The following is a 90,099-nucleotide window of genomic DNA, read 5'->3' as shown; positions in this document are numbered from 1 at the left end:
GGAGGTTCTTTTCATCGTCAACGTCTATCTGTCACCAACGTCATGGCCGAGTACAGCTAGGGTCTGCTGGCATGGACTGGAACAGCTGGGGACCCGGACCCGCCGACGCGCTGAAGCGACCCGCCGGCACGCGGGCCAAGACCGTCGGCGCCGCGCCGGGCACCGTGGTGGAGGACGTCGCCACCGGATTCGTCGGAGCCGTGCTGCGTGTGGAGCGCGCCGGCGGCGTGCACGTGGTGGTGCTGGAGGACCGCCACGGGAAGACCAGGTCCTTCCCGCTGGGCGGCGGCTTCTGGATCGACGGCGAACCCGTGACGCTCGTGCCGGAAGCCCGTGCCAACGGGCCGGCGAAGAGGACCCCGCAGCGCACCGCATCCGGATCAGTGCGCGTCGGGAACAGCCGGGCGCGCACGGCGCGGGCGTCGCGCATCTGGGTCGAGGGCGCACACGATGCCGAGCTGGTGGAGAAGGTCTGGGGCGAGGACCTCCGCCACGAGGGCATCGTGGTGGAGCCCCTGCACGGCGTGGACGACCTCGCCGGGGCCATCGCCGACTTCGGGCCGTCCGGCCGGCGCCGCCTGGGCATCCTGGTGGACCACCTGGTGCCCGGCTCCAAGGAGGAGCGCATCGCGGCCGATGCGATGCGGACGCCCGGAGCGGCCGGCAACGTGCTGATCCTCGGCCACCCCTACGTGGATGTCTGGCAGGTCATCAAGCCACAGGTCATCGGCATCCAGGCCTGGCCCGTGGTGCCCAAGGGGCAGGACTGGAAGACCGGCATCCTCAAGGCACTGGGCTGGCCGCATCGCACCAAGGAGGACGTGGGCCTGGGCTGGAAGCGGCTGCTGGCCCAGGTCCGCACCTACGCCGACCTCGAGCCCTCTCTGCTGGGACGTGTGGAGGAACTCATCGACTTCCTCACCGAGCCCGGGACCGCCTGAGCGATAGACTGACGCAGAATCGGCCCCTGACCGCGGGGCGCCCGGCCGGCAGACAGGGGGCGCACCGTCGGTCTCCGGCCAGCCCCCGACCCTTCGAGGAGTACCGTGGCGAAGCCCGACCGCAGCGCACCCCGACGCGCCACCGAGCCTGCTGCCGAGCAGGGCCCGGCCAGCGGCGCGGAGCAGGCGGAGACCGCAGCGGCGGGCTCGGCCCCTCAGCCGGACCGCGCCCCCAGCGGCCGCGTCCGCCCCAAGCCCGCCTCCGCCCGCCATGCCTCAGGGCCTGCCGCCTCCGAGGACTCCCGACGGGCCACGCCCGAGGCACATGCGCCCAGGCACGCCGCTGCCGCGGCCGGTGGAGGCACTGCCGTGAAGACCAAGACCGAAGCTTCGGACGAGCCGCGCCCCGCCCGTCCCGTGCGCCCGGCCAAGAAGCAGCGGGCCGCCCGCCGTCCGTCGTGGGTGGAGGCCTCCTCCGGCCCCGGCGCCCCGCTGACCGCCAAGCAGGACCGTGAGCGGGCGACCCTGGCCCACTTCGGCGTGGCCGTCGGTTTCATGGTCCCGCTGGCCGTCTGGCTGCTCTACCGTGACCGCGGCCCCTTCACCGCCCAGGAGGCCAAGGAGGCGCTGAACTTCTCCGTCCCGCCGACCCTGCTCATGGGAGTGTTCTTCTTCCTGGGCCAGCTGCCCGTCCTGGGCCCGGTGTTCGCCGTCATCGGTGCGCTGCTCTGGATGGTCATGGCCTTCTACGGCATCCTCGGCGGCTCCCAGGTGAACAAGGGCCGCCCCTACAGGTACCCGTTCAACCTGCGCATCCTGCGCTGACCGCGCCGGCAAGACCGGCCAGAGTCGAACGGCGCCCACCCGCGGCGTTGTGGGGATGCAACACGGCCACGGCGTTGTGGGGATGCAACACGGCCACGGCGTTGTGGGGATGCAACACGGCCACGTTCTTCGATCTCAACACCGTGTCTTGCCCCCACGACGCCGGGGCGGGGCGGGTGAGACCTTGCCTCACATCGCAAGGCCGGGCGGGGACGGCGACTCGGCCGCTCAGAAGCCGGCGAGCTCGCGCACGATGTGGTCGTTGCGCAGCCGCCCCTGCAGGGTCGGAACGATCCGGCCGGCCTGGGCCAGGCCGCCGTCGATCAGGCCCGCGGCGATCAGCTGCGGGATGCGGGCACGGGCGGCCGCACCCCCGTCCTCGGCCTGCTCCAGCACCCGCACGTCCAGGCCCTCGACCATGCGGACGTGGAGCATGACCTGCTCCAGCAGGCGTGCCTCGGCGTCCGGCACCTCGCGTCCCACGGCCGGGGTCACGCCGGTGGCCAGGCGCTGCGCGTAGGCCGCCGGGTGCTTGGCGTTCCAGAACCTGACGCCGGCCACGTGCGAGTGGGAGCCGGGGCCGATGCCCCACCAGTCCATGTCCCGCCAATAGGCCACGTTGTGCTCCGCGCGGTGTGCCCCGGTCTCCTGAGGGTCGTGCGCCCAGTTGGAGACCTCGTACCAGCGGAAGCCGGTAGCCTCCAGCAGCTCGTCCGCCAGCAGGTACTTGTCCGCCTGGTCGTCCGGGTCCACGTCGGCCACCTGCCCGCGCGCCACCTGGGCGCCGAACTTGGTGCCCTCCTCCACGATCAGCGAGTAGGCGCTGATGTGGTCCGGGCGGCAGTCGATCGCCGTCTCCACGGTGGTCCGCCAGTCCCCGAGCGACTCCCCCGGCGTGCCGTAGATCAGGTCCAGGGACACGTCCAGGCCGGCGGCCCGCGCCGCCTCCACGGCGGCCGGGATGTTCTCCGGTCGGTGGGTCCGCTCGAGCGTGGCGAGCACGTGCGGGACCGCAGACTGCATCCCCACGGACACGCGGGTCACGCCCCCGGCGGCCAGCTCACGCAGATAGGCCTCGTCGACGGTGTCGGGATTGGCCTCCACCGTCACCTCGGCTCCGTCGACCATCCCGAACGCCTCGCGCGCGGCGTCCAGGATCCGCACCAGGTGCGCCGCCGGCAGCAGCGTCGGCGTGCCACCGCCGAAGAACACGGTGTGCAACGGCCTTGCCGGCACCTCGGAGTCCTCCAGCGCTCTGCGTGCGAACCCCACCTCCGCCAGGGCCGTGTCCACGTAGTCGCCGCGCGAGGCGCCGGGGCCGAGGTCCGGGGCGGTGTACGTGTTGAAGTCGCAGTAGCCGCAGCGCACCGTGCAGAAGGGCACGTGCACGTACAGGCTGAAGGTCCTCGGTACGCCCGCGGCGAGGGACCGGCGGACCGCCTCCCCGCACGAGGAGGGGAGGCGTCCGTCGTCGGGGACGGGGTCACCGAGCGGCAGGACGGCGGGCACGCGTTACTTCTTGCCCTTGTCCGCGGACGAGGAGTCCGAGGACAGCGCGGCGATGAACGCCTCTTGCGGGACCTCCACGGTGCCCACCATCTTCATGCGCTTCTTGCCCTCCTTCTGCTTCTCCAGCAGCTTGCGCTTGCGGGAGATGTCGCCGCCGTAGCACTTGGAGAGCACGTCCTTGCGGATCGCGCGGATGTTCTCGCGGGCGATGATGCGCGAGCCGATGGCCGCCTGGATGGGCACCTCGAACTGCTGCCGCGGGATCAGCTCCTTGAGCTTCGCGGTCATCATGGTGCCGTACGAGTAGGCGAAGTCGCGGTGGGTGATCGCGGAGAACGCGTCCACCTGGTCGCCCTGCAAGAGGATGTCCACCTTGACCAGGTCCGCGGCCTGGTCGCCGTCCGCGCCCCAGTTCAGGGAGGCGTAGCCCTTGGTGCGGGACTTCAGGGAGTCGAAGAAGTCGAACACGATCTCCGCCAGCGGGATGCGGTAGCGGATCTCCACGCGCTCCTCGGACAGGTAGTCCATGCCCTGCAGGTGGCCGCGCTTGGACTGGCACAGCTCCATGACGGCGCCGATGAACTCGGCCGGCACGATGATCGTCGCCGCGGCCATGGGCTCACGGACCTCGTGGATCTTGCCCTCCGGGAACTCGGACGGGTTGGTCACCTCCACCACGGTGCGGTCCTCGGTGGTGACCTGGTAGACCACGTTCGGCATGGTGGAGATCAGGTCCAGGTCGAACTCGCGCTCCAGCCGCTCGCGGACGATCTCCAGGTGCAGCAGGCCCAGGAATCCCACGCGGAAGCCGAAGCCGAGCGCCACAGACGTCTCGGGCTCGTAGTTCAGGGCGGCATCGTTGAGCTTGAGCTTGTCCAGCGCGTCGCGCAGCACCGGGTAGTCCGAGCCGTCGATGGGATAGAGGCCGGAGAACACCATCGGCTGCGGGTCCCGGTAGCCGCCGATCTCCTGCTCGGCCGGGTCCGACTCCAGGGTGACGGTGTCGCCCACCTTGGACTGGCGCACGTCCTTCACACCCGTGATGAGGTAGCCCACCTCGCCGACACCGAGGCCTTCGGTCGGCTGCGGCTCAGGGGAGGACACGCCGATCTCCAGCAGCTCGTGGGCGGCACCGGTGGACATCATGCGGATCTTCTCGCGCGGGGTCAGCCTGCCGTCCACCACGCGCACATAGGTGACCACGCCGCGGTAGGTGTCGTAGACCGAGTCGAAGATCATGGCGCGGGCCGGTGCATCCGCCTGACCCACGGGGGCCGGCAGGGACGTCACCACCCGGTCCAGCAGCTCGGGCACGCCCACGCCGGTCTTGCCGGAGACCCGCAGCACGTCCTCCGGCTCGCAGCCGATCAGCTGGGCGAGCTCCGCGGCATAGCGGTCCGGGTCTGCGGCAGGCAGGTCGATCTTGTTCAGCACCGGGATGATCTCGAGCTCGTGCTCCATGGCCAGGTACAGGTTGGCCAGGGTCTGCGCCTCGATGCCCTGGGCGGCGTCCACCAGCAGGATCGCCCCCTCGCAGGAGGCCAGGGAGCGGGACACCTCGTAGCTGAAGTCCACGTGGCCGGGCGTGTCGATCATGTTCAGGGCGTAGTCGACGCCGTCGACCTCCCACGGCATGCGCACGGCCTGTGACTTGATGGTGATGCCGCGCTCCCGCTCGATGTCCATGCGGTCCAGGTACTGCGCCTTCATGTCGCGCGGCTGGACCACACCGGTGCACTGCAGCATGCGGTCGGCCAGGGTGGACTTGCCGTGGTCGATGTGCGCGATGATGCAGAAGTTGCGGATCACCGAGGGATCGGTACGCGAGGGCACGGGCGGGTTAGACGCCAGAGGCGACACAGGGCACTTCCTTCACGAGCGGAACCAGGATCAACCGCCCATTCTTCCATGTGCGGAGTCGGTAGGCTCGCTTCCATGGGAATCGACCTCATGCGAGCCGTCACCCTCGCCCGCCGGATCTACCGCACCGTCCAGCAGCGCCGGCGAGCCGACGGCGGACGCCGGCAGGGCCCGGACCCACGCGGGACGGCCCCCGCTCCCCGTCGGCGCGGCGCCGGCACGCAGAGTCAACGCGGCACCGGCGCGCAGACCGATCAGCAGCGCGTGTCCCGCTACCCGGGCGACTTCACCGGGCGCACCCGCGTGGAGTACGCGCCGGTCCCCGGCCCGCAGGCAGGCCCCGGGGAAGTCGTGTGGACCTGGGTCCCGTTCGAGGAGCTGGACGGCCGCGGCAAGGACCGCCCCGTCCTGATCGTGGGCCACGACGACGGCCACCTCCTCGGCCTGATGCTCACCTCCAAGGACCGCAACAACGATCACGTCTCCGACCCGGACTACGTGGACATCGGCTCGGGCGCGTGGGACTCGAAGGGCCGCCCGTCCGAGGCCAAGCTGGACCGCATCGTCCGCGTGGATCCGCAGGACGTCCGCCGCGAGGGCGGCGTGCTGGACCGCTCACGGTTCGACGCCGTCGCACAGGCGCTGGCCGACCGCCGGGGCTGGAGCCGCTGATCTGTCTGACCGGACGAGGCCCGGTGAGCATGCCGGCGGCGAGTGCCGTCGTCGGCGGGTGCCGTCGTCGGAAGGCGTGAGGGGACACGCAGGAATCTGTGACACGCAGCCGGCCCGGTTCCGCCCGATGTCCATTGGCTGGTAAGGTGGTGGTCATTGTGTCCGGTCGGTCGACGGACACCCTCGGGGCGGAGAACCAAGGCACTCCCCACGCCGCTCAGTCGCCGCACCCGAGATGCCCTCTACGACCCCTGTACAGACGGTGCGGCCACGAGCCGGCACCGACAACATGAAGGACCTGATTTGGCTAACATCAAGTCTCAGAAGAAGCGCATTCTCACCAACGAGAAGGCCCGCCAGCGCAACGTTGCGGTGAAGTCTGCACTGAAGTCGGCGGTCCGCTCTGTGGACCAGGCCGTCGCCGCCGGTGACAAGGCCGCCGCCGGGGAGGCGCTCAAGGTCGCCTCCCGCAAGCTGGACAAGGCCGCGTCCAAGGGCATCATCCACAAGAACCAGGCCGCGAACCGCAAGTCCGGCATCGCCGCACGCGTGAACGGCATGGACGCCTGAGCTGCTGAAGCTTCACACGAAGGCCCCGTCACCGGTCGGTGACGGGGCCTTCGTGTCTGTGGCCCAGTCATCCGGCTCCGTCATCTCGACGACGCCGCCACCTGCCTCCGGCAGGGTGGGGGTTCCGGAGAGACCAGCTCTGGAGGGTGAGGTACCGGGGAGCCCAGCCTGCACTGCAGCAAACTCTCTGCCCCCCTCAAGTGAGGGCGCCCCTCTCAAGTGAGGGCTCAACACGGCCTCCTGACGCGATCTCACCACCGTGTTGTATCCCCACGATGCAGAACTGGGGGGGCTGCGCCGGCCGGCTCAGCGGCGGGTGCCGGTGGAGACGCGGATCACCGCGCGCTCGACGGCGAAGTCCGGGTTGCGGGAGCCGCCCTTGACCTCGGCATCGGCCTGGGCGATCCACTCCATCGCGTGCGCGATCCCGGCGGGGCTCCAGTGGCGGGCGGCCTGCTGGATGAACTTCATCTGGAACGGGGCCACACCAAGAGCGGCGGCGAGCTCGTTGGGGGCGTCCCGGGAGTCGATGACGCGGGCGACCTGACGGGCCTTCATGGCCAGCGCCGTGGTCAGCATCACCGGGTGGACGCCCGTGGCCAGGGCGTGCCTGGTCAGCGCGACGGCGCGGGCGGCCTGCCCCTCCAGCGCGGCATCGGCCACGGCGAAGCTGGTGGCCTCCACGCGGCCGCCGTAGTACTGGTCCACCACCTGCCTGGTCACCGCGCCCTCGGTGTCCGCGAGCAGCTGGTGGCAGGCGGAGGCCAGGTCGGTGAGCGAGGCACCGGTGGCCTGCACGAGCGCGCGAGCGGCCTCCTCGTCGATGCGGCGCCGGTGGTCCTTGAACTCGGCGTAGACGAAGGCGATCTTGTCCTCGTCCTTCTTCAGCGCCGCACACTCCACCACGGTGCCCACCGTCGCGACGGCGTCCAGCAGCTTCTTGCCGCGGTTGCCGCCGGTGTGGCGGAGGACCACGGTGACGTCGTCGGCCGGCGGGCCGGAGGTCACCAGGTCCAGGGCGTCCGTGAGGAACGCGTCGTTCATGGACTCCAGGCCTTCGGCGATGATCAGCGTGGGCTCGGCGAACAGGGAGGGGCTCGCGGCCATGGCCAGCTGGCCCGGCTGGTACTCGGCGGCGCGGAAGCGGTGGGTCTCGATGGCCTCGTGGCGCTGCTTGAGCCCCTTCACCACCTGGTCGGTGACCCAGCGGGCGGCGTAGTCCTCGGGGCCCTTGAGCAGCATCAGCGGCCCGGGCCGGGCCTGTCGCCAGGCCAGCGGGTTCGCGGCGGCGCGAGACCGGGCGGTGCGGGAGGAGCGGGCTGCGGCCATGCGGTCCATCCTACGGGTCATCGGCCCCCGCCCTCCGGCCCTGTGCTCAGCGCGTGGAAGCGCAGCCGCGCCGTGGTCTGCGCCCCCGCCGGGCTCGTCCCGTCGTCGGCGGGGTGCTCCAGGTCCTGCGCGGTGCCCGCCTCGAGGCTCACGACGACGGTCCCCGCCTCGTCCGTGCGCAGCACCGCTCCCAGCGGGGCCAGGACCTGCAGGGTCTGCGGGTGCGGGTGGCCGTAGGGGTTGTCCCGTCCGGCGGAGACCACGTAGGCGTCGGCATCGACGGCCCGGGGCAGGGCGGCCCCGCCGTTGCGGGCGCCGTGGTGGGCGACGGAGTACAGGTGCGCGTGCGCCGGCGGCGCCGCGGCATCCTCATGGCGTCCGGCGATCCAGGCATCGGCGGCATCCTGCTCGATGTCCCCGGTGAAGAAGACGCGCAGCGGACCGCGGCCGGTCTGCACGGTGGCGAGGATCTGGGCGGAGGCGTCGTTCTCCGTGGCGGCGTCCTCATCTGCGAGCAGCACCTGCCAGGTCACGTCTCCGGAGCTCTCCCGGTCTCCGGTGCGCAGGCGGCGGGAGCCCGGCGGCGGATCGGTGCCTGCCTCCTCACCGGCCGCGGCGGGCAGCCCGAGGCCCCGCACGCCCTCGCCGCGGGTGGCATGGCGCAGGGCGGGTGCTCCCAGGGCGATGGCGGCGTCCAGTCCCCCGGTGTGGTCGGCGTGCAGGTGGGTGAGGAGCACGGCGTCCACCCGCGCGATGCCGAGCGCCTCCAGGCAGGCTGCCGCCGGCTCCGGCTCGGGACCGACGTCCACCACCACGGCACGTTCGGGGCCGCTGCGCAGCACGGCCATGTCGCCCTGGCCCACATCGCAGAACGCCACCGCCCAGTCTGCGGGAGCCTGACCGGCGGGGGCGGGCAGGACCACGGCGGAGTAGCCGCCGGCCCCCGAGGCGATGAGCACGGCGACGAGCACACCGGACACGGTCAGCCTCCCACCCCGCCGGGGAGCGGAGAGGCCTTGCCGGCGCACGGGGGCGTGCCGCCGTCGTTCGGTCAGGAGCAGGACGGCGTACAGGGCGGCGGTCGCGGCCACGGTGAGGACTGCGAGGACGAGGCCGAGACCGCCCTCGGGCCAGGGCCTGAGCGCGCCGGGCAGCCCGGCACAGACGTGGGCGACCAGACCGATGTAGGCGGCCGGGAGCTGGATCACCCAGACGATGGCCGCCGAGACGGGCGGCAGCGCCAGGACGAGCCCTGCGGCCGCGGTGCCGAGCACGGTGATCGGAGCCACGGCCGGTGCGGCAAGCATGTTCGCCGGGATCGCGTAGGCGGAGACGGTGCCGGTCATGGCGAGCAGGATCGGCTGACACGCCAGGTGGGCACAGGTGGTGACGGCGAGGGTGACCGAGAGCCAGCGGGCGGCCCAGCCCGGCAGGACATGGCCGAAGAAGCGGTAGAGGTGTGCCTCCGCCGGCCGCGCGCCGAGGATGATGCCGGCCGTGGCCGCGACGGACAGCTGGAGCGCCGGCTCGGTCGCCAGCCCCGGCACGGCGACGACCACCGCCGTCCCAGCCAGGCAGAGCAGCGTGAACGCATGACGTGAGCGCCCGCCGAACAGCGCCAGGGCCCCGAGCCCGCCCATGACCGCCGCGCGCAGCACCGACGGCTCGGGCCCGACGATCACCACGAACACGACCAGCGTTGCGATGACCGCGGCGAACACGGCCGTCCGGTTCACGCGCAGCAGGCGGAGCAGGCCGGTGACGGCGCCCGCCAGAAGAGCACAGTTCGCACCGGAGACGGCGCTCAGGTGACTCAGCCCGGCGTCCTTCATCGCCTGGTCGGTCTCCGGGCTCTGGGCGCTGCGGTCACCCAGGACGAGGCCGGGGATCAGCTCGCCGGCGGTGCCGAGGGTGCCGTCGGCCTGGTCCCGGAAGGCGGCACGCAGGCGCTCTCGGCCGCCGCCGGCGTCAGGCGACACGACGCCGTCCCCGCCGTGGGCGGCCGGGCGGGAGCCGGGGCGCTCGCCGTCGGGGTTCTCACGGACACAGGGAGCCGGGCGGGGGTCGGCGGTGGCGCGCAGGAACACGGTGCCGTCCTCACGCCGCGGCTCGACCACCGCGCAGACGGACTCCCCCGGTGCGGCCTCCAGCCAGCCCTCTGGCCCGGTGAGCACGGCGGAGGCGGTCTCCGCCATGCCCTGCTGGTCCGGTCCGAAGGCGGTGACGTCCACGGTGACCGCAGCACGCCGGGCACCGTAGGCGGAGGCGAGCTCCCGCGGGTCTGTGCTGATCTGCAGGGCCACGCGCACGGGCTGCTCGGCCTGCAGGGTCTGCGCCCAGCCGATGCGCTCCTCCTCTCCCACGCGCAGCGCCACCGACTGCGAGACCAGCGCTCCGACGGCCGCCGCCACCGCGAGGGCCCCGGCCGCCGTCCGCGCCGCCGCAGCCGCCCCACGCTCCTGCGGCGTCGCAGCCGCCCCACGCTCCTGCGGCGTCGCCGGCGGCACGGCAGTCCTCGCACGACCCCTCAGCCCGACCGCCGTCACCGCTGCGGCGATCGCGACCGCGACCAGCCCGACCGAGACCAGCGTGGTCCCCGTCGACGTCCACTGCGGCGCCAGATTCCCGACCGCCAACGCCGTCACCAGGGCCGGCGCCCAGCGGGCGTCGATCGCGGCGGGCAGTCGCCGATTCACGCGCTGCTCACCAGGTCACCAGCGGCGCGAGCCGCTCGAGCGTCGCCGGGCCGATGCCGGAGACCGCGTCCAGGTCCGTCAGGGACTGGAAATCCCCCACCTGCTCCCGGTGCGCGATGATCTTCTCCGCCGTGGCCGGCCCGACCCCGGGCAGTGTCTGCAGCGCACTGCTGTCCGCGGTGTTCAGGTCAACCGCCCCCTCACCCGCACCGCCGTGCTGCGCCTCTGGTCCCGGGCCCGTGGCCCCGTCCGCGGCAGCACCGGCTCCCGCCTCACCGTCGGCACCGCCCACCACCGCGGCGTCGCGGGCGTTCGAGTCCACCTCACCGGCCACCGCATGCGCCTGGGCCTGCACGGATTCGAGCTGTTCCTCGGACGTCTGCTCTGACGGCACGAGCACCTGCTGCCCGTCGAGAAGCGGAGCCGCCAGGTTGATCCGCTCGGCCTGTGCGGCAGGCGTGGTCCCGCCCGCGGCGGCGATGGCATCGGCGGTCCGTGCATCGGCAGGCACGGTCACCATCCCCGGCGACCGCACCTCGCCGATCACGTGCACCCGCACCCGGCTCTGGCGCCCACCGTCCTTGTCGGTCGTCTCCCCCTCGCCGTCTGCGGCCTTTCTCGGCTGCTCCCCCGTGGCTCGGTCGCCGCCTGCTGCGGCGCCCTCGGCCTCACCGCCTGCGCCTGCCGACGACGGATCCTCACCTCCACCGGGCCCGTCGCGGTCACCGGTCCTTCCGTCCCCGGCATGGCCCTCGGCCCCGACGCCATGCCGCGCCTGCGTGTCCACCGGAACCGGCTCCGGCGCAGACGGACGCATCAGCCAGGTCACCGCCCACCACGCGGCCACCGCCACCACCAGCACCATCACCGCGCTGCCGACCAGACGCCAGCGGAACACGGGGACCCGCGGCGGTTCCTCCTCCCAGGCCGAGGCCGCCACGGGGTCGTCGACGAACCCGGTGCGCACAGCGCCGGGTGAGGGATCCGGGGAAGGCGAGGGCCCGTCGTCGGGAATCAGGCCCTGCTCGGATGCGGGTGCGGACTGCTGCGGCTGTGGACTCATGCGTCCACGGTGCCCTCCCGGACTGCCCCTCTGCCGGGCTCAGGCCTCGTCTGTGGATGGTTCGGCCGGGTCGGTCGCCTGTGCAGGAACGGACGGCTCCTTGGGCGTGTCCTCCCTCGTCGCGACCGACGCGCCCTCGGCACTGGCGTCGACAGCGCCCGCACCGCCGGCCCCGGAGCCGCCGACGTCCGCCGCGTCGTCCCCCTCAAGCAACGGGGTGGCGATCACGCCGAGGCCGCCGAGGCCGAGGTGGGCGGCGAGCACAGCCGGGAAGTCCACCACGGGGATCGGGGTCTGCGAGAACGGCTGCAGGCGTGCGGCCAGTGCCTCCGCGGCAGGCCGATTGCCGTAGCCGTGGACGGCGATCCCGCAGGGCTCCGCCTCGGCCTTGGCCTGTGCGGCGGCGGCGATGCGGTCCACGGCGGCGTCCAAGGATCGGGTCCGCTCCACCAGGCAGATCGTCCCGTCGCGCAGCGCCAGAACGGGCTTGACCTGGAACATCGAACCGATCAGGCCCTTCAGCGCGCTGATCCGGCCGCCGCGGCGCAGCTGCTCGAGGTTCGGCACGGTGAACATCACCAGGGACTGCTCGCCGGCGCCCTGCAGGTACTCGACGATCCCCTCGACCGGCAGCCCGAAGCCGGCCCGGACGGCAGCCTCCATGACCATGAAGCCCAGGGCCATGCCTGCGGACCGGGAGTCCACCACCTCGACGGGTATCGACACACGCGTCGCGGCCATCTTCGCGGCCTCGACCGTCCCGGACAGGCCGCCGGAGATGTGCACCGAGACGATCCGCGCGTACCCGGCGGCCTCGAGCTCGCGGTAGGTCTCCTCGAACCTGCCCGGGGACGGGCGGGAGGTCCGCACCGGCAGGTTGGCGGCCAGGGCGAACGGCAGCTCCTGGTGCAGCTCCTCCGAGCCCTCCGTATAGATCTGCTCCCCCACCATGACGGGCATGGGGATCTGACGCAGCCCCGCGGCCAGCGGGTGCTCCAGCACCGACGACGGGATGGCGGCCGAGGAGTCGGTGACGATCGCCGTGCGGTCGCGGCGCGGCGGCTTCAGGCCGTAGCGCACCCGCCCGGCCAGCCGGGACCGGCGGGCACGCACACGCGCCTGGTAGTCCTGTTGCCACTGCAGCACGGACGTCACCGCGGCTCCTCTCCTCGGCCGGCCTCCATCAGCGGATGACGAGGTTGACCAGCTTCGGGGCGCGGACGATCACCTTGACGATCTCGGCGTCACCGATGAACCGCTGGACCTTCTCGGAGGCGCGGGCAGCGGCCTCGAGGTCGGCCTCGGAGATGTCGGCCGGCACCTCGAGGGTGTCGCGGACCTTGCCCTTGACCTGGACCACGGCGGTGACGGTGTCCTCCACCAGGAGGGACTCGTCCACCTCGGGCCACCCGGAGCGCACCACGGACGGGGTGTGGCCGAGCATGACCCACATGTCCTCCGCGGTGTACGGGGAGAACAGGCTGAGCAGCTTGGCGACGGCCTCGGCGGCCTCGCGGACGGCCGGATCGCCGGCGCCGGCGCCGTTGTCGATCTCCTTGCGGGTGGCGTTGACCAGCTCCATGGTCTTGGCGATGACCACGTTGAACTTGCCCTCGTCCAGCAGCTTGGAGGACTCGGCGATGGTCTTGTGGGTGGCCGAGCGCAGCGCGGTGGCCTCCGCGGCGGAGAGGTCCGCGCCCACCGGGGCGCCGCCGGCGCGCACGTCGCGCGCCAGTCGCCAGGCGCGGGCGAGGAACCTGCCCGCGGCGGCGGGGGCCACGTCGGCCCAGTCCACGTCGTCCTCCGGCGGCGAGGCGAACACCATGGTCAGGCGGACGGCGTCCACGCCGAAGGTGTCCAGCTGCTCGCCGAGGTCCACGCCGTTGCCCAGGGACTTGGACATGGCCTTGCCGCCGTTGAGCACCTGGCCCTGGTTCAGCAGCGCCGTGAACGGCTCGGTGAACGGCACCAGGCCCATGTCATGCAGCGCCTTGGTGAAGAAGCGCGCGTACAGCAGGTGCAGGATCGCGTGCTCCACGCCACCGACGTACTGGTCCACCGGCATCCAGTCGGCCACGGCCTGCGCGTCGAACACGGCGGTGTCGTCCCGCGGGGAGGCGTAGCGGAGCACGTACCAGGAGGAGTCCACGAACGTGTCCATAGTGTCCGAGTCGCGGCGGGCCGGCTTCCCGCAGTCCGGGCAGTCCACGGTGACCCAGGCGTCGGCGGCGGCCAGCGGGGACTGGCCCTTCGGGGCGAGCTGCTCGCCCTTGAGGTCGGTCGGCAGGGTCACCGGCAGCTGCTCCTCCGGCACGAGCACCTCACCACAGTCCTCACAGTGCACCACGGGGATGGGGGTGCCCCAGAAGCGCTGGCGGGACAGCAGCCAGTCGCGCAGGCGGTAGTTGGTGGTGCCGCGGCCGGAGCCCTTGGCCTCGAGGATCTCGATGGCCCTGGCGATCGCGTCGGTGCTCGTCAGGCCGTCCAGCTCGCCGGAGTTGACCAGGATGCCCTCGCCGGCGGTGGCGACGCCAGAGACAGCGGGGTCCTCCTCGCCGGTGTCCACGACCATGCGGACCGGCAGGTCCATGGCGCGGGCGAAGTCGAGGTCGCGCTGGTCGTGCGCGGGCACGGCCATGATGGCGCCGGTGCCGTAGTCCGCCAGCACGTAGTCCGAGGCCCAGATCGGCAGCGACTGCCCGGTCAGCGGGTTCACGGCGGTGCGGCCGAGGTCCACACCGGTCTTGGTGCGGTCCGTGGCCTGGCGCTCGATCTCGGAGACCTTCTTCAGGTCCTCGCGGTAGGCCTCCAACTCGGCGCGCCTGTCCTCGGTGACGAGGTCCAGGGCCAGCTGCGAATCCGCGGCCACCACCATGAAGGTCGCTCCGAACAGGGTGTCCGGGCGGGTGGTGAACACGGTGACGACCGGGCCGTCCGCGTCCACCTGGAAGTCCACGTGGGCGCCGGTGGAGCGGCCGATCCAGTTGCGCTGCATGGCGAGCACGCGCTCGGGCCAGCGGCCCTCCAGCTGGGCCATGTCGTCCAGCAGGGCGTCCGCGTACTCGGTGATCTTGAAGTACCACTGGTTCAGCGTGCGCTTGGTGACCTCGGCGCCGCAGCGCTCACAGGCGCCGTCCACGACCTGCTCGTTGGCGAGCACGGTCTGGTCCTGCGGGCACCAGTTGACCGGCGAGTCCTTCCGATACGCCAGGCCGCGCTTGTAGAACTGCTGGAACAGCCACTGGGTCCAGCGGTAGTACTCCGGGTCCGAGGTGTGCAGCTCGCGATCCCAGTCCACGGCGATGCCGTAGCGCTGGAAGGAGTTCTTCTGCGTCTGGATGTTCGCGTAGGTCCACTCCGCCGGGTGTGCGTTGCGCTTGATGGCGGCGTTCTCGGCGGGCAGGCCGAAGGAGTCCCAGCCGATCGGGTGGAGCACGTCATAGCCCTGCTGCATCCAGTGGCGGGCCTTCACGTCTCCCATGGCGAACGCCTCGGCGTGGCCCATGTGCAGGTCGCCGGAGGGGTACGGGAACATGTCCACCACGGTGCGGCGCTCACGTCCGTCCTCGAGGGGCGCGTAGGTGCGCGCGGCCTCCCAGTAGCCGGCCCAGCGGGCCTCGACCTCGCGGAACGAGTACTCGGCGTCCTCCGGGATCTGCGGGGTGTCCGGAGTGGGGTTGGATGCGGTCACGCTCGTGGGGTCCTTCGTCGATGGGGTCAGGGGTCAAGCCTGCCCATCCTACGCGTCCGGGCCAGCGGTTTCGCCTCTCCACTCAGGTCCGCATGCACTCTGCCCGCCTGAGCCCGCCGGCGACGACGGACGCGAGACCGGGGTGCCCGGCCGTCGTCGGGCCTGACTCGACGGGTCTCGGCCCTGCCTCCGACGGCAACTGGTGAGGACACGCACTCATCCGCCCCCGTATCGGCGCATCAGACGGTGAGTCCTCACCAGTCGACGAGGCGGTGAGGCGAGGCGGTCCCGGCAGGTGCCCGGCCGTCGTCGGGCCTGACTCGACGGGACTCGACCCCGCCGGCGGCGGCAGACACCCGAGGGGCTCAGTGGGCGAGTTTCAGTCCGATCACGCCGCCGACGATCATCAGCAGGAAGAGGATCTTGAGCGTGGAGACGGGCTCGGCTCCGGTGGACATGGCGTAGACGACCGTGAGCGCGGCGCCGATGCCCACCCAGATCGCGTAGGCGGTGCCGACCGGCAGCTCGCGCAGCGCGAAGGCGAGGCCGCCCATGGACGCGATCAGCGCGACGAGGAAGACGAGCGACGGGCCCAGTCTGGTGAAGCCCTCCGACCTGCTCAGCGCGGTGGCCCAGACGGCTTCGAGCGCACCGGAGAGGATGAGGACGATCCAGGACATGTCTGCTCCTCTGGGCCGTCTTGTCGCTGTCCGGGTACGGCACCCCTCGTCCGGGGCCCGCACGGATCGGCGGGCCGAGATCGAGGGTCGCACGCAGGGCCGATGCGGGCAACCCGGCCCGAGGCGACCGCCGGTGGAACGGGGACGTCCCCACCCCCCGACGACAACTGGTGAGGACACGCACTCATCCGCCCACCTGGCGGCGCTCCAGACGGTGAGTCCTCACCAGTCGGCGAGTCGGTGAGACGAGGCGGTGAGACGAGGCGGTGAGACGAGGCGGCGAGGCGAGGCGGGCCGGCGTAGCGGGGACGGCCCCCGTCGGACCGGCGGCCTCAGCCGGCCAGGAACCCCTCGAGCAGCGCGGCGCACTCCGGCGCCTTCTCGTAGTGCAGCAGGTGCCCGACGCCCGGCAGCATCGCCAGGGACACCCGCGGGGACACGGCACCGATCCGCTCGGCCAGGGCCTGCTGGGAGGTGGGCGAGCCCATCGGGTCCTCCGTGCCCGCCACGAGCAGCACCGGCAGGGCGAGCCGGTCCGCGCTGTCCACGACGGAGCCGGTGGTGCTGGCCCGGTACGCCTGCGCCAGCGAGGCGCGGGTGGCGAACCGGCTGAAGTGGCGCAGGTGCTGGTCGTGGGTGTGGGCGAGGATGCGCACGTCCGCGGTCTCGGACATCAGCAGCGTGGTGAGCCAGGTGATCGGCCGGGCCCGCAGGATCGCGTCGCCGAGCCGCTCCGGCAGTCTCGCGGCCACCTCGTAGTAGCCCTGCGCCACCCCGGCTGTCAGCCGGTCCACCACAGGGCCGTTCGCGGACAGCGCGGGCTCGGAGATCGGGTTGAGCAGCACCAGGGCGGACCACCGGCACGGGTCCTGGCCCGCCAGGTGCGCCGCGACGATCGACCCATAGGAGTGACCGAGCAGCACCGCGTCCCCCGGCACCTGAAGCTGATCGACGGCCTCCGCCACCGCACCGGCGTGGTGGGCCACACTGTGCTCGGCCGCCGGGAACGCCGCGGACGCCCCGAACCCCGGCAGGTCGACGGCGAGGATCCGATCGCCCGGCAGGCAGTCGGCGAGCAGCGCGAGCCCGTGGTGGTCCCCGCGGAAGCCGTGCACGAACACGACGGTGCGTGCCGTCGTCCTGCCCTCGGGAAGGTACTCGAACACGGCCACCGGCAGGCCGGCACCGCTGGTCGGGTCGGTGACCTGCACGGTGTGGTGCACCGGCTCGCGCACCGCGGCCCCGGTGAACAGGGACGGGTCGCCGGCGCTCGGCGGTCGCAGGCGGTCGCGCAGGCGCACCGGGGGCGCCTCGCTCGGGCGGGCTCCGTGGGTCTGCATGCCCGTCAGCCTAACGACGACGGCACCCTCCTCCGGCTCCCGCCTCGCCGGACGCTGGGGCCGCTCCCGCGTCGCCCGCTTCCGTGCAGAGCGTGGGCCTCAGCGGGCTCAGAGGATGCCGGCCGGGTCGAGCCGGAGCCGGATCGGCTTCTGCTCGGCACGCGTGGACGCCGCCGACTTCGCCTTGCGGAGCACGCGCACGGTGGCCTCGGCGGCGGACCACGGGAAGATTAGCAGGGCGCGATGCCGGGCCTCGTCGGCGACCTCGGGCACCGGCCCGATCCACGGCAGCGGTTCCGGCGCGTGCGCACCGGTCGGCAGCTCCTCGCGGCGGGCCTCCTCGACCAGCTCCAGGTACTCCGCCACCGCCGCGGCCTCGCCGGTCACCTCCGCCAGTCGCCCGGCCGGCGGCAGGTGGAGTTCGCGCCGCTCCTGCAGCTGATGGGAGGCGAAGCCGTCCGGGTCCCAGCGGATCAGCGCGCCCACGGTCTCCGGGTGGTCGGCGGTCACCACCGCCACTCCCCCGTCCTGTGCCGGACGCACCAGTGCGGCGGCCGCCAGCCACCGGGACAGCACGCGGCCGGGCACGTCGAGGCCCTCACGCGCGAGCTGGGAGTCGCCGTCCAGCAGCAGCGCCGCGGCATAGCCGCCGCGGGCCACCGGCTCGGCCCCGACGGTCGCCACCACCAGGGCGGGATCGTCCCCGACCTCGGTGAGGATGTGCTCCGAGGAGCTCGAGAGCACCGGCACCTGGGGGAAGGCCCGGCCCAGCTCGTCCGCGGTGCGGTCCACGCCGCGGGAGCCTGCGCGCACCTGCTGGGTTCCGCACTCCGGGCAGCGGAAGCCGCGCTCGCGCACGCCGCACCAGCGGCAGGACAGCTCACCGGTCTGGGCGGCGGCGCGGTCGCGGAAGGACAGCGGCCCGGAGCAGTGGCGGCAGCGGGCGGGCATGCGGCACCGCTGGCAGACCAGCGCCGGGATGAAGCCGGCCCGGGCGACCTGCACCAGCACCGGGCCCGGGGTCCGCCCGTCCAGGGCCTCACGCGCGGCCCGCCAGGCGGCCTGCGGCAGCCGTGCCCTCCGGGCGAACGGGTCGCGGGCGGACTCCCACGAGTCCGCGGTGGAGAGCACGCGCGGGGCCAGCCGACGCTGCTCGGCGCGGTCCACCGCGAGGTGCTGCACCCAGCCGGCGTCCACGAGCCGCTGCAGGGCGGCGGTCCGGCCGAGGCCGGCGAACAGCACACCGGCCCCCTCCTGACGCGCCCGCTGAAGGGCGACCTCCCGCACATGCTGATAGGGAGCACGCGGCTCGGCCAGGGCGTCGTCGCCCTCGTCCCACACCGCGATCAGCCCCAGGCCCTCCACGGGCGCCCAGATCGCCGACCGCGTGCCCACCGCGATCCGGGCCCGACCGGTCAGCAGACGCAGGTGCGCCCGATACCGCGGCGTGTTGCCGTCTTCGGCGGTGAGCCGGGCGTAGGCGTGCTCGCCGACCGTCGCGTCCAACGCCGCGCACAGCCGGGTGAGGTCGCGCTGGTCCGGCACCACCAGCACCACGGAGCGTCCGGCGGCCGCCACGGTCTTCGCCAGGTCCGCGAACACCGCCGCCTCGTCCCAGTCCCCCACGCGGGAGGGCAGCACAGCCGCCGCCCGTGGGGCGTCTCCGGCACAGACGGCGGAGACGAAGGCATGCCCGCCCGCCAGGCGCGAGAGCACCGGCGTCCCGACGTCGGCACCGGCCTCCGCCGGACACCTCACCGCCGCCTTCGCCTCCTCCGCAGCCGGTCCCTCGGCCCTCGCCACGCACGGGTCCGCGACCTGGTCCTCGCGCTCGCCCTCCGGTCCGGGTGGGAGCGCCACCGGCGCATCCAGCTCCGGCTCGGCGAGGAACTCCTTCTCCACCTGGGCCACACGCGGCGGCACGGCCACGCGGAGAACGTCCGAGAGAACCCCGGCCTGGCGCACCGCCACGGCCCTCGCCAGCGCGAGCACCGGTGGGGTCAGCGACGGGACCTTCGTCACCACGGTGCGCAGCGGCACGAGCTGGGCTCCGGTGGCAGGCTCCTCGACCCGCTCGATGAGCCAGCCGGTGAGGTCACGGCCGCCGAAGCGGACGGTGACCCTGGATCCGGGCACGGCCGCCTCGTCCAGCGACGGCGGCACGAGGTAGTCGAACTCCCTGTCCAGGTGCGGGACGGCGGAGTCCAGCACCACCTTCGCCACCGGCAGCTGCGGCCAGCCCTCGGCGGACTCCGGCAGCGCGCTGCGCTCCGGAGGGTCGGGCAGGGCGAACAGGGCCTCGCTGATGGCGGGCTCCCGTCAGAGGCCGGCGGCGGCGCGCAGCCGGTCCACGCGGTCCAGGCGCTCCCAGGTGAAGTCCGCGTCCTCACGGCCGAAGTGGCCGTTGGTGGCGGTCTTGCGGTAGATCGGCCGCAGCAGGTTCAGCTCGTTCACGATCGCCAGCGGGCGCAGGTCGAAGACCTCGTTCACGGCGTCGATGATCGTCGCCTCCGGGACCGTGTTGGTGCCGAAGGTGTCCACGTACAGGCCCACCGGGCGGGCGGATCCGATGGCGTAGGCGACCTGGAACTCGGCGCGGTCCGCCAGGCCTGCGGCCACCACGTTCTTGGCCACCCAGCGCATGGCGTAGGCGGCGGAGCGGTCCACCTTGGACGGGTCCTTGCCGGAGAAGGCGCCGCCGCCGTGGCGTGCCATGCCGCCGTAGGTGTCCACGATGATCTTGCGGCCGGTGAGGCCGGCGTCGCCGACGGGACCGCCGATGACGAACTTGCCGCCGGGGTTGATGATGATGCGGGTCGCAGAGACGTCCAGTCCCGCGGCCTCGATGACCGGACGCACCACGTGCTGCTCCACGTCCCGGCGCAGGGTCGGCTGGTCCACCACGTCATGGTGCTGGGTGGAGACCACGACGGCCTCGATGGTCTTCGGGCGGTGGTGCGCGTCGTAGCCGATGGTCACCTGCGTCTTGCCGTCCGGCAGCAGGTAGGGCATGGGCGAGTCCACCATCGTGCGCACCTCGGTCAGCCGTGCGGAGAGCCGGTGGGCCAGATAGATGGGCATCGGCATGAGCGTCGGCGTCTCGTTGGTGGCGTAGCCGAACATGATGCCCTGGTCCCCGGCGCCCTGCACGTCCACGGCGTCCGCGGAGCCGTACTCTCGGGTCTCAAGCGAGGTCATGACGCCGGTGTGGATATCCGAGGACTGCTGGCCGATGGAGATGTTGACTCCGCACTGGGCGCCGTCGAAGCCGTTGGCCGAGGAGTCGTAGCCGATGTCCAGGATCGTCTTGCGGACGATCTGCGGGATCTCGACGTAGGCGCTGGTGTTGACCTCTCCGGCCACCTGCACCAGTCCCGTGGTGGTCAGCGTCTCCACGGCGACCTTGGCGGACGGGTCCGCCGCGAGCAGGGCGTCCAGGATGGCGTCTGAGATCTGGTCGCAGATCTTGTCCGGATGACCGGCGGTCACAGACTCGGACGTGAACAGGCGCAGGTCGCCGCCGCCGACTCCGCGGTAGGGGGCGTGAGCAGACGTGGTGGAGGTCGAATCGGTCATGCGGACGATTCTAGTGTCCGCTGAGGACGCGCTAGAGCGCGAGCGTCATCTGCTCCACGACGAGCCGTGCGGCATCCGTCTTGTCCCCCGCGCGGGAGACCGGCTCGCGACCGTCGGCGAAGAGCACGGTCACCTCGGTCTCGTCCCTGCCGAAGACCCTGCCGGCGCCGACGTCGTTCACCACGAGCATCTCGCAGCCCTTGCGGGCGAGCTTGGCCTGCGCGTACTCGAGCACGGAGGACTCGCCGTCCCCGGTCTCCGCGGCGAAGCCGACGATCAGCCCCGGCATGTCCGCGCCCGCGGCGCGCTCGGCCACCGCGGTGGCCAGCACGTCCGGGGTGCGCTCCAGCACGAGGGTCGGCGAGGAGTCGTCTTCGCCCTTCTTGATCTTGGTCTCGGCCACGTCCACCGGCCGGAAGTCCGCCACGGCGGCGGCCATGACCAGCACGTCCGCGCCCGGGGCATGCTCCAGCACGGCCTCGAGCAGCTCCTGCGTGGACTCCACGTCCACGAGCTCGGCGCCGGCCGGTGGCTGTGCGGTCATGGCGGCGGCGATCAGGGTGACGTCGGCACCGGCGGCGAGGGCCTGCTCGGCGATGGCCACGGCCTGCTTGCCGGAGGACCGGTTGCCCAGGTAGCGCACCGGGTCCAGCGGTTCCCGGGTGCCGCCGCCGGTGATCACCACACGACGCCCGCTCAGGGGTCCCGACGACGGTCGGTCGCCTGGGATGCCCAGGGACCCTGGGGCGTCGGGAACGGTGGGGTCCGACGTGGCGACGGAGATGGCGGACGCCGGTGCCGTCGTCGCGCCCTCCTGGGTGACGGCACGGCCGCGGGAGAAGGCGGGGGCGTCCGCGGCGAGGGCCTGGGCTGCGGCCCAGATGTCCTCCGGCTCGGGCAGGCGACCGGGGCCGGAGTCCTTGCCGGTCAGCCGGCCGACGGCCGGTTCCAGCACGGTGACGCCGCGGCGGCGCAGGACGGCGACGTTCTCCTGGGTGGCCGGGTGCAGCCACATCTCCGTGTGCATCGCCGGGGCCACCAGGACCGGGCAGGTGGCGGTCAGCAGCACGTTGCCCAGCAGGTCCGGTGCCATGCCGACGGCGGTGCGTGCCAGCAGGTCCGCGGTGGCCGGTGCGACGACGACCAGCTCGGCCTCGCGTCCGAGGCGGACGTGACGGACCTGGTCGACGTCGTCGAAGGTGTCGGTGCTCACCGGGTGGCCGGAGAGCGCTTCCCAGGTGGCGCGGCCGACGAACTCCTCGGCATGGACGGTGGGCACCACGGTGACCTCATGTCCCGCCTCCGTCATGAGGCGCAGCAGTGAGGCCGACTTGTACGCGGCGATCCCACCGCCGACGCCGAGGACGATCCGCATGGGATCAGGCGTTCTCGGAGTCCTCGGAGGACTCCTCGGCGGTCTCGAGGTCCTCGGCGGCGCCGAACGGGTCCTCCTCACCGGGGAGGGTGAAGTCACCGAACTCCTCGGCGGCGAAGTCCACGGCGGCGGCCTCCTCGGTGGCCTCGCGGGAGACCAGCAGGTCCGACTCGATCTCGCGCAGGGCGATGGAGAGCGGCTTCTCGTTCAGCTCGGTGTCCACCAGCGGGCCGACGTACTCGAACAGGCCCTCGTGCAGCTGGGAGTAGTAGGCGTTGATCTGACGGGCGCGCTTCGCAGCGAAGAGCACCAGGGCGTACTTGGAGTCGACCCGCTCCAGCAGGGAGTCGAGGGGCGGGTTGACGATGCCGGCGTACTGATCGGTCACGGATTCTCCAGTCGTTGCGTGGCGTGGATGCGCGCGGGGCGCATGGGGTCTTCGGGGCGAGCCGGGGCGGTCCTGTCAGGGCGGGGCCCTCAGGCGCGCGGGTCCAGTCCCATCAGGCGGACCAGCTCCTTGGCGGCGCTCTCGACGCGGTCGTTGACCACGACGGCGTCGAACTCCGGCTCGGCGGCGAGCTCCAGTCTAGCGGTTTCGAGGCGGCGGCGCTGTTCCTCCGCCGACTCCGTGCCGCGGCCCGTCAGGCGGCTGACCAGCTCGTCCCAGCTCGGCGGGGACAGGAACACGAAGGTCGCCTCCGGCATCGCCTCCCGCACCTGGCGTGCGCCCTGGAGGTCGATCTCCAGCAGCACGTGCCGGCCGGCGTCCACCGCCTCCTGCACTCTGTCCCGGCGGGTGCCGTAGCGGTGCACCCCGTGGACCACCGCCCACTCGAGCATCTGGTCCCGCGCGACGAGGTCGTCGAACTCGTCCGCCGTGACGAAGAAGTAGTGGACGCCCTCCTCCTCGCCCGGCCGGGCGTCACGGGTGGTGGCGGACACCGAGAGCCACACCTGAGGGTAGTTGTCCCGGATGTAGGCGGAGACGGTGCCCTTGCCCACGGCGGTGGGGCCGGCCAGCACGGTCACTCCGGGGCCGGTCAGCGGATCCTTGCGGCTCGGCCGTGCGCCCGGGACGGCGGGCGGCGGGCCCATGGACGGGTTCTCGGTCACGGTGTGCTCCTTCGTGGCGTTGCGGCCGGTCGCCGCGGTTGCCGCTCCCCTGCCCCGACGGTGAGGGAGCGTCCGGCTCAGCGGCCGATGTAGGCGATGAGGGCCTCCCGCTGGCGACGGCCGACGCCCCTGAGGCGGCGCACCGGGGAGATGCCGCAGACCTCCATCACTCGCCGGGCCCGGATCTCACCGACGCCCGGCAGGGCCTGGATCAGGTCGACCGTGCGCAGGCGTCCGACGGCCGGATCCTCGTCCGCCCGGACGAAGACCTCCTGCAGACAGACCCTGCCCGCAGCGAAATCGCTCTTCAGCTCCGCGCGCTGCTGGCGGGCACGCAGCGCCTTCTGCCTGGCCTCGGCCCGCTCTTCCACGCTGAGTTCGCGCAGTGCCATGGAAAACCTCTCTCGATGCTGTGGCTGTGGCAGGTTCTTGCGGAACCTGAGAGCCACTGTAGTTCAGGTCAGACATCAGACCGATGTCGATGCGAAAAAGTATCACCGGGGACACGGACCGTCACGCACCGCCGCCTGTGCATGTCATCCCTGAAGGTCAGACAGGTTCGTGCGGAGTGCCTCCGCCAGCCCGGCGACGGTCGGCCCGGCCCTCAGGATGCCCCGGGAGCTCGTCGCCAGCACGGCAGGCCACGCGTCGGCGAAGCCGCTGCGCATGCCCTCGGCCGTCGCGCCCTGCGCCCCGTAGCCCGGTGCCAGCAGGGCACCGCGCACGGCGGACAGGTCGATGCCGAGCTCACGGGCCCGGTCCGCGACCGTCGCGCCGACCACCAGGCCGACCGGGCCCAGACGGTCCCCGCCTGCCCTGAGCGCGTTCTCCGCGGCCGCGGCGGCAACGATCCGGGCCGCCACGCTGCCGCCTGCGGCCCCCCGCGCGGCCTCTGCGGGCCGGGAGCCCGCCGAGGCGGGGGATGCAGACGGGGCGGCCGAGCCGTCATCGTGCCCCACGTGCTGGACGGAGGCGCCCTCCGGGTTCGAGGTGAGCGCCAGGACGAAGACGCCGCGGCCGGTTTCCGCCGCCAGGTCCAGGGCCGGACGCAGCGACTCGAAGCCCAGGAACGGGCTCAGGGTCACAGCGTCGGCGGCCAGCGCAGAGCCGTCGGCGAGCCAGGCGGCGGCATAGCCGGCCATGGTCGAGCCGATGTCCCCGCGCTTGGCGTCCGCAATGGTGAGGATCCCGGCCTCCCGGGCCTCGGCGAGCAGCCGTTCCAGCGCGGCCATGCCGGCAGAACCGTGGCGCTCGTAGAGCGCCACCTGCGGCTTCAGTGCGGCCACCAGCGGGGAACCGCCTCCGGCCGCAGCCTCCAACGCGGTCAGGGAGAACGCCTCGAGGCCGGCCGCCGTGTCGTCGAGCCCCCAGTCCTTCAGCAGGCCCGGGTGCGGGTCGATGCCCAGGCAGAGCGGACCGACGGACTCCATGGCCGCCGCCAGGCGGGCCCCGAACGGGACCCGCCCGGCGGTGCCGACGCGCCCGGTCGCCTCCGCGGTCATGACCGAGCCTCTGTGGCGGTGCGCTCCCCGGCCTGATCGTCCAGCGCGGCCTGCAGACGCGCCTCGTGCTCCTGCAGGGAGGTCACGGACCACTCGAACTGGCGCTGGGCCTCGATCGCCTGCAGGCAGGCCCCGAACTCGGCCGTGGTCGTGATCACCGGCACGCCGAGCGAGGTGGCCGCGGCACGGATCTCGTAGCCGTCGGTGCGGGCGTCGCCGCCGGAGGGCGTGTTCAGCACGAGATCGACGGTGCCGGCGTGCAGCTGCTCCAGCACGGTGCCCGCGCCGTCCTCGTGCCCGGCGTCGGCGATCTTCGCCACGACCTCCGCGGGGATGCCGTTGCGCCGCAGCACCTCGGCGGTGCCGCCGGTGGAGACCACCTGGAAGCCGAGGTCGACGAGGCGCTTGGCCTGGCCCACGAGGGTGCGCTTGTCCCGATTCGCGACCGACACGAACACGCGCCCCGAGGTGGGCAGCGGGCCGCCGGCGGCGGACTGGGACTTGGCGAACGCGGTGTCGAAGTGCTTGTCGATGCCCATGACCTCGCCCGTCGAGCGCATCTCCGGGCCCAGCAGCGAGTCGACCACGCGGCCCTCCGCGGTGCGGAAGCGGGTGAACGGCAGCACGGCCTCCTTGACCGCCACCGGCGCGCCGATCGGCAGGGTGCCGCCGTCGTAGCGGGACGGCAGCACGCCGGCAGCGCGCAGATCGGCGATGGTGCGGCCCACGCCGATCAGCGCGGCCGCCTTGGCCAGCTGCACGCCGGTCGCCTTGGAGACGAACGGCACGGTGCGGGAGGCGCGCGGGTTCGCCTCGATCACGTACAGCACATCCGAGGCGAGGGCGAACTGGATGTTGATCAGGCCGCGCACGCCCACACCGGCGGCGATCTGCTCCGTGGCGGTGCGCACGCGATCCAGCACGTCCGGGCCGAGGGTCACCGGCGGGAGCACGCAGGCGGAGTCGCCGGAGTGGATGCCGGCCTCCTCGATGTGCTCCATGATGCCGCCGAGGTACAGCTCGCTGCCGTCGTAGAGGGCGTCCACGTCGATCTCGATCGCGTCCTCGAGGAAGCGGTCCACCAGCATCGGCTGGTCCGGGGTGATCTCGGTGGCGTGCTCCACGTAGGAGGCCAGCGCCTCCTCGGTGTACACGATCTCCATGCCACGGCCGCCCAGCACGTAGGACGGGCGCACCAGGACCGGGTAGCCGATCGCGTCGGCCACGCGCTTGGCGTCCTCGAAGGACACGGCGGTGCCGTTCTTCGGGGCGATCAGACCCGCGTTGTCCAGCACGCGGGCGAACTCGCCGCGGTGCTCGGCCAGGTCGATCGCCTCCGGCGAGGTGCCGAGGATCGGCACGCCGGCGTCCGCGAGCTCCTGGGCCAGCTTCAGCGGGGTCTGGCCGCCGAGCTGCACGAAGACGCCCAGCACGCCGCCGGAGGCCTCCTCGGCCGCGATGACCTCGAGGACGTCCTCGAGGGTGAGCGGCTCGAAGTACAGGCGGTCCGAGATGTCGTAGTCCGTGGACACCGTCTCCGGGTTGCAGTTGACCATGACGGTCTCGTAGCCGGCTTCCCGCAGGGCCATGGTGGCGTGCACGCAGGAGTAGTCGAACTCGATGCCCTGGCCGATCCGGTTCGGACCGGAGCCGAGGATGATCACGGACTTGGACTCGTGGGGCTCCACCTCGGTCTCCAGGTCATAGCTGGAGTAGCGGTACGGGGTGAAGGCCTCGAACTCGGCGGCGCAGGTGTCCACGGTCTTGTAGACCGGGCGGACGCCGAGGGCGTGGCGGACGCCGCGGACCACGGCCGGGTCCATGTGCCGCAGCTGACCGATCTGGGCGTCGGAGAAGCCGTGGCGCTTGGCGCGGTGCAGCAGCTGCGCGGTGAGCTGGTCGGCCGTGCGGACCTCGTCCGCGATCTCGTTGATCAGCATGAACTGGTCCAGGAACCACGGATCGATCGCGGTGGCCTCGAACGCCTGCTCCAGGGTGGCCCCGGCGTAGAGGGCCTGCTGGGTCTGGGCCAGGCGCTCGGTGGTCGCGGTGCGGGCGGCGGCCAGCAGGGCGTGCGGGTCCGCCTCCTGATCGAACGACAGCTCGGTGCCCTTCTGCTCCAGGGAGCGCAGCGCCTTCTGCAGGGCCTCGGTGAAGTTGCGGCCGATCGCCATGGCCTCGCCCACCGACTTCATGGTGGTGGTCAGGGTCGGATCCGCGGCCGGGAACTTCTCGAACGCGAAGCGCGGAACCTTCACCACCACGTAGTCGAGCACGGGTTCGAAGGAGGCCGGGGTCTTGCGGGTGATGTCGTTCGGGATCTCGTCCATGGTGTAGCCCAGGGCGAGCTTCGTGGCGATCTTGGCGATCGCGAAGCCGGTCGCCTTCGAGGCCAGGGCGGACGAGCGGGAGACGCGCGGGTTCATCTCGATGACCACCACGCGGCCGTCCTCCGGGTTCACCGCGAACTGGATGTTGCAGCCGCCGGTGTCCACCCCGACCTCGCGGATCACGTTGATCGCGATGTCGCGGAGCCTCTGGTATTCGCGGTCGGTCAGGGTCATCGCCGGGGCGACGGTGATGGAGTCGCCGGTGTGCACGCCCACCGGGTCCACGTTCTCGATGGAGCAGACCACCACGACGTTGTCGTTGCGGTCGCGCATCATCTCGAGCTCGTACTCCTTCCAGCCGAGGATGGACTCCTCCAGGAGCACCTCGGAGGTCGGCGAGTACTGCAGGCCTGCGCCGCAGATCCGGTGCAGGTCGGCCTCGTCGTAGGCCATGCCGGAGCCGAGGCCGCCCATGGTGAAGGACGGGCGGACCACCACCGGGTAGCCGAGCTCCTTCACGGCCTGAAGGGCCTCGCCCATGGTGTGGACGATCGCGGAGCGGGCGGACTCGCCCCCGGAGCGCTCCACCACGCCCTTGAACTTCTCGCGGTTCTCTCCCAGTTCGATGGCGTCGATGTTCGCGCCGATGAGCTCGACGCCGAACTTCTCCAGCACGCCGTCCTTGTCCAGGGCGATGGCCGTGTTGAGGGCGGTCTGCCCGCCGAGGGTCGGCAGCACCGCGTCCGGGCGCTCCTTCTCGATGATCTTCGCGACCACCTCAGGGGTGATCGGCTCGACGTAGGTGGCGTCGGCCAGCTCCGGGTCGGTCATGATCGTCGCCGGGTTCGAGTTCACGAGGACGACGCGGACGCCCTCCTCCTTGAGCACGCGGATGGCCTGGGTGCCGGAGTAGTCGAACTCGGCCGCCTGGCCGATGACGATCGGTCCGGAGCCGATGACCAGGACGGAGTTCAGGTCGGTGCGCTTGGGCATGGGTCAGGCTCCTTCGGCGGTGCGGGCGGAACGGGAGTCGCGGTGCTCGGTGAGCAGGGCGACGAAGCGGTCGAACAGGCCGAGCGAGTCGCGCGGACCGGCGGTGGCCTCGGGGTGGAACTGGACGGAGAAGGCCGGGCGGTCCAGCAGGCGCAGCCCCTCCACGACGTCGTCGTTGAGCGACCAGTGGGAGACCTCCACGCGGCCGTAGCGGGACTCGGGGGCCTCGACGGCCTCGCCGCGCGGGGCGTCCACGGCGAAGCCGTGGTTCTGGGAGGTGATCTCGACGCGGCCGGTCTCCTTGACCATGACCGGCTGGTTCGGGCCGCGGTGGCCGAACGGCAGCTTGTAGGTGCCGAAGCCCAGGGCGCGGCCGAAGATCTGGTTGCCGAAGCAGATGCCGAAGAACGGCAGGCCGGCATCCAGGACCTCGCGGAGTGTCTGAACCTGGCGGTCCGCGGTGGCCGGGTCACCCGGACCGTTCGAGAGGAACACCCCGTCCGGGTCCACGGCCTGGATGGCCGCGAAGTCGGCGGTGGCCGGCAGCACGTGCACCTCGACGCCCCGGGCGGCGAGGTGGCGCGGCGTGGCCGCCTTCATGCCCAGGTCGAGGGCCGCGATGCGGGCGACCGGCTCGCCGGCCCAGCCGTGCTCGGCCGGGGGCACGACGTAGGCCTCGGCGGCGGAGACGGTCTCGGCGAGGGACTGGCCCTTCATGGACGGCTGGGAGCGGACCTGTTCCAGCAGCTCGGCGACCGGGCGCTCGGCCTGCTCGCCGGAGAACACGCCGGCCTTCATGGAGCCCTCGGTCCGGAGGGTGCGCGTGATCGCGCGGGTGTCCACGTCCTGGATGCCGACGATGCCCTGTGCCTTCAGCTCCTCGTCGAGGGAGCGCTCGGAGCGCCAGTTCGAGGGGCGGCGGGCGGCGTCGCGGACGACGTAGCCGGCGACCCAGATCGCGCGGGATTCCCTGTCCTGCGCATTGACGCCGGTGTTGCCGATGTGCGGTGCGGTCTGCACCACGATCTGGCCGGCGTAGGACGGGTCGGTCAGGGTCTCCTGGTAACCGGTCATGCCGGTGGTGAACACGGCCTCTCCCAGGGTGGCGCCGCGGGCGCCGTAGGCGCGGCCGCGATGGACTGTGCCGTCCTCGAGCACGAGCAGCGCGGGGTCGGTGGTGGGGCTCATCGGGCGTCCTCCTGTGCGGCACCGGTGGTGGCGGTGCGGTCGATGATGGTCTGCAGGGCGTCCAGCAGGGCGTGGCGGTCCTGCGGGTCGCGGGGTCGGAAGGCGGTGGTGACCTCGGTGCCCCCGAGGTCCCAGGTGAAGGCGACCAGTCCGTCCGGTTCGACGAACTTGCCGACCATGCCGCCGGTGGTGCCGCACTCGCGGAGCGCGGCGGCGGGCACGAACACGTTCTCCACCCGCGGGCGGAGCACCACAGCGCCGGCGTGCTCTCCGAGGGTGTGCACCTCCAGGCGCGCGTCGGAGCGGATGCCGAGGTCATGGGCGGCGACGCGGTCGAGGCGGTCCTGACCCAGCACCGTGCCCACGTACATGCCCTGGGCTCCGGCGGCGGGCTCGACCTCGTAGAGTGCGGCGGGCACGGCTTCCGGAGCGGCGATGCCCGACTGGCGGCGCTTGCGTGCGGTCCACCCCCACAGGAGCAGTCCGACCAGGACGACGATGACCCCGAGGGTCCAGGCGATGATCGAGACGTAGTGCTCGGAGTAGTCCTTGAGCGGGGAGGCCGGCGGCACGGGGCGCACGCCCGAGGCCAGCAGCACGGCCTGGCCGGCCGCGAGGGTCGTCGGGCTCACCGGGCCTCCTCCACCGGGGCGTGGCGGAACGGCTCCGCGAGGACGCCGTCGGCCACCACGCGGCGGCCGCGGTAGAAGGTGTGCACCGTGCGGCCGGGCAGTTCGCGGCCCTCATAGGGGCTGTTGCGGGACTTGGTGGTGTGCGTGGCGGGGTCCACGACGCAGCGCACGGCCGGGTCCCAGAGGAGCAGGTTGGCCACGGAGCCGACGACCGGGGTGCCGTCCTCCTCCACGTTGCCCTGGTCCTCCAGGCCGGCGATGCGCGCCGGGGTCGCGGACATGACGCGGGCGACGCCGGCCCAGTCCATCAGGCCGGTCTCCACCATGGCCTCCTGCACCACGGGCAGGGCGGTCTCGAGCCCGGTCATGCCCATGGCCGCCACGGTCCACTCGCACTGCTTCGTCTCGGCGGTGTGCGGGGCGTGGTCGGTGCCCACGGTGTCGATGGTGCCGTCCGCCAGCGCGGCCCGCAGGGCGTGCACGTCCTCGTCACGGCGCAGCGGCGGGTTGACCTTGAACACCGGGTTGTAGGAACGGACGAGCTCCTCGGTGAGCAGCAGGTGGTGCGGGGTGACCTCGGCGGTGACGTCGATGCCGCGCTCCTTGGCCCAGCGGATGATCTCCACGGAGCCGGCCGTGGACACATGGCAGATGTGCAGACGGGACTCCACATGCTGGGCGAGCAGCACGTCGCGGGCGATGATCGCCTCCTCGGCGACGGCGGGCCAGCCGGCCAGGCCGAGGACGCCGGAGAGCTCGGACTCGTTCATCTGGGCACCGGCGGTGAGCGTCGGCTCCTGGGCGTGCTGTGCCACGAAGCCGCCGAAGGCCTTCACGTACTCGAGCGCGCGGCGCATCAGCACGGCGTCGTGCACGCACATGCCGTCGTCGGAGAACATGCGCACCTTCGCCTGGGAGTCCGCCATGGCACCGAGGTCGGCCAGGGACTGGCCGGCGAGCCCGACCGTGACGGCGCCGACCGGGTGCACGTCGCACCAGCCGGAGGCGCGGCCGAGGCGCCAGACCTGTTCCACCACGCCGGCGGTGTCCGCGGTCGGGGTGGAGTTCGCCATGGCGTGGACGGAGGTGAAGCCGCCCATGGCGGCGGCGCGGGTGCCGGTCTCCACGGTCTCCGCGTCCTCCTTGCCGGGCTGGCGCAGGTGGGTGTGCAGGTCGACGAGGCCCGGCAGCAGGACCAGGCCGGCGCAGTCGATCGTCTCGACGTCCCGGGACTGGTCGGCGGCGCAGGAGTCCACGGCGGCCACGCGGCCGTCGGCGACGAGCACATCGGCGCTCCCGCCGTTCGGGAGGGTGGCGCCGCGCAGCAGGACGGGGGCGTCGGTGGTGGTGGCGGTCATGCTCAGGCCTCCGGGTCGTTGTTCAGGACGAGGTGCAGGACGGCCATGCGGATGGAGACGCCGTTGGCCACCTGCTCGAGGACGGTGTTGTGCGGCGAGTCCGCGGCGGCGTCGCAGATCTCCAGGCCCCGGTTCATCGGGCCGGGGTGCATCACCACGGGCTGCTGCAGCACCTGTCCGCCACGGGAGTCCAGCAGGGCGAACCGCTCTGCCGTCAGACCCCAGGAGCGGGTGTACTCCCCTGCGGACGGGAAGAAGGCACCGCCCATGCGCTCCGCCTGGACGCGCAGCATCATGACGGCGTCCGGCCGCTCGGCGAGGGCCTCGTCGAGGGAGTAGGTGACACGGCAGGGCCAGCTGCCCACACCCACCGGAAGCAGGGTCGGCGGGGCGGCGACCACCACGTCCGCGCCGAGGGTGTGCAGCAGCCAGACGTTGGAGCGGGCGACGCGGGAGTGGAGGATGTCCCCCACGATCACCACGCGCATGCCGGTCAGATCCGTGCCGGTGGAGTCCACCCCGCGCGAGCCGGCGAGGCGGCGGCGCAGGGTGAAGGCGTCCAGGAGGGCCTGGGTCGGATGGGCGTGGGTGCCGTCGCCGGCGTTGACCACGGCGGCGTCCACCCAGCCGGACTCGGCGAGCTGCTGGGCGGCGCCGGAGGACCAGTGGCGCATGACGATCGCGTCCGCGCCGATCGCGGCCAGGGTCTGCACGGTGTCCTTCAGGGACTCGCCCTTGGACACCGAGGAGCCCTTCGCGGAGAAGTTGATGACGTCCGCGGAGAGGCGTTTGGCGGCGGCCTCGAAGGAGATGCGGGTGCGGGTGGAGTCCTCGAGGAAGAGGTTCACCACGGTGCGGCCGCGCAGGGACGGAAGCTTCTTGACCTCGCGCTCGTTGACGGCCGCCATCTCCTCGGCGGTGTCCAGGATGGCCAGGGCGTCCTCGTGGCTGAGGTCCACGGTGGAGAGCAGGTGGCGCACGGCTCAGGCCTCCTTCTCGGCGTCGGTGATGACCACGGCGTCCTCGACGTCCGTTCCGTCCGTCTCGGACAGGACCACGTGCACGCGCTCGGCGGTGGAGGTCGGGAGGTTCTTGCCCACGAAGTCGGCGCGGATGGGCAGCTCGCGGTGGCCGCGGTCCACGAGGGTGGCCAGGCGCACGGCCGCGGGACGGCCCAGGTCGGCGACGGCGTCCAGGGCGGCACGGACGGTGCGGCCGGAGAACAGCACGTCGTCGACGAGCACGACGACGGCGCCGTCCAGGCCACGGTCGGGGACCCGGGTCGGTGCAGGGGTGCGGGACGTGGAGCGGCGCAGGTCGTCGCGGTAGAGGGTCACGTCGAGCTGGCCGACGGAGGCGGCGGCGTCGAAGGACGGGTCGATGCGGGCGACGATCTCGCCGAGGCGCTGCGCCAGCGGCACGCCACGGCTGGGGATGCCCAACAGGATCAGGTCCTGGGCGCCGCGGTTGGACTCCAGGATCTCGTGGGCGATGCGCGTGAGCACGCGCTGGATGTCCGCTCCGGACAGCACGGTCCGGGCGGCTCGGGCTCGGTCAGAGCGAGGTGCGGTGGGATCTGCTCCCATGCCGGCGCCTCCTTCCCCGCCTCACGGGACGGACGTTAAAGGATGCGATCGTGCCCGGTCTGCCGGGCGTGCGGGCCGCTCGGCCCACAGGCCGTAGCGCGCGGTTCCCACCCTACCAACACCGAGGGCCCGCAGACCTGCTCTGTGACAGGCTCCGGACCCTCGGGCGTGTGGGGTGCGTCTCAGGCGAGCAGGGTCGGCTTGACCTGCTGGAGCCGGCCGAGGAGGCCGTTCACGAACTCCGGGGACTCGTCGGTGGACAGCTGCTGGGCGAGGGTGACGGCCTCGGCGACGGCGACGCCGTCCGGGACCTCGTCGTTGAACAGCAGTTCCCATGCCCCGACGCGCAGGATCACGCGGTCGACGGCGGGCATGCGGTCCAGGGACCAGCCGCGCGAGTAGGAGGTCAGGGCCTCGTCGAGGCGCTCCTGCTCGGTGATCACGCCGTCGATCACCTGCTGGGCGTACGCGTTGACGCGCAGGTCGGTGTGGTCGACGCGGGCACGGATGCCCTCGTCCGGGGTCGTGCCGCGCTGCTCCGCCTCGAAGAGGATCTCGACGGCGCGCAGGCGGGACCGGCTGCGCGCCGTCCCGCCGCGCCTGGCGGAGGAGGCGGACTCAGTCATTGACGCGGCCCAGGTAGTCGCCGGTGCGGGTGTCGACCTTGATCTTGGTGCCCTGCTCCACGAACAGCGGGACCTGGACCTCGGCGCCGGTCTCCACAGTGGCGGGCTTGGTGCCGGCGTTGGAGCGGTCGCCCTGCAGGCCCGGCTCGGTGTAGGTGATCTCCAGGACCACGGAGGCCGGCATCTCGAGGTACAGCGGGCTGCCCTCGTTCATGGCGATGGTGACCTTGGCGTTCTCGAGGAGGTACTTGGCGGCGTCGCCCACGACGGCCTCGGAGACCGGGATCTGGTCGTAGGTCTTCACGTCCATGAAGACGTAGTCCTCGCCGTCCTGGTACAGGTACTCGTAGTCCGAGCGGTCCACGGTGGCGAGCTCGACCTTGGCGCCGGCGTTGAACGTCTTGTCCACGGTCTTGCCGGTGGTGATGTTCTTCAGCTTGGTGCGCACGAACGCGCCGCCCTTGCCCGGCTTGACGTGCTGGAACTCGATGACGTTCCAGAGCTGGCCCTCGAGCTTGAGGACGGCGCCGTTCTTGATGTCGCTGGTGCTTGCCACGTTCTCTCTCCCACGGTCGTGACGCGCGGCGGTGAGCGCACGCGCGAGTGGATACGGTTTCTTGTCGGATGTGCGCCCGCCAGTCTACGGCAGGCCCGGGATCACTCGGCGATCTCCTGGTAGGCCGCGAACAGCAGCGAGGCGTCCGGGACATCCACGGTGGACGGCTGGCCGATGCCGTCCAGCAGGACGAAGCGCAGCCGGTCTCCGCGGTTCTTCTTGTCGCGCTGGATGCCCTCGAGGAGGGTCTGCCAGCGGTCGCCGCGGTAGGACACCGGCAGGCCGAGGGACTGGAGCACGGACCAGTGGCGGTCCGCGGTCGCGTCGTCGATGCGGCCCAGGGAGCGGGCGAGCTCGGCGGCGAAGACCATGCCCACGGACACGGCGGCCCCGTGGCGCCACTGGTAGCGCTCGGCCAGCTCGATGGCGTGTGCCAGGGTGTGGCCGTAGTTGAGGGCCTCGCGGCGGCCGGTCTCCTTGAGGTCGTCGGTGACGATCTGGGCCTTGACGGCGATCGCACGCTCGATGAGCTCCCGCAGGACGGCGGAGTGGGGGTTCTGCGCCTTCTCCGGGTCGGCCTCGATGAGCTCGAGGATGGTCGGGTCTGCGATGAAGCCGCACTTGACCACCTCGGCGAGGCCGGAGATCAGCTCGTTGGCCGGCAGGGTCAGCAGGGTGTCCAGGTCCGCGAGCACGCCGGCCGGCGGGTGGAAGGAGCCCACGAGGTTCTTGCCCTCGGCCGTGTTGATGCCGGTCTTGCCTCCCACGGCGGCGTCGACCATGCCGAGCAGGGTGGTCGGCATGTGCACCACGCGCACACCGCGCAGCCAGGTGGCGGCCACGAAGCCGGCCAGGTCGGAGACGGCTCCGCCGCCCACGGAGACGATCGCGTCCGAGCGGGTGAAGTTGTTCTGGCCCAGGACCGTCCAGCAGAAGCCTGCGACCTGGAGGTGCTTGCCCTCCTCGGCGTCCGGGATCTCTGCGGTGAGGGCGGTGAGGCCCGCGGCCTCGAGGTCGTTCTTGACCACGTCGCCGGTGGCGCGCAGGGCGCGGGGGTGGATGATCAGCACCCGCTGGACGTGGGGGCCCAGCATGGCGGGCAGGCGGCCGAGCAGGCCGCGGCCGACGACCACGTCGTAGCCTCCGCGGGCAGCGGCTGCGGCGCCTCCGGAGACGGGGATGACCGTGGCCTCGCCGGTCCCCGGGTCGGGGGCGCCCACCGGGTCGGTCGGGTCGGCGGAGACCGCGTCGGCGCGGGTCTGCTCGTGCTCCTGGGGGCGTTCGGTCATCGGCGTCGGTCACTCCTTGTTTCGGCGGCGGACCGACTCCACGATACGCCAGGCGACGTCCTGGGAGCTCAGGCCCGTGGTGTCGATGGTCACGTCCGCGACCTCGCGGTAGAGGTGGTCGCGCTCGTTGCGCAGCCGCTCCCAGTTCCCCTTCGGGTCGCCCTTGAGCGCCGGACGGCCATGGCCGCCGCGCACCCTGCGCAGGGCGTCGGACGGGGCCACGTCCAGGTGGACCACGTGGTCGTCCGACTCCTTCAGGCGCCGCCGGGTGGCGGCGCTGAGCACCGCGCCCCCGCCGCAGGAGAGCACGAACGGACGGTGGCGGCTGAGCAGGTGTTCCATGACCTGCTCCTCGGCACGGCGGAAGGCGGGTTCGCCGTGCTCGACGAAGAACTCCGGGATGGGCCCGTGCGCCTGGGTGAAGACGGCGTCCGCGTCCAGGTGCGCACACCCCACGAGCCGCGCCAGCTCCCGGCCGACGGTGGACTTGCCGCATCCCATGGGGCCGACCAGCACGATCCGCCGCCGCAGCCGCCAGCGCCAGAGCCAGGCCGAGGGCACGCGGAGCCGCTCGAGCTCGCGTTCGACGGCCTGCACCGTCCGGCGCCAGGCCTGGCCGCCGGGGGTGGTGGGGCTCACGGCAGCGGGTCCCCCATGGGGGTGTGGGACGCCTCGCCGGTCGGCTCCGGCAGCGGGGTGAGCGAGGCGGTGAAGGCCTCGAGGTTCCGCCTGGTCTCCGGCAGCGAGTCACCGCCGAACTTCTCCATCACGGCGTCGGCCAGGACAAGGGCCACCATGGCCTCGGCGACGATGCCCGCGGCGGGCACGGCGGCCACGTCGGAGCGCTGATGGTGGGCGGTGGTGTCCTCCCCGGTGGCCACGTCCACGGTGCCCAGGGCGCGCGGGACGGTGGCGATCGGCTTCATGGCGGCGCGCACGCGCAGCACCTCGCCGGTGGACATGCCGGCCTCGATGCCCCCGGCACGGTCGGTGGCGCGGCGGGGCCGGCCGTCCGCGCCACGGACGATGGCGTCGTGGGCGTCGCTGCCGCGCCGGGCAGCCGTGTCGAAGCCGTCACCGACCTCCACGCCCTTGATGGCCTGGATCCCCATGAGGGCACCGGCCAGACGCGCGTCGAGGCGGCGGTCCCAGTGCACGTGGGAGCCGAGGCCGATGGGGGCACCGTAGGCGAGCACCTCGACCACGCCGCCGAGGGTCTCGCCCTCCTTGCGGGCCGCGTCGACCTCGGCGACCATCGCTGCGGAGGTCTCCGGGTCGGTGCAGCGCACCGGATCCTCGTCCAGACGGGCTTCGTCCTCGGGGAGCGGGACGTCGGCGTCGGCCGGCAGGCTCACCCCACCGAAGGCGGCAGTGTGGGACACGATCCGCACCCCGAGCTCGGCGAGCAGGCTCCGGGCGGCGGTGCCGAGGGCGACGCGGGCGGCGGTCTCGCGGGCCGACGCTCGCTCGAGCAGCGGACGGGCCTCGTCGAAGCCGTACTTCTGCATGCCGGTGAGGTCGGCATGGCCGGGGCGCGGGCGGGTGAGCTTCGCAGCGCGGGCGAGGCCCTCCAGGTCGGACTCGTCCACCGGGTCGGCGGACATGACCTTCTCCCACTTGGGCCACTCGGTGTTGCCCACCTGGATCGCGACCGGGGAGCCGAGGGTGAGGCCGTGGCGGACGCCGCCGAGCAGCGTCACCACGTCCTGCTCGAACGTCATGCGTGCGCCGCGCCCATAGCCGAGGCGTCGCCGCGCGAGGGCGTCCTGGACGTCCTTCGTGGTCAGGGGGACGCCTGCGGGCAGCCCTTCGATGATTCCGGTCAGGGCGGGTCCATGCGATTCACCCGCGGTCAGCCAACGCACCATGCCCGGCAGTCTCTCACGCCTGCTCCACGACGACGGCCCCTCGCCCCGCGCATGTCCACTCTCCGAACTTGCCGGTCCAGGATGTGGTCCCCTCTGGGCCGGGGGCCGTCACCAGGGCCGGGGCCGTCGCCAGGGCCGACTCCGGCTCCCGGTTCGGCACGCCCGGATCAGTGGCGCGGCGGCAGGCCGACGGCCCGTGCCATCACGTCCGTCACCTCGGCCCAGTCTGCCCGCTCCACGCGTTCGCGCAGGGCAGGCTCGGCTCCCTGGGCCACCGCTGCCGCGGCGAACAGGCGCACCTGCTCGACTGCCTGGTAGAGCAGCATCTCCACGCCGGACACCACCGCGCCTCCGGCGTCCTGCCAGGCGCCGGCGATCGCCGAGGGCCACGGGTCGTAGGCCGCGTCCAGCAGGGGCGGCAGCCCGGCGGCGTCGCCGCGGACCGTCCCGTCCGCCGCTGCCGGGACATGACCGTCACGATGGGCCGAGGCCAGCTGCTCGGCCAGGGGGTCGGCGGCCCTCGGCGGCAGCGTGCACACCACGGCGGCCAGGCCCGGCGCGGCCGCGGCCAGCTCGTCCAGGCCGCGCACCTGTGCCTGCATCCCGCACTCCCGCGCCAGCGCCACCAGCGGCGCGGCACGCTCGGCGCTGCGGACGAACAGGTCGATCCGGCCGGCCTTCAGCACGGAGGCGGCCAGCACGGCGGCCGAGGCCGTGCCGCCGTTGCCGACGACGCCGACCGTCTCTGCGCCGGTCAGCGGGCGCAGGCCGGCGAAGCGCAGGGCGCCCACGATCCCCTCGACGTCGGTGTTGTGGGCCCACGGCCCCACCTCGTCGGCCTGGTGCGCGGCTCCGTTCCCGTTCCCCCTCACGGTATCGCCGAGGCCCTGGTGCCCGTGGTCCGGATGCCCCCACACCAGCGTGTTCGCAGCGCCGAGCAGCCGCACCCGCGCCGACCGGCTCGTCGCGGCGGCGGCCGCGGCCTGCTTGTGCGGCATGGTCACGGACAGGCCGACGTACCCGTCACGGCAGGCGGCCAGGAAGCCGTCGAGCTCCTCCGGCGCCAGGTCCTGCCGCCCGTAGTCGATCGGCAGGCCCAGGTGGGCGTAGGCGGCACGGTGCAGCTGTGGGGACAGCGAGTGGTCGATCGGTCTGCCGATCACGGCGGCGTGGCGATGCATGGCGTCCTCTCCCCCAAGCGCCTGCGGTCCTGTCCCCGTCGGTCGGAGGCGGGCCGGGGCGCGTCGGGCGGGTCAGCAGATGTCCGGGTTCTCGCGGCAGTAGGCCCGGTACTCGTCCTGGTACTTCTGGTGTTCGGCGTAGGTCTTGGCGAACTTGGTCTCGCCCGTGGAGATGTCCACGGTGACCCAGTAGTAGTAGTCGTTCTCCTTCGGCTTCGCCGCCGCGTCGATGGCCTTCAGGGACGGGGCACCGATCGGTCCCGGGGGCAGGCCCTTGTGTACGTAGGTGTTGTACTCGTTGGACTTGTCGCGGCGCTCGGCGGAGGAGAACTGCAGGCGCCGCTCGCCCAGGCCGTAGATGACGGTCGCGTCGATCTGCAGCAGACCGTCGGTCTCGCGGTTGTCAGGCTTCAGACGGTTCTCGATGATGCCGGCCACCATGGGGTAGTCGTCCGGGAGCGCCTCGGCCTCCACGATCGAGGCGATCGTGACGGTGCGGAACTGCTCGTCCGGGTCCGTGACCCCCATCTTCTCCAGCTCCGCGAAGGTCGGGTCGATCAGCGCGCGGACCATGTCCTCGGCGGAATCCTTCAGCGGCAGGCGGTACTCGCCCGAGGCCAGGTAGCCCTCGACCGTCGTCGCTTGCTCGGGCAGCCCGTACTTCTGGGGGTCGGAGACGGCCTCGGCGAACTCGGCGCGGTCGTGGGGCGTCGCGGCGGCCAGGGAGTCGAGGACCTCCTGCAGGCGCTCGCCCCGGTTGACCGCCACGTAGGCGACGGCCCCGCGGCCGGCGCCCTGGAGCGACTCCACCGCGTCCTCGGCGGTCATCTGCTCCTGCATGTCGTACTCGCCCGGCTGGATGTGCTTGCCCGGGGACATCTCGGCGGCTTGTCTGAACGCCTCAGCCGAGGCCACGATCCCGGCCTCCTCGAGGCGCCGGCCGATGAGGATCGCGCCTTCGCCGTCGTTCACGGTGAAGGTGACCGTGTCCCCGCTGGTGCGCGGGTAGTCCGCGGCGTCGCCGGGCAGCAGGCCGCCGATGACACGGGAGAGGATCGAGCCGATCACCAGGACCAGCACGCCGATGACGATGATGCCTCGGATCCGGCGCCGCCGGCGGAGGCGTCGTCGTTCGGCGGCCACGGGGTCCTCTTCCGTTTCACCCTGCGCGTCCTCGCGGTCGTCCTGGGCGCCGAGCAGGGACCAGCCGGCGTCGTCCGGGTCCACCTCGCGCGGCTCCTCGCCGGGGGCATACAGCTCCTCGTCACGACGACGGCCCGCACCTGAGGTGCGCCGGTCGCCGGAGCCGGCGGCAGGGGCGCCGTCGGAGTCGTCCGTCGGCCCGGGCGAGACGCCCTGCCCGGCAGGGCGGCCGTCGTGGGGAGGGCCGGAGGCGCCGGCGGACGCGGCAGGGTCCTGACCGGCCTGACCGGCGGCATGGTCTTCCGGAGACGGCGCCGCGGGACCGTCCGGGTGCACGGGGGCGGCCTCCGTGCTGCGAGCCGGCTCGCCCGGCAGGCGAAAGGTGTCGACCAGGTCGTCGTCCGGGACGCTCGACGGCAGGCTCTCGAACGGGCCCTGATGCGGGTCGGCCTCCGGGGGCGTCTCGTCTCCGGGGCGGGTCACTGGGTCTCCTTCCGGATGACGTCGTCGACGGGGTCGCCGGCCCACGCGCCGGTCCGACGCTGCGTGTCCACGGCAGCCTGCAGGATGGCCACGGCCGCGGCCTGGTCGATCACCTCACGGCTGTCCTTGACGGAGCGCCCCGAGGCCTGCAGCCCGCGCTGCGCCGTCACTGTGGACATGCGCTCGTCCACGAGGCGGACGACGGCGCCCGAGCCGGCCTCGGCCAAGGCCTCGGCGAGCCGGGACGCGTAGGCCACGGCGTCCTCGGTGGACGGGGTCCACTGCCCCTGCAGGTTCAGCGGCAGACCGACGTAGACGGCCACCGCCTCCGCCTCGAGGGCCTCCTGCACGGCCAGCCGCACGTCCGAGCCCTTCTTCGCGTCGCGCCGCAGGGTGCGCAGCGGGGTGGCGATCAGCCCGTCTGGGTCCGCGGACGCCAGGCCGACGCGGGCGCGCCCGACGTCGACGCCGAGGGTGCGCCCGCGGCGCACGGCGTCGGTGCCGATGTCCGGCTGCTGCTCGGTCATCACGCGGAGCGGACCGCCTCGGCCACGGCCCGCAGGGCCTCGTCGACCTTGGCGGCGTCCTGACCGCCGCCCTGGGCGACGTCGTCCTTGCCGCCGCCTCCGCCGCCGAGCACGCCGGTGGCGACCTTGACCATGGCACCGGCCTTCAGGCCCGCCGCGCGGGCGGCCTCGTTGGTGGCGGCCACGATGAGCGGACGTCCCTTGGCCTCGGCGGTCATGGCGACGAGCACCGGGGTGCCCGCGGCGTTGCCGGCGGCGGACTCCAGTCGCGTGCGCAGGTCCAGCACGAGCGAGCGCAGCTGGCCGCCGTCCACGGCACCGGCGTGGTGGGCGAGCACCGTGACGGCAGTGCCGCCGGCGGTGGTCACCTCCTGCGCCTCGGCCACGAGCCGGCCGGCCTCGGCCTGCAGCTGCGCGGCCTTGAGCTCGGCGATCTGCCGCTCGGCGGCCTTGAGCTTCTCCATGGTCGCGCCGATGCGGTCCTTGAGCTGGTCGGCCGGAGCCTTGAACATCTCGGACAGGTCCGAGACGAGGGTGCGCTCGGCGGCCAGGTGTCGGAACGCGTCCAGGCCCACGAGGGCCTCCACGCGGCGGTTGCCCGAGCCCACGGACTGCTCGCCGAGCAGGGTCAGGGCGCCGATCTCCGCGGTGCGGTTCACATGGGTGCCGCCGCAGAGCTCACGGGAGAAGTCGCCGTTGATCTCGACCACGCGGACGCGGTCGCCGTACTTCTCGCCGAACAGGGACAGGGCGCCCATGGCCTTGGCCTCGTCCAGGGACATCTCCTTGGTCAGGACGGTGTGGTTGTCCCGGATGGCGACGTTGGCGAGGTCCTCGATCTCCGAGCGGGCCATCGGGGAGACGGCCTCGGACCAGCGGAAGTCGAAGCGCAGGTACCCCTCCTTGTTGAAGGAGCCGGACTGCGTGGCCTCCCTGCCGAGGATCTCGTGCAGGGCGGCGTGCACGATGTGCGTGCCGGTGTGCGCCTTCTCGGCGTCCAGGCGGCGCTGCACGTCGATGGATCCGAGGGCGGCGGCCCCGGCGGAGACCTCGCCCTGCCTGACGCGGACGCGATGCACGGACAGGCCCTTCACCGGGGCCTGGACGTCCAGGACGTCCAGCTCGAAGCCGTCGCCGGTGATGACGCCGCGGTCCGCGGCCTGGCCGCCGGCCTCCGCGTAGAACGGGGTGGCGTCGAGCACCAGGTCCAGCTCCTGGCCGGCGGAGGCGGACTGCACGGAGGCGCCGTCCGCGATCAGGCCGCGGATGACAGACTCGGTGGCGAACTCGGTGTACCCGGTGAAGTGCGTCTGCCCCTGGCCGCGCAGCTGCTGGTACACCTCGGTGTTCGCATGGCCGGACTTCTTGGACTTGGCGTCCGCACGGGCGCGGTCGCGCTGCTGTTGCATGAGCGCGCGGAATCCGGCCTCGTCCACCTCGACGCCGGCCTCAGCGGCCATCTCGAGGGTCAGCTCGATCGGGAAGCCGTAGGTGTCGTGCAGTTCGAAGGCGTCCCTGCCGGCCAGACCGTGCCCCTCGGACTTCGCGGTGGAGACCGCGGCGTCCAGGCGCGCAGTGCCGGCGGCGATGGTGCGGGAGAAGGTTTTCTCCTCGTTGAACGCCACGCGGCGGATGCGGTCCCACTGCTCGGCGACCACCGGGTAGGTGCCGGCCATCGCGTCACGGGAGACGGGCAGCAGCTCCGGCAGCACCGGGTCCGTCACCCCCATCAGGCGCATGGCGCGGATGACGCGGCGGATCAGCCGGCGCAGCACGTAGCCGCGGCCCTCGTTGCCCGGGGTGACACCGTCCGAGATGAGCATCAGCGAGGAGCGCACGTGGTCGGCGATCATGCGCAGGCGCACGTCGTCGTCGTAGTGCGGGTCCTTCGGGTCCTCGGTGGAGGTGTACTCCACGCCGGCCAGCTCGGCGGCGCGGTCCAGGACCGGGCGCACCTGGTCCGTCTCGTACATGTTCTCCACGCCCTGCAGGAGCATGGCGAGGCGCTCGAGGCCGAGGCCGGTGTCGATGTTCTTGTGCTGCAGCTCGCCGGCGATGTCGAAGTCGTCCTTGGAGCGGACCGCGGAGAGGCGGTACTGCATGAACACGAGGTTCCAGATCTCCAGGTAGCGGGTGTCGTCCGCCGCCGGGCCTCCCTCGACGCCGTACTCGGGGCCGCGGTCGAAGTAGATCTCGGAGCACGGGCCGCCCGGGCCGGGCTGGCCGGTGTTCCAGTAGTTGTCCTCCTCGCCCATGCGCTGGATGCGCTCGGGCGGCAGCCCCACCACGTCCTGCCAGATCTGCGCGGTCTCGTCGTCGTCGTTGTAGACGGTCACCCACAGACGGTCCGGGTCCAGGCCGTAGCCGCCCTCCTCCTGCGGGGTGGTGAGCAGCTCCCAGGCCATCGGGATGGCCTTCTCCTTGAAGTAGTCGCCGAAGGAGAAGTTGCCGCACATCTGGAAGAAGGTCCCGTGGCGGACGGTCTTGCCGACCTCCTCGATGTCCGCGGTGCGGATGCACTTCTGGACGGACACGGCGCGCTCGTACGGCGGCGTCTGCTCGCCCAGGAAATAGGGGATGAAGGGCACCATGCCGGCCACCGTGAACAGCAGGGACGGGTCCGGGGACACCAGGGAGGAGGACGGGACCACGGTGTGGCCCTTCTTCTCGAAGAAGTCCAGCCAGCGCTGGGCGATGTCCTGGGTCTTCATGCGGTGTGCTCCTCGGAGGTGGTCTGCGGGGTCGTGGTGGTCTCGTGCCCGGTCGCGGCGCCCTGCGCGGCGGCGGATCCGGCGGCGCCCTGCCCGGGGGCGCCGGTGCCCGCGGCGGACGGGGCGTCCACGGTCTCGCCGCTGATGGTCTGGCGGCCCTGGGTGCCGAGGCGGTCGGAGACGGTCCTCCAGGCGGGGACCTCCTCGCGCAGCTGGGCGGCGAAGCCACGGACGCCCTCGGCGAGCAGGGTGGCGGTGGCGGCCCCGGCGTTGCGGCCGAGAGTGGACGGATGGAGGGTGGTGCGCAGCGTCTCCTCGGCCTTGACGGCCGCGGCGTCGCGGCCCCTGCCCAGGGCCATGTGGCCGATCCAGCCTGCGGCGGCACCGGCGCCGAGCATCAGCACCTGCTTGATCATCGCTGCCCACCTTCTGCCCCGCTGCACGGGCGCTCGTCGATCTGGGACACGGTCCTGGACGACTTTACCGCCGGTCAGCGGCAGAACGCCGCAGAATCCCCGGGCCTGGCCCCGAGATTCCGCACACAGCGGACGGGCCCGGACACGCCGGAGGCCCGGCCCCTCGACGAGGGGCCGGGCCTGCCGGAGACGCGTGACGTCGTCGTGAAGCCGCCGAGGCGGCCTGACGGGGACGGGATCAGCGCGCGTAGTACTCGACCACAAGCTGCTCCTCGCAGGTCACCGGGACCTCGGAGCGCTTGGGGCGGCGGGACAGGGTGGCGCGCAGCTTGTCGATCTCCACCGTCAGGTAGCCCGGGGTGGCCGGCAGGACCTGCTGGTGGGCGCCGGCGGCGGCGACCTGGAAGGGCTCGAACTTGGCGGAGCGCTCGTGCACCTCGATGACCTGGCCCTCCTTCACACGGAAGGACGGGATGTCGACGCGCTTGCCGTTCACGGTGATGTGGCGGTGCACGACGAACTGGCGGGCCTGCTGGATGGTGCGGGCGAAGCCGGCGCGCAGCACCAGGGCGTCCAGGCGCATCTCGAGCAGCTCGACCAGGTTCTCACCGGTCAGGCCCTCGGTGCGCTTGGCCTCCTCGAAGTAGCGACGCATCTGGGCCTCGCGGATGTTGTACTGGGCGCGCAGGCGCTGCTTCTCCTTCAGGCGCACCGCGTAGTCGGAGTCCGCCCGGCGACGGGCGCGGCCGTGCTGACCGGGGCCGTACGGACGGCGCTCCATGTACTTCTCGGCCTTCGGGGTCAGGGCGATGCCCAGGGCGCGGGAGTGCCGCACGGTGCGGCGGGTGCGCAGGTTGCCACTCATGGGTGGTCCTCACTTTCCTTGACGTGCGATGCCGTTCGGGTTTGTCTCCGCGCCGCCGTCAAGCGCCCGGGCACGGCGTGGCCGTGCGGGGTCGAGAACGGTGCGGAACCTGGCCTCCGGTCGATCCGTCGGAGGGCTGAGGGGCGCATCGCGGGCCCGTCGTCACCACGGCGCCGCGCTCCCCCACGCAGCCGTGCCGGGCACACTTGTGCCCGTTCTCAGCGGGATGAGGGGGACCGTCTGGGACGCGACGCCTGCCAGACGGTGGACCACTCTACCAGGTGTCTCAGCCGGCGCCGCGGAGGATGCGGCGCAGCGCGGCGACCTGCTCGGCCAGGCGCTTCTCGTGGCCGATCCGCTTGGGGACGTAGTAGTCCTTCCCCACGAGCGGGTCCGGGGCGTACTGCTGGCGGGCGACGGCGTGCGGCTCGTCGTGCGAGTACACGTAGCCCTTGCCGTGGCCGAGGGCTGCGGCGCCCGGATAGTGGGCGTCGCGCAGGTGCAGCGGGACCTGGCCGGTGCCGCCGGCGCGCACGTCCGCGATGGCGGCGTTCACCGCGTTGTAGCTGGCGTTGGACTTCGGCGCGGTCGCCAGGTGGGTGACCGCCTGGCCGAGGACGATCCGCCCCTCCGGCATGCCGATCAGCTGAACGGCCTGCGCGGCGGCCACCGCGGTCTGCAGCGCGGTGGGGTCGGCCATGCCCACGTCCTCGGAGGCGGAGATGATCAGGCGCCGGGCGATGAACCGCGGGTCCTCTCCCGCCTCCAGCATCCGGGCGAGGTAGTGCATGGCGGCGTCCACGTCCGAGCCGCGGATGGACTTGATGAACGCGGAGATGACGTCGTAGTGCTGGTCGCCGTCCTTGTCGTAGCGCTGGACGGCGCGGTCCATGGCCTGTGCGGCGTCGGCCTCGGTGACGGTGATGCCCTCCTCGTCCTCGTCGAGGCCCTCCTGCTCCACGCGGTCCAGGGCGACGCCGGCGGCGGCCTCCAGGACGGTCAGGGACCGGCGGGCGTCGCCGCCGGCCATGCGCACGAGGTAGTCCCGGGCCGCCTCGGAGAGGACCACGGCGCCGTTCAGGCCGCGTTCGTCCTCCACCGCCCGGACGAGCAGCCCCTCGATGTGCGCGTCCTCCAGTGGACGCAGGGTGAGCAGCAGGGAGCGGGACAGCAGCGGGGCGATCACCGAGAAGCTCGGGTTCTCCGTGGTGGCCGCCACGAGCACCACCCAGCGGTTCTCCACGCCCGGCAGCAGCGCGTCCTGCTGAGCCTTGGTGAAGCGGTGGATCTCGTCCAGGAACAGCACGGTGGTGCGCCCGTAGAGGTCGCGCTCCTCACGGGCGCGGTCCATCACCTGGCGGACGTCCTTCACACCGGCGGAGATGGCGGACAGCTCCACGAACCTCCGGCCCTCGCCGCGGGCGATCACGTGCGCGATGGTCGTCTTGCCGATGCCCGGCGGCCCGTACAGGATGATCGAGCTGGGCCCCGCAGCACCCGTGTAGCCCTCGCCCGAGGCGGCGGCGAGCTTGCGCAGCGGGGAACCGGGGCGGAGCAGGTGGTCCTGGCCGAGGATCTCCTCCACCGACCTCGGACGCATGCGCACCGCCAGCGGCGCGGCCGAGGAGCGCACGGACGCCTCGGCCTGGCGGGACACGCCCGAGGCCCGGCGGTCGCCGGAGGGCGAGGCGCCGTCGTCGGGGTCCTGGGCGGAGGTGAAGAGGTCGTTCATGGCCCCACCAGCCTAGGGCTTCGGCCGGACACGGTGGACGGGCGGGGCGCGGTGCGCACCGGCAGTCCGTGCAGGCGCCCGCATCCGCCGCCGCACGGCACCCGCGCAGGGGCGGGGACGATCCTGCGCGACGGGGCCCCTGGCAACGGCGGCGGTGCCCGTTCCGGCCGGCCGTCGTCCTGACGGCCGGCCGTCGTCCTGACGGCCGCCGTCCCGACGACGGCCGTTCCGCTTCCCGTGCCGACCGCGTCACACAGCGCTCACCTTGGGTTCACCCGGGACGTGTCAGGTGGACGGGCCCCGCCGATGCCCGGGCGCTGCGCTGCGCCCGACGGCCGAACCGACGAAGGAAGTCTCCCCGCCCATGCGCACCCTGCACCGCACCGTCGCCGCCGCGGCCGCGACCGCCCTGACCGCCACGGCCCTGTCCGCCGCGGTCCTCGCCCCCGCCACCACCGCCGCCCCGGCCCCGCACTCGGCCGCCGCGCAGAAGGGCCACCACGCGGGCAACCACGGCAAGGGCCACGGCCAGAAGGCCAACCCCTCCGGCAAGACCGTGGAGCTGTCCCCGGCCGGCACCCACGAGACCGGCGTGTTCGACGCCTCGGCCGCCGAGATCCCGGCCTTCGACGCCTCGACCGACCGCCTCTTCGTGGTCAACGCGGAGAACGGCGCCGTGGACGTGCTGGACGTGGACGGCGCCGCCGCCCCGACCTACTCCTCCACCCTCGAGATGGCCGGCGTGGCCGCCGCGGACGGCTCGGTGATCCCGGCCGGCTCCACCGTGAACTCGGTGGCCGTGCACGGCGGCATCATGGCCGTCTCGGTCGAGGCCCCGGAGAAGACCGACCTCGGCTGGGTCGCCTTCTTCCAGACCTCCACTCTGGCCCCGCTCGGCGCCGTCCGCGTGGGCGCCCTCCCGGACTCCGTGGCCTTCTCCGGCGGCTACGCCGTGGTGGCCAACGAGGGCGAGCCGGCCGACGACTTCTCCGTGGACCCGGAGGGCTCGATCTCCGTGATCACCGTCCCGAGGAACGCGCAGCAGTTCTCCCGCCTGTCCCAGGACTCGGTGCGCACCGTGGACTTCCGCGCCTTCGACGAGGGCACCAAGCTGCCGGAGGGCGTCCGCGTGTTCGGCCCGGACGTGCAGACCCCGGCCGGCCAGCCGGACGCCGGGTACATCGCCCGCAACCTCGAGCCGGAGTACGTCACCATCGACCCGACCGGCCGCACCGCCTACGTCTCCGTGCAGGAGGCCAACGCGGTGGCTGCCGTGGACCTGAAGTCGGCCTCCCTGAAGGACTTCTGGGCCCTGCAGCTCACCGACTGGTCCACCGAGGGGAAGTTCGACGCCTCCAACCGGGACTCCGGCATCGAGCTGCGTCACTGGCCGGTGCTCGGGGTCCCCATGCCGGACGGCATCGACGTCTACCACCACCGCGGCCAGGACCTGATCCTCACCGCCAACGAGGGAGACTCCCGCGAGTGGGGCGACTACGTGGACACCGAGCGCGTGAAGGACCTGACCCTCTGCGAGGCCGAGTACCCGAATGCTGCCGAACTGCAGAAGAACGAGAACCTCGGCCGCCTCAACGTGCTCACCGACCTCGGCTGGGACGCCGAGCGCGAGTGCATCGCCCAGCTGCACACCCTGGGCGGCCGCGGCTTCTCCGTCTACACCGCGGACGGGGAGCGCCTCTTCGACTCCGCCGGCCTGGTGGAGCAGACCATCGCGGACCTGATCGCCGCCGGCGAGCTGCCGGTCGAGGCGTTCAACGCCAACAACGACGAGACCCCGTCCTTCGACAGCCGCTCCGACGACAAGGGTCCGGAGCCGGAGTCCGTGGTGGTCGGCAAGGTCCAGGGCCGCACCTACGCCTTCCTGGGACTGGAGCGCATCGGCGGCGTGATGGTCTTCGACATCACCGACCCGACCGCCGCGACCTTCGTGGACTACGTCAACGAGCGCAACTGGGACGCAGAGGAGGGCGACGAGGCGAACTACGGCGACATGGGCGCCGAGGGCCTCGAGTTCGTCCCCGCCTCCGAGTCCCCGTCCGGTGTGGCCCTGCTGATCGTGGCCAACGAGGTCTCCGGCTCCACCACCGTCTACGAGGTGAATCCCACCCGGAAGTGAGCCGGCCGCGGACGTCGGCTGTGTGCCACGGGTCGGAATCGAGGTCCTGACGGGCCGGATTCCGACGCACCGCACACAGACGGTCGGTCATAGCACGGCCGCGCCGCACCCATCCCGACGACGGAGCGCACCTGACGCTGTCAGGTGCGCTCCGTCGTCGTGCATTCTTCTGGGGGGACGTGCCGGAGACGGGGCGTGCGTCCTCTGGGGGACGCGCCGGAGACGGGGCGTGCGTCCTCTGGGGGACGCGCCGGAGACGGGGCGTGCGTCCTCTGGGGGACGTGCCGGAGACGGGGCGTGCGTCTTCTGGGGGACGCGCCGGAGACGGGGCGTGCGTCCTCTGGGGGACGCGCCGGAGTCGGGGCGTGCGTCCTCTGGGGGACGTGCCGGAGACGGGGCGTGCGTCTTCTGCGGGGGCATGCCGAGGGCGGGGCGGGCGTCTAATGCGAGGCTCGCCGGGTGACGGGGCTCGCCGAGGGCGGGGCGGGCGTCCTCTGCGGGGTCCGCCCGGTGACGGGGCGTGCGAGCATGGTGCCCATGCGAGCCGTATGCCAGAGAGCCGATTCCGCGTCCGTGACCGTCGCCGGAGAGGTGGTGGGTCGGTTCGAGGGCGAGGGCCTGGTGGTCCTGCTGGGCGTGAGCGTGGAGGACACCGAGGCTGAGGCCGTGCAGGTGGCGCAGAAGGTGGCCGGGCTGCGGATGCTCGAGGACGAGCGGTCCCTGCTCACCGCCGAGGCCCCGGCGCTGGTGATCAGCCAGTTCACCCTCTACGGGAACGTGCGCAGGGGCCGCCGACCGTCCTGGACCCGCTCGGCCAAGGGCGACCGGGCGCAGCCGCTCTACGAGCGCTTCATGGCCGACCTCGAGTCCGCCGGCGTGCGCGTGGAGCGCGGCGTGTTCGGCGCCCAGATGGAGGTCACGCTGACCAACTCCGGCCCGTTCACGCTGATCGTGGACTCGGACGAGCTCAAGGGCCCGCGGCGGGGCTGAAGGAACAGCCGCGGACGTGGACAACCCCGACCGTGAACGGTCGTGGCCGCCCTCAGGACGATTCCTCGTCTGAGAGCGGCCACGTCCACGCAGGGTCCCCCATGGGCCCGCTCAGCCGTCAGATCCGCTCAGCCGCCAGGCCCGCTCAGCCGTCAGGCCCGGTCCGGGATCAGGGCTTCGCCTCGCCCTTCGCCTCGCCCTTCGCGGCCTCCTTCTGCTCGGCGGCGGCGGCCCTCTTCTCCTCCGGCTTGGCGTCCACGCCGGCCTCCTTGCGCTGCTGCGCGGTGATCGGGGCCGGAGCCGCGGTCAGCGGGTCGTATCCGCCGCCGGTCTTCGGGAACGCGATGACCTCGCGGATCGAGTCGGTGCCGGCCAGCAGGGCCACCACCCGGTCCCAGCCGAACGCGATGCCGCCGTGCGGCGGGGCGCCGAACTTGAAGCCCTCGAGCAGGAAGCCGAACTTCTCCTCCGCGTCCTCCTGGGACAGCCCCATGACCTCGAAGACACGCTTCTGCACGTCCTGGTCGTGGATGCGGATGGAGCCGCCGCCGATCTCGTTGCCGTTGCAGACGATGTCGTAGGCGTACGCCAGGGCGGAGCCCGGGTCGGTGTCGAAGGTGTCCACGAACTCGGGCTTCGGCGAGGTGAACGCGTGGTGCACGGCGGTCCACGCGCCGGAGCCGACGGCCACGTCGCCGGAGGCCTCCGCCTCCGCCGCGGGCTCGAACATCGGGGCGTCCACGACCCACACGAAGGACCAGTCGGCCTCGTGCACCGGAACCTCCGGGCCGGCGTCCTTGAACAGGCCGCAGCGACGGCCGATCTCCACGCGGGCGGCGCCGAGCAGGGCGCGGGACTCCTTCGGCTTGCCGGCGGCGAAGAAGATGCAGTCGCCCGGGTTCGCGCCGGTGGCGGCGGCCAGGCCGGCCTTCTCCTCCTCGGTGATGTTCTTGGAGACCGGGCCGGTGAGGGTGCCGTCCTCCTGGATGAGCACGTAGGCCAGGCCCTTGGCGCCGCGCTGCTTGGCCCACTCCTGCCAGGCGTCCAGGGTGCGGCGGGCCTGGGAGGCGCCGCCGGGCATCACGACGGCGCCGACGTACTCGTTCTGGAACACGCGGAAGGGGGTGTCCTTGAAGTACTCGGTCAGGTCGGTCAGCTCGAGGCCGAAGCGCAGATCCGGCTTGTCCGAGCCGTACTTGGTCATGGCCTCGTCGTAGGTCATGCGGCGGATCGGCAGGTCGACGTCCACGCCGACCTTCGCCCACAGCGCCTGCACGATCTTCTCACCCAGGGTGATGATGTCGTCCTGCTCCACGAAGGAGGCCTCGATGTCCAGCTGGGTGAACTCCGGCTGACGGTCCGCGCGGAAGTCCTCGTCGCGGTAGCAGCGGGCCAGCTGGTAGTAGTTCTCGATGCCGCCCACCTGCAGCAGCTGCTTGAACAGCTGCGGGGACTGCGGCAGGGCGTACCAGGAGCCCGGGGCCAGGCGGGCCGGGACCAGGAAGTCACGGGCGCCTTCCGGGGTGGAGCGGGTGAGGGTCGGGGTCTCGACCTCGAGGAACCCCTCGGAGTGCAGCAGCTCGCGGGCGATGCGGTTGGCCTCGGAGCGCAGGGCCATGATCTTGGCCGGCTGCGGACGGCGCAGGTCCAGGTAGCGGTGGCGCAGGCGGGTCTCCTCGCCGACCTCCACGTGCTCGTCCACCTGGAACGGGAGGGCGGCGGCGCGGTTGAGCACCGTCAGCTCGTCCACGATCAGCTCGATCTCGCCGGAGGGCAGGTTCGGGTTCTCGTTGCCCTCGGGGCGACGCTCGACGACGCCGGTGACCTTCAGGACCCACTCGTTGCGCAGCGGGTCGAAGTCCGCCTCATCGCGGACGACGATCTGGGCGAAGCCGGAGCGGTCGCGCAGGTCCACGAAGGCCACGCCGCCGTGGTCCCGGCGGCGGGCCACCCAGCCGGTGACGGTGACGGTCTGGCCGATGAGCGAGGCATTCAGCTCGCCGAGGGTGTGGGTGCGAAGCACGGGTTCCTCCTCGTCCGGGGTCGCCGGACGTCGTCGCGGGTTCATGGGGGTGCCACACCGCTGTGGTAGTCATGCAGGACAGGGGTGTGACCGCCCAGAGTCTACCGGCACCCCCTCCACCGACCGCACCCGAGGAAGAGGACGGCCGTGTCCGGCACCCTGCAGCGCACCCTGACCCTGCCCCAGGCGACCGTGATCGGCGTCGGTTCGATGGTGGGCGCCGGCGCCTTCACGACGCTCGGCCTGGCCGCCGCACTGACCGGCGGCCACGCGGGTGCCCTGTACCTGGCGCTGGGCCTCGCGGCCGTCGTGGCGACGTGCAACGCCCTGTCCACCGCCCAGCTGGCCACCGTGCATCCGGCCTCCGGCGGGACCTACGTGTACGGCCGCGAGCAGCTCGGCCCGTGGCCGGGCTTCCTGGCAGGCTGGGGGTTCGTCACCGGCAAGACCGCCTCCGTGGCCGCCATGGCGGCCACCGTGGGCCTCTACGTCTTCCCCGACGACGGCTCCCTCGACCGGATCGTGGGCGTCGCCGCCGTCGTGCTCCTCACCGTGGTGGCCGTGCTGGGCGTGACCCGCACCGTCCAGGTCACGGTGGCGATCCTCATCCCTGTGCTGGCGGTCCTGGCCCTGACCGTGGTGGCCGGCCTGGCTCTCGGGGACGGGGGCGCGTCCGCCAGCGGCGCGGAGGTGCTCGGCGACCCATCCCCGCTGGGCGTGCTCATGGCCGCGGGCCTGCTGTTCTTCTCCTTCGCCGGCTACGCCCGCGTGGCGACCATGGGCGAGGAGGTATCGGATCCGCGCCGCACCATCCCGCGCGCCGTCCTGGGCGCCCTCTCCTTCACCGTGGTGCTGTACGTGCTGCTCGCCGCCGGGCTGCTCCGCGCCCTGGGCGGCTCCGGCCTGGCCCTCTCCCCCGCCCCCGCGCGCGCGGCTCTCGAGGCCGCGCTGGGCTCCGGCTGGGGCTGGGTCGCCCTCGTCGCGGCCGCCCTGGCCTGCGTCGGCGCCATGCTGAACCTGCTCACCGGCATCTCGCGCACCGCCCTGGCCATGGCCCGGGAGGGCGACCTGCCGCGCCCGCTGGCGACGGTCGGCGGCCCGGCGCAGACCCCTTGGGTGGGCCAGACGGTGGTGGCGGTCTTCGTCATCGTGCTGCTGCTGGCCACGGACATCCTCACCGTGGTGGGCTTCAGCTCCTTCGGCGTGCTCGTCTACTACGCCGTGACGAACCTCTCCGCCCTGACCCTGAGCGGCGACCGCCCGCTGCGGGTCCCGCGCGCCGTGAACGTCCTGGGCCTGGTGCTCTGCCTGGTGCTGGCGTTCACCCTGCCGCCGACGTCCGTGCTGGCGATGCTCGGCGTGTTCCTGATCGGCGCCGGCGGCCGCTCCTTCGCCCGCGCCAAGGGCGACTACAGCACCGGGCGCTGAGCGCTGGACGCAAAGGCCACGGAGTCCTGGGCCCGCACAGCGTCGGCTGCTCATCTGACGGCCGTGTCCGGCACCCACGCAGGCCATGGACCGGTCGTCTGCTGCAGCTGCGCGAGCGCCTCGACGAGGGCGAGCAGCATCTCCCCGGCGTCGGAGGCCGCGTCCGGCATGAGCGCGGGATGGGTGTGCCAGACGACGCTGCCGGACTCCGGGATCGTGGCGTGGGCGAGGACCCGACTGTCGTCGTCGATGCCGTTGTAGACGGCCCAGAAGGTGGAGTCCGTCTCCCCCAGACGCTCGTCGACCACGCGATCGAGTGACAGTTCGAACCAGTACGATGCCGTCGATTCGGGCCGGACGACCTGGAACCCCCATGACCGGCCCGGGGTCAGCGGCCGGCACCGTATCCGAGCGGTCTCGGCCCCCGTGCCGGCGCGCTGCACCACGTACTCACCGGCCGGAGCGTCATCGGGATCGGGGCCGCACCAGCGCACCGAGTAGCGAGTGCCGGGCTGCCCGGGGACCGTTGCCGCTGGGAAGTGCTCTGCCGCGACCCGGGCCAGGGCGTCGTGGACGAGCGCGCCCTCGGGCGAGCGCTCGGCAGTGACGTCGAAGACCGCCTCCCGCTCGTCGATCCGGAAGGCGCCGACGACGGTCGACTCGCCGAGCAGACCCCGGCGCACCGCAGCGATCCTCACCCAGGGGTCCCCGGCAGGGGCCTGCCCGGCCGTCACCTCCCAGTGGAGGGGAAGGCCAGGCTGATGACTCACCAGCTCCGCCAGGTGGGCCTGGATCTCTTCTGCCGGGGGCAGCCCTTCCGAGTACGGCGAGCTCTCCCCGTCATCAGACGACGTCGTCATCGAGGCTGGTACCAATACTTGTCTCCCACCCATACTCTCCCGTCGCTCCGCAGAGATGCGTGGGTTCTCGGTCGTGATCTCGCATCCTTGAGCTTCCATACCTTACCTCCATGACCGGCTGTGTCACGATGTATAGACCAGGCCTGACCTCGAGCTTCGTACAGCCCACCATCTGATTTCTTGACCGTGAACTTGCTGAGGTCAATCCGCAAAGGTGCCGAGAAGAGACGTGCCGGTATACCAGCCCCGTTGACTCCTCCGCCGCCACAGTCCGGCGACGACTCCGAGGAGTCGAAGTGAGTGTGTCGGTCGTCCTCGGATGTTCGATCGAACGAACTCAACGAGAGAACCTGATCGGACAACCCCTGCGAATCGGGCGGTGCACCCGCGCAATGACGAATCGCACTTGCTGGAGGGGCGGCACCGATCGCTCCAAGCACGAGTAGGCCCGCAGTCACCACAGTGGTGGGGGTCTTCCATTTCGCCATCACGAAAGCGCATCCCTTCAAGTCGATACGGTGGGTGGGCCAAAGTGTCGACACACCGTAGGTCATACGATCTAGAGTGACATGCGTCACCCTATACCAATGGTGTCATGAAACCAACGACGTGTTTCACGCACCTCGGCCATGAGGCGGACGTGGACCACGCAGACTCCAGTCGGGCGCCGACGGGCCCGCTCAGCCTGCGGTCACCTGCGGGACGAGGTCTTCGGCCGGCGGCATCCAGGTCTGCGGGTCGGCGGGGACCTGCTCGCCGGAGCGGATGTCCTTGACCTCGTGGCCGGACTCCCCGGCGCCGAGGAACCAGACGAACGGGATGCCGCGGCGGTCCGCGTACTTGATCTGCTTGCCGAACTTCTCGGCGGAGACGGCCACCTCGGTGGCGATCCCGCGCTCGCGCAGCACGCCGGCCACGTCCTGGGCGGCGGACCAGTCCTCGTCCGAGGTCAGGGCCACGTAGACCACGGTGGGCACGGCGCGGGAGGCGACGGCCATCTCCTGGGAGAGCATGCGCATCACCAGGCGGGTGACGCCGATGGACAGGCCGACACCCGGGAAGGTCCGGTTCCCCTTGGAGGCCAGCGCGTCGTAGCGGCCGCCGGAGCAGATGGAGCCGAGCTGCTCGTGGCCCACCAGGACCGTCTCGTACACGGTGCCGGTGTAGTAGTCGAGGCCGCGGGCGATGGAGAGGTCGGCGACGGCCCGGCCCGGGGCGCGGCGGTGCATCGTGCCGATGACCTCCGCCAGCTCGGTGAGCCCCTCCTCCATCAGGTCGTCCTGCACACCGAGGGCGCGGACCTGCTCCACGAAGGAGGTGTCCTCGGTGCGGATGGCGGCCAGGGCCAGGGCCTGCTCGGCCTGCTCGGCGGAGGCCCCGACCTCCTCCTGCAGCAGGCGGGCGACCTCCTCGGGGCCGACCTTCTCGAGCTTGTCGATGCTGCGCAGCACCCCGGCGGTGTCCGTCAGGCCGATGCCGCGGTAGAAGCCCTCGGCGAGCTTGCGGTTGTTGATACGGATGAGGAAGTCGCCGATCGGCAGGCCGCCGAGCGCCTCGGCCATTACGAGGGCGACGTCCACGTCATAGCGCGGGGACAGCTGCCCGTCGCCGACGATGTCGATGTCCGCCTGGGTGAACTCGCGCGCGCGGCCCTCCTGCGGCCGCTCGCCGCGCCAGACCTTCTGCATCTGGTACCGCCGGAACGGGAAGGCGAGGTGGCCGGCGTTCTCCACCACGTAGCGGGCGAAGGGCACGGTGAGGTCGAAGTGCAGGGCCAGGCGCTTGGGGTCGTCCGGGGACGTCGCCGAGCGCCGGCCCTCGGCGACGTCCTGGTCCTCGGCGAGGCGGGAGACGGCGTAGACCTCCTTGTCCACCTCGCCCTTGCGCAGCAGCTGGCCCAGGGTCTCCACCGCGCGGGTCTCGATCCCGGCGAACCCGTGCAGCTCGAAGGTCCGACGCAGCGTGTCCAGCACATGCTGCTCGACGACGCGCTCAGCGGGGAGCCACTCGGGGAAGCCGGACAGGGAGGACTTGCGGGCCATGGGGTTCCTTCGTCTCGGATCGGGCCGTCGCGCGGACGGGACTGACCCGCCCAGTCTAGGTGGCGGCCCTGCTGCGGTGCGGCGGCGGTCCGGGACGTGGCCCTCCCCCGGCGGGGTGCCCGGGAGCACCCGTGAACAGGGGCGCGACGACGGCCGCCGGGTTCGTCCACCGCCTCGCCCACGCATGTGGCCGGGGTTGCCGGGCGCTTCCGTGCTTTCGCGGCTAGGCTTGCCCTGTTCGTGTCCATCCCGACCCGCCCGCGCACGTCAGCGCGAACGGGCCCGTCCAGGGAGAGTTCCAGCGGTGACCACTGAGAATCAGAAGTCCGACGACCAGCAGCCGACCGCCGACGCCGCCGAGGCGCAGGTCGAGAGCGCGCCGACCACCGACGCCGCGCAGGCGCCGGCCGAGCAGACACCGGCCGGGCACCAGGCTGAGCCCGCGGCCCCGGAGGTCGAGAAGGCCCCGGAGGTCGAGAAGACCGAGGCGAAGCCGGCTGCTCCTTCCCCGGCCGCCATGAAGCCGGGCAGGCCGGCCACCCCAGCCGCAGCCGCCCCGGCGACAGCCAAGCCCGCCGCCCCGGCCCCGACCGTCGAGCCGACCGATCCGGCCACGGCCGCGCAGTTCGCCCGCGTGACCGAGGACGGCCACGTGGTGCTGCTGGACGGCCAGGAGGAGCACACCGTCGGCCAGGTCCCCGACGCCACCGCAGAGGAGGCCGTGGCCTACTTCGTGCGCAAGTACGACGACGTCCGCGCACAGATGGCGCTGTTCGAGCAGCGCATCGCCGCCGGCGCACCGTCCTCGGAGCTCCAGAAGGCCCTCAACCAGATGAAGGCCACCGTGCAGGAGCGCCAGATGGTGGGCGACATCAACGCGCTGCGCACCCGTCTGGCGGCTCTGGAGACCTTGCTGGGCGACTACCGCGCCGCCGAGGCCGAGGCCCGTCAGGCCGCCCAGGCCGAGCAGCTCGCCGCCCGCGAGGCGATCGTCGCCGAGGCCGAGGAGTTCGCCGCCACCCCGGCCGAGCGCATGCCGTGGAAGAAGGCCTCCAAGCGCATGGCCGAGCTCTTCGACGAGTGGAAGGCCGCCCAGAAGACCGGCCCGCGCCTGTCGAAGTCGGTCGAGGACGGCCTCTGGAAGCGCTTCCGGGGCGCCCGCACCCAGTTCGACAAGACCCGCCGGGCGCACTTCTCCCGTCTGGACGCCCGGTCCGCGGAGGCGAAGCAGGTCAAGGAGCGCCTCATCGCCCGCGCCGAGGAGCTCTCCTCCTCCACAGACTGGGGCGTGACCACCGGCAAGTACCGCGACCTGATGAGCGAGTGGAAGGCCGCACCGCGTGCCTCCCGCAAGGAGGACGACGCCCTCTGGGCCCGCTTCCGTGCCGCACAGGACGTGTTCTTCACTGCCCGCAACGAGGCCAACGCCGAGATCGACCGCGAATACGGCGCCAACCTCAAGGTCAAGGAGCAGATCCTGGCCGACGGCAGGAAGCTCCTGCCCTTCACGGACGTCAAGGCCGGCCGTGCTGCGCTTAACGAGCTGCGCGGCCGCTGGGAGGAGGCCGGTCGAGTGCCGCGCGGTGACGTGCGCCGCATGGAGGCCGGCTTCCGCGAGCTGGAGGACGCCCTCAAGCAGGCCGAGAACGAGCACTGGCGCCGCACCGACCCGGAGACCAAGGCCCGCACGAACTCCGCGCTGACCCAGCTGGAGGAGACCATCGCCGGCCTCGAGGCGGAGCTGGAGGAGGCCAAGGCCGCCGGCGATGAGAAGAAGATCGCCCAGGCCCAGGAGGCGCTCGACGCCCGCCTGCAGTGGAAGAAGGCGTTGGAGGCCTCCGCCGCCGACCTGGCCTGAGCCTGTCCCGCCGCGGACGACGCGGCCTGCGCCCGACGGGCGGTCCGGCATTCGGCCGGGCCGCCCGTCTGCGTTGTCCACACCCCGGCGGCAGCGGGCGCGCACCTGGCGCAGGATGGACGCCATGAGATCCTCCGCCGCCGACGCGCCCGTCCCCCTCACCGCAGCAGTGCCCGGCCCGATCCCGGCCCCGCCCACCGACCGGACGGTGACGACCGAGGTCTGGGCGGCCGGGCCGGAGTTCGCGGATGCGGAGCTGCAGACGCTGGTCTCGGCCGGGGCCCTGCACCACCTGCTGGGCCGGGTCTACGCTCCGGCGGACCGCCCGGTGGACCCCCGCATGCGCGCGGACGCGGTCTGGCTCGTGGCCGGCCCGCTGCTGACGGCAGGGTGGACGGCCATGGGGCTGACGGCGGCGTGGCTGCACGCAGGAGGCCCGCTGCCGCGCACGCTGCATATCGCCGTAGCCCATTACCACCGGCCTCCGCCGGCACGGGACCACGGGCCCGGGTGGACGTTCACGCAGGCGGACGTGGCCGCCGTCGGAGGGTCTGCCGCGCCGGCCGAGGCGGACGTCGTGCTCCTCGGCCCGGTGCGCGTGACCACGGTGGGGCGCACCGTGGAGGACCTGCTGCTGGCCGACGGCTCCCAGGAGGGCCGGGCGGCGGCGCGGCTGATCGCCCGGTTCGGGGCGGAGGGACTCGTCGAACGGCTGGCGCCGCCGCGGCGCAGGCCCGGCATCGTCCGGGCCCGCCGGCGCCTGGCCGAGCTGCTGTCCTGACCGGCGCAGCCGTCAGGTGCGGCGCACGTCGAAGACGCCGTCGATCCGCTTGACCGCGTTGACCACGTGGTTGAGGTACATCGGGTCGCCCATCTCGAAGACGAACCGGCTCATGGCCACCCGGTCCCGCGTGGTGTTCACGGACGCGGACAGGATGTTCACGTGGTTCTCCGCGAGCACACGGGTCACGTCCGAGAGCAGCGAGGTGCGGTCCAGCGCCTCCACCTGGATCTCCACCAGGTACACGGCGTTGCGCGTGGGGGCCCAGGCGACGTCCACGCGGCGCTCGGGCTCCTGCTCGAGCAGGGTGTCCACGTTATTGCAGTCGCTGCGGTGCACGGACACGCCGGAGCCGCGGGTGACGAAGCCGCAGATCTCGTCCGGCGGCACCGGATTGCAGCAGCGTGCCAGCTTCGTCATCATCCCCGCGTTCCCCTGGACCAGCACGCCGGTCGCGCCGCCGTCGGAGGACGGCGGACGCTTCACGGGTCGCTTGACGATCTCCTCGAGCTCGATCTCCCCCAGCGCGGTCTCGGAGGACGGGGCCGTCGGCGACTCCTCTGGTGGGGCCAGCTTCGCCTGGACCTTCTCCACCACGTTCTGTGCGGAGAGGTGGCCGTCGGCGATCTGCGCGAACAGGGCGTCCAGGTCGTTCAGGCCGTGCTCGGCCGCCACGGCGGGAAGCTCCTCGCCGCCGAGGACCTTCTGGACAGCCAGGTTCTCGCGGCGCAGCTGACGGGTCAGGGACTGCCTGCCGCGCTCGATCTGCTCGTCGCGGCGCTGTGTGGCGAACCAGTGGCGGATCTTGGACTTGGCGCGCGGGGAGACGGTGAAGCCGAGCCAGTCGTGGCTGGGGCCGGCGTTCTCGGCCTTGGAGGTGAACACCTCAACGGTGTCGCCGTGCTGGAGCTGGGAGGACAGCGGGACCAGCTTGCCGTTCACGCGGGCACCGATGGTCCGGTGACCCACGTCGGTGTGCACGGAGTAGGCGAAGTCCACGGGGGTCGCGCCGGCGGGAAGGGAGCGGATCTCTCCCTTGGGTGTGAAGACGTAGACCTCGTCCGCGTCGATCTCCGTGCGCAGTGAGTGCAGGAACTCGTCCGGGTCCCGGGTGTCCTTCTGCCAGTCCATCACCGAGCGCAGCCACTGCGGCGTGGACGAGCCCGCGGTCCCGGCGGCCGCGTTGGCCTTGTACATCCAGTGCGCGGCCACGCCGTACTCGGCCTGGCGGTGCATGTCGAAGGTGCGGATCTGGATCTCCACAGCACGTCCGCCCGGTCCCATCACGGAGGTGTGCAGGGACTGGTACATGTTGAGCTTCGGCATCGCGATGTAGTCCTTGAACCGACCCGGCAGCGGGCTCCACTGCGCGTGGAGGACGCCGAGCGCGCCGTAGCAGTCCTTCACCGAGTCCACGAGCACGCGGATGCCGGTGAGGTCGTAGATGTCGTCGAACTCCTTCCCGCGCACGATCATCTTCTGGTAGATCGAGTAGTAGTGCTTGGGGCGGCCGGTGACGGTGGCCTTGATGCGGTTGTCCCGCAGCCGGGCGCTGATCTCCTCGCGCAGGCGCTCGATGTGCTTCTCGCGTTCGGGGTTGCGCTCGCCCACCAGGCGGACGATCTCCGCGTAGACCTTCGGCTTCAGCGCGGCGAAGGACAGGTCCTCCAGCTCCCACTTGACCGTGTTCATGCCGAGCCGGTGGGCCAGCGGCGCGTAGATGTCCAGGGTCTCCTGGGCCTTCTTGGCGGAGGAGGCCGGGGATACGTAGCGCCAGGTGCGCGCGTTGTGGAGCCGGTCGGCGAGCTTGATGAGCAGGACGTTCACGTCCTGGGCCATGGCGATGACCATCTTGCGGACGGTCTCGGCCTGCGCGGCGGCTCCGTAGGTGACCTTGTCCAGCTTGGTCACGCCGTCCACCAGCACGGCGACCTCGTCGCCGAAGTCCTTGCGCAGCTGCTCGAGCGAGTAGTCCGTGTCCTCCACGGTGTCGTGCAGCAGGGCGGCGTAGATCGTGGGCCCGGACAGGCCCAGCTCGGCGAGGATCGTCGCCACGGCCACCGGGTGGGTGATGTAGGGGTCCCCGGAGCGGCGCATCTGGCCCTCGTGGCAGCGTTCGGCCACGGTGTAGGCGCGGATGACCTCCTTGAAGTCCGTCCGCGGGGAGCGCGTGCGCAGGGTGCGCATCAGCGGCTCGAGGATGGGCGAGTACTCGGTGGCGTGCCGACCGGTGAGGCGTGCCATGCGGCCACGGGGACGGGGCGACTTCTCGGGGCGGCGAGCGTCGGCGTCGGACACGGAGGGCGGGGTCATGGCTGCGTGTCTCCTCCCCGGGACGTGGGGTGTCCCGTCTCGACGCGAACGGCGGCGCGATAGCGGGGAGTCTACCTCCCCGCGCTCGCGCCGCCGTGCGGCATGTGCGTGTGTCCGGCGGACGTGCGGTCGGCCGTGTGGTCCCAGGTCAGGCCCGGGCGGCCGGCTCGGTCCCGTCGACGCCCTCGGTCGCGCCCTCCGGGGCACGGCCCGAGGACTCGCGACGGGCCAGGACGGCGCCGTCGTGATCCGTGACGTCCCCGTCTCCGCGGCGCAGCAGGGCGTAGAGCGGTGCCTGGATGAACAGGGTCGCCATGGTGCCGACGATGATGCCGACGAAGATGGCCAGGGCGATGTCGGAGAGGGTGCCCGCACCGAGCAGACCCGCGCCGATGAACAGGATGGAGCCCACCGGCAGGATGCCCACCACGGAGGTGGTGATCGAGCGGACCAGCGTCTGGTTCACGGCGAGGTTCACGTTCTCCGCGAAGGTCCGGTCGGCGTCCTCGTGGACCGTCTGGGTGTTCTCGCGGATCTTGTCGAACACCACCACGGTGTCGTAGAGGGCGTAGGACAGGATGGTCAGGAAGCCGATGACGGCGGACGGGGTGACCTCGAAGCCGGTGGCGCCGTAGATGCCGGCGGTCAGCGCCACCACGTAGAGCATGCCGATCACCGCGGCCAGCGACATCTTCCAGGTGCGGAAGTACAGCGCCATGAACAGGGTCACCAGGACCACGAAGATCACCAGGCCGATCAGGGCCTGCTGCGAGACGGCGGCACCCCAGGTGGGGCCCACGAAGTTCGAGGTCACGTGGTCCGCGGTCACGCCGTAGGCGTCCTGGAGGTTCTGGGCGACCTGCAGGGTTTGGGCGTCGTCCATGCGCTCGGTCTGCACGCGCATGGTGCCCGGGGCGATGTTCGTGACCGTGGCGATGCCGTCGGCGGCGACGTCCCGCACGGCCTGCTCTCCTGCGGCGACGTCCGTGTTCTGAACGGAGGAGACCACGAACTCGGAGCCGCCGCGGAACTCGATGCCGAGGTTGAAGCCTCCGCGCATCAGGGTCAGGCCGCCGGCGACCAGGAGCAGGATCGCCGCGGCGGCGAACCAGGTCTTCCAGCGCTGGACGAACGGGTAGGACTTGTGTCCGGTGTAGAGGGCGTTGCCCCACTGAGCGAAGCGGTTCACTGGCCGTCCTCCTGGGTGCGCTCGGACGTGGTGGTGGTGCCGGCGGCCGGCGAGGCGGCCTCGCGCTCGGCGCGACGGCGTTCGGCGATGGTCGGGCGGCGGGCCGCCTCCCCGCGCGAGCGGCGGCGACGCCGCTCGGCACCGCCGGAGGCCCCCTGTGCCGTCTGATCGCTCGGCGGGGTCTTGAACTCACGCACGCGGCCGGCACCCTTGTACAGCGGCTCGCGGCCGAGCAGCGAGGGGTCCAGACCGGACATGCGGTGGCCGCCGCCGATGAACTTCGTCTGGGACAGCAGCACCATCATCGGGTGCGTGAACCAGAAGACGACGATCAGGTCGGCGATCGCGGTGAGGCCGAGGGTGAAGGCGAAGCCGCGGACGTTGCCGACGGCCACGAAGTACAGCACCGCGGCGGCGAGCAGGTTCACGGCCTTCGAGGCCCAGATGGTGCGGGAGGCGCGCTTCCAGCCCTCTCGGACCGCGGACTCGATGTTCCGGCCGGCGCGCAGCTCGTCCTTGATGCGCTCGAAGTACACGATGAACGAGTCGGCGGTGAGGCCGATCGCCACGATCAGGCCGGCGATGCCCGCCAGGGACAGGCGGTAGTTGTCCGACCAGCCCAGCAGGGAGATGGCGAGCCAGGTGATGACCCCCGCGACGATGATCGACGCGAAGGTCAGCAGGCCCAGCACGCGGTACTGGAAGAACTGGTAGACGGCCACGAGCAGCAGGCCGATCAGGCCGGCCACCAGGCCCCAGAACAGCTGGTCCTGGCCGAGGGTCGCGGAGATCTGCTGCTCGGACTCGATGGTGAAGCTGATGGGCAGGGCGCCGTAGGACAGCTGTTCGGCCAGCTCGGCCGTGGTCACCTCGTTGAAGCCGGGGCCGGTGATCTGGGCGCGGCCGTTGGTGATCACGCCCAAGGACTGTGGGGCCGAGAGCACGGTGCCGTCCAGGATGACGGCGAACTGCTTGCGCGGATCGCCCTCCGGATATGGGGTGAGCTTCTGGGTGACCTCGCGGAACGTATCCGTGCCTTCACCCTTGAACGTCAGGTTCACGACCCATTCGTTGGTGGAGACGCCGGTTGAGGTGTTCGCCATGCCGTTGGTGGCGTCATCGATCTGGGTGCCGGGGATGAGCCGGGGGCCCACGATGTACTTGGCACTGCGGCCAGTGCCCTCGGCGATCTGCTCGTCGGTGGCTGTCTGGCAGGCCACCACGGCCTTGTCCGTGGCGAGCGGCTCGGCGCCCGGGTCGCGAGGCACGGTGCAGTCGGTCCGCTGGAACTCGTCCAGCAGCTCGGGGGTGAGCCAATTCGGGTCGTAGGCGTCCTGCGGCTCGCCCGCAGGCTTCGGAAAGTCTTCTTTGGGCGTGCGCTGCTCCTCGGCGACCGGCTCGGGCGCGCCGAGCTGCAGCACGGCGCGGAACTCCAAGTCCGCGGAAGCCTGGATGAGGCGGCGGGTCTGCTCATCCAAGGTGCCCGGCATCGCGACGACCACGTTCTCGGCGCCTTGGGTGGCCACCTCGGCCTCGGCGACGCCGGAGCCGTCCACGCGGGCGCGGATGATCTCGACGGCCTGGTCGAGCTGCTCAGCGGTGACGCGCTGGCCGCCGGTGGTCTCGGGGGCGAGCACCATCTGGGTGCCGCCCTCGAGGTCGAGGGCCAGGCGCGGGGCCCAGCTGGCCTGGTTCGTGGCCACGCCGATGCCGAGCACGACGGCCATGAGGGCGATGAGCGCGCCGAGCCACGTCAGGGTGCGACGTGCCGCGCTCGCGGGGGTCTTCGATGCCATGGGCGTTCAGGATCTCCGCAGATCGAGCGACCCGGTCGAGGGGGGCCGGGTCGCGGACGGATGGGTCAGGGGCGCTCGTCGCGGCGGGGCTGGTCCTCGCCGTTGAGCTGGATGCGGTGGCGGTCCACGTCCTCGTCGGCGGGGGCCTGAGGCTCGCCGTACTCGGCGCCCTGCTCGGACCGGTCCTGGTCGTCCGCGGCGACGGCGCCCGTGGTGCCCGAGGAGGCGACCGAGTCCGGCTCCACGATCTGGGCGACGGCCTGCAGGTGGACGTCCATCTGGGTGCCCGGGGCGACCTCGATGGTCACGCGCTGGGAATCCTGGTTCACGTCGACGACGTGGCCGAAGATGCCGGAGCCGGTCATGACCTCGACGCCCGGGGTCAGCTCCGTGCGCATCTTGGTCTGCGCCTGCTGGGCCTTGCGGGCCTTGCGGAAGGAGAAGAAGAGCAGCAGCGCCATGACGCCGAACATGAGCAGGAGGAACATGCTTCCGCCGCCGCCCTCGGCCTGCTGGCCGAGCACGATGGGCATGTCTGCGATGGGCAGGGCGAGGGTGGTCACGAGAGACACTCTCCGTCGTCGTCGGGGATGAGAACGTGCGCAGGCACACCCGTCCGGGGTGTGGGGGTGCGCACAGTGCAGACCAGTCTAGGGCGTCTGATGCCCGACGACGGCCAGGCGCCTGTCCGTGGCGCCTGGCCTGGGCATGTGGCCCCCTCCGCTCAGCCCCGCTCCGGGGCCGGCAGCCCGAGGTGCTCCCAGGCTCCGGGGAGCGCGACACGGCCCCGGGGCGTGCGGCCGACCAGACCCTCGCGGATGAGGAACGGCTCCGCGACCGTCTCGACGGTCTCTGTCTCCTCGCCGACGGCCATCGCGAGGGTGGACAGGCCGACCGGTCCCCCGTCGAAGACGGTGCAGAGGGCGTTCAGGACGGCGCGGTCGAGACGGTCCAGGCCACGCTCGTCCACGTCGTACATGTGCAGGGCCCGGCCGGCGGCCTCGGCGTCCACGGTCGTCAGGCCCTTCACGAGCGCCCAGTCGCGCACGCGGCGCAGCAGCCGGTTGGCGATGCGCGGCGTGCCCCGGGAGCGGGAGGCGATCTGGGCGAAGCCGGCGGAGGTGACGTCCATGTCCAGCAGCAGGGCCGAGCGGCGCAGGACGAGCTCGAGCTCCTCGGTCGAGTAGAACTCGAGGTGCCCGGTGAACCCGAAGCGGTCGCGGAGCGGGCCGGGCAGCAGGCCGGCGCGCGTGGTGGCCCCGACCAGGGTGAACGGCGGCAGCTCCAGCGGAATGGAGGTCGCGCCGGCGCCCTTGCCGACGACGATGTCCACGCGGAAGTCCTCCATGGCCATGTAGAGCATCTCCTCGGCCGGACGGGACATGCGGTGGACTTCGTCCAGGAACAGCACCTCCCCTTCGGTCAGGGACGAGAGGATCGCCGCGAGGTCGCCGGCGTTCTGGATGGCCGGCCCGGACGAGATGCGCAGCGGGGCGTTCATCTCCGCGGCCACGATCATCGCCAGTGTGGTCTTGCCGAGCCCGGGCGGGCCGGACAGGAGCACGTGGTCCGCGGCGCGGTCGCGCAGCCGGGCAGAGCCCAGCATCAGGTCCAGCTGCTCGCGGACGCGCTGCTGTCCGACGAACTCGTCCAGGTGCTTCGGACGCAGCGCGGCCTCGAGGCGGCGCTCGTCCTCCCCCGCGTCCCCGGCGACGACGCGGTCCGCGCCCCGGTCCCCGGCGTCGGTTCCGCCGCCGTTCATCGGCCGCTCCGGACGGTGGCGGCGGCACCGACGTCGCGCAGGGTGGCGCGGAGCAGGGCGGCCATGTCCCGGCCCTCGTCGAGCTCGGGGTGGGCGGCGAGGGTGGCCTCGACGCGCTTGAGGGCCTCCTTCTCGGACCAGCCCAGGCCGGCCATCGCCTCGACGACGTCCGCGTGCCAGTCCTCCGCCGGGGCCGCAGGGACCTGGTCCTGCCCGGCCTCGGCGGGCGTCTCGGCGCCGGTCGGTGCCAGCTTGCCGGCCAGCTCCACGAGGATCTTCTTCGCCAGCTTCGGGCCGATGCCGGGCACCCGGGTCAGGGCCTTCTCGTCCTCCTGGGCGACGGCCAGGCGCACCGCCTCAGGAGGGTGCACCGCCAGCACGGCCAGGGCCAGGCGCGGGCCGACGCCGTTGGCGCCGAGGAGGATCTCGAAGACCTCCTGCTCGGCTCGGGCGGCGAACCCGAAGAGCGTGAGCGAGTCCTCCTTCACCACCAGGTGGGTGTGCACACACGCCTCGCGTCCCTCGTGCAGGGCGGACAGGGTCTGCGGCGTGGCGAACACAAGGCGGCCGACGCCGCCGGAGGCGATGACGGCACGGTCCAGTCCGACGTACTCGACGGTCCCGGTCAGGGAGGCGATCACGGCACAGGTCCTTTCTCCGGACGGACACCCTCGGACCGCCGGCGTTCGAACATACTATCGAACGGCTCGGCGCCCGGACGCACCCGACCGCAGGCCGTGGCGAGGGACCGCGCCGGGTGCGCGGCCGTCGTCGGGAAAGGGCGGCGTCAGCGGCGGCGGGCGGCGCCCGTGGCCGCCCCGGAGCGCTCGGCGGCCAGCCACTGCTGCTGTGCCCTGGTCAGCGACGTCCCCGCGCCGACGGGCCGGCGCCCGGCGGAGTCGGCGGCCTCCGCGAACCGGGACCGTCCGCCGCGGGAGGTCATGGAGCCGGTGGCCAGGCCGGTCTGCCCTGAGGCCCGGCCGAGGGCGGTGCCGCGCCAGGCATGGGCGAGGGCCAGGGCGATCGCGTCGGCGGCGTCGGCCGGACGCGGCGGGGCGTCGAGGCCGAGGATGCGGGTGACCATCGCGGTGACCTGCTCCTTGCCCGCGTTGCCGTGGCCGGTGACGGCCGCCTTCACCTCGGACGGGGTGTGCAGGCCGACCTCCAGCCCGCAGCGGGCGGCGGCGGTGATGGCCACGCCGGCGGCCTGGGCGGTGCCCAGCACGGTGGGCGTGTTGTTGTTGGCGAACATGCGCTCCACGGCGGCCCGCTGCGGGGCGTACCGCTCGAGTACCTCGGTGACCTCCCGGTCCAGCTGCAGCAGTCGCTCGTGGAGCGGCGCGTCGGACGGCGTGCCGGACACCCGGACATGGACGAGCCGACCGCGGCGCCGTGCGTCGACCTCCACGACGGCGATGCCGCAGCGGGTCAGTCCCGGGTCGACGCCCAGGACGCGCAGGGTGCCGTGGCCGACTCGTGCCGCCAGTCGGATCAGTCCTCGTCGAGCTCGGCGAGGACGGACTCCGGGATGTCCACGTTGGAGTAGACGTTCTGCACGTCGTCCAGCTCCTCGAGCGCGTCCACGAGCTTCAGGAAGGTCGCGGCGGACTTGGCGTCCTCCAGCTCCACCTTCATCGACGGCAGGAACTCGGCCTCGTCGGACTCGTACTCGATGCCGGCGGCGTCCAGGGCCTCGGCCACGGCGCGCAGGTCGGAGGCCTCGGAGACGATCTCGAACACGTCGCCGTCCTGCTGGACCTCCTCGGCGTCCGCACCGCCTTCGAGGATCGCCTCGAGGAGGCCGTCCTCGGTGTTGCCCTCGGCGGGCAGGCGGACGACGCCCTTGCGGGCGAACAGGAAAGCCACGGAGCCGGAGTCGGCCAGGGTGCCGCCGTTGCGGGTCACGGCCACGCGCACGTCGGAGGCGGCGCGGTTCTTGTTGTCCGTGAGGCACTCCACCATCAGGGCGGAGCCGGACGGGCCGCGCACCTCGTACATGATCTCGGTGTAGTCCACGACCTCGCCGGTCAGGCCGGCACCGCGCTTGATGGCGCGGTCGATGTTGTCGTTGGGGACGGAGTTCTTCTTCGCCTTGGAGACGGCCAGGTCCAGGGCCGGGTTGCCGGCCAGGTCGGGACCTCCGGCGCGGGCGGCGACCTCGATGCCCTTGATGTACTTGGCGAAGGCCTTGGCGCGCTTGGCGTCGAGCGCGGCCTTCTTGTGCTTCGTCGTGGCCCACTTGGAATGACCGGCCATGATGCTCCTTCGCGGTTCGGCGACGTCGGGATGTCTCGGCGCACCATCTTAGCGGCGCGGCCCGGTCCGGCCGCGGGCGGGCGTCACAGGAGCACGTCGCGGCCCGGCGACCGGCGGCGGGCCGACCGGCGCGGGCGACCGGAGGGGACGGGCCGGCCGGGCACACCTAGACTGCGCCCATGGACTCTCCGCAGATGACGCAGGGCGCCTCCCTGCCCGCCGACCACCCTCTCGCCTCCCCCTCTCCGCTCCCCTACGGGCTCCCGGACTTCGCCGCCGTCTCCGACGCACAGCTGGCCGAGGCCGTCCGCGTCGGCATGGCTGCGCAGCGGGGCGAGGTCGAGGCGATCCTGGCCTCGGACGAGGCCCCGACCTTCGAGAACACCGTGCGCGCGTTCGAGCTGACCGGCGACCTGCTGCGCCGCTCCGCCGCCATGTTCTTCACCCTCGTCAGCGCCGACGGCACCGACACCCGCCAGGCCCTGTCCGAGGAACTCATGCCGGAGCTGGCCGCCCACGAGGACGCCCTGCTGCTGGACCCGCGCCTGGCCGGGCGCGTGGCCGCCGTGGACGCGTCCGGCCTCACCGGCGAGGACGCACGCCTGCACGAACTCTTCTCCCAGCGCCTCGAGCTGGCCGGGGCGCACCTGTCCGCCGCCGACCGCGCCGAGCTGCAGCAGATCAACACCGCGCTGGCCACCGTGGGCGCCCGCTACACCCGCCGCCTCGTGGCGGACACCGCCAAGCGCGCCGTGCTGGTGGAGGATCCGGCCCGCCTGGCCGGCCTCGGCGCCGACGACGTGCAGGCCGCCGCCCGCGCCGCCGAGGAGGCCGGCCACCCCGGCAAGCACCTGCTCACGCTGTCCCTGTTCGTCTCCCAGCCGCAGCTGGCGCAGCTCGAGGACGCCGAGCTGCGCCGCGACCTGTTCGAGGCCTCGATCGGCCGCGGCACCGAGGGCGAGGACGAGGTCCTGTCCGTGGCCATGGAGATCGTCCGGCTGCGTCTGCGCAAGGCCCGTCTGCTCGGCTCCGAGTGCTGGGCCGAGCACGCGCTCAAGGACCGCGCCGCCCCGTCCGTGGCCGCGGTGCAGGAGCTGCTGGCGTCGATGGCCGGCCCGGCCATGGCCAACGCGAAGGCCGACGCCGCACAGGTCTCCCCCGACGGCGGCGCCCTGGCCCCCTGGGACTGGCCGCACCTGTCCGCCGCCTACGCCAGGGAGCAGTTCGCGGTGGACGCGGCCGCCCTGCGCCCGCATTTCGAACTGGACCGCGTGCTCACCGACGGCGTGTTCGCCGCCGCTGGCGCCCTCTACGGCCTAACCTTCGCCGAGCGCCCGGAGTTGGCCGAGCACATGTACCGCCCGGGCATCCGCGTCTGGGAGGTCTGCCGGGACGACGAGCCGATCGGCCTGTTCGTGGGGGACTTCTTCGCCCGCGCCACCAAGTCCGGCGGCGCCTGGATGCACACCGTCCGCGACCGCGCCGACGCCCTCGGCGAGCGCCCGGTGGTCTTCAACACCATGAACGTGCCGGCCCCGGCGGAGGGCCGGCCTGCCCTGCTCACGCTGGACGAGGCGACCACGCTGTTCCACGAGTTCGGCCACGCGCTGCACGGCCTGCTGGCGGAGGGTCAGTACGCCTCACTGACCGGTACGTCCGTGCCGCGGGACACCGTGGAGTTCCCGTCCCAGGTGAACGAGGTGTGGCTGCGCGAGCCGTCCCTGCTGGACGTCTACGCCCGTCATGTGGAGACCGGGGAGCCGCTGCCGGCCGGCACACTGGAACGTCTTCAGGCCGCGGATCTGTGGGGCGAGGGCTACCGCACGGTGGAGTACCTCGGCGCGACGCTCGTGGACATGGCCTGGCACACCCTCACCGAGGACACCGTGGACGCGGCGACCGCGGACCCGCTGGCGTTCCAGGAGCAGGTGCTGGCCGAGGCGGGCATCGACTCTTCTCTGGTGCCCCCGCGCTACGGCACCGGCTGCTTCAAGCACATCTTCGGCAACGACTATGCGGCCGGGTACTACTCGTACATCTGGGCCGAGGTGCTGGATGCCGACGCCGTGGAGTGGTTCTGCGCCAACGGCGGCATGACCCGGGAGAACGGCGAGCGATTCCGCTCCGAGCTGCTGTCCCGTGGCAACACTCGGGACCTGATGGAGTCGTACCGGGCCTTCCGCGGCCGGGACGCCGAGCTGGAGCCGCTGCTGCGCCGCCGCGGTCTGCTGGTCTCGCAGCCCTGATGCCGGCCGGGGCCGCTCACCAGGCCGGGGCGCGCCCGGGCGTCTCTCTGCGTTCCCCGGCACCCCAGGGCTCCCCGGCACCCCAGGGCTCCCCGGCGGCGTCTGCTCAGCGGGCGGCGCCGGGACGGGTGGCGTTGAGGACGGCGCGCAGCCAGCCGCGCGCGGTGTGGTCCCACTTGCGCCGGTCCACGTTCCACTCCTTGGTGTGACGGGCCCGGGTGAAGCGGACGAAGCGGACCAGGTCCGGGTTGCGCTCGGCCAGTTCCATGGAGGGGCCGACGGGCACGTAGTCGTCGTCCTCGGAGTGCATGATCAGGGTCGGCACGCGCAGCTGCTCGGCGCGGGCCACCCAGTTGAGGGACTTCAGGTCCACGGGGGCGGCCAGGCCGGTGACGAGGCGCCCGGCCCGGTTGGACAGCAGCCAGCGCCCGACGAGTCCGACGGCCTCCGGGATGCGTTTGAGCCCGGCCTGGTACTTGAGCACGTCGATCCAGTCGACCACGGGGCCGGTGAGCACGATGGCCCGCACCCGGTGGGCGAGCTCGGAACGGTCCACGCACTGCAGGGCCACGGCCCCGCCCATGGACCAGCCGAACAGCACGACGTCCTCGGCGCCCTGGTCCAGGGCGTACCGGATGGCCGACTGGACGTCGTGCCACTCCGTGGTGCCGAGCCCGTAGCGGCCGTCCTCGGCGTCCGGGGCGTCCCCGTCGTTGCGGTAGGACACCAGCAGGGAGGTCATGCCGAGCTTCTGGGCGCTGCGCACCGCGCGGATGCCCTCGTTGCGGCGGGCCCCGCGGCCGTGGACCATGATCGCCCACATCCCGTCCCCGGCCCGTGGCGTGCCGTCCTCGGCGGCCGGCGGGTCCACACGCCAGGCGGGGGCCGTGCCGTTCTCCACCGGGACCTCCACGTCCACGGCGTCGAACCCGGCGTCCTGCGGGGTCGGGTAGACGAAGCCGGTGAAGCGGCCTCGGGTGGCCGCGTGCAGGTCGCCGGAGTACACGTGCTCCACCTCGCGCTCCACGGTGCCGTCGCGGGGGTCGAAGGAGACGATCCGGCCGATGCGCGCGCAGGAGGCGCCGCCGTCGAAGGTGAGCGAATAGGTGCCCGGGACCGTGGTCTCCGAGTCCGCCGACAGGATGACCCGGGTGCCGTCGTCGCCGTCGATCACGGCGAGGACCTCCACGTCCTCGGCGTGGTTGCGCACGGGGGTGACCACGATCCTGGCGAAGACGGAGGCAAGCGTCGAGGAGGCGCCGAACACCACGAACGCGGCGGACAGCCCGAGGGAGGCCACCAGCGGGGACCAGCGGGCCGCGTCCACGGACTTGTCCACGGAGGTGCGGGCGGCCGCCTTGGACAGGTCCAGGGAGGTGCGGGCCGCGTCGACGCCGCGGCTCACCGACCGACGCACCCGGTCCAGCACGTCCTCGCGCAGCGGGGCGGCGGACGTGGCGGGGCGCGGCAGGTCTCCGAACATGTCCGCCATTGTCCCGCATGCTCCTGGGCCGCGTCTGCACGGTGACACAGCGCGACCTGTCCCCGGCGTGTCCGGGGCAGTGCGGAGTACAGTCGCGCCCATGAGCGAGTCCACCCCCACCACCGGATCCACTCCGGAGGATCCCCGCACCCTGACCGACGAGGACTGGGCCGCGCGCCTGTCCCCCGAGGAGTTCCACGTGCTGCGCCGCGCCGGCACCGAGCGCGCCTTCACCGGCGAGTATTGGGACACGAACACGGTGGGCGTCTACGCCTGCCGCGCCTGCGGCGCCGAGCTGTTCCGCTCGGAGCAGAAGTTCTCCGCCCACTGCGGCTGGCCGTCCTTCTTCGCCCCGCTCGCCGAGGACCGCGTGGAGTACCGGGAGGACACCACGCTCGGCATGCGCCGCGTGGAGGTCCGCTGCGCCGCCTGCGCCTCCCACCTGGGCCACGTGTTCGAGGGCGAGGGCTATGACACGCCCACGGACCTGCGCTACTGCATCAACTCGATCTCCCTGACCCTGCAGCCGGAAGGACCCGCCTGACGATGACCGGCCTGCGCGCCTTCGCCTCGGACAACTACGCCCCCGTCCACCCGGACGTCTGGGCCGCCCTCGCCGCCGCCGACTCCGGCCACGCCCGCTCCTACGGGGACGATCCCGTCACCGCAGCCCTCGGCGAGGCCGTCCGCGCCGAGTTCGGCGAGCAGGCGTTCGCCGTCCCCGTGTTCAACGGCACCGGCGCCAACGTGGTGGCCCTGCAGGCCATGGTTCCGCCGTGGGGCGCCGTCCTGGCCGCCGAGTGTGCCCACATCCGCCACGACGAGGGCGGCGCCCCCGAGCGCATCGGGCGCACCTCCCTGCTGTCCGTGGCCACCCCGGACGGCCGGCTCACCCCGGAGCTGATCGCTCCGCACGTGCACCGGGACGGATTCGTCCACGCCGTGCAGCCGGCCGTGGTGGAGATCGCCCAGGCCACAGAGGTCGGCACCGTCTACTCCGTGGAGCAGGTGAAGGCGCTTACGGAAGCCGTGCACGAGGCCGGCCTGACCGTCTACATGGACGGCGCCCGCCTCTCCAACGCCGCCGCCGCGCTCGGCGTGCCGCTGCGCGCCTTCACCACGGACGCCGGCGTGGATGTGGTGTCCTACGGCGGCACCAAGGCCGGAGGCCTCGGCGCGGAGGCGATCGTGGTGCTGAACCCGGACGCGGTCCTCGCCGCCGGGCACATCACCGCCGCGGACCTGCCCGGCGGGGACGCGTCCTCGGCCGCGCAGCGTGCCGAGAAGGCGCTGGGCTACCTGCGCAAGGCGTCCATGCAGCTCGGTTCCAAGCACCGCTACCTCTCCGCCCAGCTGCTCGCCCTGCTCACGGACGACCTCGGCATCCGGCTGGCCGGCCACGCCAACGCCATGGCCGCCCGCCTGGCCGCCCGGGTGGAACAGATCGACGGCGTGGTCCTCACCCAGCGTCCGGAGGCCAACACGCTCTTCGCGGTGCTGGACCCGGCCGCCGCGGACCAGGTGCGCGCCCGCTTCCCGTTCTACGACTGGGACCCGCAGCGCCACGAGGTCCGCTGGATGACCTCCTGGGACACCACGGAGCAGGACGTGGACGACTTCGCCGACGCCGTGGCCGAGGCCGTCGCCGCGCACGGCTGAGCCGTCGCCCCCGCGGCGTGCGAGGGTCCCGAACGGCCCGACACCGGCGCGCCCTCGTGCCCTGAGCGGAGCCTGTCCGGCCCGCCACCGGCGCGCCCTCGCCGTGTCCGGGCCGGCCGGTCCTACGCTGTTCCGTATGACCCTCGTCGGACTGCAGAACGGAGCACGTCCCGGGGCGTCCCCTGCCCTGCCCGGCGCCTTCCGGACCGCCCTGCGCGAGCTGCGGGACGCCTCCCCTCGCCGCGAGGTCCGGCTGCGCGAGATCGCCGCGCCCCAGGGCCTGGCCCCGCACGCGGTGGCCCTGGCCGCGGACGTGCGCCCCCTGTCCGACGCGGAGGACATCCCCCCCGCCGTGGCCACCGGCCGCTTCGTCCTCCTCCATGACCCGGAGGGCTCGGAGCTCTGGCAGGGCACCTTCCGCGTGGTCACCTACATCAAGGCCGGCCTGGAGCTGGACGTCGCCGAAGACCCGATGCTCGGCGCCGTCGCCTGGACCTGGCTCGTGGACTCCCTCGAGCTGCGCCACGCGGACTACACGGCCGCCGGCGGCACCGCCACCCGCATCCTGGCCGAGTCGTTCGGCACCCTCGCCGAGCGCCCGGACGCCACCGAGATCGAGATGCGCGCCTCCTGGACGCCGGGCGGCCGCGCCATGGGCGCCCACCTGGAGGCCTGGGCCGAGATGGTCTGTGCGTTCGCGGGCCTGCCCCCGCAGCCCGACGGCGTCACCGCCCTGCCCGTGCTCAGGAAGGACGCATGACCCGCACGCCCTCCAGCCGTTCGTCGCAGAAGCACGACGGCGGCTCCCCCGCCGCGACGCAGACCGCCGCCTCCGAGGCGCCCCGCCTCATCACCGAGCCGGCCGACGGGGTCCCCCTGCTGACCGACACCCCCGGCGGTCTCGCCGCCTGCGCGGAGGCCCTGTCCGGCGGCACCGGACCCGTGGCCGTCGACGCCGAGCGCGCCTCCGGCATCCGCTACGGCCAGCGCGCCTTCCTCGTGCAGCTCAAGCGCACCGGCTCCGGCATCTGGCTGATCGACCCGGAGGCGTTCGACGACCTGTCCCCGCTCGTGGCGGCGCTGAAGGGCGTCGAGTGGATCCTGCACGCCTCCACGCAGGACCTGCCCTGCCTGTCCGAGCTGGGCCTCTGGCCGGACCGGCTCTTCGACACCGAGCTCGCCGCCCGTCTGGCCGGGCTGCCCCGTGTGGGCCTTGCCGCGGTCCTCGAGCACATGCTCGGCGTGACCCTGGCCAAGGAGCACTCGGCCGCGGACTGGTCCACCCGACCGCTGCCCGAGTCCTGGCTCACCTACGCCGCCCTCGACGTGGAGCTGCTGGTGGAGCTGCGCGAGGCCCTGCTCGCGCTGCTCGAGTCCCAGGGCAAGCGCGAGTGGGCCGAGCAGGAGTTCGAGCACATCCGCACCACCCCCGTTCCCGGACCGCGTGAGGACCCGTGGCGCCGCGCCTCCGGAGCGCACGCGCTCAAGAGCCGCACCCAGCTTGCCGTGCTGCGCGAGCTCTGGCAGGCCCGCGACGACCTGGCCCGGCACAGGGACATCGCCCCCGGCCGCCTGCTCCCCGACTCGGCGATCGTGGCCGCGGCGAAGGCCCAGCCGCGCACCGTCCCACAGCTGCGCGCCACCCAGGGCTTCCACGGCCGCGCCGCCGGTCGCGAGGCGGCCCGGTGGGTGGCGGCGATCAAGGCCGGTCGGGACCGCGCCGCCGACGGCGACGCCCCGGAGGTGCACCGCCGCGGCCGTGGCGACGGTCCCCCGCAGCCTCGCCTGTGGAAGGACCGCAGCCCGGAGGCCGACGCGCGCCTGCGCACCGCCAAGCCCTGGGTCGCCCGGCACGCCGCCGAGATCGGCATGCCCACCGAGAACCTGCTCACCCCGGACACCCTGCGTCGGATCTGCTGGGACCCGCCGGCGGTCGTGACCCCGGAGTCCGTAGCAGAGACACTCGCCGGGCTCGGCGCCCGCCCCTGGCAGGTCGAGCAGACCGCCGCGATCCTCACGGTCTCCTTCCTCAACCCCATGCCGGTCTGAGCGCGGCGCGGATGCGCCGGAAGGTTACCCACGGGTAATGTGACGGACAGGACAGAGGCGAGCGGCCGTCGTCGGGAAGCATGAGACGCGGTACGCCTCCCTCTCTCGCGACGAACAGGAGCCTCATGACCGCGCACACCCCCGCCCCGCTCGAGCAGTTCGAGTCCCTCGCCGCCATGGCGCCGGACGAGGTGCTGACCACCGCCGAGGTGACCGACCACGAGCTGCCCGGCGGCGCCGGCACGCTCGCCCTGCTGACCCTGGACAACGGCGCCGGACCCCGCCGCCCGGCCACCCTCGGCCCGCGCACCCTGCTGGAGCTCGGCCGCGTGGTCGAGGCCCAGGCCCGCCGCGCCGAGGCCGGTGAGATCCAGGCGCTGGCCTACACCGGCGTGGAGGGCACCTTCGCCGCCGGCGCCGACCTGTCCCTGGTGGCCTCCTTCGAGGACACCTCCCGAGGCGCCGACCTTGCGCTGCTCGGCCATGCCGTCTACGACCGCATCAGCGCGTTCCCGGCCCCGACCGTCGCCCTGGTCAACGGCCTCGCCCTCGGCGGCGGCCTGGAGCTGGCTCTCGCCGCGGACCATCGCATCGTGGCCGCCGATGCCAAGGGATTCGGCCTGCCCGAGGTGCGCCTCGGGCTGATCCCCGGCTGGTCTGGCGTCTGGCGCGTCCCGCACCTGATCGGCCCCGAGGCCGCCGTGCAGGTGGTCCTCAAGAATCCGCTGGACAACAACCGTCTGCTCAAGGCTGCCGAGGCCCACGAGCTGGGCCTGATGGACCGCATCGTCGACGGCGACCTGATGGAGGCCGGCCTCGAACTGGCGGGCGCCCTGGTCACCGGTGACGAGGCCGTGGCCGCCGAGCTGGCCGCCCACCGCGACCGGGACACCTCGGACGCCGCCTGGGACCGCGCCGTCGAGGCCTTCGCGACGCTCCAGGCCGCCCGCCCCGGCGCCGACCTGCCGGCCCGCAGCCGCCTCGAGCAGCTGTTCGTGGGCGCCCGGACCCGCACACGCGCCGAGTCCGCGCAGGCCGAGGCCGAGGCGCTGTCCGAGCTGATCGCCTCGGACGAGTTCCGCCACACCGTCTACGCGTTCCTCGGCCTGGTCCAGGGCCGGGCGAAGAAGCCGGCCGGCGATCCGGGTGCGGACCGTGCGATGCCGGTGAAGAAGGTCGGCGTGGTCGGTGCGGGCCTGATGGCCGGTCAGCTCGCCCTGCTGTTCGCCCAGCACCTGCAGGTGCCCGTGGTGATGACGGACATGGACGACGAGCGCGTGCAGCGCGGCCTCGCCTTCGTGCAGAAGCAGGTGTCCAAGCAGGTCGAGCGCGGGCGCCTCACCGCCGAGCAGGGCGAGGGGCTGGCCGGCCTGATCAGCGGCTCCACGGACAAGTCCGTCTACGCGGACGCCGACGTGGTCATCGAGGCCGTGTTCGAGGAGCTCGAGGTCAAGCGCACCGTGTTCCGCGAGCTCGAGGGCATCGTCCGCGAGGACGCGATCCTCATGACCAACACCTCCTCCCTGTCCGTGGCCGGCATGGCCGAGGTGCTGGAGCACCCCGAGCGCCTTGTGGGCTTCCACTTCTTCAACCCGGTGGCCCAGATGCCCCTGGTGGAGATCGTCCGCGTGGAGCAGACCACGGACGCCGTGGTGGCCACCGCCTTCGAGCTGTCCCGCCGCCTGCGCAAGACCGGCGTGCTCGTGCACGACGCCGCCGCCTTCGTGGTCAACCGCGTGCTCCTGCGCCTCATGGGCGAGGTCCAGGCCTCCTTCGACGCCGGCACCGACGCCCTCACCGCGGACCACGCGCTCGATCCTCTGGCCATGCCCATGACGCCGTTCACCCTGGCCGCCATGGTGGGTCTGCCCGTGGCCCAGCACGTCTCCGAGTCCCTGGCGGCGGCCTTCGGCGAGGAGCGCTTCCCGGTGTCGAAGAACGTCCAGGCGCTCATCGACGGCGGCAAGACCGCCCTCTGGGCCAAGGACGTCAAGGACCCGGCCGAGGCCGGCGGCGCGACCGGCGAGGCCATCCCCGAGGCCACCGCCGCACTGCTGAGCCAGGGCGAGGACCCGCAGACCGCCGAGCAGCTGCTCGTCCGCGTGCAGGACGCGCTGGCCGAGGAGATCGGCCTGCTCCTGGACGAGGGCGTGGTGGCCGCTCCGGAGGACGTGGACCTGTGCATGATCCTCGGCGCCGGCTGGCCGATGCATCTGGGCGGCATCACCCCGTACCTGGACACGGTGGGCGCCTCCGAGCGCGTCAACGGTCAGCGGTTCCACGCCACCTGAGCCCGCACCGGCTCACCGGCGGACGTCCGCCCTCAGGTGCACGTCGCCGCGCCGCTCAGCGCGGTCTGCGGCGGCGTGCACCGCGGTCGGCGGTGACGCTCAGCGCGGTCGGCCGTGACGCTCAGCGCGGCATGCGGGCGAAGGTGACCAGGTCCTCGGGCAGCCCGTGGAGGGCGGCCTCGTCCGAGTCGACGGGAACGGAGATGGCGCCGGCTCCCCAGTCGGAGCCGGTCAGTGCACCCTCACGCACCCAGTGGATGCCGAGCACGTGGCCCTCGGAGCGCAGCTCGATGCGGTGCGCCGCGGCGCCGTCGCCGCCGGGGGCCGCCTCGACGTCCGTGGGGGCGAGCGCGGCCTCGAGGATCCGTACGGGGCCCTGCAGCGGTGAGGCCTCCTCCAGGCGCCGGTACGTCAGGGCCTCGCCGGTCTCGCCCACCGTGCGGGCCAGCAGGCCGTCCGCGTAGGAGGGCACGATGTCCGCGTCCAGGCCGGCGCGCTCGCGCTCGATGCGCACGCGCTGGGCGGAGGCGGAGTCCTCGTAGGACAGCTCGGTCCAGGTGGAGCCGTCGGCGGCGAAGTGCACCTGGCACTGGGCCATGAACCGCTCCGGGAGGGACGGGGTCGCGGCGCGCTGCGCGGATGTCGGCTGGAAGGCGGTGCGGGTGGTCAGCACGCCGTCGGCCAGGTGCCGGTGCAGGAAGCCGCAGTGCTCTCCGCCGAGCAGGAACGCCTCCCAATCGTCGAGCGGGTCGAGCGGGTACAGGCCGGGGGTCTTCGGGGAACTCACGTGTCCCATCCTGTCAGAACTGCGGGTTCTCCTCGCGACACCTGGGACAATGGGATCCATGAGCAACGAGGACACCACCCCCATCGCCACCGAAGGCTGTGCCTGCTCGAACCGTCGCGCCGTCCTGCGCGGTTCCCTGGCCGCCGCGGCGGCCGGCGCCGGCTCGCTGGCCCTGTCCGGCTGCACCCAGCAGCTGAAGGAGGAGAACGCCGCGCAGAAGCACCACACCGGCGGCGACTTCACCGAGGTCATGGCCTCGGCCGACCTGCCCGTGGGCGAGTCCACGCAGCTGGACGTGGACGGCCGCACCCTGCTGCTGCACCGCGAGGACGAGGACAACGTCACCGCATACTCCAACGTCTGCACCCACCAGGGCTGCGCCGTGGAGATCACCGAGCGCGACGGCCAGACCACCTACGGCTGCCCGTGCCACGGCTCCCACTTCGACCCGGTGACCGGCAAGCCCTACGGCGGGCCTGCGAAGAAGCCGCTCACCGACTTCCAGGCGCGCGTGGACGGAGAGAAGATCCTGGTCAAGCTCTGACCTACCCCCACCACCGGCTCCACGACGACGGCCGCCCACCTGGTGAGGTGGGCGGCCGTCGGCCTGTGGCCAGGCGCTCGGGTCGGCACGGGGCGAGCCGATGCCAGGTGTGACGGAACGACCGGCACCGACAGGCGGAGGGACGGGTTCCGTGGCGCGGGCCCGGCCACTCGACCGTTTCCCGAACGACAGTGCGCCGGGACGCGACTGTTTCCCGAACGAAAGTGTCCCGGGACGCGACTGTTTCCCGAACGAAAGTGCCTCACTCCGGGGCGCCGTCGCGGCGGGAGCCGGGGACCGAGGGGTCTGGGCCGGCGCCGTACCGGCGCGGGGCGGCGACCTTCGGCGAGCGGGCCGGCGGGAGCAGCGGGGCGGCGTTCGAGTTCGGGTCCCAGTCGGGCTGTTCGGCGCGGCGGGCCGGATAGTGGCGGTACCGCCACCACAGCCACGCCAGCGAGCCGAGGCCCGGCAGGCAGACGATTGCCAGCACCCAGGGCACACGACGGCGCTCGTCCAAGGGCGAGCGGGACAGGGTCACCAGGCCGACGAGGAAGAGCACGCCGACCACGATCGACGCCGTCCACCACCAGGTCTGTGGCGAGGACAGCACGGACAGCAGGGCCACAGCGCTCAGAACAGGGCGACCCGGGGCACCGCCGGGAAGATCTCGTCCAGCGCGGCGAGGTCCTCCTGGGTGGGCTCCCAGTCGGCGGCACGGACGTTCTGCCCGATCTGCTCCGGGCGGGTCGCGCCGGCGATCACCGAGGCCACCGGCCCCTGCGCGGCGAGCCAGCCGAGGGCGACCTGCACCTCGGTGAGGTCGCGCTCCCGCGCGAAGGCGCCGAACGCCGCGAGCTGCTCGCGGTCGGCGTCCTCCACGAGGTTCTGGCGCACGTGGGACAGGCGCGAGCCGGCCGGAGCACGCCCGTCCGAGTACTTGCCGGTGAGCAGGCCGTTGGCCAGGGGGAAGTACGGGAACACGCCGAGGCCGAACTCCTCGGCGGCCGGGACGACCTCCTGCTCGGCGCGGCGGTCCAGCAGGTTGTAGTGGTTCTGCGCAGAGACGAACCGCTCGGTGCCGAGCTCGCGGGCCACGTACTCGGCCTGCGCGATCTGCCAGCCGCAGCGGTTGGAGTGGCCGATGTAGCGGACCTTTCCGGCCCGGACGAGGTCGTCCAGGGCGGCCAGGGTCTCGTCGATCGGCGTCTGGGGGTCCGGGGTGTGGAACTGGTAGAGGTCGATCCAGTCCGTGCCGAGGCGGCGCAGGGAGGCCTCCACCGCGCGCACGATGTACGCGCGGGAGCCGCGGGCGCCGAAGTCCGGGCCGTTGGCGCCGTCCATGTCCATGCCGAACTTCGTGCCCAGCACGATCTTGTCGCGGTCCGCGCCGAGCGCCTTGCCGAGGCGCTCCTCGGACAGCCCCGGGGTGGCCCCATACATGTCCGCGACGTCGAAGAAGGTGATGCCGTGGTCGATCGCGGCCCGCACCACGGCATCGGTCCCGGCCTGGGACTCGGTGGCGGTGCCGGCGCGGCCGAGGTTGTTGCACCCCAGTCCGATCACGGAGACGGTCAGGCCGGAGTTGCCCACTCGACGGGTCTGCATGGCTCAGGCGTCCTTTCCGGCGTCTGCGGACGCCGTGCGGTCCTGGAGGACCTCGATCTTGTTCGGCTGGACCCCGTGTGCGCCCTTGGCGGCGAACGGGATCTCCTTCGCGGCCCGGCCGGCGTGCGGGGTGCGCACGCGCAGCTCGAGACGGCCCTCGGCCTCCGCGACGTCCACGACCTCGCCCAGTCCGCGCCAGGCGAGCCGGTGGGTGATCTCCCCGGCCAGGGTCTGGCCATGACGGCGCTCGATGTCCGTGGCGGCGCGTCCGCGCAGGCGGTAGGCCACCACCAGGTCCGTGAGGGCGGACTCGTCGAGCTCGGCGAAGCCGTCCTCGGCGCACTGGGCGGCGAAGGCCTCGAGCAGCTCCTCGCCGGCGGCGTCGTCGGCGACCGCCTCCTCGTTCACGGTGCCGGGCTGACCGACCCTGCCGTGGTGGACCACGACCTCGCCGGAACCCGGGACGCACCAGGCCTCGCGGTACTCGAACAGGCGCGAGCCGTCCTCGGCGGTCGTATCGCGGTAGCAGCGGACGATGCTCATGCCTTCTTCCCCCGGGTGGAGTCGGCGGCCTGAGAGGAGGTCTGGCCCGAGGCGGCGGTCGAGCCGGAGCCGGCCGCGCCGCCGTCGTGACTGCCCTCCAGCAGCGGCAGGCCGCCGGTGTAGGGGTCCGCGGAGCGGGCATACGGGACCTTGGAGCCGAGCACCTGGGCGACGGTGTCCCGGGTGATCTGCTGGGCGGTCAGGCCCACCCGCCCCAGGACCTGGGCACGGGTGCCCTGCGCGAGGAACTCCACCGGCAGGCCGACCTCGTTCAGGGCGGTGTCCACCCCTGCGGCGCGCATGACCTGGCGGATGCGGGAACCCACGCCGCCTGCCTTCACACCGTCCTCGAGGCACACCACGATGCGGTGCGCCGCGGCGAGCTCCACCACGGAGTCGGCCACCGGCAGCACCCAGCGCGGGTCCACCACGGTGGCGGAGATGCCCTGCTGGGACAGCCGGCGGGCCACGTCCAGGCCGAGCTCGGCGAAGGAGCCGACGGCCACGATCAGCACGTCGCGCTCGGCGCCGGGCACGTCCGAGGCCTCGCCCAGGCGGGCCAGCACGTCGGTGCCGTCGGCCAGGCGCTCCACGGCCTCGACCGGCTCGCCCACGGACCCCTTGGCGAAGCGCACCACGGTGGGCGCGTCCTCGACGGCCACGGCCTCGCGCAGCTCCTCACGGAGGCGGTCGGCGTCGCGCGGGGCGGCCATGCGCAGGCCCGGGACGGACTGCAGCAGGGCCATGTCCCACATGCCGTGGTGGCTGGGGCCGTCCGGGCCGGTGACGCCCGCGCGGTCCAGCACGAACGTCACGCCGGCGCGGTGCAGGCCCACGTCCATGAGCATCTGGTCATAGGCGCGGTTCAGGAAGGTCGCGTAGATGGCGACCACCGGGTGCAGGCCGCCGAACGCCATGCCGGCGGCCGATGTGGTGGCATGCTGCTCGGCGATGCCGACGTCGAACACGCGCTCCGGGAAGCGGGCCGCCATCGGGCCGAGGCCCACCGGGTTCTGCATCGCCGCGGTGATGCCGACGATGTCCTTCCGCTCCTCGGCCAGGGCGACCATCTCCTCCCCGAACACCGAGGTCCAGGACGGCGCCGACGCGGCACCGAGCGCCTCGCCGGTGACCGGGTCGATCTGACCGACGGCGTGGAACTGGTCGTCCATGTGGGCCAGCGCCGGGGCGTAGCCGTGGCCCTTCTCCGTCATGGCGTGCACGAGCACCGGGCCGCCGTAGGCGTTCGCGTCCCGGAGGGCATCCTCCATCTCCTGGAGGTCGTGGCCGTCCACCGGGCCGATGTACTTCACGCCGAGGTCCTCGAACAGGCCCTGCGGGGCCCACAGGTCCTTCAGGCCCTTCTTCGCCGCGTGCAGGCCGCGGTAGACCACGTCGCCCGGGGCGCCGGCCGACTTCAGCCGGCCCTTCATCGAGTCCAGGGTCTGCTCGTAGCGGCGGTGCGTGCGGACCTTGTCCAGCACGCTGCGGCGCAGGCCGGTGAGGTGGTTGGCGATGCCGCCGACGGTCGGGGCATAGGAGCGGCCGTTGTCGTTGACCACGATCACCACGCGGCGGTCCTTGTCCGCGGCGATGTTGTTCACCGCCTCCCAGGCCATGCCGCCGGTGAGAGCGCCGTCGCCGATCACCGCGACGACCGTGCGGTCGCCCTGCCCGGTCAGCTTCCAGGCGCGGGAGATGCCGTCCGCCCAGGACAGCGAGGACGAGGCGTGCGAGGACTCCACCACGTCATGCTCGGACTCGGCCCGATCGCCGTAGCCGGTGAGGCCTCCCTCCTGGCGCAGCCGGGAGAAGTCCTGGCGACCGGTGAGCAGCTTGTGCACGTAGGACTGGTGGCCCGTGTCGAACACGACCGCGTCCCGCGGCGAGTCGAACACGCGGTGGATGGCCATCGTCATCTCGACCACGCCCAGGTTCGGGCCGAGGTGCCCGCCGGTCTGGGACACGTGGGTGATGAGGAACTGGCGGATCTCCTCCGCCAGCGCGGCCAACTGGTCCTCTGTGAGGGCCGACAGGTCCGCCGGGCAGGCGATCTGCGGCAGCAGTGGGGCGCCGGGTCTCGTGGGGGGCAGATGTTCCATGGTCCGTCCAGCGTACTCCGCAGGTGCGCATCCGGGCGGGACGCAACCGATCCCGTCACGACGGCGAGCGAGGTGAGCCCGTCCGTTCGGGCCTCGATTCCATCTGCGACCAGAGCAGCCGAGCCGATGTTCTCCATCGCAGCCTCAGCGCTGCCACCCCGGGTCGATGGGATCTTGGCCGGGCGATTCCACGCCCGCCGATCGACATTCACTTGATACCCTGGGGGGGTATAGCGTTGACTGGACCAGAACGAACAGGAGACTTCATGCGCAAGCACCTCATGACCACCGTCGCCGCAGGAGTGCTCGGAGGAGCGCTCGTGCTCACCGGCTGCAGCACCGACGGAGACCAGGACCAAGCGACCCCCTCGTCGACCAGCCAGCACGAGGGCCACGGAAGCAGCGGCAGTAGCTCTGACAGCGGCGGGATGGAGCATCCGATGGACGGCGGCCCCGCCCCCGAGGGCATCGAGACGGCCGCGTCACCCACATACCCGGTCGGCACCGAGGTCACGCTCACCGCCGACCATATGGAGGGCATGGACGGTGCGAACGCGACGATCGCCGGCGCGTACGACACGTACACCTATGCGGTGGACTTCACGCCGTCCGCAGGCGGGGAGCCGGTCAAGGATCACAAGTGGGTCGTCCAGCAGGAGATCAAGGACGCCGGAGATGAACGTCTGGCCGACGGCACCGAGGTCACTCTCGAGGCCGAACACATGGAAGGCATGAAGGGCGCGAAGGCGACCATCGCCTCCTCCACCGAGGAGACCGTCTACATGGTCGATTACGAGTCCGACGGCATGACGATGACCAACCACAAGTGGGTCGTCGAGAGCGAGCTCAAGCCGGCCTCCTGAGCCGATCGCGGCGGGCGCGCTGAAGGTCCGCGGCGAAATACGACCCGATCGAAGGAAAGATCGGGGAATCACGAAGGGAAGCGAAGAGCATGACGGACCCGACCACGCATCACCATGACCACGCCGGCGTCGCGACCACCGAGTCCGGCCACCGTGACGACTCGCGCGCCGAGAACGAAGACCACACCATGGAACACGGTGACCACGCCGGGCACGGTCATCACGGCGGTGGTCACGCGGGCCACGGCGACCACGTCGGCCAGTTCCGGCGGCTGTTCTGGATCAACCTGATCATCGCCATCCCGGTGGTCGCGTTCTCCCCCATGTTCGCCATGCTCCTGGGCTACTCGGTCCCCAGCTGGGCGGGCTGGGTCGCCGCAGTCCTCGGCTCCGTCATGTACGCCTGGGGCGGCACCCCGTTCCTCACCGGTGCTGTCAGCGAGCTGAAAAGCCGCCAGCCGGGGATGATGCTGCTCATCGCGCTCGGCATCACCGTAGCGTTCCTCGCCTCCTGGGCCGCCACTGTCGGTCTCGTCCACCCCGAGCTCGAGTTCTGGTGGGAGTTGGCGCTGCTGATCGTCATCATGCTGCTGGGCCACTGGATCGAGATGCGCTCACTGGCACAGACCACCTCGGCGTTGGACTCCCTCGCCGCGCTGCTCCCTGACGAGGCTGAGCGTATAGAGGGAGACGACGTCGTCAAGGTCGACCCGGCAGAGCTGCGCGTCGGCGACGTCGTCATCGTCCGGCCCGGCGGCAGCGTCCCCGCCGACGGCACCATCGTCGACGGCCGCGCCGACATGGACGAGTCCATGATCACCGGCGAATCACACCCCGTCGCCCGCGGCGAGGGCGAGAACGTCACCGCCGGCACCGTGGCCACCGACTCCGGCCTGCGCGTAGAGATCACCGCCACCGGCGACGACACGGCTCTGGCGGGCATCAACAGGCTCGTCGCCGAGGCGCAGGGCTCATCCTCCCGTGCCCAGCGCATCGCCGACCGGGCTGCGGCCCTGCTGTTCTGGTTCGCCCTCGGAGCTGCGCTGATCACCGCCGTCGTCTGGACGCTCTTCGGGCTCCCCGACGACGCGGTCGTTCGCACCATCACTGTCCTCGTCATCGCCTGCCCCCATGCGCTGGGTCTGGCGATCCCTCTGGTCGTGTCCATCGCCACCGAGCGCGCCGCCCGCGGCGGCGTCCTGATCAAGGACCGCCTCGCACTGGAGTCCATGCGCCAGGTCGACGCGGTGCTCTTCGACAAGACCGGCACCCTGACCAAGGGCGAGCCCACCGTCACCGGCGTGGAGCCGACCGGCGGCCTGAATGCCGAACAGCTCCTCGCCCTGGCCGCCTCCGCCGAGGCCGACAGTGAGCACCCCCTCGCCCGGTCCATCGTCACCGCCGCCAAGGAGAAGGGCCTCACCGTCGAACCGGCCAGCGGGTTCACCTCCTCCCCGGCGGTCGGCGTCACCGCGACGGTGGCCGACCATGAGATCCGCGTCGGCGGACCCCGTCTGCTCGAGGAGACCGGCCAGGACGAGATCGGTCTCGCCGACGAATGGCGGGCAGAGGGTGCGATCATCCTGCACGTCCTCCGCGACGGCGAGGTCATCGGCGGTCTCAAGCTCGCCGACGAGGTTCGCCCAGAGTCCCGCGACGCCGTCGATGCGCTCCATCAGCTCGGCGTCGAGGTCGTCATGATCACCGGCGACGCTGAAGCCGTGGCGAACGAGGTGGGAAGAGAGCTCGGCATCGACCGGATCTTCGCCGGCGTCCGCCCCGAGGACAAATCCGCCAAGGTCGACCAGCTGCAGAAGGAGGGCAAGAAGGTCGCCATGGTCGGCGACGGCGTCAACGACGCCCCTGCCCTGGCCCAGGCTGACGTCGGCATCGCCATCGGGGCCGGCACCGACGTCGCCATCGCCTCCGCAGGTGTCATCCTCGCCAGCTCCGACCCGCGTAGCGTGCTCTCGGTGATCCAGCTCTCCCGTGCCGCATACCGTAAGATGAGGCAAAACCTGTGGTGGGCTGCAGGGTACAACTTGATCTCTGTGCCGCTCGCGGCTGGCGTGCTCGCGCCCGTCGGCTTCGTCATGCCGATGTCAGTAGGTGCGATCCTGATGTCGACCTCCACCGTCGTCGTCGCGCTCAACGCCCAGCTGCTGCGTCGCATCGACCTCGCCCCAGCTGCCAGCACCCGCTCCGTCCTGGAGCACCAGAAGTGAAGGACACACCCGTGACCACTGAAACTGCAGCCGATGAGACCGGTACCGACACCGGAGCCCATCGGCACGGCTACATCAGTGACAAGGACCGCTACCGCAACCGCATGAAGCGTATCGAAGGCCAAGCCCGCGGCATCACGAAGATGATCGACGACGAAAAGTACTGCATCGACATCCTCACCCAGGTTTCGGCCCTCACCCGCGCCCTGCAAGGAGTGGCGACCGGTCTTCTCGATGACCACCTCAAGCACTGCGTGCTCGACGCCGCCAAGAAAGGCGATGAAGACGCGGCCATCGCCAAGATCCAAGAGGCCACCGACGCCATCAATCGCCTCGTGCGCTCCTGACACCATCCGATTTCGTCAACACAGGGTGCCTCGGACCGGTGGACCCCGGATCAGGACAAGGCTCTTGATGTCTCCGGGCAGGCATGCTTTGCACGTAGTCGCGCCCTTGGCACCGGCGAACTCGGGATGCCTTCTGTCTAACCTGACGACATGAACACGTTCACCTGAGAAAAGAGTTGGGCATGCCACTTGCCATTGTTGCTCCGATCCAGTCCTCCAGGAGCCGCCTGAGGATCTGCGCGGCCTTTACCGGTCTGGCGACCAGCGCCGTCCTCCTGCTCAGCGGCTGTGCTGATGCGGGACCGACTGCTGATGCAGGATCCGATCACTCACTGGTGGTCGATCACAATCTAGACGGATTGAATGCTCGCGAGATCATCAAGCGCCTCGACTCAACGAAGGTGACAGATCGCTCGTCTGAATTCTTCGCGTCGATTGAACCCGACCAGCTTGTACTGACCGACGATCAGAACAATCAGACCACCGTGCCGATGCCAGAAGACGAGTTCTACGTCTCTATCGCCCCGTATCGCAGCCAGACTCACGAATGCTACTTCCACAGCCTCACGACTTGCCGCGGCGAGCTCGCCAATACTGACGTCCACGTCACCGTGGTCGAGGCGACGTCCGGGGAAACCATCTTCGATGAAGCGCTGACGACGTACGACAACGGATTCGTCGGGGTCTGGCTGCCGCGTGGAATTGACGCTACTCTCACTGTCTCAGCTGAAGGCCGCACCGCGAAAAAGGCCATCTCGACCCACCCCGACGACCCCACCTGCTTGACCGGTCTTCAGCTAGTGTGAAGCACCCTGGGTTTGGTTCCGAGTCTCAGTAAGGAGAATCGGAGTATGCCCAAGAAGTTCACCCCCGAGTTCAAGACCCGCGCCCTGGAGCTCATCGAGGATGAGGATCCAGGCCGAGCAGTGCTCCGGCCGCGTCGCCTGCACCGACGTGGCTGAGGCCCTCGGCGGGATCTCACCCCACACACTGCGGAACTGGTGGAAGCAAGCCCGCATCGATCGCGACGAGGCCCCCGGTGTGGGCACCGATGAGTCAGAGGAGATGCGCCGGCTGCGCCGGGAGAACCTCGAACTGCGTCGTGCCAAGGAGATCCTGCGCAAGGCCTTGGCTTTTTTCACAGCGGAGCTCGAGGAGCTCAAGCGGATCCACGCGGAGAACTACAGCATCTACGGGGTGCGGAAGAGGCACCACGCCATGGCCTGTACCGGCTGGCAGATCGGCCGGGACCACGTCGCGCGCCTCATGCGGGCCGCCGGCCTTCAGGCCGTGCGGCGGGGCCACAGGCCGATCACCACGCGCCCCGCGAGGGAGCCGGATACCCGCCCAGACGTCGTCGGACGGCGCTTCGCCGCCGAACGTCCTCACCAGTTGTGGGTCGCTGACATCACCGACGTCAGGATCCTGGCCGGGTTCTGCTACGTCGTGTTCGTCACGGATGTATTCGGCTCTTCACGAACGAGGGTGTAGCGCGGGTCTGAACCCTCCGGCTTCGAGCAGCGACCGAGCGATGTAGTGGGTGAGGTTGCGGAAGCCGAGGGCGGAGCCGCGGAGGTGTTCGAGTCGCCCGTTGATGGCCTCGGTCGGGCCGTTGCTGGTGCCGGGGCGGTCGAAGAACGCGAGGATGTCGCCCGCCCGCTGCTTCATGGTCCGGCCGAGTTTGCGGACCTCGACGAGCGCCGCGGGAACGCCGCTGCTGATCGCAGCGACCACCTCCTGCATCATCGCCTTCGCTTTCTTCTTGTCGGGCTCCCGGTAGGCCGCGACGACGCGCTGGTAGATGCCCCAGGTCGCATCGACCTCGACGTGCTCCTCGCTCGCGAACACTGCGTCCAGGCGTGCCCGCTGCCGGTCGGTGAGCAGGCTCGCCCCGGTGTGCAGGGTGCGGCGGGCTTTGTAGAGCGGGTCGCCCTTGAGCCCGCGGTGACCGGTGGTGTCTTGCTGGACCCGACGCCGGCAGACATCCAGCGCGTCGCCGGCGAGGCGGACCACGTGGAACGGGTCCATGACGGGGACGGCGTCGGGGAGTTCCTCGGCGGCAGCGGTCTTGAACCCGGCGAAACCGTCCATCGCGACCACCTCGATCCGCTTCGCCCAGTCCGCAGGGCGGGCGGCGAGCCACTGCTTGAACACCGCCTTGGAGCGGCCCTCGACCATGTCCAGCAGCCTCGCCGGCCCGGTCTTGTTCCTCGCGGGCGAGAGGTCGATGATCACGGTGACGTACTTGTCGCCCAGCCTCGTGTGTCGCCAGACGTGCTCGTCGACACCGATCGTGGTGACCCCGTCGAACCGGGCGGGGTCGTCGATCAGGCGCCGCTTGCCTTCCGCGAGGACGGCGGCGTTCGCCGCACTCCAGGACACCCCGAGACCTGCGGCGACGCGGGTGACGGTGAGGTGGTCGATGACGATGCCCCGCAGCGCCCACTCCAGGCCGCCGCGGGAGATCTTCGCACGCGGCGCCGCTGCCCGCGTCATGTCCTGCCGCCACGTGCGCCGGCAGTGTCCGCACCGGTACCGGCGCACCCGCACCAGCAGGGTCGTCGGCCGGTGCCCGAACGGCTCGTGCGCCAGTCGACGCGTGACCGTGTCCCGCGGCACGCCCTCGGCACCGCACATCCGACACCACGGGTCGTCCTCGACGACGCGGCATTCGATCGTGGCCCGATCCGGCTCGATCAGCTGGCCGACGGCGACGAGGCCGAGCTCGTCGAGGCGGCAGAACGTGGTCAGGTCAGGGGTCGCGAAAGTAGGGTAGAGCACGTCGAGGTCTTTCGGGATGGCGAGCGTGAAGAACTTCCATCATCCGGGAGACCTCGACCCCTACCCGGCCACTGACGCGCTCAACCGACTACACCCTCGTTCGTGAAGAGCCTCATTGACACCAGCATCCTCAGGGCTTCGGTGCGCAAGAAGCGACATGCCCCGCACCTCCCGGAGAACCGCGAGACGGGGGCATGTGGCTTCATGCGCAGATTGTGGCCAGCGACTAGATGTTGTGGGTCATGAGGTTCTTGCCACGGGGTACGGGCTGAGATGAGACGAGTGGGCCTCTCCCGCAGGATGGAAGTTCCTCAACAACCCACCTGCCAGAAGAGACCCGCTCATGACTCACGCTAACGCACCCCTGACCCCCACTGGCCGTCTCAGGATGGTCCACCGCCACCTGAACGACCGGATCCCGCAGGCACACGTGGCAGCCGAGTTCCGGGTGAGCCGGCCCACGGTGGCCACCTGGGTGGCCCGCTACAAGGCTCAGGGCGAGGCAGGACTTCAGGACCGGTCCAGCCGGCCGCACCGTTCACCTGCCCAGCTCGATCCGGTCCTGGTCGCCCAGATCCACGCCCTGCGGCGGGAGCGCAAGTGGTCCGCACGGCGCATCCATCACCACCTCGCCTCCGAAGGCCACCGGGTGTGTCTTCGTACCGTGGGACGGTGGCTGCACCGGCTCGGGATCTCCCGCCTACGGGACCTGACCCCGGCCGGAGAAGACCTGCGCCAACGACCCCAGAAGATCACCGCGAGAGGGCCGGGGCACATGGTGCACCTGGATGTGAAGAAGATCGGCCGCATCCCTGAAGGGGGCGGCTGGCGCACCCACGGACGTGACAGTGAAGCAGGCCGTGCTTCCAAGCGTGGTGCAGGCCGGCGGGTCGGGTACACGTACCTGCACTCG

The 90,099-nt window shown here is 72.1% G+C and carries 74 protein-coding genes and 1 riboswitch; of the genes, 22 read left to right on the top strand and 52 right to left on the bottom strand.

Annotated elements, in window-relative coordinates; all coding sequences use genetic code 11:
- The first annotated feature begins 71 nt into the window (after positions 1–71).
- On the top strand, positions 72–941 hold the full coding sequence (locus tag FM125_RS01245; protein ID WP_067191618.1) for a DUF3097 domain-containing protein: 870 nt from the start codon (positions 72–74) through the stop codon (positions 939–941).
- A gap of 105 nt (positions 942–1,046) precedes the next feature.
- The gene (locus tag FM125_RS12185) at positions 1,047–1,766 is read left to right on the top strand and encodes a DUF4870 domain-containing protein (protein ID WP_245829692.1); all 720 of its coding nucleotides are present in this window, start codon (positions 1,047–1,049) and stop codon (positions 1,764–1,766) included.
- 228 nt (positions 1,767–1,994) lie between these two features.
- On the opposite strand, the gene hemW is transcribed toward FM125_RS12185, so the two are convergent.
- A complete protein-coding gene (hemW, locus tag FM125_RS01235) occupies positions 1,995–3,275 on the bottom strand; it encodes a radical SAM family heme chaperone HemW (protein WP_070639059.1) in 1,281 nt (426 codons plus the stop codon).
- 3 nt (positions 3,276–3,278) lie between these two features.
- Positions 3,279–5,135, bottom strand: a complete 1,857-nt coding sequence (gene lepA, locus FM125_RS01230) for a translation elongation factor 4 (protein ID WP_067191615.1) — start codon at positions 5,133–5,135, stop codon at positions 3,279–3,281.
- Positions 5,136–5,210: 75 nt separating this feature from the next.
- On the opposite strand from lepA, the gene FM125_RS01225 reads away from it, so the two are divergent.
- Entirely contained in the window at positions 5,211–5,807 is a 597-nt protein-coding gene (locus FM125_RS01225; protein ID WP_067191613.1) for a type II toxin-antitoxin system PemK/MazF family toxin, read from the top strand.
- Positions 5,808–6,110: 303 nt separating this feature from the next.
- Positions 6,111–6,377: a 30S ribosomal protein S20 gene (rpsT, locus tag FM125_RS01220; RefSeq protein ID WP_067191612.1), complete on the top strand. Its 267-nt coding sequence runs from the start codon at positions 6,111–6,113 to the stop codon at positions 6,375–6,377.
- Between the two features lie 306 nt (positions 6,378–6,683).
- Here the strand turns inward: rpsT and holA are convergent, their stop codons facing one another.
- The 32 genes from holA to FM125_RS01060 all read right to left on the bottom strand — a co-directional run bounded on the left by holA (position 6,684) and on the right by FM125_RS01060 (position 46,226).
- Positions 6,684–7,706: a DNA polymerase III subunit delta gene (holA, locus tag FM125_RS01215; protein WP_070639144.1), complete on the bottom strand. Its 1,023-nt coding sequence runs from the start codon at positions 7,704–7,706 to the stop codon at positions 6,684–6,686.
- Between the two features lie 17 nt (positions 7,707–7,723).
- Positions 7,724–10,402, bottom strand: a complete 2,679-nt coding sequence (locus FM125_RS01210) for a ComEC/Rec2 family competence protein (RefSeq protein WP_143745172.1) — start codon at positions 10,400–10,402, stop codon at positions 7,724–7,726.
- A gap of 7 nt (positions 10,403–10,409) precedes the next feature.
- Positions 10,410–11,465 carry a ComEA family DNA-binding protein gene (locus FM125_RS01205; protein WP_087133386.1) on the bottom strand — a complete coding sequence of 352 codons (1,056 nt, stop codon included), beginning with the start codon at positions 11,463–11,465 and terminating at the stop codon, positions 10,410–10,412.
- A gap of 39 nt (positions 11,466–11,504) precedes the next feature.
- On the bottom strand, positions 11,505–12,620 hold the full coding sequence (locus FM125_RS01200) for a DegV family protein (protein WP_082740087.1): 1,116 nt from the start codon (positions 12,618–12,620) through the stop codon (positions 11,505–11,507).
- 28 nt (positions 12,621–12,648) lie between these two features.
- On the bottom strand, positions 12,649–15,156 hold the full coding sequence (gene leuS / locus FM125_RS01195) for a leucine--tRNA ligase (protein ID WP_180525286.1): 2,508 nt from the start codon (positions 15,154–15,156) through the stop codon (positions 12,649–12,651).
- Between the two features lie 365 nt (positions 15,157–15,521).
- Positions 15,522–15,836: a DMT family transporter gene (locus tag FM125_RS01190; protein WP_067191604.1), complete on the bottom strand. Its 315-nt coding sequence runs from the start codon at positions 15,834–15,836 to the stop codon at positions 15,522–15,524.
- Between the two features lie 9 nt (positions 15,837–15,845).
- Positions 15,846–15,915: riboswitch (guanidine-III (ykkC-III) riboswitch) on the bottom strand.
- Positions 15,916–16,168: 253 nt separating this feature from the next.
- A complete protein-coding gene (locus tag FM125_RS01185; protein WP_087133384.1) occupies positions 16,169–17,176 on the bottom strand; it encodes an alpha/beta fold hydrolase in 1,008 nt (335 codons plus the stop codon).
- Between the two features lie 108 nt (positions 17,177–17,284).
- On the bottom strand, positions 17,285–19,387 hold the full coding sequence (locus FM125_RS01180) for a primosomal protein N' family DNA-binding protein (RefSeq protein ID WP_245829690.1): 2,103 nt from the start codon (positions 19,385–19,387) through the stop codon (positions 17,285–17,287).
- A gap of 108 nt (positions 19,388–19,495) precedes the next feature.
- Complete coding sequence (gene metK, locus FM125_RS01175) at positions 19,496–20,752, bottom strand: methionine adenosyltransferase (protein ID WP_087133383.1); 1,257 nt, start codon at positions 20,750–20,752, stop codon at positions 19,496–19,498.
- Positions 20,753–20,783: 31 nt separating this feature from the next.
- Complete coding sequence (locus FM125_RS01170) at positions 20,784–22,127, bottom strand: bifunctional phosphopantothenoylcysteine decarboxylase/phosphopantothenate synthase (RefSeq protein ID WP_087133382.1); 1,344 nt, start codon at positions 22,125–22,127, stop codon at positions 20,784–20,786.
- Between the two features lie 4 nt (positions 22,128–22,131).
- Positions 22,132–22,515: a DNA-directed RNA polymerase subunit omega gene (gene rpoZ, locus FM125_RS01165; protein WP_087133381.1), complete on the bottom strand. Its 384-nt coding sequence runs from the start codon at positions 22,513–22,515 to the stop codon at positions 22,132–22,134.
- A gap of 89 nt (positions 22,516–22,604) precedes the next feature.
- Entirely contained in the window at positions 22,605–23,222 is a 618-nt protein-coding gene (gene gmk, locus FM125_RS01160) for a guanylate kinase (RefSeq protein ID WP_087133392.1), read from the bottom strand.
- A 95-nt stretch (positions 23,223–23,317) separates the two neighbouring features.
- Complete coding sequence (gene mihF, locus FM125_RS01155) at positions 23,318–23,632, bottom strand: integration host factor, actinobacterial type (protein ID WP_087133380.1); 315 nt, start codon at positions 23,630–23,632, stop codon at positions 23,318–23,320.
- 144 nt (positions 23,633–23,776) lie between these two features.
- Positions 23,777–24,742: an orotidine-5'-phosphate decarboxylase gene (pyrF, locus tag FM125_RS01150; protein ID WP_087133379.1), complete on the bottom strand. Its 966-nt coding sequence runs from the start codon at positions 24,740–24,742 to the stop codon at positions 23,777–23,779.
- A complete protein-coding gene (carB, locus tag FM125_RS01145; protein WP_087133378.1) occupies positions 24,739–28,065 on the bottom strand; it encodes a carbamoyl-phosphate synthase large subunit in 3,327 nt (1,108 codons plus the stop codon). The genes pyrF and carB overlap by 4 nt, the downstream gene beginning before the upstream one ends.
- 3 nt (positions 28,066–28,068) lie before the next feature.
- Positions 28,069–29,253, bottom strand: a complete 1,185-nt coding sequence (gene carA / locus FM125_RS01140; RefSeq protein WP_087133377.1) for a glutamine-hydrolyzing carbamoyl-phosphate synthase small subunit — start codon at positions 29,251–29,253, stop codon at positions 28,069–28,071.
- Positions 29,250–29,885, bottom strand: coding sequence for a PH-like domain-containing protein (locus FM125_RS01135; protein WP_227718811.1), 636 nt, complete (start codon positions 29,883–29,885; stop codon positions 29,250–29,252). Before FM125_RS01135 ends, carA begins: the two co-directional genes overlap by 4 nt.
- Positions 29,882–31,243 (bottom strand): dihydroorotase, encoded by a 1,362-nt coding sequence (locus tag FM125_RS01130; protein ID WP_067189472.1) that lies wholly within the window; start codon positions 31,241–31,243, stop codon positions 29,882–29,884. Before FM125_RS01130 ends, FM125_RS01135 begins: the two co-directional genes overlap by 4 nt.
- A 2-nt stretch (positions 31,244–31,245) precedes the next feature.
- Complete coding sequence (locus FM125_RS01125; protein ID WP_087133376.1) at positions 31,246–32,223, bottom strand: aspartate carbamoyltransferase catalytic subunit; 978 nt, start codon at positions 32,221–32,223, stop codon at positions 31,246–31,248.
- A gap of 3 nt (positions 32,224–32,226) precedes the next feature.
- Positions 32,227–32,829 (bottom strand): bifunctional pyr operon transcriptional regulator/uracil phosphoribosyltransferase PyrR, encoded by a 603-nt coding sequence (gene pyrR, locus FM125_RS01120; protein ID WP_067189468.1) that lies wholly within the window; start codon positions 32,827–32,829, stop codon positions 32,227–32,229.
- Positions 32,830–33,011: 182 nt separating this feature from the next.
- Positions 33,012–33,455 (bottom strand): transcription antitermination factor NusB, encoded by a 444-nt coding sequence (nusB, locus tag FM125_RS01115; RefSeq protein ID WP_067189466.1) that lies wholly within the window; start codon positions 33,453–33,455, stop codon positions 33,012–33,014.
- Positions 33,448–34,011: an elongation factor P gene (gene efp, locus FM125_RS01110; protein WP_067189464.1), complete on the bottom strand. Its 564-nt coding sequence runs from the start codon at positions 34,009–34,011 to the stop codon at positions 33,448–33,450. Before efp ends, nusB begins: the two co-directional genes overlap by 8 nt.
- 101 nt (positions 34,012–34,112) lie before the next feature.
- Positions 34,113–35,300: a 3-dehydroquinate synthase gene (gene aroB / locus FM125_RS01105; protein WP_083315294.1), complete on the bottom strand. Its 1,188-nt coding sequence runs from the start codon at positions 35,298–35,300 to the stop codon at positions 34,113–34,115.
- A 9-nt stretch (positions 35,301–35,309) separates the two neighbouring features.
- On the bottom strand, positions 35,310–35,939 hold the full coding sequence (locus tag FM125_RS01100) for a shikimate kinase (RefSeq protein WP_227718812.1): 630 nt from the start codon (positions 35,937–35,939) through the stop codon (positions 35,310–35,312).
- Entirely contained in the window at positions 35,936–37,168 is a 1,233-nt protein-coding gene (aroC, locus tag FM125_RS01095) for a chorismate synthase (RefSeq protein ID WP_087133375.1), read from the bottom strand. Before aroC ends, FM125_RS01100 begins: the two co-directional genes overlap by 4 nt.
- A gap of 167 nt (positions 37,169–37,335) precedes the next feature.
- Complete coding sequence (locus tag FM125_RS01090) at positions 37,336–38,349, bottom strand: shikimate dehydrogenase family protein (protein WP_087133374.1); 1,014 nt, start codon at positions 38,347–38,349, stop codon at positions 37,336–37,338.
- Positions 38,350–38,421: 72 nt separating this feature from the next.
- A complete protein-coding gene (mltG, locus tag FM125_RS01085; RefSeq protein WP_087133373.1) occupies positions 38,422–39,975 on the bottom strand; it encodes an endolytic transglycosylase MltG in 1,554 nt (517 codons plus the stop codon).
- On the bottom strand, positions 39,972–40,502 hold the full coding sequence (gene ruvX, locus FM125_RS01080) for a Holliday junction resolvase RuvX (protein WP_087133372.1): 531 nt from the start codon (positions 40,500–40,502) through the stop codon (positions 39,972–39,974). The genes mltG and ruvX overlap by 4 nt, the downstream gene beginning before the upstream one ends.
- The gene (alaS, locus tag FM125_RS01075) at positions 40,502–43,213 is read right to left on the bottom strand and encodes an alanine--tRNA ligase (protein WP_087133371.1); all 2,712 of its coding nucleotides are present in this window, start codon (positions 43,211–43,213) and stop codon (positions 40,502–40,504) included. The genes ruvX and alaS overlap by 1 nt, the downstream gene beginning before the upstream one ends.
- On the bottom strand, positions 43,210–43,629 hold the full coding sequence (locus FM125_RS01070; RefSeq protein WP_070639094.1) for a hypothetical protein: 420 nt from the start codon (positions 43,627–43,629) through the stop codon (positions 43,210–43,212). Before FM125_RS01070 ends, alaS begins: the two co-directional genes overlap by 4 nt.
- A 238-nt stretch (positions 43,630–43,867) precedes the next feature.
- On the bottom strand, positions 43,868–44,494 hold the full coding sequence (gene rpsD / locus FM125_RS01065; RefSeq protein WP_067189454.1) for a 30S ribosomal protein S4: 627 nt from the start codon (positions 44,492–44,494) through the stop codon (positions 43,868–43,870).
- A 286-nt stretch (positions 44,495–44,780) separates the two neighbouring features.
- Positions 44,781–46,226 (bottom strand): replication-associated recombination protein A, encoded by a 1,446-nt coding sequence (locus tag FM125_RS01060; RefSeq protein ID WP_087133370.1) that lies wholly within the window; start codon positions 46,224–46,226, stop codon positions 44,781–44,783.
- 364 nt (positions 46,227–46,590) lie between these two features.
- On the opposite strand from FM125_RS01060, the gene FM125_RS01055 reads away from it, so the two are divergent.
- A complete protein-coding gene (locus FM125_RS01055; RefSeq protein WP_087133369.1) occupies positions 46,591–48,363 on the top strand; it encodes a choice-of-anchor I family protein in 1,773 nt (590 codons plus the stop codon).
- Positions 48,364–48,900: 537 nt separating this feature from the next.
- Entirely contained in the window at positions 48,901–49,353 is a 453-nt protein-coding gene (dtd, locus tag FM125_RS01050; protein ID WP_087133368.1) for a D-aminoacyl-tRNA deacylase, read from the top strand.
- Between the two features lie 169 nt (positions 49,354–49,522).
- On the opposite strand, the gene aspS is transcribed toward dtd, so the two are convergent.
- On the bottom strand, positions 49,523–51,376 hold the full coding sequence (gene aspS, locus FM125_RS01045) for an aspartate--tRNA ligase (protein WP_087133367.1): 1,854 nt from the start codon (positions 51,374–51,376) through the stop codon (positions 49,523–49,525).
- Positions 51,377–51,523: 147 nt separating this feature from the next.
- Here aspS and FM125_RS01040 point away from each other — a divergent pair, with 147 nt between their 5' ends.
- Positions 51,524–52,804 carry an APC family permease gene (locus FM125_RS01040; RefSeq protein ID WP_087133366.1) on the top strand — a complete coding sequence of 427 codons (1,281 nt, stop codon included), beginning with the start codon at positions 51,524–51,526 and terminating at the stop codon, positions 52,802–52,804.
- Positions 52,805–52,854: 50 nt separating this feature from the next.
- Here the strand turns inward: FM125_RS01040 and FM125_RS01035 are convergent, their stop codons facing one another.
- Positions 52,855–53,502: a hypothetical protein gene (locus FM125_RS01035; protein WP_143745168.1), complete on the bottom strand. Its 648-nt coding sequence runs from the start codon at positions 53,500–53,502 to the stop codon at positions 52,855–52,857.
- 842 nt (positions 53,503–54,344) lie between these two features.
- Entirely contained in the window at positions 54,345–55,706 is a 1,362-nt protein-coding gene (hisS, locus tag FM125_RS01030; protein ID WP_087133364.1) for a histidine--tRNA ligase, read from the bottom strand.
- 304 nt (positions 55,707–56,010) lie between these two features.
- Between hisS and FM125_RS01025 the strand changes: the two genes are divergently transcribed.
- Both FM125_RS01025 and FM125_RS01020 read left to right on the top strand, forming a co-directional pair.
- Complete coding sequence (locus FM125_RS01025; RefSeq protein ID WP_245829688.1) at positions 56,011–57,564, top strand: DUF349 domain-containing protein; 1,554 nt, start codon at positions 56,011–56,013, stop codon at positions 57,562–57,564.
- 124 nt (positions 57,565–57,688) lie between these two features.
- Complete coding sequence (locus tag FM125_RS01020; protein ID WP_245829686.1) at positions 57,689–58,345, top strand: hypothetical protein; 657 nt, start codon at positions 57,689–57,691, stop codon at positions 58,343–58,345.
- A 12-nt stretch (positions 58,346–58,357) separates the two neighbouring features.
- Here FM125_RS01020 and FM125_RS01015 read toward each other — a convergent pair whose 3' ends face one another.
- The 8 genes from FM125_RS01015 to FM125_RS00980 form a co-directional block, all read right to left on the bottom strand.
- A complete protein-coding gene (locus FM125_RS01015) occupies positions 58,358–60,658 on the bottom strand; it encodes a RelA/SpoT family protein (RefSeq protein WP_087133362.1) in 2,301 nt (766 codons plus the stop codon).
- Between the two features lie 148 nt (positions 60,659–60,806).
- The gene (secF, locus tag FM125_RS01010; protein WP_067189443.1) at positions 60,807–61,847 is read right to left on the bottom strand and encodes a protein translocase subunit SecF; all 1,041 of its coding nucleotides are present in this window, start codon (positions 61,845–61,847) and stop codon (positions 60,807–60,809) included.
- On the bottom strand, positions 61,844–63,643 hold the full coding sequence (gene secD, locus FM125_RS01005; RefSeq protein WP_087133361.1) for a protein translocase subunit SecD: 1,800 nt from the start codon (positions 63,641–63,643) through the stop codon (positions 61,844–61,846). Before secD ends, secF begins: the two co-directional genes overlap by 4 nt.
- 65 nt (positions 63,644–63,708) lie before the next feature.
- Positions 63,709–64,206, bottom strand: coding sequence for a preprotein translocase subunit YajC (yajC, locus tag FM125_RS01000; protein WP_087133360.1), 498 nt, complete (start codon positions 64,204–64,206; stop codon positions 63,709–63,711).
- A gap of 161 nt (positions 64,207–64,367) precedes the next feature.
- On the bottom strand, positions 64,368–65,405 hold the full coding sequence (gene ruvB / locus FM125_RS00995; protein ID WP_067189439.1) for a Holliday junction branch migration DNA helicase RuvB: 1,038 nt from the start codon (positions 65,403–65,405) through the stop codon (positions 64,368–64,370).
- On the bottom strand, positions 65,402–66,046 hold the full coding sequence (gene ruvA, locus FM125_RS00990) for a Holliday junction branch migration protein RuvA (protein ID WP_087133359.1): 645 nt from the start codon (positions 66,044–66,046) through the stop codon (positions 65,402–65,404). The genes ruvB and ruvA overlap by 4 nt, the downstream gene beginning before the upstream one ends.
- Before the next feature lie 146 nt (positions 66,047–66,192).
- Positions 66,193–66,891 carry a crossover junction endodeoxyribonuclease RuvC gene (gene ruvC / locus FM125_RS00985; RefSeq protein WP_087133389.1) on the bottom strand — a complete coding sequence of 233 codons (699 nt, stop codon included), beginning with the start codon at positions 66,889–66,891 and terminating at the stop codon, positions 66,193–66,195.
- A 5-nt stretch (positions 66,892–66,896) separates the two neighbouring features.
- Positions 66,897–67,661 carry a YebC/PmpR family DNA-binding transcriptional regulator gene (locus FM125_RS00980; protein WP_067189435.1) on the bottom strand — a complete coding sequence of 255 codons (765 nt, stop codon included), beginning with the start codon at positions 67,659–67,661 and terminating at the stop codon, positions 66,897–66,899.
- Positions 67,662–67,840: 179 nt separating this feature from the next.
- Between FM125_RS00980 and FM125_RS00975 the strand changes: the two genes are divergently transcribed.
- Positions 67,841–69,907: a M3 family metallopeptidase gene (locus tag FM125_RS00975; protein WP_245829683.1), complete on the top strand. Its 2,067-nt coding sequence runs from the start codon at positions 67,841–67,843 to the stop codon at positions 69,905–69,907.
- A gap of 106 nt (positions 69,908–70,013) precedes the next feature.
- Here the strand turns inward: FM125_RS00975 and FM125_RS00970 are convergent, their stop codons facing one another.
- Complete coding sequence (locus FM125_RS00970) at positions 70,014–71,390, bottom strand: alpha/beta hydrolase family protein (protein WP_245829682.1); 1,377 nt, start codon at positions 71,388–71,390, stop codon at positions 70,014–70,016.
- Positions 71,391–71,490: 100 nt separating this feature from the next.
- On the opposite strand from FM125_RS00970, the gene msrB reads away from it, so the two are divergent.
- The 5 genes from msrB to FM125_RS00945 all read left to right on the top strand — a co-directional run bounded on the left by msrB (position 71,491) and on the right by FM125_RS00945 (position 77,389).
- Positions 71,491–71,934, top strand: a complete 444-nt coding sequence (gene msrB, locus FM125_RS00965) for a peptide-methionine (R)-S-oxide reductase MsrB (protein ID WP_067189431.1) — start codon at positions 71,491–71,493, stop codon at positions 71,932–71,934.
- 2 nt (positions 71,935–71,936) lie between these two features.
- Positions 71,937–73,049, top strand: a complete 1,113-nt coding sequence (locus FM125_RS00960; RefSeq protein ID WP_087133356.1) for a threonine aldolase family protein — start codon at positions 71,937–71,939, stop codon at positions 73,047–73,049.
- Positions 73,050–73,185: 136 nt separating this feature from the next.
- Complete coding sequence (locus FM125_RS00955; RefSeq protein ID WP_087133355.1) at positions 73,186–73,809, top strand: DUF3000 domain-containing protein; 624 nt, start codon at positions 73,186–73,188, stop codon at positions 73,807–73,809.
- A complete protein-coding gene (locus FM125_RS00950; protein WP_087133354.1) occupies positions 73,806–75,098 on the top strand; it encodes an HRDC domain-containing protein in 1,293 nt (430 codons plus the stop codon). The genes FM125_RS00955 and FM125_RS00950 overlap by 4 nt, the downstream gene beginning before the upstream one ends.
- Positions 75,099–75,223: 125 nt before the next feature.
- Positions 75,224–77,389, top strand: coding sequence for a 3-hydroxyacyl-CoA dehydrogenase NAD-binding domain-containing protein (locus FM125_RS00945; RefSeq protein WP_087133353.1), 2,166 nt, complete (start codon positions 75,224–75,226; stop codon positions 77,387–77,389).
- 121 nt (positions 77,390–77,510) lie between these two features.
- Here the strand turns inward: FM125_RS00945 and FM125_RS00940 are convergent, their stop codons facing one another.
- Positions 77,511–78,176, bottom strand: a complete 666-nt coding sequence (locus FM125_RS00940) for a hypothetical protein (protein WP_143745165.1) — start codon at positions 78,174–78,176, stop codon at positions 77,511–77,513.
- Between the two features lie 58 nt (positions 78,177–78,234).
- Between FM125_RS00940 and FM125_RS00935 the strand changes: the two genes are divergently transcribed.
- Complete coding sequence (locus FM125_RS00935; protein ID WP_087133351.1) at positions 78,235–78,720, top strand: QcrA and Rieske domain-containing protein; 486 nt, start codon at positions 78,235–78,237, stop codon at positions 78,718–78,720.
- Between the two features lie 262 nt (positions 78,721–78,982).
- Here the strand turns inward: FM125_RS00935 and FM125_RS00930 are convergent, their stop codons facing one another.
- The 4 genes from FM125_RS00930 to dxs are packed head-to-tail and all read right to left on the bottom strand — an operon-like array spanning position 78,983 to position 82,970.
- The gene (locus FM125_RS00930; RefSeq protein ID WP_087133350.1) at positions 78,983–79,345 is read right to left on the bottom strand and encodes a PLD nuclease N-terminal domain-containing protein; all 363 of its coding nucleotides are present in this window, start codon (positions 79,343–79,345) and stop codon (positions 78,983–78,985) included.
- Between the two features lie 5 nt (positions 79,346–79,350).
- Positions 79,351–80,325, bottom strand: a complete 975-nt coding sequence (locus FM125_RS00925; RefSeq protein WP_067191173.1) for an aldo/keto reductase — start codon at positions 80,323–80,325, stop codon at positions 79,351–79,353.
- A 3-nt stretch (positions 80,326–80,328) separates the two neighbouring features.
- Complete coding sequence (locus FM125_RS00920) at positions 80,329–80,868, bottom strand: hypothetical protein (protein ID WP_087133349.1); 540 nt, start codon at positions 80,866–80,868, stop codon at positions 80,329–80,331.
- A complete protein-coding gene (dxs, locus tag FM125_RS00915; protein ID WP_143745163.1) occupies positions 80,865–82,970 on the bottom strand; it encodes a 1-deoxy-D-xylulose-5-phosphate synthase in 2,106 nt (701 codons plus the stop codon). The genes FM125_RS00920 and dxs overlap by 4 nt, the downstream gene beginning before the upstream one ends.
- Before the next feature lie 266 nt (positions 82,971–83,236).
- Between dxs and FM125_RS00910 the strand changes: the two genes are divergently transcribed.
- From FM125_RS00910 to FM125_RS00890, 5 genes are all read left to right on the top strand, one after another.
- Positions 83,237–83,833: a YdhK family protein gene (locus tag FM125_RS00910; RefSeq protein ID WP_070639123.1), complete on the top strand. Its 597-nt coding sequence runs from the start codon at positions 83,237–83,239 to the stop codon at positions 83,831–83,833.
- Between the two features lie 89 nt (positions 83,834–83,922).
- Entirely contained in the window at positions 83,923–86,058 is a 2,136-nt protein-coding gene (locus FM125_RS00905) for a heavy metal translocating P-type ATPase (protein WP_143745161.1), read from the top strand.
- Positions 86,059–86,069: 11 nt separating this feature from the next.
- Positions 86,070–86,405 carry a metal-sensitive transcriptional regulator gene (locus FM125_RS00900; RefSeq protein WP_271437975.1) on the top strand — a complete coding sequence of 112 codons (336 nt, stop codon included), beginning with the start codon at positions 86,070–86,072 and terminating at the stop codon, positions 86,403–86,405.
- Between the two features lie 182 nt (positions 86,406–86,587).
- The gene (locus FM125_RS00895) at positions 86,588–87,211 is read left to right on the top strand and encodes a CueP family metal-binding protein (protein WP_087133348.1); all 624 of its coding nucleotides are present in this window, start codon (positions 86,588–86,590) and stop codon (positions 87,209–87,211) included.
- A 148-nt stretch (positions 87,212–87,359) separates the two neighbouring features.
- Positions 87,360–87,896, top strand: a complete 537-nt coding sequence (locus FM125_RS00890) for an IS3 family transposase (protein ID WP_245829681.1) — start codon at positions 87,360–87,362, stop codon at positions 87,894–87,896.
- On the opposite strand, the gene FM125_RS00885 is transcribed toward FM125_RS00890, so the two are convergent.
- Positions 87,879–89,186 (bottom strand): ISL3 family transposase, encoded by a 1,308-nt coding sequence (locus FM125_RS00885; protein ID WP_087133346.1) that lies wholly within the window; start codon positions 89,184–89,186, stop codon positions 87,879–87,881. The two genes, FM125_RS00890 and FM125_RS00885, sit on opposite strands and share 18 nt — an antisense overlap.
- Positions 89,187–89,529: 343 nt before the next feature.
- Between FM125_RS00885 and FM125_RS00880 the strand changes: the two genes are divergently transcribed.
- Positions 89,530–90,099 (top strand): helix-turn-helix domain-containing protein (locus FM125_RS00880; RefSeq protein WP_143745160.1); only part of this gene is annotated, 570 nt, incomplete at its 3' end.

This window comes from Micrococcus lylae, from assembly GCF_900163825.1.
Classification (GTDB): domain Bacteria; phylum Actinomycetota; class Actinomycetes; order Actinomycetales; family Micrococcaceae; genus Micrococcus; species Micrococcus lylae.
This window is presented reverse-complemented; position numbering and strand designations above follow the sequence as displayed.

Excerpts from the sequence above, each read along its gene's own strand:
- FM125_RS01245 (WP_067191618.1), top strand. The coding sequence starts at position 72 with ATGGACTGGAACAGCTGGGGACCCGGACCCGCCGACGCGCTGAAGCGA.
- FM125_RS01225 (WP_067191613.1), top strand. The coding sequence starts at position 5,211 with ATGGGAATCGACCTCATGCGAGCCGTCACCCTCGCCCGCCGGATCTAC.
- holA (WP_070639144.1), bottom strand. The coding sequence starts at position 7,706 with ATGGCCGCAGCCCGCTCCTCCCGCACCGCCCGGTCTCGCGCCGCCGCG.
- FM125_RS01205 (WP_087133386.1), bottom strand. The coding sequence starts at position 11,465 with ATGAGTCCACAGCCGCAGCAGTCCGCACCCGCATCCGAGCAGGGCCTG.
- FM125_RS01190 (WP_067191604.1), bottom strand. The coding sequence starts at position 15,836 with ATGTCCTGGATCGTCCTCATCCTCTCCGGTGCGCTCGAAGCCGTCTGG.
- FM125_RS01185 (WP_087133384.1), bottom strand. The coding sequence starts at position 17,176 with ATGCAGACCCACGGAGCCCGCCCGAGCGAGGCGCCCCCGGTGCGCCTG.
- metK (WP_087133383.1), bottom strand. The coding sequence starts at position 20,752 with ATGACCGATTCGACCTCCACCACGTCTGCTCACGCCCCCTACCGCGGA.
- FM125_RS01170 (WP_087133382.1), bottom strand. The coding sequence starts at position 22,127 with ATGCGGATCGTCCTCGGCGTCGGCGGTGGGATCGCCGCGTACAAGTCG.
- gmk (WP_087133392.1), bottom strand. The coding sequence starts at position 23,222 with ATGGGCCCGCCGCCCGCCGTCCCGGGCGCACGGCCGAGCCGCAAGGAT.
- mihF (WP_087133380.1), bottom strand. The coding sequence starts at position 23,632 with ATGGCACTGCGCGAACTCAGCGTGGAAGAGCGGGCCGAGGCCAGGCAG.
- pyrF (WP_087133379.1), bottom strand. The coding sequence starts at position 24,742 with ATGACCGCGGAGGCGACCGGGCGCGTCGGCACCGCCGGGCGGGTCCCG.
- carB (WP_087133378.1), bottom strand. The coding sequence starts at position 28,065 with ATGCCCAAGCGCACCGACCTGAACTCCGTCCTGGTCATCGGCTCCGGA.
- carA (WP_087133377.1), bottom strand. The coding sequence starts at position 29,253 with ATGAGCCCCACCACCGACCCCGCGCTGCTCGTGCTCGAGGACGGCACA.
- FM125_RS01130 (WP_067189472.1), bottom strand. The coding sequence starts at position 31,243 with ATGACCGCCACCACCACCGACGCCCCCGTCCTGCTGCGCGGCGCCACC.
- pyrR (WP_067189468.1), bottom strand. The coding sequence starts at position 32,829 with ATGGGAGCAGATCCCACCGCACCTCGCTCTGACCGAGCCCGAGCCGCC.
- nusB (WP_067189466.1), bottom strand. The coding sequence starts at position 33,455 with ATGACTGAGTCCGCCTCCTCCGCCAGGCGCGGCGGGACGGCGCGCAGC.
- aroB (WP_083315294.1), bottom strand. The coding sequence starts at position 35,300 with ATGACCGAACGCCCCCAGGAGCACGAGCAGACCCGCGCCGACGCGGTC.
- aroC (WP_087133375.1), bottom strand. The coding sequence starts at position 37,168 with ATGGTGCGTTGGCTGACCGCGGGTGAATCGCATGGACCCGCCCTGACC.
- FM125_RS01090 (WP_087133374.1), bottom strand. The coding sequence starts at position 38,349 with ATGCATCGCCACGCCGCCGTGATCGGCAGACCGATCGACCACTCGCTG.
- ruvX (WP_087133372.1), bottom strand. The coding sequence starts at position 40,502 with ATGACCGAGCAGCAGCCGGACATCGGCACCGACGCCGTGCGCCGCGGG.
- alaS (WP_087133371.1), bottom strand. The coding sequence starts at position 43,213 with ATGAAGACCCAGGACATCGCCCAGCGCTGGCTGGACTTCTTCGAGAAG.
- FM125_RS01070 (WP_070639094.1), bottom strand. The coding sequence starts at position 43,629 with ATGATCAAGCAGGTGCTGATGCTCGGCGCCGGTGCCGCCGCAGGCTGG.
- rpsD (WP_067189454.1), bottom strand. The coding sequence starts at position 44,494 with ATGAGTGGCAACCTGCGCACCCGCCGCACCGTGCGGCACTCCCGCGCC.
- FM125_RS01060 (WP_087133370.1), bottom strand. The coding sequence starts at position 46,226 with ATGAACGACCTCTTCACCTCCGCCCAGGACCCCGACGACGGCGCCTCG.
- FM125_RS01055 (WP_087133369.1), top strand. The coding sequence starts at position 46,591 with ATGCGCACCCTGCACCGCACCGTCGCCGCCGCGGCCGCGACCGCCCTG.
- dtd (WP_087133368.1), top strand. The coding sequence starts at position 48,901 with ATGCGAGCCGTATGCCAGAGAGCCGATTCCGCGTCCGTGACCGTCGCC.
- hisS (WP_087133364.1), bottom strand. The coding sequence starts at position 55,706 with ATGGCCCGCAAGTCCTCCCTGTCCGGCTTCCCCGAGTGGCTCCCCGCT.
- FM125_RS01020 (WP_245829686.1), top strand. The coding sequence starts at position 57,689 with ATGAGATCCTCCGCCGCCGACGCGCCCGTCCCCCTCACCGCAGCAGTG.
- FM125_RS01015 (WP_087133362.1), bottom strand. The coding sequence starts at position 60,658 with ATGACCCCGCCCTCCGTGTCCGACGCCGACGCTCGCCGCCCCGAGAAG.
- secD (WP_087133361.1), bottom strand. The coding sequence starts at position 63,643 with ATGGCATCGAAGACCCCCGCGAGCGCGGCACGTCGCACCCTGACGTGG.
- ruvB (WP_067189439.1), bottom strand. The coding sequence starts at position 65,405 with ATGAACGGCGGCGGAACCGACGCCGGGGACCGGGGCGCGGACCGCGTC.
- FM125_RS00980 (WP_067189435.1), bottom strand. The coding sequence starts at position 67,661 with ATGGCCGGTCATTCCAAGTGGGCCACGACGAAGCACAAGAAGGCCGCG.
- FM125_RS00975 (WP_245829683.1), top strand. The coding sequence starts at position 67,841 with ATGGACTCTCCGCAGATGACGCAGGGCGCCTCCCTGCCCGCCGACCAC.
- FM125_RS00970 (WP_245829682.1), bottom strand. The coding sequence starts at position 71,390 with ATGTTCGGAGACCTGCCGCGCCCCGCCACGTCCGCCGCCCCGCTGCGC.
- msrB (WP_067189431.1), top strand. The coding sequence starts at position 71,491 with ATGAGCGAGTCCACCCCCACCACCGGATCCACTCCGGAGGATCCCCGC.
- FM125_RS00960 (WP_087133356.1), top strand. The coding sequence starts at position 71,937 with ATGACCGGCCTGCGCGCCTTCGCCTCGGACAACTACGCCCCCGTCCAC.
- FM125_RS00955 (WP_087133355.1), top strand. The coding sequence starts at position 73,186 with ATGACCCTCGTCGGACTGCAGAACGGAGCACGTCCCGGGGCGTCCCCT.
- FM125_RS00950 (WP_087133354.1), top strand. The coding sequence starts at position 73,806 with ATGACCCGCACGCCCTCCAGCCGTTCGTCGCAGAAGCACGACGGCGGC.
- FM125_RS00945 (WP_087133353.1), top strand. The coding sequence starts at position 75,224 with ATGACCGCGCACACCCCCGCCCCGCTCGAGCAGTTCGAGTCCCTCGCC.
- FM125_RS00935 (WP_087133351.1), top strand. The coding sequence starts at position 78,235 with ATGAGCAACGAGGACACCACCCCCATCGCCACCGAAGGCTGTGCCTGC.
- FM125_RS00925 (WP_067191173.1), bottom strand. The coding sequence starts at position 80,325 with ATGCAGACCCGTCGAGTGGGCAACTCCGGCCTGACCGTCTCCGTGATC.
- FM125_RS00920 (WP_087133349.1), bottom strand. The coding sequence starts at position 80,868 with ATGAGCATCGTCCGCTGCTACCGCGATACGACCGCCGAGGACGGCTCG.
- dxs (WP_143745163.1), bottom strand. The coding sequence starts at position 82,970 with ATGGAACATCTGCCCCCCACGAGACCCGGCGCCCCACTGCTGCCGCAG.
- FM125_RS00910 (WP_070639123.1), top strand. The coding sequence starts at position 83,237 with ATGCGCAAGCACCTCATGACCACCGTCGCCGCAGGAGTGCTCGGAGGA.
- FM125_RS00905 (WP_143745161.1), top strand. The coding sequence starts at position 83,923 with ATGACGGACCCGACCACGCATCACCATGACCACGCCGGCGTCGCGACC.
- FM125_RS00895 (WP_087133348.1), top strand. The coding sequence starts at position 86,588 with ATGCCACTTGCCATTGTTGCTCCGATCCAGTCCTCCAGGAGCCGCCTG.